Source organism: Halorubrum sp. Atlit-26R, from assembly GCF_003666015.1.
Classification (GTDB): Archaea; Halobacteriota; Halobacteria; order Halobacteriales; family Haloferacaceae; genus Halorubrum.
In genome coordinates this window covers 1-110885 of the sequence record NZ_QPLT01000008.1, presented here as the reverse complement: position 1 = coordinate 110885, position 110885 = coordinate 1, and the positions used below count along the sequence as shown (strand labels likewise).

General features: G+C 61.2%; 120 protein-coding genes and 1 CRISPR repeat array (1 of these 121 running past the window's edge). Of the genes, 14 read left to right on the top strand and 106 right to left on the bottom strand.

All coding sequences use genetic code 11. The features are described 5' to 3' along the window. The 16 genes from DVK07_RS10615 to DVK07_RS10545 all read right to left on the bottom strand — a co-directional run. On the bottom strand, nucleotides 1-89 hold the beginning of the coding sequence (locus DVK07_RS10615) for a hypothetical protein (RefSeq protein ID WP_147441119.1). The gene continues 1306 nt to the left of window position 1, outside the view; 89 of the gene's 1395 nt are visible here — the first part of the coding sequence; it begins with the start codon at nucleotides 87-89; the stop codon falls past the left edge of the window. Between the two features lie 124 nt (nucleotides 90-213). Beyond that, nucleotides 214-450 (bottom strand): hypothetical protein, encoded by a 237-nt coding sequence (locus DVK07_RS10610; RefSeq protein ID WP_121597036.1) that lies wholly within the window; start codon nucleotides 448-450, stop codon nucleotides 214-216. A gap of 6 nt (nucleotides 451-456) precedes the next feature. Next, nucleotides 457-657, bottom strand: a complete 201-nt coding sequence (locus DVK07_RS10605) for a hypothetical protein (protein WP_121597035.1) — start codon at nucleotides 655-657, stop codon at nucleotides 457-459. 234 nt (nucleotides 658-891) lie between these two features. Then, entirely contained in the window at nucleotides 892-1464 is a 573-nt protein-coding gene (locus tag DVK07_RS10600) for a hypothetical protein (RefSeq protein ID WP_121597034.1), read from the bottom strand. A 131-nt stretch (nucleotides 1465-1595) separates the two neighbouring features. After that, nucleotides 1596-2156, bottom strand: coding sequence for an HNH endonuclease (locus DVK07_RS24330; RefSeq protein ID WP_121597033.1), 561 nt, complete (start codon nucleotides 2154-2156; stop codon nucleotides 1596-1598). Between the two features lie 123 nt (nucleotides 2157-2279). Then, on the bottom strand, nucleotides 2280-2588 hold the full coding sequence (locus tag DVK07_RS10590; RefSeq protein WP_121597032.1) for a hypothetical protein: 309 nt from the start codon (nucleotides 2586-2588) through the stop codon (nucleotides 2280-2282). 110 nt (nucleotides 2589-2698) lie between these two features. Then, complete coding sequence (locus DVK07_RS10585; protein ID WP_121597031.1) at nucleotides 2699-4753, bottom strand: minichromosome maintenance protein MCM; 2055 nt, start codon at nucleotides 4751-4753, stop codon at nucleotides 2699-2701. Nucleotides 4754-5003: 250 nt separating this feature from the next. Further along, nucleotides 5004-6572 (bottom strand): hypothetical protein, encoded by a 1569-nt coding sequence (locus DVK07_RS10580; protein ID WP_121597030.1) that lies wholly within the window; start codon nucleotides 6570-6572, stop codon nucleotides 5004-5006. A 371-nt stretch (nucleotides 6573-6943) separates the two neighbouring features. Next, complete coding sequence (locus DVK07_RS23295; RefSeq protein ID WP_199719466.1) at nucleotides 6944-7117, bottom strand: hypothetical protein; 174 nt, start codon at nucleotides 7115-7117, stop codon at nucleotides 6944-6946. Next, nucleotides 7104-7865 carry an N-6 DNA methylase gene (locus DVK07_RS10575; protein ID WP_121597029.1) on the bottom strand — a complete coding sequence of 254 codons (762 nt, stop codon included), beginning with the start codon at nucleotides 7863-7865 and terminating at the stop codon, nucleotides 7104-7106. The genes DVK07_RS23295 and DVK07_RS10575 overlap by 14 nt, the downstream gene beginning before the upstream one ends. Beyond that, nucleotides 7858-8445 carry a hypothetical protein gene (locus tag DVK07_RS10570; RefSeq protein ID WP_121597028.1) on the bottom strand — a complete coding sequence of 196 codons (588 nt, stop codon included), beginning with the start codon at nucleotides 8443-8445 and terminating at the stop codon, nucleotides 7858-7860. Before DVK07_RS10570 ends, DVK07_RS10575 begins: the two co-directional genes overlap by 8 nt. Continuing rightward, nucleotides 8438-8764 (bottom strand): hypothetical protein, encoded by a 327-nt coding sequence (locus DVK07_RS10565; RefSeq protein ID WP_147441118.1) that lies wholly within the window; start codon nucleotides 8762-8764, stop codon nucleotides 8438-8440. The genes DVK07_RS10570 and DVK07_RS10565 overlap by 8 nt, the downstream gene beginning before the upstream one ends. Before the next feature lie 69 nt (nucleotides 8765-8833). Then, the gene (locus DVK07_RS10560) at nucleotides 8834-9544 is read right to left on the bottom strand and encodes a ParB N-terminal domain-containing protein (RefSeq protein WP_121597026.1); all 711 of its coding nucleotides are present in this window, start codon (nucleotides 9542-9544) and stop codon (nucleotides 8834-8836) included. A 72-nt stretch (nucleotides 9545-9616) separates the two neighbouring features. Then, complete coding sequence (locus DVK07_RS10555; protein WP_121597025.1) at nucleotides 9617-9988, bottom strand: ASCH domain-containing protein; 372 nt, start codon at nucleotides 9986-9988, stop codon at nucleotides 9617-9619. A gap of 1 nt (nucleotide 9989) precedes the next feature. Next, nucleotides 9990-10265: a hypothetical protein gene (locus DVK07_RS10550; RefSeq protein WP_121597024.1), complete on the bottom strand. Its 276-nt coding sequence runs from the start codon at nucleotides 10263-10265 to the stop codon at nucleotides 9990-9992. Between the two features lie 254 nt (nucleotides 10266-10519). Beyond that, nucleotides 10520-11035: a hypothetical protein gene (locus DVK07_RS10545; protein ID WP_121597023.1), complete on the bottom strand. Its 516-nt coding sequence runs from the start codon at nucleotides 11033-11035 to the stop codon at nucleotides 10520-10522. A gap of 118 nt (nucleotides 11036-11153) precedes the next feature. Between DVK07_RS10545 and DVK07_RS10540 the strand changes: the two genes are divergently transcribed. Both DVK07_RS10540 and DVK07_RS10535 read left to right on the top strand, forming a co-directional pair. Then, a complete protein-coding gene (locus DVK07_RS10540; RefSeq protein ID WP_121597107.1) occupies nucleotides 11154-11327 on the top strand; it encodes a twin-arginine translocase TatA/TatE family subunit in 174 nt (57 codons plus the stop codon). 126 nt (nucleotides 11328-11453) lie between these two features. Continuing rightward, complete coding sequence (locus DVK07_RS10535) at nucleotides 11454-12749, top strand: hypothetical protein (protein ID WP_121597022.1); 1296 nt, start codon at nucleotides 11454-11456, stop codon at nucleotides 12747-12749. A 49-nt stretch (nucleotides 12750-12798) separates the two neighbouring features. On the opposite strand, the gene DVK07_RS10530 is transcribed toward DVK07_RS10535, so the two are convergent. The 17 genes from DVK07_RS10530 to DVK07_RS10450 form a co-directional block, all read right to left on the bottom strand. After that, complete coding sequence (locus DVK07_RS10530) at nucleotides 12799-16662, bottom strand: Eco57I restriction-modification methylase domain-containing protein (protein ID WP_121597021.1); 3864 nt, start codon at nucleotides 16660-16662, stop codon at nucleotides 12799-12801. 290 nt (nucleotides 16663-16952) lie between these two features. Then, nucleotides 16953-18293 carry a hypothetical protein gene (locus DVK07_RS10525; RefSeq protein ID WP_121597020.1) on the bottom strand — a complete coding sequence of 447 codons (1341 nt, stop codon included), beginning with the start codon at nucleotides 18291-18293 and terminating at the stop codon, nucleotides 16953-16955. Nucleotides 18294-18536: 243 nt separating this feature from the next. Continuing rightward, nucleotides 18537-18914: a hypothetical protein gene (locus DVK07_RS10520; RefSeq protein WP_147441117.1), complete on the bottom strand. Its 378-nt coding sequence runs from the start codon at nucleotides 18912-18914 to the stop codon at nucleotides 18537-18539. Between the two features lie 315 nt (nucleotides 18915-19229). Then, the gene (locus tag DVK07_RS10515) at nucleotides 19230-20528 is read right to left on the bottom strand and encodes an RNA-guided endonuclease TnpB family protein (protein ID WP_121597018.1); all 1299 of its coding nucleotides are present in this window, start codon (nucleotides 20526-20528) and stop codon (nucleotides 19230-19232) included. Between the two features lie 133 nt (nucleotides 20529-20661). Further along, nucleotides 20662-21546, bottom strand: coding sequence for a hypothetical protein (locus DVK07_RS10510; protein WP_121597017.1), 885 nt, complete (start codon nucleotides 21544-21546; stop codon nucleotides 20662-20664). Beyond that, the gene (locus DVK07_RS10505; protein WP_147441116.1) at nucleotides 21546-21818 is read right to left on the bottom strand and encodes a hypothetical protein; all 273 of its coding nucleotides are present in this window, start codon (nucleotides 21816-21818) and stop codon (nucleotides 21546-21548) included. The genes DVK07_RS10510 and DVK07_RS10505 overlap by 1 nt, the downstream gene beginning before the upstream one ends. Next, complete coding sequence (locus DVK07_RS10500; RefSeq protein ID WP_121597015.1) at nucleotides 21806-22015, bottom strand: hypothetical protein; 210 nt, start codon at nucleotides 22013-22015, stop codon at nucleotides 21806-21808. The genes DVK07_RS10505 and DVK07_RS10500 overlap by 13 nt, the downstream gene beginning before the upstream one ends. An 84-nt stretch (nucleotides 22016-22099) precedes the next feature. Then, a complete protein-coding gene (locus DVK07_RS10495; RefSeq protein WP_121597014.1) occupies nucleotides 22100-22876 on the bottom strand; it encodes a hypothetical protein in 777 nt (258 codons plus the stop codon). A gap of 52 nt (nucleotides 22877-22928) precedes the next feature. After that, entirely contained in the window at nucleotides 22929-23855 is a 927-nt protein-coding gene (locus DVK07_RS10490) for a DUF6884 domain-containing protein (RefSeq protein WP_121597013.1), read from the bottom strand. A 99-nt stretch (nucleotides 23856-23954) separates the two neighbouring features. Next, entirely contained in the window at nucleotides 23955-24389 is a 435-nt protein-coding gene (locus DVK07_RS10485) for a hypothetical protein (RefSeq protein WP_121597012.1), read from the bottom strand. Between the two features lie 24 nt (nucleotides 24390-24413). Continuing rightward, nucleotides 24414-24818, bottom strand: a complete 405-nt coding sequence (locus tag DVK07_RS10480; protein WP_147441115.1) for a hypothetical protein — start codon at nucleotides 24816-24818, stop codon at nucleotides 24414-24416. A 284-nt stretch (nucleotides 24819-25102) separates the two neighbouring features. Further along, nucleotides 25103-26575, bottom strand: coding sequence for a hypothetical protein (locus DVK07_RS10475; RefSeq protein ID WP_121597010.1), 1473 nt, complete (start codon nucleotides 26573-26575; stop codon nucleotides 25103-25105). Nucleotides 26576-26688: 113 nt separating this feature from the next. Then, nucleotides 26689-27033, bottom strand: a complete 345-nt coding sequence (locus DVK07_RS10470) for a hypothetical protein (protein ID WP_121597009.1) — start codon at nucleotides 27031-27033, stop codon at nucleotides 26689-26691. 89 nt (nucleotides 27034-27122) lie between these two features. Continuing rightward, nucleotides 27123-27494: a hypothetical protein gene (locus DVK07_RS10465; RefSeq protein WP_121597008.1), complete on the bottom strand. Its 372-nt coding sequence runs from the start codon at nucleotides 27492-27494 to the stop codon at nucleotides 27123-27125. A gap of 115 nt (nucleotides 27495-27609) precedes the next feature. Further along, on the bottom strand, nucleotides 27610-28824 hold the full coding sequence (locus DVK07_RS10460) for an RNA-guided endonuclease TnpB family protein (RefSeq protein ID WP_121597007.1): 1215 nt from the start codon (nucleotides 28822-28824) through the stop codon (nucleotides 27610-27612). Between the two features lie 80 nt (nucleotides 28825-28904). Further along, on the bottom strand, nucleotides 28905-29177 hold the full coding sequence (locus DVK07_RS10455) for a hypothetical protein (RefSeq protein WP_121597006.1): 273 nt from the start codon (nucleotides 29175-29177) through the stop codon (nucleotides 28905-28907). Further along, on the bottom strand, nucleotides 29170-29562 hold the full coding sequence (locus DVK07_RS10450) for a hypothetical protein (RefSeq protein ID WP_121597005.1): 393 nt from the start codon (nucleotides 29560-29562) through the stop codon (nucleotides 29170-29172). The genes DVK07_RS10455 and DVK07_RS10450 overlap by 8 nt, the downstream gene beginning before the upstream one ends. 193 nt (nucleotides 29563-29755) lie before the next feature. On the opposite strand from DVK07_RS10450, the gene DVK07_RS10445 reads away from it, so the two are divergent. Then, on the top strand, nucleotides 29756-30151 hold the full coding sequence (locus tag DVK07_RS10445; RefSeq protein WP_147441114.1) for a hypothetical protein: 396 nt from the start codon (nucleotides 29756-29758) through the stop codon (nucleotides 30149-30151). Nucleotides 30152-30419: 268 nt separating this feature from the next. On the opposite strand, the gene DVK07_RS10440 is transcribed toward DVK07_RS10445, so the two are convergent. The 16 genes from DVK07_RS10440 to DVK07_RS10375 form a co-directional block, all read right to left on the bottom strand. Further along, on the bottom strand, nucleotides 30420-31766 hold the full coding sequence (locus DVK07_RS10440) for a hypothetical protein (protein ID WP_121597003.1): 1347 nt from the start codon (nucleotides 31764-31766) through the stop codon (nucleotides 30420-30422). 154 nt (nucleotides 31767-31920) lie between these two features. Beyond that, nucleotides 31921-32259 carry a hypothetical protein gene (locus DVK07_RS22120; protein ID WP_147441113.1) on the bottom strand — a complete coding sequence of 113 codons (339 nt, stop codon included), beginning with the start codon at nucleotides 32257-32259 and terminating at the stop codon, nucleotides 31921-31923. A gap of 68 nt (nucleotides 32260-32327) precedes the next feature. Beyond that, nucleotides 32328-33569: a hypothetical protein gene (locus DVK07_RS10435; protein WP_121597002.1), complete on the bottom strand. Its 1242-nt coding sequence runs from the start codon at nucleotides 33567-33569 to the stop codon at nucleotides 32328-32330. A 1-nt stretch (nucleotide 33570) separates the two neighbouring features. Beyond that, the gene (locus tag DVK07_RS10430; RefSeq protein ID WP_121597001.1) at nucleotides 33571-34011 is read right to left on the bottom strand and encodes a hypothetical protein; all 441 of its coding nucleotides are present in this window, start codon (nucleotides 34009-34011) and stop codon (nucleotides 33571-33573) included. A 76-nt stretch (nucleotides 34012-34087) separates the two neighbouring features. Further along, nucleotides 34088-34564: a hypothetical protein gene (locus DVK07_RS10425; RefSeq protein WP_147441112.1), complete on the bottom strand. Its 477-nt coding sequence runs from the start codon at nucleotides 34562-34564 to the stop codon at nucleotides 34088-34090. Nucleotides 34565-34652: 88 nt separating this feature from the next. Beyond that, a complete protein-coding gene (locus DVK07_RS10420) occupies nucleotides 34653-35099 on the bottom strand; it encodes a hypothetical protein (protein WP_147441111.1) in 447 nt (148 codons plus the stop codon). A gap of 31 nt (nucleotides 35100-35130) precedes the next feature. Beyond that, nucleotides 35131-35520, bottom strand: coding sequence for a hypothetical protein (locus tag DVK07_RS10415; RefSeq protein WP_121596998.1), 390 nt, complete (start codon nucleotides 35518-35520; stop codon nucleotides 35131-35133). A gap of 236 nt (nucleotides 35521-35756) precedes the next feature. Beyond that, entirely contained in the window at nucleotides 35757-36260 is a 504-nt protein-coding gene (locus tag DVK07_RS10410) for a hypothetical protein (protein ID WP_121596997.1), read from the bottom strand. Between the two features lie 105 nt (nucleotides 36261-36365). After that, nucleotides 36366-37580 carry an RNA-guided endonuclease TnpB family protein gene (locus tag DVK07_RS10405; RefSeq protein ID WP_121596996.1) on the bottom strand — a complete coding sequence of 405 codons (1215 nt, stop codon included), beginning with the start codon at nucleotides 37578-37580 and terminating at the stop codon, nucleotides 36366-36368. Next, nucleotides 37480-38001 (bottom strand): hypothetical protein, encoded by a 522-nt coding sequence (locus tag DVK07_RS22115; RefSeq protein ID WP_147441110.1) that lies wholly within the window; start codon nucleotides 37999-38001, stop codon nucleotides 37480-37482. The genes DVK07_RS10405 and DVK07_RS22115 overlap by 101 nt, the downstream gene beginning before the upstream one ends. A 4-nt stretch (nucleotides 38002-38005) precedes the next feature. Continuing rightward, on the bottom strand, nucleotides 38006-38353 hold the full coding sequence (locus DVK07_RS10400) for a hypothetical protein (protein ID WP_147441109.1): 348 nt from the start codon (nucleotides 38351-38353) through the stop codon (nucleotides 38006-38008). A 162-nt stretch (nucleotides 38354-38515) separates the two neighbouring features. After that, a complete protein-coding gene (locus DVK07_RS10395) occupies nucleotides 38516-40399 on the bottom strand; it encodes a hypothetical protein (protein ID WP_147441108.1) in 1884 nt (627 codons plus the stop codon). 242 nt (nucleotides 40400-40641) lie between these two features. After that, on the bottom strand, nucleotides 40642-41100 hold the full coding sequence (locus DVK07_RS10390) for a helix-turn-helix transcriptional regulator (RefSeq protein ID WP_121596993.1): 459 nt from the start codon (nucleotides 41098-41100) through the stop codon (nucleotides 40642-40644). Nucleotides 41101-41150: 50 nt separating this feature from the next. Then, nucleotides 41151-41648 carry a hypothetical protein gene (locus DVK07_RS10385; RefSeq protein WP_121596992.1) on the bottom strand — a complete coding sequence of 166 codons (498 nt, stop codon included), beginning with the start codon at nucleotides 41646-41648 and terminating at the stop codon, nucleotides 41151-41153. Between the two features lie 130 nt (nucleotides 41649-41778). After that, the gene (locus DVK07_RS10380) at nucleotides 41779-42039 is read right to left on the bottom strand and encodes a hypothetical protein (protein ID WP_121596991.1); all 261 of its coding nucleotides are present in this window, start codon (nucleotides 42037-42039) and stop codon (nucleotides 41779-41781) included. Between the two features lie 118 nt (nucleotides 42040-42157). Continuing rightward, the gene (locus DVK07_RS10375) at nucleotides 42158-42514 is read right to left on the bottom strand and encodes a hypothetical protein (protein ID WP_121596990.1); all 357 of its coding nucleotides are present in this window, start codon (nucleotides 42512-42514) and stop codon (nucleotides 42158-42160) included. 175 nt (nucleotides 42515-42689) lie between these two features. On the opposite strand from DVK07_RS10375, the gene DVK07_RS22110 reads away from it, so the two are divergent. Further along, nucleotides 42690-43433 carry a hypothetical protein gene (locus DVK07_RS22110; protein WP_147441107.1) on the top strand — a complete coding sequence of 248 codons (744 nt, stop codon included), beginning with the start codon at nucleotides 42690-42692 and terminating at the stop codon, nucleotides 43431-43433. Here the strand turns inward: DVK07_RS22110 and DVK07_RS10370 are convergent, their stop codons facing one another. The 24 genes from DVK07_RS10370 to DVK07_RS10260 form a co-directional block, all read right to left on the bottom strand. Beyond that, nucleotides 43434-44030, bottom strand: coding sequence for a rhomboid family intramembrane serine protease (locus DVK07_RS10370; RefSeq protein ID WP_121596989.1), 597 nt, complete (start codon nucleotides 44028-44030; stop codon nucleotides 43434-43436). Nucleotides 44031-44088: 58 nt separating this feature from the next. Beyond that, a complete protein-coding gene (locus tag DVK07_RS22105; protein ID WP_147441106.1) occupies nucleotides 44089-44658 on the bottom strand; it encodes a hypothetical protein in 570 nt (189 codons plus the stop codon). 480 nt (nucleotides 44659-45138) lie between these two features. Continuing rightward, a complete protein-coding gene (locus DVK07_RS10365; protein ID WP_121596988.1) occupies nucleotides 45139-45414 on the bottom strand; it encodes a hypothetical protein in 276 nt (91 codons plus the stop codon). Between the two features lie 15 nt (nucleotides 45415-45429). Then, a complete protein-coding gene (locus DVK07_RS10360; protein ID WP_121596987.1) occupies nucleotides 45430-46188 on the bottom strand; it encodes a hypothetical protein in 759 nt (252 codons plus the stop codon). Between the two features lie 17 nt (nucleotides 46189-46205). Beyond that, a complete protein-coding gene (locus DVK07_RS10355; RefSeq protein WP_147441105.1) occupies nucleotides 46206-46544 on the bottom strand; it encodes a hypothetical protein in 339 nt (112 codons plus the stop codon). Between the two features lie 206 nt (nucleotides 46545-46750). Next, nucleotides 46751-47992: a Cdc6/Cdc18 family protein gene (locus tag DVK07_RS10350; RefSeq protein WP_121596985.1), complete on the bottom strand. Its 1242-nt coding sequence runs from the start codon at nucleotides 47990-47992 to the stop codon at nucleotides 46751-46753. A gap of 1078 nt (nucleotides 47993-49070) precedes the next feature. After that, complete coding sequence (locus tag DVK07_RS10345) at nucleotides 49071-50273, bottom strand: hypothetical protein (RefSeq protein WP_121596984.1); 1203 nt, start codon at nucleotides 50271-50273, stop codon at nucleotides 49071-49073. Nucleotides 50274-50347: 74 nt separating this feature from the next. Then, nucleotides 50348-50635 (bottom strand): hypothetical protein, encoded by a 288-nt coding sequence (locus DVK07_RS10340; protein WP_121596983.1) that lies wholly within the window; start codon nucleotides 50633-50635, stop codon nucleotides 50348-50350. A 142-nt stretch (nucleotides 50636-50777) separates the two neighbouring features. Further along, nucleotides 50778-51314: a hypothetical protein gene (locus DVK07_RS10335; protein WP_147441104.1), complete on the bottom strand. Its 537-nt coding sequence runs from the start codon at nucleotides 51312-51314 to the stop codon at nucleotides 50778-50780. Between the two features lie 155 nt (nucleotides 51315-51469). After that, nucleotides 51470-52159, bottom strand: coding sequence for a hypothetical protein (locus DVK07_RS10330; protein ID WP_147441103.1), 690 nt, complete (start codon nucleotides 52157-52159; stop codon nucleotides 51470-51472). Between the two features lie 155 nt (nucleotides 52160-52314). Continuing rightward, nucleotides 52315-52569: a hypothetical protein gene (locus tag DVK07_RS10325; protein WP_121596980.1), complete on the bottom strand. Its 255-nt coding sequence runs from the start codon at nucleotides 52567-52569 to the stop codon at nucleotides 52315-52317. After that, nucleotides 52569-52991, bottom strand: a complete 423-nt coding sequence (locus tag DVK07_RS10320) for a hypothetical protein (RefSeq protein WP_121596979.1) — start codon at nucleotides 52989-52991, stop codon at nucleotides 52569-52571. Before DVK07_RS10320 ends, DVK07_RS10325 begins: the two co-directional genes overlap by 1 nt. Nucleotides 52992-53169: 178 nt before the next feature. Next, nucleotides 53170-53397, bottom strand: a complete 228-nt coding sequence (locus DVK07_RS22640; RefSeq protein ID WP_158603141.1) for a hypothetical protein — start codon at nucleotides 53395-53397, stop codon at nucleotides 53170-53172. A gap of 263 nt (nucleotides 53398-53660) precedes the next feature. After that, nucleotides 53661-54710 carry an RNA-guided endonuclease TnpB family protein gene (locus DVK07_RS10310; RefSeq protein WP_121596978.1) on the bottom strand — a complete coding sequence of 350 codons (1050 nt, stop codon included), beginning with the start codon at nucleotides 54708-54710 and terminating at the stop codon, nucleotides 53661-53663. Between the two features lie 179 nt (nucleotides 54711-54889). After that, a complete protein-coding gene (locus DVK07_RS10305) occupies nucleotides 54890-55471 on the bottom strand; it encodes a hypothetical protein (protein WP_121596977.1) in 582 nt (193 codons plus the stop codon). A 114-nt stretch (nucleotides 55472-55585) separates the two neighbouring features. Then, a complete protein-coding gene (locus tag DVK07_RS10300; RefSeq protein ID WP_121596976.1) occupies nucleotides 55586-55927 on the bottom strand; it encodes a hypothetical protein in 342 nt (113 codons plus the stop codon). A gap of 4 nt (nucleotides 55928-55931) precedes the next feature. Further along, nucleotides 55932-56147, bottom strand: a complete 216-nt coding sequence (locus DVK07_RS10295; protein ID WP_121596975.1) for a hypothetical protein — start codon at nucleotides 56145-56147, stop codon at nucleotides 55932-55934. Nucleotides 56148-56377: 230 nt separating this feature from the next. Beyond that, on the bottom strand, nucleotides 56378-56662 hold the full coding sequence (locus tag DVK07_RS22100; protein ID WP_147441102.1) for a hypothetical protein: 285 nt from the start codon (nucleotides 56660-56662) through the stop codon (nucleotides 56378-56380). Nucleotides 56663-57030: 368 nt separating this feature from the next. After that, nucleotides 57031-57354 carry a hypothetical protein gene (locus DVK07_RS10285; protein ID WP_121596973.1) on the bottom strand — a complete coding sequence of 108 codons (324 nt, stop codon included), beginning with the start codon at nucleotides 57352-57354 and terminating at the stop codon, nucleotides 57031-57033. Further along, complete coding sequence (locus DVK07_RS10280) at nucleotides 57351-57614, bottom strand: hypothetical protein (protein ID WP_121596972.1); 264 nt, start codon at nucleotides 57612-57614, stop codon at nucleotides 57351-57353. The genes DVK07_RS10285 and DVK07_RS10280 overlap by 4 nt, the downstream gene beginning before the upstream one ends. Before the next feature lie 117 nt (nucleotides 57615-57731). Further along, nucleotides 57732-58088, bottom strand: coding sequence for a hypothetical protein (locus tag DVK07_RS10275; RefSeq protein ID WP_121596971.1), 357 nt, complete (start codon nucleotides 58086-58088; stop codon nucleotides 57732-57734). A 1186-nt stretch (nucleotides 58089-59274) separates the two neighbouring features. After that, nucleotides 59275-59652 (bottom strand): hypothetical protein, encoded by a 378-nt coding sequence (locus DVK07_RS10270; protein ID WP_158603140.1) that lies wholly within the window; start codon nucleotides 59650-59652, stop codon nucleotides 59275-59277. A gap of 162 nt (nucleotides 59653-59814) precedes the next feature. Then, a complete protein-coding gene (locus DVK07_RS10265; protein WP_121596969.1) occupies nucleotides 59815-60393 on the bottom strand; it encodes a hypothetical protein in 579 nt (192 codons plus the stop codon). Nucleotides 60394-60542: 149 nt separating this feature from the next. Further along, nucleotides 60543-61007, bottom strand: a complete 465-nt coding sequence (locus DVK07_RS10260; protein ID WP_233565406.1) for a hypothetical protein — start codon at nucleotides 61005-61007, stop codon at nucleotides 60543-60545. A 112-nt stretch (nucleotides 61008-61119) separates the two neighbouring features. Here DVK07_RS10260 and DVK07_RS10255 point away from each other — a divergent pair, with 112 nt between their 5' ends. Beyond that, nucleotides 61120-61446, top strand: coding sequence for a hypothetical protein (locus DVK07_RS10255; RefSeq protein ID WP_121596968.1), 327 nt, complete (start codon nucleotides 61120-61122; stop codon nucleotides 61444-61446). Nucleotides 61447-61607: 161 nt separating this feature from the next. On the opposite strand, the gene DVK07_RS10250 is transcribed toward DVK07_RS10255, so the two are convergent. The 5 genes from DVK07_RS10250 to DVK07_RS22635 form a co-directional block, all read right to left on the bottom strand. Further along, nucleotides 61608-61841, bottom strand: coding sequence for a hypothetical protein (locus DVK07_RS10250; RefSeq protein WP_147441101.1), 234 nt, complete (start codon nucleotides 61839-61841; stop codon nucleotides 61608-61610). Nucleotides 61842-61967: 126 nt separating this feature from the next. Continuing rightward, nucleotides 61968-62606, bottom strand: coding sequence for a hypothetical protein (locus DVK07_RS10245; protein ID WP_121596966.1), 639 nt, complete (start codon nucleotides 62604-62606; stop codon nucleotides 61968-61970). Between the two features lie 139 nt (nucleotides 62607-62745). After that, the gene (locus DVK07_RS10240; RefSeq protein WP_147441100.1) at nucleotides 62746-63384 is read right to left on the bottom strand and encodes a hypothetical protein; all 639 of its coding nucleotides are present in this window, start codon (nucleotides 63382-63384) and stop codon (nucleotides 62746-62748) included. Then, nucleotides 63381-63716 carry a hypothetical protein gene (locus DVK07_RS10235; protein ID WP_121596964.1) on the bottom strand — a complete coding sequence of 112 codons (336 nt, stop codon included), beginning with the start codon at nucleotides 63714-63716 and terminating at the stop codon, nucleotides 63381-63383. Before DVK07_RS10235 ends, DVK07_RS10240 begins: the two co-directional genes overlap by 4 nt. A 169-nt stretch (nucleotides 63717-63885) precedes the next feature. Further along, nucleotides 63886-64608 carry a hypothetical protein gene (locus DVK07_RS22635; RefSeq protein WP_158603139.1) on the bottom strand — a complete coding sequence of 241 codons (723 nt, stop codon included), beginning with the start codon at nucleotides 64606-64608 and terminating at the stop codon, nucleotides 63886-63888. A gap of 265 nt (nucleotides 64609-64873) precedes the next feature. Here DVK07_RS22635 and DVK07_RS22095 point away from each other — a divergent pair, with 265 nt between their 5' ends. Beyond that, nucleotides 64874-65212, top strand: coding sequence for a hypothetical protein (locus tag DVK07_RS22095; protein WP_158603138.1), 339 nt, complete (start codon nucleotides 64874-64876; stop codon nucleotides 65210-65212). A gap of 317 nt (nucleotides 65213-65529) precedes the next feature. Here DVK07_RS22095 and DVK07_RS10220 read toward each other — a convergent pair whose 3' ends face one another. After that, complete coding sequence (locus DVK07_RS10220; protein ID WP_121596962.1) at nucleotides 65530-65835, bottom strand: hypothetical protein; 306 nt, start codon at nucleotides 65833-65835, stop codon at nucleotides 65530-65532. 188 nt (nucleotides 65836-66023) lie between these two features. On the opposite strand from DVK07_RS10220, the gene DVK07_RS10215 reads away from it, so the two are divergent. Then, nucleotides 66024-66233 (top strand): hypothetical protein, encoded by a 210-nt coding sequence (locus DVK07_RS10215; protein WP_121596961.1) that lies wholly within the window; start codon nucleotides 66024-66026, stop codon nucleotides 66231-66233. 320 nt (nucleotides 66234-66553) lie between these two features. Here the strand turns inward: DVK07_RS10215 and DVK07_RS10210 are convergent, their stop codons facing one another. Continuing rightward, the gene (locus DVK07_RS10210; protein WP_121596960.1) at nucleotides 66554-66937 is read right to left on the bottom strand and encodes a hypothetical protein; all 384 of its coding nucleotides are present in this window, start codon (nucleotides 66935-66937) and stop codon (nucleotides 66554-66556) included. Beyond that, the gene (locus DVK07_RS10205) at nucleotides 66934-67275 is read right to left on the bottom strand and encodes a hypothetical protein (protein WP_121596959.1); all 342 of its coding nucleotides are present in this window, start codon (nucleotides 67273-67275) and stop codon (nucleotides 66934-66936) included. The genes DVK07_RS10210 and DVK07_RS10205 overlap by 4 nt, the downstream gene beginning before the upstream one ends. Nucleotides 67276-67387: 112 nt before the next feature. Between DVK07_RS10205 and DVK07_RS10200 the strand changes: the two genes are divergently transcribed. Beyond that, nucleotides 67388-67606, top strand: a complete 219-nt coding sequence (locus tag DVK07_RS10200) for a hypothetical protein (RefSeq protein ID WP_121596958.1) — start codon at nucleotides 67388-67390, stop codon at nucleotides 67604-67606. Between the two features lie 266 nt (nucleotides 67607-67872). Here the strand turns inward: DVK07_RS10200 and DVK07_RS10195 are convergent, their stop codons facing one another. Further along, nucleotides 67873-68139 carry a hypothetical protein gene (locus DVK07_RS10195; protein ID WP_121596957.1) on the bottom strand — a complete coding sequence of 89 codons (267 nt, stop codon included), beginning with the start codon at nucleotides 68137-68139 and terminating at the stop codon, nucleotides 67873-67875. 98 nt (nucleotides 68140-68237) lie between these two features. Here DVK07_RS10195 and DVK07_RS10190 point away from each other — a divergent pair, with 98 nt between their 5' ends. Beyond that, nucleotides 68238-68480 (top strand): hypothetical protein, encoded by a 243-nt coding sequence (locus tag DVK07_RS10190; RefSeq protein ID WP_121596956.1) that lies wholly within the window; start codon nucleotides 68238-68240, stop codon nucleotides 68478-68480. Between the two features lie 230 nt (nucleotides 68481-68710). On the opposite strand, the gene DVK07_RS10185 is transcribed toward DVK07_RS10190, so the two are convergent. The 3 genes from DVK07_RS10185 to DVK07_RS10175 form a co-directional block, all read right to left on the bottom strand. Further along, nucleotides 68711-68905, bottom strand: coding sequence for a hypothetical protein (locus DVK07_RS10185; RefSeq protein ID WP_121596955.1), 195 nt, complete (start codon nucleotides 68903-68905; stop codon nucleotides 68711-68713). Between the two features lie 312 nt (nucleotides 68906-69217). Next, nucleotides 69218-69586, bottom strand: a complete 369-nt coding sequence (locus tag DVK07_RS10180) for a hypothetical protein (protein WP_121596954.1) — start codon at nucleotides 69584-69586, stop codon at nucleotides 69218-69220. 256 nt (nucleotides 69587-69842) lie between these two features. Next, complete coding sequence (locus DVK07_RS10175; RefSeq protein ID WP_147441096.1) at nucleotides 69843-70190, bottom strand: hypothetical protein; 348 nt, start codon at nucleotides 70188-70190, stop codon at nucleotides 69843-69845. Between the two features lie 110 nt (nucleotides 70191-70300). Between DVK07_RS10175 and DVK07_RS10170 the strand changes: the two genes are divergently transcribed. Beyond that, nucleotides 70301-70534 carry a hypothetical protein gene (locus DVK07_RS10170; RefSeq protein ID WP_121596952.1) on the top strand — a complete coding sequence of 78 codons (234 nt, stop codon included), beginning with the start codon at nucleotides 70301-70303 and terminating at the stop codon, nucleotides 70532-70534. Between the two features lie 59 nt (nucleotides 70535-70593). Here the strand turns inward: DVK07_RS10170 and DVK07_RS10165 are convergent, their stop codons facing one another. The 3 genes from DVK07_RS10165 to DVK07_RS22090 are packed head-to-tail and all read right to left on the bottom strand — an operon-like array spanning nucleotide 70594 to nucleotide 72871. Continuing rightward, nucleotides 70594-71238 (bottom strand): hypothetical protein, encoded by a 645-nt coding sequence (locus DVK07_RS10165; protein ID WP_121596951.1) that lies wholly within the window; start codon nucleotides 71236-71238, stop codon nucleotides 70594-70596. Between the two features lie 2 nt (nucleotides 71239-71240). Further along, complete coding sequence (locus DVK07_RS10160; protein ID WP_121596950.1) at nucleotides 71241-72080, bottom strand: hypothetical protein; 840 nt, start codon at nucleotides 72078-72080, stop codon at nucleotides 71241-71243. Between the two features lie 2 nt (nucleotides 72081-72082). Beyond that, a complete protein-coding gene (locus tag DVK07_RS22090; protein WP_147441095.1) occupies nucleotides 72083-72871 on the bottom strand; it encodes a hypothetical protein in 789 nt (262 codons plus the stop codon). Nucleotides 72872-74343: 1472 nt separating this feature from the next. Here DVK07_RS22090 and DVK07_RS10150 point away from each other — a divergent pair. Further along, on the top strand, nucleotides 74344-75075 hold the full coding sequence (locus tag DVK07_RS10150) for a hypothetical protein (protein WP_121596948.1): 732 nt from the start codon (nucleotides 74344-74346) through the stop codon (nucleotides 75073-75075). Nucleotides 75076-75274: 199 nt separating this feature from the next. On the opposite strand, the gene DVK07_RS10145 is transcribed toward DVK07_RS10150, so the two are convergent. The 12 genes from DVK07_RS10145 to DVK07_RS10085 form a co-directional block, all read right to left on the bottom strand. After that, on the bottom strand, nucleotides 75275-79942 hold the full coding sequence (locus DVK07_RS10145) for a TraM recognition domain-containing protein (protein ID WP_121596947.1): 4668 nt from the start codon (nucleotides 79940-79942) through the stop codon (nucleotides 75275-75277). 35 nt (nucleotides 79943-79977) lie between these two features. Beyond that, nucleotides 79978-81549 (bottom strand): hypothetical protein, encoded by a 1572-nt coding sequence (locus tag DVK07_RS10140; protein ID WP_121596946.1) that lies wholly within the window; start codon nucleotides 81547-81549, stop codon nucleotides 79978-79980. Continuing rightward, the gene (locus DVK07_RS10135; protein WP_147441094.1) at nucleotides 81546-83777 is read right to left on the bottom strand and encodes a VirB4 family type IV secretion system protein; all 2232 of its coding nucleotides are present in this window, start codon (nucleotides 83775-83777) and stop codon (nucleotides 81546-81548) included. The genes DVK07_RS10140 and DVK07_RS10135 overlap by 4 nt, the downstream gene beginning before the upstream one ends. Nucleotides 83778-83935: 158 nt before the next feature. Next, nucleotides 83936-85123 carry a hypothetical protein gene (locus DVK07_RS10130; RefSeq protein WP_147441093.1) on the bottom strand — a complete coding sequence of 396 codons (1188 nt, stop codon included), beginning with the start codon at nucleotides 85121-85123 and terminating at the stop codon, nucleotides 83936-83938. Further along, nucleotides 85120-86487, bottom strand: a complete 1368-nt coding sequence (locus DVK07_RS10125; protein WP_121596943.1) for a hypothetical protein — start codon at nucleotides 86485-86487, stop codon at nucleotides 85120-85122. The genes DVK07_RS10130 and DVK07_RS10125 overlap by 4 nt, the downstream gene beginning before the upstream one ends. A 7-nt stretch (nucleotides 86488-86494) precedes the next feature. Continuing rightward, complete coding sequence (locus DVK07_RS22630; protein WP_158603137.1) at nucleotides 86495-88777, bottom strand: hypothetical protein; 2283 nt, start codon at nucleotides 88775-88777, stop codon at nucleotides 86495-86497. Beyond that, the gene (locus DVK07_RS10110; RefSeq protein WP_121596941.1) at nucleotides 88777-89127 is read right to left on the bottom strand and encodes a hypothetical protein; all 351 of its coding nucleotides are present in this window, start codon (nucleotides 89125-89127) and stop codon (nucleotides 88777-88779) included. Before DVK07_RS10110 ends, DVK07_RS22630 begins: the two co-directional genes overlap by 1 nt. 79 nt (nucleotides 89128-89206) lie before the next feature. Further along, the gene (locus DVK07_RS10105) at nucleotides 89207-89458 is read right to left on the bottom strand and encodes a hypothetical protein (protein WP_121596940.1); all 252 of its coding nucleotides are present in this window, start codon (nucleotides 89456-89458) and stop codon (nucleotides 89207-89209) included. 270 nt (nucleotides 89459-89728) lie between these two features. After that, on the bottom strand, nucleotides 89729-90301 hold the full coding sequence (locus DVK07_RS10100) for a hypothetical protein (RefSeq protein WP_121596939.1): 573 nt from the start codon (nucleotides 90299-90301) through the stop codon (nucleotides 89729-89731). A gap of 3 nt (nucleotides 90302-90304) precedes the next feature. After that, the gene (locus DVK07_RS10095) at nucleotides 90305-91468 is read right to left on the bottom strand and encodes an Ig-like domain-containing protein (RefSeq protein WP_121596938.1); all 1164 of its coding nucleotides are present in this window, start codon (nucleotides 91466-91468) and stop codon (nucleotides 90305-90307) included. Between the two features lie 2 nt (nucleotides 91469-91470). Further along, on the bottom strand, nucleotides 91471-93558 hold the full coding sequence (locus DVK07_RS10090; RefSeq protein ID WP_121596937.1) for a type II secretion system F family protein: 2088 nt from the start codon (nucleotides 93556-93558) through the stop codon (nucleotides 91471-91473). Continuing rightward, entirely contained in the window at nucleotides 93555-95294 is a 1740-nt protein-coding gene (locus DVK07_RS10085) for a type II/IV secretion system ATPase subunit (RefSeq protein ID WP_158603136.1), read from the bottom strand. Before DVK07_RS10085 ends, DVK07_RS10090 begins: the two co-directional genes overlap by 4 nt. Before the next feature lie 109 nt (nucleotides 95295-95403). Here DVK07_RS10085 and DVK07_RS10080 point away from each other — a divergent pair, with 109 nt between their 5' ends. The 3 genes from DVK07_RS10080 (at nucleotide 95404) to DVK07_RS22080 (ending at nucleotide 98371) form a co-directional block, all read left to right on the top strand. Continuing rightward, a complete protein-coding gene (locus tag DVK07_RS10080; RefSeq protein WP_158603135.1) occupies nucleotides 95404-96315 on the top strand; it encodes a hypothetical protein in 912 nt (303 codons plus the stop codon). 143 nt (nucleotides 96316-96458) lie between these two features. Next, nucleotides 96459-96875 (top strand): hypothetical protein, encoded by a 417-nt coding sequence (locus DVK07_RS10075; protein ID WP_121596934.1) that lies wholly within the window; start codon nucleotides 96459-96461, stop codon nucleotides 96873-96875. Nucleotides 96876-98005: 1130 nt separating this feature from the next. Then, a complete protein-coding gene (locus DVK07_RS22080; protein ID WP_147441091.1) occupies nucleotides 98006-98371 on the top strand; it encodes a hypothetical protein in 366 nt (121 codons plus the stop codon). A gap of 204 nt (nucleotides 98372-98575) precedes the next feature. Here DVK07_RS22080 and DVK07_RS10070 read toward each other — a convergent pair whose 3' ends face one another. From DVK07_RS10070 to cas6, 6 genes are all read right to left on the bottom strand, one after another. Further along, nucleotides 98576-98941, bottom strand: a complete 366-nt coding sequence (locus DVK07_RS10070; RefSeq protein ID WP_121596933.1) for a hypothetical protein — start codon at nucleotides 98939-98941, stop codon at nucleotides 98576-98578. A 1075-nt stretch (nucleotides 98942-100016) separates the two neighbouring features. Further along, a CRISPR array of direct repeats spans nucleotides 100017-101622; the repeat unit is 29 nt; unit sequence CTTCAAAGCCCCAAGGGTTCGTCTGAAAC. A 108-nt stretch (nucleotides 101623-101730) separates the two neighbouring features. After that, complete coding sequence (locus tag DVK07_RS10060; RefSeq protein ID WP_121596931.1) at nucleotides 101731-104346, bottom strand: CRISPR-associated endonuclease Cas3''; 2616 nt, start codon at nucleotides 104344-104346, stop codon at nucleotides 101731-101733. Continuing rightward, nucleotides 104343-105095: a type I-B CRISPR-associated protein Cas5b gene (cas5b, locus tag DVK07_RS10055; RefSeq protein WP_233565405.1), complete on the bottom strand. Its 753-nt coding sequence runs from the start codon at nucleotides 105093-105095 to the stop codon at nucleotides 104343-104345. Before cas5b ends, DVK07_RS10060 begins: the two co-directional genes overlap by 4 nt. 14 nt (nucleotides 105096-105109) lie before the next feature. After that, nucleotides 105110-106150 (bottom strand): type I-B CRISPR-associated protein Cas7/Csh2, encoded by a 1041-nt coding sequence (cas7b, locus tag DVK07_RS10050; RefSeq protein WP_121596929.1) that lies wholly within the window; start codon nucleotides 106148-106150, stop codon nucleotides 105110-105112. Next, nucleotides 106150-108516 (bottom strand): TM1802 family CRISPR-associated protein, encoded by a 2367-nt coding sequence (locus tag DVK07_RS23615; RefSeq protein WP_233565404.1) that lies wholly within the window; start codon nucleotides 108514-108516, stop codon nucleotides 106150-106152. The genes cas7b and DVK07_RS23615 overlap by 1 nt, the downstream gene beginning before the upstream one ends. Next, a complete protein-coding gene (gene cas6, locus DVK07_RS10040) occupies nucleotides 108506-109279 on the bottom strand; it encodes a CRISPR-associated endoribonuclease Cas6 (RefSeq protein WP_121596928.1) in 774 nt (257 codons plus the stop codon). Before cas6 ends, DVK07_RS23615 begins: the two co-directional genes overlap by 11 nt. Between the last annotated feature and the right edge of the window lie 1606 nt (nucleotides 109280-110885).

The window sequence follows — 110885 nt, the reverse complement described above, 5'->3', positions numbered from 1 at the left end:
ACGGCCGTGATCTGGTCGCTCCCGCTCGACCGCTCTCGGAGCGTCGCCCGCACTTCGCCGCGTGCCTGTGGCTCGGCGGCGGCGTCCAATTCGTCTTCACCAAAGTCGCTCACAAACTCCCGGATCGGGATGAGCGGCGCCTCGATCACCGGGAGTGTGAACGTCTGTTGCTTCGTGGTTTCCATAAAATAGCGTCCGTGGTCTCTCGTTTCGTCACTCGGTACTAAATTCTGTGAGGGGGGCCACGCCCTCGGGCGCGGCCGGCTCCTCGCTGGGGGACGGGTCCTCCGAGCCGTCGCCTACGGGCTCCACGTCGGGGAGGTCCCGGTCACTCTCCGCCTTGAGCCGCCCGGAGAGATACCGGCACCAATCGCAGTTACACTCGATGACGTAGCTCGCCAGCGCCCCATCGGGCCACCACTCGAAGTCCGGTGGTTCTTCGTCGGCCATCTCCCCTTAGTCGTCTTCCTCCTCCACGAGTTCGGGTTGATCGAACGCTTCGGAGCCGAACACGCTCACCATCGAGTCGATCTCGCCGGAACCCGGCTCGTGTGGATTCCCAGTATCCAGTTGCGTGGTCACGCAGTTGCCGGTCTCGGGGTTCTTCACGACGAGCGTACTGTTCTGGACTTCGACTTTCGCGTTCTGGAACGGCATTGGTTTCCTCTACCTCAACTGTAGGCCCCCGACTACTTAACAGTTTTCCATTAGGAGAAGTATAGATATTTGCGGCGGTAGAGGGCGGTGTCACCGGAGCGATGCCGCAGCAAAGAGGCCGCTACAGTCGGTGAATACAGCGGTATTAGACAAAGCTGGGCCCAGCAAGGTTCGGTACCTCACCGGGGAGTTAGAAGCGCGATCAGCGACAAGTCCCGGAGCGGCCTGTGGCCGTTACTCGGGGTAGTCTGGGGCGGCCGTGGTCGGCACCTCGCCGGCGGCGACCGCGACGCCATCGTGATCGAGCGACGGGTAGTTCTCCTTGATGAACGCGTTGAGATCGTTCGCCAGCTCGACCGCCATGTCTCGCTCCGTCCCCTGCTCGCGGTCGACCGATGCCGGGATCTCCTCCGGGGCGAGCCCGTGGATCTCGACCAGCGTTATCGACTTCCCGGTGTCGATGGAGTCGATCTCCACGTTAGAGGGGTGAGCATCGAGGTCGCTTTCTTGGAGTAGCGCCTCGCGCATCTCATCCGTGGTCGCGTCACTCGCGGCGGTCACATCGACGGGATCACACACCCACCCTTCGACCTGTTTTCCGTCGCCGTCATCGGTCTCGATCTCGTTGTCCACCTCGACGTTCTCCGTATCAACGTCGATCGCCACCTCCTCCGCCAGCGCGTAGTCTATCTCGGCAGGTATTGCCTCGGCGTCGACCACGGTGTTGACGGGCACGGAGACCCAGCCGTAGACCTTGTTGTACGTGTCCTCATCCTCCGTCGACTGCTTTGTATCGGCTTGTGCCATCGTTCTGACCTCACCTGTAGTAAGGGGCTACGGGAAGTTAATAATTTCCATTACTACCAGTATGGTAATCCGGTGCTAAGAGGTTAAAATAGGGTTTTACCACTAATCTGCTGCCGAGACGGGGACCGCCGTCAGGTCAAGATGTTAGTCTCAGCGCGGTAGAGAAGGATCGCAGTGAGAACTAGTGGGAACCCGAAGGTGTATGCGGGCATGATCCACGTATGGCCCGTTACCAGAGCGAGGAACGTGGCTGCGAAAATCGAGAACACGTAGACAGTCACACCGACAATCGCCAGCAACACGATAGATCCTGTTCGGAAACCCGCTACCCACTCCCCAATTGAAGGTGTACTGGATCCCCCTCCAGACGTAGTGGTCGTGTTGGACCGGCCCCTCGACCCGGCGGTGTCGGGAGACTCTGTAGTCGGAGGCTCAATCCACTTTCCAGTATCTCGTTTTGTCTTCTTGTTGTGACACGGAAAACAGAGTGTTTGGAGGTTGTCCATATGGGTTGACCCACCGCGTGACATGGGGGTCTGGTGGTCAGCATGGAGTTCGCGATCGCCGTCGTCGTAGCCGCACTTCTGACAAGTGTACCCGTCACGTTTGAGAGTTTGCTGTCGGTATTGCTCCCACTCATCGGGGGTACAATCATCTGGACAGTATTGGTCGGTGGTTTCGGGGGTTCCCATCGTAGAGGTGGCTGTGGTCACGTCGTCATAGTCGGATGGTGGACGTACCGTAGACGCGGAGCCGGTACGGCCGCTGCGGCTGTTGATATTTGTCAGTATGATCAAAAAAGTTCTTCCGTTCGGTCAGTCGAATTGCGGGCTGGTGTTGGTTTCTGGGCCGCTGATGATCCGGTAGCTCCGCCCGAAGCGCGGGCGCTTGACCGTCTCGGCCGATAGCTCGGTGCCCTCGACCTCGATCCTCACCGCGAAGCTCGGGCGCTGCTCTTCCTCAGAGGCGTAGAGCGCGCCATCCGGCCCCTCGCGCCAATACAGGTCCTCAAGCCGGGCGTCGAACCGCTCGAACACGCCCGTGTCGACCGAGTACGGGCTGGCCGACTCGCTGCCGTCTTCGGTTGCGCTCTCAACGACCGCCTCCATGAGTGCTTGGCTCATATCTGTATCATGGGCCCGGGATCACTTAATACTTTCCATTATTAACCGTATAGATATAGAATAGGAACACCTCACAAGAGGGGATTGGTGGAAAAGAGCCGCAACGGGCGTTACTCTGCGGTTCGGAGGTGGCCCTGCTTGGGCTCGTACAACTTTCCTTTCGTCCGTAGCTTCTCGATCTCTGCCTCTACTTTGCCGGGTTCAAGTCCGGCCTCACCGGCACGGTCAAGGACTTCATCTATGGGTGCGCCTGCCTCGTACTGCTGCTCGATAGCGGCGACCAGTTCTTTGACGTTCCCAATCCGCTCACGCTGTTCTTGCGAAGTTCCCGTTTCGACCACGTCGGCGTCGAACTGGCCGGTCTCCGGGTCCACACCTACGTCTTTGAGGCTGGCTTCAACGAGGTCAGTCACTCGCTTGGCGTCTTCAAGCTCGATGCTCTCGGAGAGCCGAACCCGGGCGCTGGCTTCGGAGAGGCGTACAAGAGCCTCTAACTTGCGGGCGCTCACCGGGACTGGGGCATCCTCATCGGCCCCCCTCGACCGGAGATCGACGTAGAAGTCGGTGATCCACTCCTTTGCGTTGTCCGTCAGTACGGGAGTGATTTGCCGGGCGTAAGTGATGTAGTCCCGAACGAACCCCGGCTCGAACGGCGCCGTAGCGGATTCCGGAGGATCCGACTGATAGCCTGCCTGTTCCTGCTCGCCGGCGTGATGGATACCTAAGATGTGCTGGGCGATCTCCTCATCGGTGTCGGGTTGGGGGTTATCGAGAACGGTGAACGCGAGATCGAACAGCGTCAACACCTGTGTATCGACGGGCAACTGGTCGCCAAGTGGCTCGTACAAATCAAATCGTCCGTCAGGGGAAGATCCGGCCGCAAGTACCCCTACTCGTGTGTCGATTGATTCGTGGATCGATGCTTTTGAGATCGTGATCTGCTGTCGCTCCATCGGCTCTGGAAGGGCGCCCATCACGTCCCCATCTGCGGCCTCGATGTTGTCGATGGCTGCGAGACCACGGTCTGCGATCGGGAGGGCGCCCGACTTGAGCTCCCACGGCCCACCTGCTCCACCCGTTCGGGCCGCGGCGGCCGTGAGGCCCGCCTTCGACGTTTCTGCCCCGTTAGTGTACGTTGACCGCGGGGAGAGTCGTACTGCCGACCGTAGGATCCGGCTGATTCCGACTGCGGGATCGCCCGCGAACAGGACGTGGATCTGACCTCGAAGTGGCTCCTCGTTCTCCATTTCTTTCGCTACGCCGCTGAACAGTTGTAGCAAAACAGCCAGCTTCTCCGTCTCTAAGCCGTGAATAGAGGGGGCGATCGAACGGACGAATTTCTCATATATGTCGTTAGCGCCGCTCTGTTTGATTATCTCCTCTTTCTGTTCGTTGGTCAGTTCGGGCGTAAGCTCGTCTCTCTGAGTGACCGCGACTCCATCGATATATCGACCCAGTAGCCCTGTTTTGCTGTTCCCATCTTCCAGCTGTTCGCCACGGAGGATGCCGATAACGGAAACATGGTCGCCCGGAGTCACCTGCCCGCACAGGTCGTCCGCTAAGTTGACCTCGATGGATGGGGGCGTTTCCTCGGTTCCGACCCCGTCAGGTGTCGCTTGAACCCGGATCTCTTGATGATCAACATACTCCGATTGCTCGATGTTGAGGGTGAAAGGGCCCCGTTTTTCACAACCAAGACACTCGCTCGGTTCTTGAAACTCGTCGCTGCTGGTCTGGGGGATATAACTCTGCGTCCCGCACCGCTGGCACTCGAACGCGGCCTCCGTGACCCGCGCATGAACTTCGGTCGCCTTCCGAACAACACCACGCACCGAGACTAAACTGCCGAGTTGGTCGTCACGGGCACGAATATCACCGATCTCAATATTTTCTGAGAGACCGGTGATACGGACGTGGGCGCCGGAAAGGCTCACGTCGCTTGGAAGGTCATAGAGCCGGAGGGCTTCCTCCGCATACTCACGCATCTGGTCGGGCTTGGCACGGAAGTCGGCCGCAAGGTCGTCGTCGTACTGCTCAAGATCCTCATGTGAGATATACAGCGACCGCTTCTCGTCGGGGTACTTCTCGGCCAATTCTTCGATCTCCTCGGGGTAGTGGTCTTGATAGAAGTCAATAAACCGCTCTGTGAGGGCCTGATTAGCCATGTTAACAGGCACATTAGCCGCCGTAATCAACCTGATGGGCGGAACAGAAATCAGGTCGCCCCGCTGTGTCGGTCCCGGCGTGGGGTGTTGGCTCCGACAATGTTTCAACTTGCCCGCGGTACCGGCGATCGCCCGTTCGAGGGGCCTCACCTTCTCGGTGGGACATCGGGCTATCGGCCGTTTAGCCGGGAGGGGTGGCCCCCTTCCCGGAGCTACGCGACTGCGGCGTTTCTCGGGTGACTCGGCTTGGTTAGTTCATCCACCACTCGTCCTCGTACCCATCGAGGAAGGCGAACGTGTAGACGCCCGGCCCGAGCATGACCTGCTTGTCCCCGTGTTCGTCGTGGATCACAAACATCATGCCCTCGTCCTCGACGACAAACGCTGCCCGGTTGTTCCCGTCTAACCACTTCGTCCGCTCGGGGGCTTCGGACGCGCCACCGAGGATGACCGTGTGGTTACCGATGACTTCGTTCTGCTGGCCGTCCGGGGCGTACTCCTCTTCGGCCTGCTCGACCGCCTCCTCGCGGATGCTGGCGGCCGTCTGGTCGCTCTGCCCGACCGCCCATCCGGCCGCCTTCTCCATCGCGAGGTCCGTCACGATCTCCCGGCGCCGCTTCGCGCTGAGACGGCCGTAGCCACGGGCGTCCTGCTCGTCGCGAACCGCCTCCTCGCTGATCCCGAGCGTGCCCTGAATCTCCTTGAGTTCGTCCGTGACCTCGCTGTAGACCCGGACACGGTAACTCCCGGCCGACACCTCCTCGTGGTCGTCCCACTCGGGGTGAGCCTCCGCGAACGCATCGCTGTGGTCGCGGAACAGCGAGCGGCGGGTGGACTGCTCGATCGACTCGACGCGCTCGGCCCGCGCGGCCTCGACGTCGTGCCGGACGATCGTGAGATCACCCTGAACACGGACGCGCTGGCCGTAGGGGAGGTCCAAGCGGTCGTCTTCCGAGGTATTGACTTCCGAGAGGTTGGCGTCGAACCCCATCTTCTCGCGGACAAGCTCGGCCGTCCACTCGGTGTCGTCGTCGCGAACGTCCGGGTCCGACGAGAGGCGGTGGACAAAGAACCGCTCGGGCGTGTCGTCGTACCCGATGACGGCCGCGTAGGCGTAGTGTTCGCCCTCGTCGTCGTACTCGTCGTAGTAGTACCGCTCCGTCCGGACGAGCATCATCTGGTCGCGCTCGCTGATGACGGGCACCTCGATCGGGTTCTCGAAAGTGTCGCCCTCCTCGTCCTTGCTGAACAGGAGTTGCCACAGGACGCGGTTCTCCTCCTCGCCGTGGCCGAGTAGGTCGCGGAGCGTGTCGATCTCATGGTCGTGGATGAACGCCGCCACGTCCGACAGGTCGTACTGCTCGCGAACATCGCGAAGGGTCTCGCGGGTGGCCTCGAAGGCGGCGTCGACGCGCTCGGCCGCGGCGTCGGAGAGATACCCGTCGGCAGCCGCCGCCTCGAACACGTCGTTAAGCGCAGACTCCCACTCAACGAGGTCGTTGAGGTCCATCCAGCCGTACTTGCCGTAGACATAGTGGGTTTCGTCTGTCTGCCGGCTGTCCGGGTCGGTGTCCGGGTGCTTGATACTGAAGTAATCGAACCCGAGCGGGTCGTCCGCACCGTCAGCACCGTCCTCGCGGCCGATGAACACCGTCCCGTCCGGGTTGGTGCCGACGCCCTCGTATTCCTCTCCGAACGCGTTGGAGTAGGGCTTCGCCTCGTAGTAAGCGTCCAGTAGCTCGTTCGTGACGGCCGCGATCTCGTCGTGGAGCTGTTCGGCAACGTCGTCCGCGGTGCGGGTCGGAGTGGGTGTGCCCATCATCGTTCTGTCCTTAACTCAGATATAGGCCCCCACCCACTTAGTGCTTTCCATTATTTCCAGTATGGTAGTGTTGGCCTCCATCGATATACTCGACGAACACAGAATCCACTATCGGGAGAGATGCTGGAAGCGAACCCAATGAGCCGTGCGAAGATCGCGTATGAAGGCATAACCCGGCAGTAGACGCGCCGCCTCACACCGGCACAACCCCCTTATGAGTTGTCGCTTAGTACGAGGCGGGGGTATGCGCCTACTGCCGAGTCATGTTTCTATCCAACAGAAGTACACAAAAGCGTTTACATATTTCCGGCACGGGATCGGCCGAACGGAACGCACCGCTCGGGCGAGGTACAAGACGGGTGGAGATGTTATGTGTGGTCAGGGACGCGATTAAGTTTGAGTTGGCCGGTACAGCCGCCTTCACTCCCGCACACGGCTGTCCCACCCATGCTGCCGTCCTCGACCCGGTCGTACTTGTTTCCGGTCCATCCACACTCCGTACAGCGGTACTTCGGCTGCTCGGGCTCCTCAGTCTCCTCCATCAGTACGCACCTCCGAGAGAGCCGCCTGTTCGGTCTGGAGGTCGCTGTCGGGCTCGTCGGGTTCCGAATCGGCGGGGTCGACCTCGCGGACAGCGGGGTCGGTATCGGTCGGGTCGATGACCCACTCGCGGTGCCCCTCCATCGTGAGAGAGTCGCCGTAGCGGATCTTCCCGGGGACCCCCGCGAGGGCGAGGTTGATCACGGCCATCCGGGCGCACGTAGCGTCCTTGTCAACGCCGGTCGCGACGACGGGCGTGTCGGGATGCTGCTCGCGAAGGCGCTTCGCACCGGCGACCAGTAGCCGGCCGCTCCCACACGTTGGGTCGGACACGCTCATGGGTTCGTCTTGCGACGCGTCGGGGTTACGGCCATCGGTTATCAGTTGCGCCTTCAGCCGGCAGAGATCCCACGGGGTGAAATACTGGCCGAAGTCGTCGGCTTGCGCGCCGATCTGCTCGTACACGTCCCCGATGACGGGGCGCTCCGCCTCGCGGGCCGCGATTACGAGCTCACCGAACGCCTCGGAGAACGCCGTCGCGAGCTCACGGCGCTGCTCCATGTCGTCCTCGGCAGGCGCGTACTTGTCCAGCCGGTCGTTGTACGTCTCGTCGTCGCGAGCGAGCGCCGAGACCATGAGAATGGTCCAGTCACGGAAGATTCGGGGCCTCCGGTGGCCCGTCTCGAAGCGGATGGCATCGAGCCGGTCGGCCACGCCGGAGACGTCGACCGGGGAGGTGGCGTCACTCACCGGCGATTCCTCCGTTCGCGATCTTGTTGGCCGGCTCGTGGCCTTTGCTCTCACACTCGTTACACCGGTATTCGATATAGTGAGCGGCCCGCCGGCGACGCCACGGAGTCGAGGCTTCGGTCGACTTGGTGTTGGTCGGATCCCCCGCCTCGCGTGTCTCGGTGTGATGGAACCCCCACGCGAGACCACCGCACTCGGGGCACGCGACAGGGAGGTAGAAGTTGAACGACGGAAGATCCCACGCCACGTCTGATAGGCGCTCGTCGTCGTACAACACGCGATAGGCGGCGCGCTCGTTGGCGCTCTCGGCGTCCGTGACCGGAAGGAGGCCACTCTGGGTGCGTGCCATGTCTGTCCCGTCCTCGGCGGCTTCGACTGCGATTGGGGCTCGCGGGTCGGACGCGTGTTCCCTGATGAAATCCCCGCGCTCGTACTCGACCGATTCCGGGGGGTCGCGGTTGTACGCCGTCGCGACCGCTGGCTGTCCCGCTTCCGCAAGCCGCTCGCCCGCCCCGGCTGACCGAAACTGAATGATGACCGGGTCGCCCGGGTCGTCTTCGGTGGCTTCAGCGTCAGTCATTTCTCCCCGTCGACTGCGCGTTTAGCCGCTCTTGCGCCGTCTCCTCGATACTTGATTTCGCCCGGAGTAGCATCGTCCGTGCGGTGGATAACTGCCGGCGCGTGTCCGAATCGAGATCGTCCGGGAGTTCGTCGCCGTTGTCTCCGAGATCGACCGCCTGATCCCGCATCGCGAGAAACGATAGGATCCCGTCGTGGAGCTCTGTGAGATCGCGAAGTTGCGGGTCGGGGTTCCCGTACCCCTCCATGAGCCGTTCGCGAGCTTCCTCTGCCGTTACGTCCGGGTTGTCACCGTCTGCTGCTGGCTGTTTGGATGCCATCGTTTGACCCTACCAGCCTGTTGAGTATCCCGGGACTTAACAGTTTTCCATTAATATCCGTTGGGGCTTCTACGGGAGGATAGCATCCGCGTCGTCGCCAAACGCGTCTCGAATCCGAGCAACAGCTGCCTGCTGTTGTTCGTCGTTGTACCCCGGTAGGTGCGCGCGGGCCCACCGTTCGGCTGCCTGTCGATCGTCAACGTAAGCACACCGACAGGGGACAGCGGTGAGACCTGCGGCGTGGCTGGCCCAGATCCGCTTGTGACCGTTGACGATCTCGAAGCCGCTCTCGACGGGCCGGACAAGCGGGGGCGTGGCCGGGCGGCCTCGCTCTTTGATCGACTCGATGAACTCGGTGTTATCGGCGGCGTCGAATGTCCGAACGTGGAACGGTGACGGGCGAACGTCTTGAAGCGGGAGCGTCGTCGGTGGGAGTTGACGGACGGGACTGAGCCGACTCCGGGGGTACCCGGTGTGGTCGATCTTCGTTTGGTTGATCCGGGAGAGATGAAGCGGCACGCCGCCGGTGTAGTATGGAAACTCCTCGTGGATCTCCGCTTTCGGAGCGGCGATCACGACCTTCTCGCCGGGGTCGTACCCGGGGTTCTTGTCGGCCACCGTCGTCCCGGGTGTCGCATCCCACTCCTCGATCGAAAGGCCGGGCGTGTTCACGACCACGAGCTTACGCGGGTCGGGATCCTCCGTGTCTGTCACGACAGTCCCGTGGCTGACCGACGTGTCGTGGAGTGGGTCGCCACCGCCGCGTATCCGGTTGCTCATGGTTCCCCCCGGTTGCCCCCGGACGCCCGCCCGCTGGTCTCGTGGGAGGATGGTATAGCCGAGACACGCACGCTATCTCACCTCGAAAACGAGGACTGTGACGGTCGTACTCGGTCGGATACGGGCCTCGTAGTGCTTGTTGAGGTTGTTGATGACACCCTGTGGCGACTCCGCATCGTAGCCAGCGTCGGCCATCGCAAGGACTTGGTACGCCTCGACGGCGTCGACCACCGCTGTGCGCCGGATCTTGAGGTCCGCGAAGGCACTTCCGTCCTCGGTAGCGGCCGTGAGAGTGTCACCGACCTCTACGTCCTCGAACCCGTCGTACCGGACGGTCGCCTGTTTGTCGCCGTCGATCACGGAAGCGACGAGCTCGTTCGCGAACTTGATCTGCTGGCGCTGCTCGGGCTGGGATTGACTCGGCGCTCGACGTCGACCACTCACGCTAACTCACCTCCACGCCGCACCCGGGGCAGTAGCGATACGTCGACATGGCCGTCTCCTCGCAGAACACTTCGCCGTCGACAGTCTTGGCGTCGTGCTGCTCGTCGTCGACGCTGGCGCCACAGTACGGACAGTATCGGAAGATCCCCGCCGAGTCCGGGTGAGGCCCGTAAACCGCGCCGTGCGTGGGACAGTCGACCCGCGTTTTCCCACCCACGCCGGTGACCTCGTGGTCCTCCGTCGTTGCCGCGTGAGACTCCGGAGACTGGTCACTCATCGTCGCTCACCCGCACGAGGCGGTGCCTCCCCGCCGCGTGATCGCGGTCGTAATTCACTGAGAGTACGCGCCGGCGCCGACGGGTCATGGTCGGCGCCGACCGTCGTTGCCCCGTCCTTCGTGGGCGAGGCCGTGGTCGGCTCTGTCACCAACATCGTGTGACACAACTACGTGGTCCATCCTAAAATGAGTTTCCAATAATTTCAGTATAGATATTCACTACAGGCCGAACCAGCCCACAGAAGCGGTGAAACCTACTCTGTCGCGTCCGTCGCGGTCAACTCGTGGGGGTGATTGTGGTGGTACTTGACTGCCTCCCGCTGGACCGTGATCCGGGCCATCCCGCACCCACGGAGGGCCGTCTTGACCTTCTCGCGGGCAGACCGGAGCTTCGTTTCTTCGGGTTTATCATTGGTGAGCGCGTCCCACATGACCTCGACGTTGCCCGCCCCCTCCTCCCAGCCGAGTCGGTCGGCAAGGTCGTCGGAGAGTTCGGCAACGGCGAGTTCCTTGAACACGGCCGGAGACCCGCTCTTGAGTTTATTCTCGAAGTGTTCGACTGGGTCGGGCTCACGCCCCGGGATCGGCCGCGTCGCGTCCATGACCTGCTTCATCAGCGCGCCGCGGACCCACACGTCCTTGAGCTGGATCGGCGTCAACTCCTCAACGGCCTCGTCCATGTTGAGGATCTTGTCCATCGTGCCGTCCGCCCGGCCGGCGGACTCGTACTGTGAAAGCGTCGTGTGCTCGGTGGAGTCGGTGGATGCCATCGTTCTTCGCCTCAACCCACACAAGGGGCTACGGGGACTTAAATTTTTCCATTAGGTTCCGTATGGTAATCGTATACCGATATTAATGGATAAGTCCGATGAGACCGTACAACAGCGTATGAATACCGTCCCGCTACAAGTGCCGGTCGGCCCCGAGTTAGTGATCGTCCTCGCGCTGATCGTGCTGCTGTTCGGCGCCAATAGGATCCCGAAGGCGGCACGCTCGCTTGGAGAAGCAAGCCGAGAGATCGCACGCGGTCGGCGGGAGTCGGATCCCGACGCTGAAAACTGAGGTTCTTCTGCCGTTCGTTGCTCCGCTGAGGTCTCAAACGCGAGGGTTGTCCTTTCCATCTGAGTAGCATACGGATAATAATGGAAACTACTAAGTGGGTGGGGGCCCTTGACGGAAGTAGGAACGATGGCACGTTCGCGCCCCTCTACACCGGTATCCGAGCTTGAACCGAAGCCGACTATCGACGACCGCGATCTCTCCCCGCGGGAGCGACACGGGAGCCGCGGTGCCGGTCCTCGCCCCGGTGAAGATCGCGCGGATGAGCTCCGGCGTAAGGGGGCGTTCTACGACGGAGAACACGTTGAGGTTGTCTCGGCGTTCACGACCGGCGTATCGGAGGATGGGACGATAGAGGGAGAGGCCGAGATTCGGCCGACCGACTACTCGGAGACGATCCCGGTTCCGTACTCTGAGTTGGAGCTCCCCTCGGACGGCGCCATGCGGTCGCTCGCCCGGGAGGACACGACTCGCGTGCCTGCCTACTACGAAGCGGAGATCGACGCCCGCGAGCGGATTGCCGAGGACTGTCCGGTCGACGTCTACTGCTCGTCGGCTAACCGCTTCTGGGGCTGGAAGTACAAGCTCGTCTCCTACTACAAGGCCGCCGAGCGGATCTCGGACTCGGGCGGGGAGATCATCGTCGACTCCGGCGTGAACCGCTGGGGCTCGCCCGACGACGTGCTGGCGGCAGCCGCCGAGGTCGACGCCGACTACGTGATGGCGACTGACGTGACGGGGATGGAAGACCCGACGAAGGACTACCACAACCCGGCCATGCCGAACGTCGACGATGCCCCGGGCCGCAACGAGTTCACCGACCGGCGGACCGAAGCGAGCGGGGTGTTCGACGCGGCGCTTGAGGGGATCGAGATGTTCATGGGACGCGCCCGAGAGTTGGGTGTCGAAGACCGCGTTATCCTCCCCATCCAGCCGCCGTACACGGACTTCCTCGACGCGTGCGCCGAGCGGGGCTGGCTCGACGAAGTCGGCTACGTTGCTGTGGGGGGCCTGCTGACGATCAACGACGTGGCGGACCGGATCGACGCGCTGCGGGAGGTGCGGTCGTACCTCGGTGACGGCTTCCGCATCCACGCGCTCGCTCCCGGTCGCGACGCCAAGATGATCGACGCGCTGCGGGAGAACCCGTCGCTGGTCGACTCGCTGGATAACTCGACTCCCGAACAGGCGCCGGCGAACGACAAGCTTCCCGGAGCGAGCGGGACGCAGACCCGCCACCAGTTCCCCCGCGGGGACGATACCTCCGTGCTACGGGGCGTCGCCGCGGCGATGATCGCGCTCGAAACCGCACAGATGCTCTCTGGGAAGTGCGACCCGGTGGAGACGTGGCCTGACCGCTACGGGGGGGTGGTGTCTCCGGGAGACGACGATCAGGCTCAGATCGAGGACTGGGCGGCCGACTGAGACGTTAGTTCGCGGCTCTGGTGAAAAGATCAGCTGACGCTGCTTGCGCTTAGTCGGAGAGCGTCTTGTACTTCTCCAACACCATATCGAAGTAGTCTTCGTCCATGATCCGTGGGTTCTGTACCCGGTGGAAGTCATCAAGCACGAAGGCAGTCTGTTCGTGGTCGAGACCGTAGGCGTGGAACGCGGCGGCGTCGATCTCGGCTTGTAACTCCCGACGCTCGTCCATATCCGTTACCGGTTCAATACCACCGAGTCGATCACGCATTTCCTCGAATTGGTCACCGTAGCAGTTGAGACGGGCTGCGCGACTCGATATGTAGTCGAACCACTCGTCTCCCTTGGTAAGCTCCGGGGCCTGCGACTCCTCAAACTTGTACATCACTATGTGGGTGTCAACCTTGGTTCTCAACAAGAAATCGAAGGGCAGACTGTTGATGATTCCAAGAGCGGCGAACAACTCTTCGTTGGTGAACACCCGTTCGTATGCCGAGTGTAGTGGTTCTTCTGCGAGGTCTTCTTCCGAGGGTTCCACGGTGTACGGTCGAACTGTATGGAGCGTGTTGTGACAGACAACACCATCAGGAATCACCGAGCTGATAATTGTTCGCTCATCTGAAGACCGCGCTATGTCCCTAAAAACAATACGTGGCTCAGTACAGTCAAGCAGTACGTCCTCTTCGCTAAGTTCACTCTCCCGATAGTCTTCGAGAAGCCCGTTGACGTATCCAATTTGCGAACCGCTCCCATCAAAAGCATCGTACACGGCTCGCTTGAGTTTCCGGAACTGCTTTTCTCGGATGCGGCGTTTTGCGCTTAACTCGGGGTCTTTCTCCTCATCGACGCTCCAGAACTCGGGCGGATCAGTCTCGAAGAAGGTGCTATCGTGAATGAACTGGAAGACATTACTCCCACCAAGTACGGGATAGTCCCCCTTCGAAGGGTCTTCTACGAATCGATCGGCGTCGTTCGTCCGGTCAAGTTCGCGATATGGATTTGCGTGCCATCCCGCCCGTGATTCATCCGAGATAGATGGGTGGTCAAGGATGTTCGTCAGTACATCCACTTCTTCCTGCGAATCGACATAGGGGAAAATTCGTGCTTCGGGCGAATACCGAGCCAATACAAGACGTGGGATATTCAGCGCCTTCTCATCCAGTTCGTCCAGAACACCAACATCTCGCTGAAGGAACGTCGCCCGGAGGTCTTCCGTTTCGCCTCCGTTCTTGAAGGACAGGACCCCGAAGTTGTAGCGGTTGTCGATCTCGGGGAAGATACCCTTGTTCTCGAAGGTGACGAGAGATTGGATAGTCGTCTCGTCAAGAAGATTCATCCGGAGGTCTTTCGCAGACGATCCATTGAAGATAGCACCGGGAAGTACCTGTGCGACATAGCCATCTTCTCGGGCGATTTGAAATACGCGTTCAAGAAACAGGGCGGATAAGTCGTTCTCAGTCCCTTCGGTGCGCCCGGCGACCGTAGGGCGTTGAAGCTCGTAGGCGTCGGCATTATTGAAGTAATCCGCCTGAATCTTGATATTTCGCTTGTACTCCTCCCACGCTTCGGCAATCTCCGGGTCGTCCAGTAATTCCTCTTGGCGGGCGTTTTTGGCCTCTGGGAGACGCGTCCGGAACTCCCTGTCATATCGAGTGAAAAAGTCGTCGCGGAGCGGCTTGATTCGATCCCACGGTGGGTTTCCAACAACCACGTCGAACCCGCCGTCCGCATACACCTCTGCGAACTCCAACACCCAATTGAAGGGCTCCAATTCTTCTACGGTATCAGGTGTAATGTCTTCAATACCGGCTTCAACGAAGTCGCCATGAATGTCCTCGATGAGTTCTTCGCGAGCAGTTCGAAGTTTCTTGTTGGCCTGTTTTCTGTGTTTCTCGGCAGTTTCGCTATCAAGTGCCTGTTCGTGCTTCTCGATTTCGTGAATAATATCTTCGTAGCGGTCTCGAACGCTATCCTCGCTAAAGCTCCCGATCTGGTACTGTTCACCGTCGTCAGTTGTCTCCGGGAATCCGGTGTAGCCGATGAGACTGTTCCCTTCACGAAGATTGAACGCGACGTTTGGGAGGGCAAGATCATCGTCGTCCGAAAGATCGCCTACGTTCTCGGTATTGAGTTCTGCGATGACTGAGAGCCAGCACCGGAGTTTGGCGATCTCGACCGCGGGGCCCATCAAGTCGACGCCGTAGATGTTGTTCAGGACCGTCGTCTTCTTTAGTTTGTACTCGTCGGGGTACGCTTCCTCGTCTCCGTCTTCGTCCTCGTTCTGGATGTAGAGGGCCTTCCGGATGTTGACGATCTCCTCAAGGACAGATGTGAGGAAGTGACCACTCCCACACGCGGGGTCGACAACGCGAAAATCATCTACCTCGGTGAGAAGTGCGCTGATCAGGCTCCAGCTATTCGGCACGTCCTCGATCAGTTCGTAGACGGTGTCGTACCGCTCTACTTCGGGCTCCGGCCAGTCCCGTTCTTCCGATAGAACCCGCTTGAATCGGTCGAGCAACGCCGGTCGAACCGTCTCCTCGGCGCTAAACCGTGTGATCTCGCTTGGGGTGTAGTACGCACCGAGTTCCTTGTTGGTGTCCGCGTTGTCGCTCGTAATGTAGTTGATCGTCTTCTCGAACACATTTCCAAGGACACTCGGATCGAGGTCGGTCGGCGCGCCGTCAGCCGAGAAGCTGTAGCGTTCGAGTAGGTCAATGATGGAGAACAACACGGAGTTCCGCACGTCGAACTGATCTTCATCGAAATCGTCGCCGTTGATAGTAGGTCGGAACAGGCCACCGTTCAAGTACGGAATGTCTTGGAACAGATCGATGTTCTGGACGTTTTCGGAACGGTTGTCGGGCTGCTCGTTCATTACGTCATAGAAGAGGGGTTGGAGAAATTCCTCGTAGAATGATCCGGTGTACATCCCGGCGTCATAGGTTTCGGTGAGCGTCTGAAGGAGGTCCGAATGGACGAGCGCCTTGTCTTCAAGGAACTTGATGAAGACGAGTCGATTCATTAGCTCGACCGAGAACAGCCGCGCTTGGTTTTCAGTCGCGCCATCGGGAACCACAACCCCGTCACCGACTAACGACCGAGTTGTCTCCTCATCGTCGCTTACGATCCCGAATACGTACCGGATATAGTCGTCGTAGAACTCATCGGTGATCTCCTCACGCTTCTGTTTGAGAACCTGTCTGGCGTCGCCCGCAATCGAGGTGAAGTTCTCAAACTCAAAAGTTCGAATGAGGCGGGTGACGCGCTCGCGGTCGGCATCGAAAACGGCTTCGTCGGGGTCTCCTTGCGCCCCGACCTGATTCTCGAACAAGGCGAGAAAGACCGGTTGAAGATCAATTTCTTCGATGACGTTGTGGGTGTAGGAGTCTGGATCGTAGCGAACGAATACCCATCGAAGGCCGTCAGTGGCAAAGCCGAAGTCAGACTCAAACTCTCGTTGACTGAGCCAATCACGGACCTGCCCGATACCGTGTTTTTGGCTGTCGAGGTCCTTATTGATAGGTTCGGCTTCAATGAGAAGGCGAGTCGAGTCGACCCCCGGGTAGTCCCGGAGTGAGACTGTGTAATCCGCGACCTTCGTCCGGCCACCTGAGAGGCCGCCGGCTTCGGTCATGTACTCATACCCGAGTGCGTCGAGAAGCGGGTTGATAACGGCGTCCTGCGTGAACGACTCCGGCTGAAGGCCGTCCTGTGTCATGTCGCTCTTGAGAACGTAACCCCCAGCATCAGCGCGGAGAATGTTCTCCAGCTTCTCGTCGTTTATTTGATCTCTAAGATTGGAAACAACACTGTCGATCACTTCGAGAAGCCGGATTTCTTCATCACCGGATACTGTTGTCTCGAACGCTTCTTCAACAAATTCGGTTGCGACAGTTGGGTGACCAGAAGACATGAGCTACCTAACCCGATTAGGATACTATCTTCTGGTTGGCAGGTACAAATAAACGTGCGGTTGTAGCGGGACAACACAGAAGACTTCCGAGTTGGACTCTATTGAAATTCAATCCGGGAGAGTTCCGCACATCGTATTGAATGATTTTAAACAGTATGAGCAGCCGGTAGAGCTACCGCTACTCAATGTAGAATGGGGGGCGAGGTCAGAACGATGGCACGTAATGATCCGCGCCCCCTGTGAGAGAGACAGTCGGCAACCGAATTAAAGCCTACGGGTTCGGACGGCCATCAGTTGTTTCCCGGGAGGGTCTGCTGTGTCGTTCCACTTCCGTCAGTCTCGGGCGTCTGATTCGACGAGCTGGCGCCGTTCGTTGCGGGGTTCCCCTCCTCGTCGTCAAAGATCGGCACGACGATCGCGTGAGAATCTTCGCGGAACAGCTTGTAGTCTTGCGGTACTTCCGGGAGGGCCATCAGAAGGCGCTCGGCCTGCTCGTCGTGGGCTCTTTGGGCGGCTGGGTCGGGTTCTGAGAGTCCGGCTTCGGCAGCAAGCGTTTCAAGAGCACCTTCCTCGACGAAGTGGATCCGCACTCCGGAGTAGTCGACCGGCAGCGGCGTCGACGGCGTGTACGGGATGTTCACCGGCTCGCGGTCAACCCGGAGACCGGAGTCTTTGACCATGTCGTTGGTGACCTCGGTCGCGAAGTCCGTGAGCCAATTGTAGACGTCGACCGGCAGGCTGCTGCCAGCCGCCACGGCCGTCACGGTCCGCTCCTTGATCGGGGTGGTCGTCTTCGACATGATCCCCGCTTCTCCGTCTTCGCGACCGGGCGTGACGGGGATAACCGTCGCGTCGATGTTTTCCTGCTGTATCGGGTGGTCGTCGGGGATCGACCCGCCGTGGAGTTCCGAAAGGAGCTCTTGAGCCGTCCGCTGGTGGACCTCCCACACGGCGTCCAACAGCGGGGATTGGAGTCTGTAGAAGTTTCCGAGGATCTGGACAAGCCCGGGGAGCCCGTCGACCGCGGAGGTGGTGACGATCGCGACGCGCTGCCCGTTAACAGTAAGGAACGTCGGACGCTCTTCGATGGGGACACCAAACTGAAGGAACGTCGGCGTCACGACCTCGCCGGCGACCCGGTCGATCCATCCGGTGAGCTCATCTTCGTCGACGCCGGACACGTCGGCAACATCTTGGACAACCGTGCCGACCTCCGGGAAGTTGAAATCGGAGTTGGGCCACACCCAGTCCGACACGTACCCGAGCGGTTCCAGTATGATGGTGTCGGGGTACTCGGCCTCTGCGAACGTATCGAACAGGAACGGATCCGACCCGCGCCGATAGGAGTCGCCGTTGATCTCGAACAGTTCGAGGTGACGGTCGGGGACGGGTATCTGAACGCGCGGCTCGCCGTCGACCAACGAGTGCTCGATGGTCTGAAGATTCGACTCCATCGAGGGGTCCGTATCGGACTCGTCCTTCGGGACTCGACCGACGATGAGCGCCGGTCCGCCTTCGGAGTCCGGCGCAACAGAGACCCAGTTCTCCTCCGGATCCCAGCCGAGCGCAGTAGTAATCTCGGTGAGATCAAACCCGAGGGTGCCGTCGGTAATCTCCGTCAGGGTAACCATACCCTCCGGCGGCTCGAAATTAGACGGAGCAGGACGTAGACTCGTAGATCGCTCTCTGTAGGGAGTCATGCCCTCGTGGGGCTGCTCCCTCTCAAGATCATCTGCCATCGCTCTAACTATCATGTCTTGTTGCCCTCTCTTTAATATGCGGATTAGATGACCGACGAAACCCGTGTGTGAGACGAGAACCGGGCATCGGCCCGGCGCGGGATCTGACGGTCGTTGGTACCCGCAAAGCGGAAATCAGGTATCACCCACGTCGACAGGGGAGAAGCGGTCCTGCTCGCGGACCTTTTCTTTCGCCTCCTCCGGCGAGAACCCCATCTCGTAGCCGTCTGCGGTGACCTTCTCGGGGTAGATCGCGACGCGTTCGTCTGAGTCGGACTCCCAGACTTCGACTGGCTCGCGAACAACGGAGAGCTCGAACCGGTCCAGTACGTCGTCGTCCGGAAGCTCGTCGACGTGCGCGAGCCACGGCTCTCCCGGGCTGGACGGCTCCTCGTAGGTCACCGTCTCGGCTGCCTCCCGGAGTTCCTGCTTTGCCGAAAGCGGGAACGGCCGGTTGGGTGACTCGATCGTGTGTTCGGGCTGTTCTCCCGTCTCCACTGGTGCTTCTGACATGGATTCGTTCCTCACCCGATCATAGGACCTCCCCGGTTTTAACTCTTTTCCATTATTAGCAGTATAGATTATGTTGAGGTTCGCATGATGTACGCGCGAGGGCGTAGAATGGAGGGCACTACCCGAGCGACGGGAGATCCTGCTCGTCAACGAACACCGGGCCGCCAAGCTCGCGGCCGAGCCGCGCCTCCCGGACTTCCGCCGGATCGACCAAGACGCCGAAGTAGACGGCGTCGGCGCCGTCGAACTGATGCCACGGCCACTTGACTTCCTCCCACCCGTGAACGGGTGGGATTCCTCCGGTGGGGATGTTAGCTATGCCGCACCCACGGAGGCAAGTTTCCCGTCGCCGGTACTCCGGTTTGTGCGCTTCTCGTTGGGGCTTGCCCTCTCGGGAGAGTGTGGTAGCTCCGACCAGTTGTGGTCGTCCCACTTGAGACGCACGGGCCGAGCCATCGACCCAACTTCTTTGCTAGCCTGTCGTTCAAGGAACGTGCGGGACGCGCACAAGTCGGCGTGGGCTTCGTGACCGCACGGACACCGGAACACGTCGCCGGCCCGGTCGGTGTCGTCCTGTTCCCCACACGCCGGGCAGGTCCGGGTTGTATCGGCTTCTGACCGCACTTCGACGGTGATACCGTATTCCTCGGCGGTGTGGGACAGGCGCTCGATGAACGCCCGGAATGCCCAAAACTGGTGAGTCTTGGCGTTCACCTCGGCGCACCAGTGCGTCGAGAGAACGTCCGTGAGGTCGCCCACGTACACCGTGGCGACCCTCTCGGCGTACAGCCGTTCCAGCAGGTCCCGAACCAGTGTATCCTGCGCGTGGTCGCGCCGTCGCGTCCGTTTGCGATACAGCCGCCGTATCCGCTGACTACTGTATCGCCCCTCGCAGAGTTTGGATTGTAGGCGAGCGATTTCCTCGGTCGTCTCGCGGAAGCGGTCGAACAGGTCCCGACCTTCGTAGAGGTACTGCTGGCCGGTCGTGGTGGTACAGGCGACGAGATTGTTCGCGCCCACGTCCAGCGCGGCTTCTTCCGAAGCCAGTGGTGAATCCTGCCGGGAATCGGGGACTGTGACAGGCTGAAAGGCCCTGAACGTGTCGTCCGTCTCGTCGTACTGTATCTCTAGACGGCCCTGTTCGCCGTCCCATTTCGGAGCGCCACAGACTTCGAGGCGAAGCCGGTCGTGATAGCCAAGCCCGTACTCGTCTTTCAGGGCTTGGCCGACAGGAATCTCGACTCGTGACCGTTCACCGGTCTCCAGCGTGTATTGGTCGTTGCGGATGAACGTGCGGAGTTCTCTGCCGTCGTCCTCGTTGCCCCAGTAGCCCGGCGGGGCGGTATCCTCGCCGTTCTCGCGGGCGGCGAAGAACGACTGCCACGCCGACTTGTTCTTCCGAATTATTTGTTGTGCGCTGGCAGAGCCAAGCACATCGACGTACTGTTTGCGGTAGTCGGCGGTGTCCCACACGCTTTCGCCGTCGAAGAACTGCTGGCGGCGCTCGTAGTTCAACTCGTTCCACAGGCTGGCAGAGGCGTCCAACAGGTCCAGCAGTAGCCGCTCGTCGTCGTCGGAGAGCGGGCGCACTACGAACGTGTTGGTTCGCCTCACGACGACAGATGTTTGTGACTGTATGTCTAAATGTCTTTTGGACACAAATGCGCCCGAACATCGACATATCGCACACGCTCAATGGTCGAGTGAAAGACTACGCCAAACAGCAGGATATGGCTCTTGATGAAGCCTACCGGGAGGTTATAGAAACCGGTCTGGAAGCAGTGGAACATCCAGACGGGTCGTAGCGCGTGGGTTGCGACGATGTGCTGTCGCTCGGACCCACCCTGACAGGGGTGGGCTTCCGCTCGCTACGTGTCAGCTCCGCGACCTCGCCGTCGATCTCGATCCACGCATGACGGATGGCCTGAGAGGCGTCGGACGGGAGGGCGACGCCCTCGACGTACTCAACGCGGTCGGCAAGCGTGGGCTCGTCGAACGCGTACAGCGCCGCCATCTGGGCCGTCCGGTAGCACATTGACGGCCGGACGTCGATCGCGTCTTCGATCCGCCGGGCGGCCTGCTCGCCGTCGTCAGAGAGGTTCGTCGAACGCCACGTACACGGCTGCTCGTTGAGGTAGATACCGGCGACCCAGTCCTCACCGTCCTCGACGCGCCACTCCAAGAGGTCCATGAGCCGAAGCCGACGCTCGCGTACCGAGAGACCGTCAACCCACGCCTCGTGGGTGTCGACCCACTCGGGGGCCCGCTCTCGGAGAGGTTCAAGGAGTTGGTCGCGAGCGATCGCGTGGGTTTCAGCCATGTGGAGGAAATACCCGACCGCAACCGGTTCGTCCCGAACGACCGTCGTCTCAATGTCTCGGTCCTCATCGTCGACTTCGGCGGCACCAAAGACGAACGGGTCGTCCGCGCGCTCCTCGGGCGGATGGAACCGGTCGCCGCGACTGAGGACGAACTGCCGGTAGGGCGGCACGTCGCCCATCTCGTTTTGGTCGGCCTCGACGACGGCGTTGAACACCTCCTCGACCGCTTGGTCGGTGTCTGGGTAGTGAACGTGCCATACCTCGGATGCTTCGTCGGGGATCTCTCCACCCTGCGAGCCGTTGGTTGCCATTACGCCTCCCGGATGGTGTACCCACGGCTCTCCACCTCGTCCCGGACTTCTTCCGGGAGTTCCATCGCGGAGAGTGAAACCGTCTCGCTGTCCTGCTCGACCGCTTCACAGGCCGCGACCGGGGTGTCCTCCCACGGCGGGTCGCTCACGCTGAACGTGAACGTGTGCGGCACCGAACTGTGGTAGGCGATGATCAGCGAGTGGGGATCCGTATCGGGGTTCGGTTCCTCAACCCGAGTGATAGCGGGCCGGAGCATGGTTACTTCGCCCACACCCCCTTATTGTCTCCCACGTCCGTCCGCTCGTCGGCCTGCTCGTCCGCTTGCTCGTCAGCGTCCGGGTCGTAGCTATCAAACATCCCGAACCCCGGACCGCTGGCGCCCGGGTGCTTTTCGTCCAGATGCTCGCGAGCGTCCGGGTAGTCGTCAGCGACGTACCCGCACTCGCACTTCCCGAATACTTCGCTCATACCTATCTCCCAGTAGGGCTGGCACCCGCTTAACTCTTTTCCATTAGATACAGTATAGTATTCTGTGGGAGGAAACGCCCGATGCTACTCGAATAGGGGGGCCGGCACCGGGTGTGTCGGTGGGAACGCGGTGCGGTTGTTGATCGCGGCGCGCTCGGAGACGGCCTCGCCGGTCTCTGACTGCGCGACGTGGTATATCTCGCTCTCGTCGAAGTGTGCCTCGACGGCCTCGGCCATCCGTTCGCGAGACGGATCCGTTATGACGTGAACAGGGGAGTTCTCTCCCAGTACGCTGGGGAGAAGGTTGGGGAGTTCTGTCGGGACGGCGTACCCTTTCTGCTCCCACTCAGCAACATTGTCCTGCCGGTACTCGACAACTACCGAGGTGGAGTCACGGCCGATACCCGGCTCCGGCTGTGAGAGCTGGTCGGTCGACTCTGAAAAGCGGACTCGGTAGGCTTCACCGCTGCTCAGGTAGATGCCGAAGGGAAGTTGGTTCCACGTCTGGACCAGTATCCCGCCCGTGTCTAAGGGTTCGACCTCGATCGTCTCCGGGTCGTCAGCGACAGAGAGCATGGTCGCTGGCTCACCGTCTTGTCGGTACCCGAACGACTGTTGATCAACGATGTTCGCGACGGCCGTCGGGAAGTGACCGTACTGCTCGCCTGTCTCGTGATACTCTGCGTCGTATTCATCTCGACGCCCGATACGGTACCACCCGGCGTCGATGCGTGCGCGGATTAGTTCGCCGTCGTAGGAGTTCTTCAGCACAACGTCAGGGGGCCATTTGCTCTCCGCGTTCGGGACCCGCGTTGGGTAGATGATGCTTCCGTGGTGTAACGGGAGTACAGCGACTGTCACACCACAGGTTCCCCGGTATCATATAAAAACGACCGCGGGGCGCCGGAAGTGCCTACGCCGCGTCGACCTGCTCGTTCATCCATCCCATCTGTTCGCCCATCCCGCTGAAGTCTCGGGTCTGGAACACCGGCTCGACCGTAAGCTCGCCACTCGCCCGAAGCGCGTCGAACACGCCGCGTTCCGCGAGCGGGTCGTAGTAGCGGTCACCGAGGACGACCTGTAGCTCCACGTCACGGGGGTCGTCCGGGTGGGCGACCGAGTCGATCCACGCCGACAGCCCCTCGTAGACGTCGACCGCCCACTCGTCAAGGAGAGTCGTCACCGCGTCGCCGTTCGGAAGCCGCCCCTCACCGTCGACGGGGATACCCTCAATATCGGAGACAGAGCGGTCGTAGTTCGCGATCTCCTCGTCAGGCTCGATGAACCCGTACTTGGCGGAGATGATCCCCCACTCGTCGCCGGCCTCCGACCCGTAGCGGCTCTTGACCGTCCAGTACCCCGACGAGTAGAGGTCGGCCGCACGGCTCGTCTCCACGTCGCGCTTCGACGCGGAACAGCCGACTGCGATGAGCGTGAGGGGGTCGCGGTCGCGATGCTCCTCGACTGCTTCCCGGGCGGCCTTCACGTAGCTCAAGCCGTAGGCGGCGCCGTCGACGGAGACGTGGCCGCGCTCAACGTCGCCAAGCCGCTCGACGACGGCGGCCGTATCGTCGCACTCGCGGGCGAGACGGGCCGGCATGAGGTCCGGCAGGCGGACACCCTCGAACACGTCCATGAGGATCCGGAACAGCGCCGCATCCTCGGAGGGGACCTCGACGGAGTCCGGCTCCCGCTCGCCGCGGATGAAATCCGGAATCGCCGAGTCCTTCGTGACCGTCAGACTCCCGTCGTCGTGGCTCGTGATCTCCGGGGACGGGTCGCGGGTGTCGTTCGTGGTTTCAGCGTCGGTCTCGGTCGGGGTGGATTCTGCGTGGGCCATCGTTCTGTCCTCATCTGTATCATGGCCCCACGGGTACTTAGTAGTTTTCCATTAGTCTGAGTATAGTAAAGAACGGGAGGGTTCTACTCCCCAGTTCGGTTACCGGGACGGGTCGGCAGCCGGGGAGCGCGCGGGCACGACCGCGTCAACGTTGTAGTGCGGTGACGGGGCGTGTTCCTCGATACCCGCCATGTAGTCCCGGAGAGCGTCCATCATGGCGTCGTGCGTTTCGTAGTGGCATTGGGTGACTCCGCGGAGGTGCGTACCCGTGATTTCCTCGTCGCTACACACCCACGAGAGGTCCCAATGGAGGTCGGATTCTTCGCGAAGGTACGCGACCGTGATTGCGTGTTTCTCCGACCCGTCGGAGAACACGTACTGGCCGATGTATTCAACCGGGGCGCCCCGCCCGATCGCCAGCACGTCCTGCTCGGAGGTGTGTCGGTCCCACCGGCTCGGAGTGGGGGCAACAGCATCGAGATCGGGGGCGCACTTGGCGCGGTACGTCGCCGGGATAGTGTACGGAAGGGTCATTGTGGGAAGTAAGAGGGGTGGTGGTTACGCGTGCGGTGCCTTGCTGCCGACCGGGACGGACACCTCAACGGCCGGCTCGCTGAGAATAAACGGTATCACGGACGGGTCCGGCTCCACCATGTCGGGGAACCGCTTGCGGGCCTCAAGCTCGTGGGCCTTCTTGATCGCCGGGATAATCTTCTCCCGCTCTGGGTCGGCGTGTCCGTCCGGGACACACACGTCGATGGACTCGACGACTCCGTTCAGGACTATCACACCCTCGTCGGTGGGGCGCCGGACCGGGGGGAAGTTCTCCTCGGAGAGCGCCAGCGAGATGTACCCGGGTAGCTCCTCGTCGACGAAGTTGACCTGAAACTCCTTGAGGCGCTTGTTGAATTGCTCTCGGCGGACCCTGTCACTCACCCGGACACCGCCGTCGTAGTCGGTCATGATCTGGTCGATCGTTTCCTCTGAGATCGCGTGCGTCGCGTCGGTAATGCCTCGTGCCATCGTTCTCTGACCTCAACTGTAACGTAGGCCCCCACCCACTTAAGTTTTTACATTACTTCCAGTATGGTACTGTGATATAGTACGGGGCTGAATCGGTGGGTTTCCCTCCCCGAGACCAGCACGGAACCGGGGAGTCATCTATACATTTTTGTCGGAGTAGTGAGACGCATCTGACGCTGGAACTTTCAGGGAATGTACGCGTGTGTCGCGGGTGACTCGCGCCGTCAGAAGGCGGCGCGATGCCCGGGTTTTGCGGTGGTGTCGGCCTCGAAGCCGACGCCCTTGGGGACGGTCGGGTTGACTGCCTCGACGCTGTCGAACGTGCCGTGAGGGACGCGGAGCGACTGGTATCCATCGAGGTTTGCCCACTCGCGGGCCCGCGACAGTAACCAGCGAGCGGTCGCGTCGGGGTACTCGGTTTCCCGAGCGAGGTACGCGTCGACGGTCGCGACCGGCACCGCGGCGTCCGGGTCGCCGCTCACGACGACGGCCGCCGCGAGCGTCCCGTCCACGTCGGCTCCGAACACGGCCGCGGGGAGCTTCCCGCGAGCGGCCTCAAGCCCGGCCAGCTTGTCGTCGGTGTCGAGGTCGCGAACGCGGGGACTGAACGCTGCGTACTGGTCGCTGTCGCCGCTCCGAGTGAACTTGGTGTCCGACGCCTCCTCGCGCGTCAGCGCCATGTTGGCCGGCGTGAGCGCGGCGCTCTCACCGAACTCCGATAGCGACGTCATGCCGCCGTCGGTCGCCGTGTTGCCCGCGAGACGGGCGTCGAACCGGCGCGGGACGCCGAGTTCACCGCTGCCGCCGTCCGCGTCGATCTCGCGGACGAACCGCTTGAGACGCTTGTCGTGATTGTGGTTCGACCGGCCCTCGCGGTCGTGGTTGCCGTCCGTGTCGGCCACGCCGTCGAACCGGAAGTTCGCGGCCCGGTAGATACCGCCGTCGTTGCCCGCGGTCCCCGCGAGCGTGCGGACCCGCTCGTACCCCTCAAGCGCCGCCCAGCGGCACGCACGCGAGAGCATCCACGTCGCCGTGTTGTTCGTCCCGTGGCCCTCGGTCTCCGGGTGGCTCGCGTAGCGGCTGATCTCGACCGTACGGCGGTCGAACGCGTTGCGAGCGGTTGGAGAGCTCACCGTCAGAACCGCCGCGGGGCGGCCGTCGGGGCGCTCGGCCGTGAACATGGCGCGGGCCTTCTGGATCCGGTCCTGTTTGTGGTCGACGACCGGCGACTTCAGGAACGCGTTGACGCGGTCTCGCGAGCGAGTCCGCGTGAAACGGAGCGTGTCGACCCTCGTCCGCGGAGCCGGGACCACGCTGCCGTCGCGGGCCGACCACTCGGGACGGCGCCGGCCGGTCGCGCGCTTGTTCTCGGCCACGTCGCTGTCGACCACCCGAACCGTGTTCTGCTCGCCCATCCGAGCAAGCACGTCCGCGCTGATGCCCCGGTCGACCGACTCCATGCGGTAGCCATCGAGCCACTTGAGGTCGACCGTCTCGGGGTACAGGTCGCCCTCGTTGGCGGGCGCATCGAGACTACCGGCCTCGAAAACAAGGGCGTGAACGTCTTTACGGACGAAGTACAGCACGTCGCCCGCGGAGACGTGGCGGAGCGGAGCGCCAACTGCGGCCGCGGCGTTCACGGCGTCCTGCGTGCGGTCGTCGGTGAGCGTCGTGGGGGAAGCTTCTGAACGTGCCATCGTTCTGCTCTCAACTTACACGAGGGGCTACGGGGACTTAAAAATTTCCATTAGTTACAGTATGGGAGTGGCGGGGGTAAGAACAGAGGTCAGAAAGTCAGATACAACCGGAATCAGTAGGTCCGGGTAAACTCGTCAGCGTAGCGGTTCTCCAGCCAGCTGGTCGCCGCCTGCTTGTCGTCCAGCCGCTCAAGGAGTTGTGGCTGTGCCTCGGGGCTGTCGCCCGGATCGATCTCGACGCGGTAGACGAACCACTTGCTCCGGTAGAGCGCACCCGGGCAGAAGTGTGCCCAGTACACCCGTTCATCCGATTCCTCGGGTGGGTCTGCTGTGTTCGCTGTGTGCCCCTTCACGACGCCGTACTCGAACGTACAGAGACGCCGCTCCCCTTGTCTGTCCTCGCGGACTTCCTCCGTCTCACCAAGCTTGTAGTGCCCCGTGCGGATCCTACGTGCCATCGTGTTTCTTTCTACACCCCGCACGGTGATAAAAGTTTTCCATTAGTATTAGTATGGACATACAGGCGCGGGTTCAATAAAACTGATCGTCACTCGGTCGACGGCGAGACAGGGACCGAAACCGTCCGGGTTGAATCCCGCTCCTCGAAGGGCGTCAGATCGTCTTGCCGCTCGTCGGTCGTGATGGCCTCCGCAAGCGCCGTGACGGCCATGTGGTACGACTCGAACCGCTCGTCTGGGTCGACCGTGTCGACCTCGGTCGCCGCGCCGGTCAGTACGTAGTGGTTCGGTTGCTGGTAGCGATCCACCTGCCGGACACCGTAGCGGTAGCCGTCACGGCTGGCCGCGAGCTCCTGCTCGCCGGGGATGGTAAACTCGACCTCCGTCCCGGGGGCGACCGACGTGAGGAAATTGAGCGCGCTAAACAGCTTCTCGGCACCGCGGTTCTCGGCACGGCTCACGGGTTCTTCACCACCTTCGCCGTGAGGATCACTCAGTCGTCCTCGAAGCCGCGCAGCGTCACCTTCTCCGCCCTAAAGGACAGAGCTTGTCGGTGGACTCCCGTTCTGGCCGACCCTACTGGGTGGCAGGCGAGTAGCCGCCGTTCACGTTCAACGTCCCCGACTTCAGGGCGAGGTGACGTGTCGCCCCTCCATGCGGAGACTTTTGCCCCGCACGGAGTAGCCGAAAGCCGATGTTCTTCGCCGCGTTATAGTCTGCGTTGACCTCGTAGCCGCACTTCTGGCAACAGAACTTGGCTTGCGACGGACGGTTCTCGTCCAGCGTCGTCCCGCACTTCGAACACCGCTTGGACGTGTACGCCGGGTCTACCTGCGTAGCCTCAATACCTTCCGCTTTGGCCTTGTACGCCACGTAGTCGTACAGGCGTCGGAACGCCCACGCATGGAACTTCTTTGCGCCCGGCATCCGGTCGCGGATGTCCGTTAACTCCTCGAAGGCTATCCGGTCGCACCCGTGCGCGACGGCTTCTTGGACGATGGCTTTTGAGATACGGTGAAGGTAATCTTCGACCCACTGCGTCTCGCGGTCACCCATCCGTTCGATGGTTCGGTGGGCAGACTCCGTGCCCGTCCGTTGAAGATCGCCACGAACCCGCTCGTACTCCCGACGGCGGTGGTTGAGGTAGTCGCCGCTCCAGAACATCCCGGTCGACGTGACGGCAATCTGTTCAATACCGAGGTCCACGCCGAGGACTGTACTGTTCTTGGCGTCGCCTTCGCCCGGTATTTCGGTCTCCACGTCGGCCTTCGTTCCGATGTGGAGGAAAAACGTGTCCGTCGCGTCGCGGTACTGAAGCGTCGCACCCGTGACCTCGTAGTCGTTGTCGCGGAGGTACTTCGTGTGCGGGTTGTCTCCCTCTGGTGGAAGAACGTATTCGGCTTCGATACGTCCGTTCACCGTGGAGAGGGATACGCGGTCGTCGTGGAACGTCGCGCTCCGTTTGTCGTATCGGACGGATGGCGTCGTGAAGTGTGGTTGTGACGCCTTCTTGCCGTTCTGCCAGCGGGCGACGACGCCCTTGATGGCTTCGGCGGCTTTGTTACGTGCGGATTGAACGAGGTTAGCTTGAAGCCGTGTCTGTTCGCGCACGTCGGAGTACGTCCGGTCGTGGAGTTTTGTTTTCGAGGTGGGCTTGTAGTCGTCCTGCCACGCGTCTCGGACGACGTAGTTACACGCCCACAGGTACTCCTCGACAGTTTCGTGGAGGAGAGTCGCGTCGCTGTCGTTCATATCGAGTTTGACGACGACCGTGCGACGCACCTCCGCCATACTTCATACGTAGTAGCTTACATTCATATAGGTTGCATTTGATACGGGGAGTCGGTCGGCCACCGAACAGCGGTTGGTTCTCACCGTGTCACGTTCCTCCTCGCCGTAAACGCGGGGCTTCCCGCCTGTAGAAAGATGATCTCCCGACCGCCTTGGAACGCCAGTAGCCGGCCCTGATGCTCCGTCACGTCCGCCAGCAACAGCCGCCCGTCGATCGGGACCGCCGCCTCGTAGCCGCCGTCGATCTCGGTCGCCTCGATCTCTCCGGCCACCTCGACGCCGAAGTCAGAAAGCGCCGACTCGATCAGGTGCCGGAACGCGATCGGGAGCGACACGCCGCTCGTTTCAGGCATCGGTCTCCTCCTCGGCCGCATCAACCGAAAAGTCATGCTCGCTGAGGGCGTTCTGCGGCATCTCGGGGTCGAACGCCCGAACGGTCACGGCGCCGTCGTCGACGTGAACACTCGCGACGATGATCTCGTTCACGATCACGTCGGCGTAACCCGCGGGCTCGTTGACGATCGTCTCGATCTGGCCGTCCATCCCGGTAAGCTCCCACTCGCCGGCCGCATCCTCCGGGTGATCGGGATTGATCGCGCGGACGGTCGTTGCGTCCGTATCGGTGTCAACAGAAGCGACCCCCGCTCCGTCGACCCGAATGTCGGCGTAGCCGGCCTCGGCATCGACTTCCGTCGTGATTGCTGCCTGTTCCGTCGAAGTGTGGGTTGCGGTTGCCATCGTTCTCTGACCTCAACTGTAGTGTGGGCCCCCACCCACTTAATGCTTTCCATTATAATCCGTATGGTGTTGAGACGTGAGGGTTGTGGGGTACTAATAAGTTTCCATTACTTCCAGTAGGTTTATGGGCATCCGGCTCATAGGGTGAAACAGGAAGTTGGGGCAACCCAGACCGTCAAAATAGGTGAATAATATGGGAACTCGATCCACGACTGGAAACGGCTTGGAGTTCACACAGACGGGGACGGCCTCCCGTCTGACGGCTGAACAACTCGAAGACTGCCACCAGCCGGGGGAGTATCGGCGCTCAGACGGTGACGTGATCTGTTACGCGGTCGCCCGGATCAACGGGGCGGTCCAATACCGCTCGAAGGGGGATCTGGTGACAAAGGACGGCTGTACCGTCCTGTACGTCAGTCCCGAGGGAGAGACTGCTGTGCGACGCAACTTCGCTGCTGCTCCCGGTGAGTGGGACACGATCGACGCGTACTCGTTTACTGACCCTGATTCTGCGGAGGCAAAGGTCTGCGACCCTGAGACCTTCCAATTCATCAAACCGGTGCTTGACGCGCACCCGTATCTCAACTGACGATGGCTCGGAAATCGGTTTTCTCCGTCGGCGGAACGGTTAGTATCGCGCGGATCGGACTACTGGTTCTGTTCATGATCTCGGCCACGCTGATGTGGATGCTGTCGCTGTATATTTGGTATTAGGGCCACTTCCCGACTCGTCGGTGTGTGACTGGGCGACCGGACCAGATAGCCGTTCACGGCGACGTGGCTGCCGTTCGGCGTAGAATCGTGAGAAGGAGCGGTGCGTTAGAGTTGCGCGGCCGAACCGGGCTGTCGACGTTTGCCTACAGGTCCGGGTTGGGGACGAGCGCCATGTAGTTCTCCCCGGGGTACACCATCGCAGAGGCGTCGTCGTCTATGCTCTCCTCGACGAGAATACCGAGGGAGTGGAGCAGCACCCGGTCAGGTGTCGTTACGTAGTTGGTCGTGTCCACCTCGTCGTTCTTCTGCTGCCCGTAGATGGTCGACCGGACGGACGGCACATCGTCGGCGTCCTCGTCGAACCGGTAGATGATCGCCAGCTGGCGGTGCCCGTCGATCTCGACGGCGCCGTAGTGCTGGTGGATCTCGTCGCCATCCTCGATCCCGTACGCGCTGGCGTAGCTGGTGGGGAACACCAACTGGTGCGAGTGGACGTTCCACGGGTGCTTGTACGGTTTCACCATGTCACCGATTACGTCGTCATCGTCGTCGGCGTACTTCTCGACGGCTTCAGAGTAGGTGAGGTCGCTGTCCACCTTCTCCCACAGTTCTTTGCGGTCCCACCCGCGACCGATGTGGATCTCTTTGGGCTCCAGAAGCTCGCCATCCTCGGCCTCCGGCGGGTCGCTGGCACTCCCTTCGGCAAGCGGGTCGGACACGGACGACGGGGTCCACACCGGCGGCGCCGGCGACATATGAACCGTCAGGCCGCCATCCTCGACCGTCAGGTCCGCGGAGACCTCCGACCGCCCGCTGCTCTCCGTGTCCACTTCGGCGCTGCCGTCGTCCCCGAACGTCGGGCTGCTGTCGATCCCCGACAGGATGCCATCCTCGACGACTTCCGACTCGCCCTTCATCTGAAGCTTCGCCGTCCCCGGGTCGTATCGGGCGAACATCCCAGAGAGACCCATGACGTGCGAGATGCGGCGGCGCAGCCGGAGCTCCATGCTGCGGGCCCCGACGTTGAACGCCTTGCGCTCGTTGCTCCACCGGGTGTGGATCTTGGCACCCTCGTAGTCGTCGTCGAACGCGTCGGGATCGTCGGTTTCCGGGTAGTCGCACGGGATCGCGCGGATCCCGAATTTCGTCCCCGTCTTCGTCGTGTCGATGATCGGGTGGAACGAGATCGGGACGCCGTGTTCGACCTTCCGGGGGAACTCGGGGGAGTCGAGTAGTTCCTCGGGGAGCGGGAAGCTCACCTCGACGCCGGAGCTAAGGCGCATCGGGACCGACTGATCCGGACTCCACCGACCGCCGACGCCGTCAAACTGGCAGCGGGAGAGGTAGGTCCGAAACTCCGACAGGCTGACTTCCGGGAACTCCGAGCTGATCTCCTCGTGGATCTCGTCGGGCGTCATGCCCGAGTCCAGCATCTCGGCGTACCGGTCGCGATTCTTCCACTCTGCTGCGTGAGCTTCGCTCTGACTCATGTTTCATAACACGGTCCGGGGGTACTTAAGTATTTTCCATCAATATCAGTATGGAGATTCTGATCGCGGGACGACCATGCCGGGCAGATCCAAGTACCGCTGTGGCTACGGCGGGAGAAACAGAAGGGGAGGGAAGCGCGCCGAACGCGGCCCGTTACGGCTCGGGACCGGAGAGAGGTCCGTTGCGGATCTCGATGACGACTTCCAAACGCGCAACTGCCGATTTTAGCTGCTCGATCGGCGGATCCTGAGATATTACCTCTCGTGCCTCGGCGCTAACACCCAATAGAATCTCCTCCCGGAAATCCCCTGACTCTTGGAGGTCTGCGAGGTTCCTGTAAAGCTGCTCTTTGGCTCTGTAGTATGAGTCGTTGCGGCCGTCTGCCGTTCGTTCCTCCGCAATACGTTCGGCAGCAGAACGTAGTGTTGATCCCGTTAGAGGCTCCGAAGGCTGGCCGGTAGAGACGCAGGTATCATGGGTAGTCAACCTCATGTCTTCGTCACTTCGCAACTACTATATTAATTAGTTATGTGTTCGGGGTAAATAGTCTTGTAGTCTGACTATTTTAATGTATCATTATGAATATCTTTGAGCCGATTGAACACCTCGTTGTGTTTCGGGCTCGTCTTGATTGCCTCCGCGACCGCGCCGGCGGCCGCGTCGACGTCACCCTCGCCGTAGAGGGCATATGCGATCTCGTGCGCGCAGGTAGTTCCGGCCGTCTTGAATACCTCTCGTGCGGTGTTCTCTCCGATCCCGTTGAAGTCTCGAAGGGACTCGCGACGGCACTTCGCCGGTAGCGGCGACTCGTCTGCCGCACGGTCGGGGATCGCGAACGGTGCGTCATCGGCTGGCGAGCCTCCCTCGACCGCACAGTCGTCAGCGGTGAATCGGTCCTCGACGGAAAACTCGGTGTTGGGTGTCGGAACGTGTTTGAGAGACCGAGACAGGTAGCACGTTGGGAGCTCGTCGTCAGAACACGACTGCTGGATCCCGAGTTGGTAGAAGCCGCCACGAGGGTTCGACACGACGACCGCGTGAACCTGCTTGTCGGTACTTCCCCGAAGGGTGGAGACACCGGTCGCCCATACGTCGTAGCTGTGGGAGATGACGGTGAGATCCGTCGCATACGCCGGCGTCGAAACCGTGTCACCCGGGGAAAGCGACCGGAACCGCTCATACAGTCGCTCGCGTTTGTTCGCGCGCCGCCGCTGGGACGCACGGAAGTGGTCCGTCTCGCCCGTCTGGTAGGCGCGAATGGCGTTCGCGATCGTCTCGGCCTCCGCGCCCGTCGCCGGGAGGTACACCTGCCACGAGCCGAGTATCGGCGTCCGCGGGTCGTCTTTGGGCCGCCCGTTGATCGCGTGTTTCTCGTCGATCTCAACGCGGATGCTGTCGCCCTCGGCGGTGACCGACTCAAGCGAACCGAACCCGTACCGCTGATCTCCGACCACACGACCGCCCCCGGTCAACACGGCCGGCGAGCCGACCGCGTCGGTGAGCGTCGCTGCGGCCGCCTCCGGCGCGTCAAGCTCGGAGCGGCCTACACCCCCCTCTCCGGCCACGCGAGCGAACCGAACCGTCTCCTCGTCGCCGTCGGGAAGGCACACTTCCACGGAAAGGGTCGCCCGGCCGTCGACGTCGACCCCGTCGCCCGGGAACGCCTCGGCGCCGGGGGTCTCGAACGCGTCGGTGTCCGAAGTAGCCGCCCCGGAGGGCTCGCCGGCCGGGGACGCCCCCGGCGCCGGCGTCTGTTCATCGCGAACGGCGTCGACGTACTGCGAAAGGTCCTGCTGGCTCATGTTAGTCCTCGGTGTAGAACCAGAGTCCGTGTCTGTCGAGCGCCGCCTTCGCGACCGCAACGACAGGCTCGAACACCTCGGCCGGCTCCTCCCGGTCAAACATCTTCTCCGCGCCGACCTTCTCGATCGTCTCGTCGGGGGCGACGAACACGACCCGGTGGGTGTTCTGCGGGCGGATCGCGCATTGGGCGCGGGCCGTCGACGCGGGCTCGACCTCGATCGAAACCGGAGCGTGGTCGTGCGTGAGCGTGAGCGTGTACGTCGACGTGTCGCTCTCGGCCGGCTCCGGAGAGTAAGTCAACTCCGACACGTTCCACCCGTTCGGCAGGTGGGCCTCCAACTCCGCCGCGAGCGCGTCGTCCGCGGTGGAAACCGCCGTGAATCCATCGAGGGTCGAAACCTGTTCTTCTTGTCGGCGCTTGAGGGGACTTCGGTGTGCCATCGTTCTGTCCTCAACTTAGATCAGGGGCTACGGGGACTTAAGGCTTTCCATTATGTTCCGTATGGTGGTGGAGGGGTTAGGACGAGAGAACGCGGATCGATTCGACGACGCCGACTCGTTCGTCGTCGGTCGACGGGATATGGCGCTCAACGCCGGCCGCGTACACTAACTCGGGATCATCAAGCTCGGCCTTACCCCACTTCTCGATCTGCCGGACGGCCGCGTAATCGGCAACGCTGCTACCGTGGTCCATGTCGACACCGTCGAACACGAACGACGCTTCGGCGTGGTGGTGGTCGGTCGGCTCTGTCGACGCTGGTTCGGTCGCCGTCCCCTCGAACGACTCCCCGGATTCAAGCGTCACGCGAACGCGATCGCCGTGTTCGACCGCCGCGACCTCCGCGACCATACCTGCCGGCTCCCCGGCGTCCTGCTCGGCGGGTTCATCATCGAGTACGATCGTGACTCGGTTGCCCTGTTCGTCCGTCGTCGTGTACGCGCCCCGTGTCTCCACGGCGCTCAACTGGTCGGGTGTGAGGGTGACTTGTGCCATCGTTTGTCCTCACTCCCCGATTCGACCCCCGGCGGTAAAAGAGTTTCCATTAAGAACAGTATGGATGTCTGTGGCCGGAGACCCGGCCTCACACCCACTCGCCAAGCCCGGCCTGTTCGGGGCCGTCGTCGCTGCTGGCCGGTTCGGCGTCGGCGGCGTCCTGTGGATCGGACTCGACCTCGGTCTCGGCCTCATCCTCGGTTTCGTCGGACCCCGTAGCGCCCGGTTCGGGCCGGTGATCGTCCGGGATCGGCTCCGGAACGTCGCCCCCGGAAAGCCCGTTGATCACGTCGACGGCGGTCGCGAACGCCGCATCAAACTGCTCGCCTTCCGCGAACAGCGGGTGATCCTCGAACCCGTCATGTCCGTACTCCGCGCTCCCGTGGACCGCCCACGTCTTGCCGGGGTTGTGGGGGTCCATCGAGAGGCTGATGAGGTGCCCGTCGCCGGCGGGATCGCGCAGCGCGACGTGCTTCGGCGTGTTCACCGCGACTTCCCAGCCGGCCGGGAGTGCCGGAATATCGTGTGAGCTCATGATCTGTGGTTGATGTGGGTCGTGGTAGTGGTTACTCGATGTTCTCGATCTGCGACTCGGGATACGCGTAGACGGTCACCGGAGAGTCCTCGATCACCTCGAAGTGCTGGTGGGCCGTCGTGGGCGTACAGCCGTCCGGGAGGCTGTCGGCGTAGTGGGTGAGCGTCGATACGTATGCGACCTCGACGACCGGCTCGTCCGCCTCGACGCTGTCGGGCGTCCCGGAGTAGCCGAACACCGTGGTCCCCGCGAGCGGGTCAATCTCGTACTCGTCGGCCTGCTCTCCCGGGAGCGAGACGACGACCATCGCCTCATCGTCGTCGTTGTCCGCGTCCACTTCACGGACCAAATCGCCCGGGTCGCACTCGGGCGTGTCCGGCTGTTCCTCCGTGTATTCGCTGAGTGGGTGGTTTGTCGCCATCGTCCTGATCTCAACTTACACAAGGGGCTACGGGGACTTAAGGCTTTCCATTATATACAGTATAGATGTGTAGTGGTGGAATACATCGATAAGCGGGGGTGTGTTCGCAGGGGGAGCGACCAGAACACATCGATAGAGGGGCGTTCGGTTGGCCGAAAATTTCCGGGTCACGCGGCCGTCAGTCGCCCGGGTCTTAACCAACAGGCAGGCGGGTCTCCCGACAGGTGTTGGTTAACTCACGGGGCGTCCTCCGCGAACGTGCCGAGATACTGCTGGTCGCGGGCGCAGTCTCCAAGAAGGTGCGTCCGTCGCTGCTCCCACGCGGAGCGTGCGTCGGGCTGTGTGTCGATCCCGACTGCCCGGGCGTCTTCTCCCCATAACGCTTCGGCCGCGATGAGCGCCGGGCCTGAGCCGGCACACGGCGCAAGGACAAGCTCGCCCTGCTCCGCGATCGCGTCCAGCCACACTTTGTACGGGCCGACCGGCTTCACGGTCCCCTGCCCGTACTCGTCGGTCGGCTCCCGCCATCGCGGCCGGCGCGCATCGAGGCGCACCGACTCGGACCACTCCCGATCCGTCTCGCCTTTGTGCGCCATGACCACGGGGTAGCCGGCTTCGGTACCGTACTGGCCGGTTCCTGAACAGTCGGGGGTGCCGTCCTTCTTCGTGTACCGCACGTCGGCCACCTTCCGAAGCCCGCCGCCGCGGTACGGTCGCGTGTCCCCGGCCGCTACCCGCACCTCGCCGTACTCACGCGCAAGATACTGCTGGAACCGGCGGGACGCGTGTCACCTTCTCCGCCCTAAAGGGCGGAGCTTGTCGGTGGACTCCCGTTCTGGCCGACCCTACCGGGTGGCAGGCGAGTAGCCGCCGTTCACGTTCAGCGTCCCCGACTTCAGGGCGAGGTGACGTGTCGCCCCTCCATGCGGAGACTTTTGCCCCGCACGGAGTAGCCGAAAGCCGATGTTCTTCGCCGCGTTATAGTCTGCGTTGACCTCGTAGCCGCACTTCTGGCAACAGAACTTCGCTTGCGACTGCCGGTTCTCGTCCAGCGTCGTCCCGCACTTCGAACACCGCTTGGACGTGTACGCCGGGTCTACCTGCGTGGCCTCAATACCCTCCGCTTCGGCCTTGTACGCCGTGTAGTCGTACAAACGGCGGAACGTCCACGCATGGAACTTCTTTGCGCCCGGCATCCGGTCGCGGATGTCCGTTAACTCCTCGAAGGCGATCCGGTCGCACCCGTGCGCGACGGCTTCTTGGACGATGGCTTTTGAGATACGGTGAAGGTAATCTTCGACCCACCGTGTCTCTCGGTCGCCCATCCGTTCGATTGTTCGATGGGCTGATTGCGTGCCTGTCCGTTGGAGGTCACCACGAACCCGCTCGTACTCCCGACGGCGGTGATTGAGGTAGTCGGCGCTCCAGAACATTCCGGTTGACGTGACGGCAATCTGTTCGATACCGAGGTCCACGCCGAGGACTGTGCTGTTCTCGGCGTCGCCTTCGTCCGGTATCTCGGTCTCCACGTCGGCCTTCGTTCCAATATGGAGGAAAAACGTGTCCGTCGCGTCGCGGTACTGAAGCGTCGCACCCGTGACCTCGTAGTCGTTGTCGCGGAGGTACTTCGTGTGCGGGTTGTCTCCCTCTGGTGGAAGGACGTATTCGGCTTCGATACGTCCGTTCACCGTGGAGAGGGATACGCGGTCGTCGTGGAACGTCGCGCTCCGTTTGTCGTATCGGACGGATGGCGTCGTGAAGTGTGGTTGTGACGCCTTCTTGCCGTTCTGCCAGCGGGCGACGACGCCCTTGATGGCTTCGGCGGCTTTGTTACGTGCGGATTGAACGAGGTTGGCTTGAAGCCGTGTCTGTTCGCGCACGTCGGAGTACGTCCGGTCGTGGAGTTTTGTTTTCGAGGTGGGCTTGTAGTCGTCCTGCCACGCGTCTCGGACGACGTAGTTACACGCCCACAGGTACTCCTCGACGGTTTCGTGGAGGAGAGTCGCGTCGCTGTCGTCCATATCGAGTTTGACGACGGCCGTGCGACGCACCTCCGCCATACTTCATATGTAGTACCCTACATTCATATAGGTTGGGTTTGATGCGGGGAGTCGGTCGGCCACCGAACAGCGGTTGTTTCTCACCGTGTCGCGTTCCTCCCGCCGTAAACGGCGGGGTTTCCCGCTTGTAGAAAGATGAGTCGGCGTCCATCAACAGCCAGCCCCCGGGCTTGAGCGCATCCCACGCCGCGTCGATCATGTCCGCGATCGTCCGCGACGTGTCGATCTCGTCGCGTTGGAGCTCCGATTCCGGAAAGTCGCTGGTCGCCTCGTCGGTGATCGGGTGGGTGACGTAGTCGACGCCGCGACCGGAGTACCGCGCCGGCGCGGCCCAGTTCGCATCGAGATGGACTACTGCCGCCTGCTCGCGATAGTCGCCGGCGACGTCGACCCAGTTGGCGACCCGGTACTCGACCGCCATGCGGTCACTCCTCGACGCGCATGATGACCGCGGCATCGGACATGACCCGCCACCCCTCGAAGGTATCGTGATCGGCAGCGAACCCGTGGATCCGCCACGTCAGTTTGCTCCCGGGCTTCGCCGTCCAATCGATGATCCCCTCCGTGTCGAAGTTCTCGCTCGCGATGACCTCCAACTCGAAGTTGCGGTTAGTCGGGTCGGTCACCGCGTCACCGACGCTGAGAACCCGGGCGCGAGCGATCCAATGCTCGTCCTCGATGTGGATCACGTCGCCCTCGGAAAGTTCGTCTGCGTCGGTCACAAGCCGGGACTCGACCGCAACGTCGCTGTCCTGAGATTCTGCGTGTGCCATCATTCTGTCCTCAACTCACACAAGGGGCTGGGGGCACTTAATAGTTTACATTATTTTCCGTATGGACATACGCAACCGTCACAAAATCTGTGACGGGGGGTGGGGTTCACAAAAACTGTGAGCCGGTCGGGAAAACGGAAGCGCGGGCTGGCCGGGTGGTCCCTACTCGGCAGCGTCGGCTACGTCGGCCGCGACGGGGAGCGTAGTGAGCGTGTCGTTCGTATCGACGACGACGTTCCACGGGCTGTCCCCGGAGAGTAGCACGACGCCGTCGCCCGTGCCGTCACTCCACGCCATGAGGCCCGCCTCGGGATCGGAAAGGTCGACGCCGGCGATCGCCGCCGCCGTCTCGGCCGCGCGCTCCGGGAAGGACACGTAGCCCTCGCCGTTCGTCCCGGCGATCCCGATCGCGTCCGTGTGCGGGTGGGTCCGGGCGACCACCGCACCCCGCGTTTCGTCGTATTCCTCGGGGACGTGGTCTTTCAGGTCCTGCGCGTTGATGTTGCCGACGCCAAGCCGGGCGATCGTACCACCGTCGTCGGTCTCGTCGGCGCCGGCTTCGGCGGCCCATCCCGGAAGGTACTCGCCTTTGATCTGCGCGTCCTCTGCGACCCACGCGCTGTCGATCGCGTCCATGTCGATCCCGGACGGGTCCGTGATCGCGGTCGCGGCCGTCACGGTCGACTGGTCGGCGCGGTAGCCGATGCCGCCGAGTAGCCCGATGACCGCACGGAACGCGTCGGTGGCGGTCGGCCCCTCGTCCGGGAGCGTGTATAGGTCCGCGACCGCCTTCGCGGCATACTGCGTTCCCACGAACGGGAGCGGGAAGCCCATCTCGTAGTTCTCCCCGACCGTCGCGTAGAATGCCTCCTCGACCGCGGTGTCTCCGATGCCGGTGACCGCGTCGACCGCCGCGTCGCGGCTGAGGTTCGACCGCTCGGACGGGACGGGCGTCGGGTCGGGGGTCCCCGCACCCCGCTCGGCGTCGAACGCTTCACTCGCGTCGACGCCGTCCCACTCGTCCGGTTCGACCACCGGATCGAAGCCGTACTCGTCGGCGTGCTCGGCCACGCCGAACGGGGTCACACGGTACATCCCGGTCGCGAGCGTGTCCGGCGCGTCGAACCACTTGCCGGCCTCCTCCTCATCAATGTACGTCCCACCGCGGGTCTGCTCGGGGTCTAACTCCTTCCCGGACGGCGGGTTCACGAACCCGTCGCGAACGTCGGAAAGTTCGACCACCTCAAAGAGCGCGTCACCGGTCTGGTGGATAACCGTCTCGCCCTCGCGGCCCTTCACCCACTCGTAGGTGTCCGTGTAAACGCTCTCGCGAAGGTTCTGCTCGTTGTTGACCGTAAGCGCCGCCGGCAGAACCCACTCGTCGCCCTCCGGCGCGTAGAACACGTCCGGGGTCGTGTGGGTGGCCTGCTCGACGATGAGCTCGAACGTCGTCCCGGCCGCGGTCTCGCAGCGGAACACGTCGGCCGCGGTCGTCCCAATGAACGGTGTCTCCGACTCGTCCATCTCCTCGACCTCCGTGACGGTCGCGGGGTACGACCCGTCGACCGTAACCTCCGACCCCTCGCGGATCTGCTTGGCTGCGCGGCCGACCGCCCGCTCTTTCATTTCGGCGTGGGTGTTCTCACCGACCCGGGCGACCGTTTCCGGCGCGTCCGGGGCCGGGTTGTCGTCCATCCACGCCACGGCCTCGCGGACCGCCTCGACCTTATCCTCCGCCGTCGCGACGACGGGGCCGTTCCACGGCTTCTCGTCGGCCTCGCTGACACAGACCTCGCACGGACCGTTGCCGGTGAAATCGACCCATACCCACACGTACCGCTGCGTCACGATGTTTCGCGCGCTGCTCGACGAAACCCGCGACGGCGCGCGGAATCGCGTGTTGGATCCATCCAGAAGCGTGTACCCCGCGACCTCGGTCGGCGGGACCGGCTCGCCGTCCTCGACGTCGACCGTCGGGCCAAAGTCCGCCATGAGCGTTACCTGCTCGAAACTGCCGTCCTGAGTGTGGGATTCGGAACGTGCCATCGTTCTGTTCTCATCTCACACAAGGGGCTACGGGGACTTAAATTTTTCCATTATGTTCCGTATGGCGATTGGGTTAGGAACGGACTTCCCCCGCCGGGGAGAGGCCAAAGTCCTGTGGCGTGTGTGACTGGATGTGGTCGGCGCGGTCGCTGCTGTCGATCGGTTCCTCGCACGCCGGACACCGCTTGAGAATTAGCCGGATCGTCCCATCGGCATACGTCCGCCGCTCCAACATGGTGTCGCTACGCGTCGCGGACCGCCCGCATATACTCGCGAGCTTGCCTGAGCGACAGTCGGGTCGTCTCCCGCTCCCAGTTGCTTACCGTCCCCGGAGAGACGCCAAGCTCCGCCGCAACATCGGCCTGTGTGAGCTCTGCCCGCTCCCGCGCCTCGACGAGTTGCGACATGGTCGGGACTGACGGAACGTAGTTGGACCCATCACCCGAACGGACGTTCTCCGGGGGGTCCGTGGCGTTCGGGCGGGCGTTCGTCTCCATCCCCTCGTCTGCGGTCATGGAGACGTGGGTAAGCAGATCGTCGCCCTGCTCGCGCGCCCACTCGGCCGCCTGCGCCTTCGACGTCGCCCGAACCACGGCGATCCCGGTCGCTGTTAGCGGTACCTCGTAATCCACCCACCCATCGGGCAGCGTCGGTCCTGCTGGCGGGTCTGAAACCGAATGCTCGTCTGAGTCACCTGCCATCGTTCGATCCTAAATCAAACGAGGGCGGGCACCCACTTAATAGTTTTCCATTAGTATCCGTTTGATTCTGTCGCCTTATCGCTGGTGTACGACGGGTCGTGAGTCACGGCCGTTCCCGCCTCGGGGGTGTCGCTCGGGACGGTAACACCCGCACGCTCGGCTGCGTCCGGGTGGTCCTGAAGCCATGCCGCCGCCTCTCTGACCGCTTCGGAGACCATCTCCTCGGTGAGAATATCGGACTGCTCCCACCACTCCGGGCCTGCCTCCTCCAAGACCTGCGCGCACTCGTCGGCCACTACCTCGTCGACGACGTTGTGGATCTCCTCGCCCATCTCCTCGGCCGCGTCTCCCGCCTTCTCGGTCGTCTGCTCGGAGAAAGCGCGCGTGTCGACGGCCTCGGCGCTCTGAACGAGCGTCGCGATCGTGTTCACCTTGTGGGAGTCTTCAACCGCTGGGACCACCCGGTCGATCAGCACGTCGGTCCCGAACGGCTCGACCGCTTCTCCTGCGAGCGTATCAACGCGATTGGACTGAGTTCTGTATGCCATCGTTCTCTTGCCTCATCGGATCGTGGAGGCCCGGGCACTTAGTTGTTTTCCATTATTCTTAGTATGGTTGTGGTTCTCGGCTGGCACTTCTACCGGGACGAGAGTAGCGGAGAAAAGGCGAGATGTGCGTCTACTGGTCCGGGGACTCGTCGACGATCGCGTACAGCCCGGTTGGGAGGTATCGGTCGTGGGCGCCACGGAGATACCCGTCGTCGTCAAGCGTCGCGTCGAACCGGACGCCCTCGTGTTTATGCCTCACCGCTACCGTCTGTTCGTCTGCCCCCTCGATGCCGACCTCGCTGTCGCTACCAGCGACTCGCTCGTTATCAAGGCGAAGATACGGTTCGGATTCGGAGTCAATAGCCCGGTCGGTGGGTTTGTCGGTATCCATGCTTACTCTCTGAATTAGCCGTTGAGCGGCGGTACTATACGGCAGAACGGTTCTGTTGAAATCCTTAGAAAGTGATAGATGCTGCCCCGGTTGTGGTCAGTACAAGAAATCAGGACTGTCAATCAGTGTCTTCTGATCCTTCAGTAGTTGTTTGTCGAGTAGGAAATATCGCTGTGTCAGGTGCGTTGAACGGACTGTTTGGTCCGGTAAGCCACGCAGAGAGGTAGACAACACAGGCGGCGATGACAGCCATCGGCAACTGGCGCATAAAAATGCCATAGGCAACCGTGACAGCGATCGCAGCACGAGTGAGCGTATGACGTTCGGAATCGCCGTAGTACACCAGTGCCGCGACACCAAATGCTGAAAGCGTCAACCACGCTCCAATTATGACTTGACCAGTCAGTGCCGAATACGCCAATCCAATTATACCAATCAGTACCAACACCGCCGCAATACGTTTTGAGGAGGGCATGTGAAACTCGTTATGTCCGAATGTCTTAAATTACGGTTATTAATCACGAAGCAACTCACACCAACCGGCTGTTTCAGGTGAGAATATATCTGAAGAAGAGGATTTCAACAGAGCCACTGATGTAGAATTTGAGTAGTAGGCGAGCTAATAAGTGTCGAGTCGTTATACTTCGAATATGAATCGTCGTCACTATATTGCCCTGTCTGGTTCAGTAGCCCTTACTGGCTGTACTGGAGACCCATCTGGTATAATCTCGAACGACAGCGAAGGAACAGATTTGGTGCCAGATTCTGGTCCAGAGCCGACTGAGACCACCTTTGAGGGAACTGGCTCAGGTTTACATGAAATAACAGTCGAAAACGATGGAATGACTTTCTTCCGAATTGATACAGAAGAGCCAATTACGGTTTCTCTGGTGAATTCGGATAATGATTCTCCTCTAGATCTGGGTGTTGATTTCCCACGGGCTTTCACGAGAACTGCTGTCGATACTACTTCGGAAGAGTATGCTTTGGAGATCGAAGCAGAGGATAGTATTGATTGGAGTATCACAGTGGAAGATCAACCGATATATTCTGAAGACGATGTAGGGGAAGCTACTTTTCCGATCGAATTTTCGGGTAGCAGTGAAAATGTATTCGGACCATTCAATCTTGATGGGTTCCACCAACCTCGCTTACGGACAAATGTTGAGATGAATCTAGTATTTGCTAATCAAGAAGGGGAGACAATACAAACTATTTCAGCAGATTACCTACAAAATGAGGATATTAAAGGCTCGTTCGTGAATCTGGATACAATAAATATTTCTGAGGTGTGTTGGGTATGGTGTCCATTAAACTCTCTATTTACTGCGGGTATTCTTGAGGACAGTCAAGAGGTCTCTTACGAGGTCGAGATAACTGAGCCAGACAACTGATTACTCCGCATTCAGTAGGTGGAAGCGACCCGCAATCATCCCGATTACTGCCCCGCTGAAGTGAGCCATTATTCCGCTTCCCGATGGTGAGAAGTAGATTGTTAGTACGGATGCTCCGACGATGATGAGACCAACAATTGCCCGCCCAGAGAGGTAGTCCGCGACTGGGTTCGCTACAACCAAGTATCCCAACAAAGCGAACCCCGCCCCGCTAGCCCCAAGAGCAGGTCCAGCCGTGCCATAATACTCCATCACAACCAACTGTGTAATCCCTGAAAGAGATCCACTCAGGACAAAGAAGAGGTGGAAGCGAAGCCACGATGAAGAGAACGAAATAAGCCCACCAACCAACCCAATCAACATCGCATTACTAATTAGATGCTGTGTGTTTGCGTGAGCATAGATAGAGAGGACAATAGACTCTGGAGATTCATCAAGAGGGGCGGACAAAACAAATGGTTCAACCACACCACCTGCTCCCATAAACGCAGTCCAACCCACAATTGACACTACAGACATTATACTGAGCGTCTGTACAACTGGATTCCAAAAAATGCCAGTAGCAATTTCAGAGCCTGAATCAGATTCAGAGGGCATACTGTGTCTTCAAGCAGTCATCTCATTTAAATGGTCCTCACACCATGGTTTTCGAGTATTACTGACTAGCCTGTTCTGTAATTGATATCGATTCAGAGGCAGGCTCACTCGTATCTCCATTTGGAGCTTCAAGAACGAGTGTCACATCGTAATCACCTGTCTGTATGTTGTTACCCCACCGATTCAAAGAGAGAATACTGAGACCCACTAACACCACATCACTTTCTGTTTCTGGTTCAATATCATTCTCATTTTCCTCTTCTATGGTTATGTCATCGCTCTCGATGGTCCACTGTTCTAGCATCGTGAATTCATCAGCGTAGTTCGGCGTCTTGTAAGCCCGTGACAGATATAACCAACTTTCATCAGACCTGACAGACATATCCTCAATAACAGGGAGATCAATCACTTCCTCCACAGATGATTGTCCATCTTCATCTGTGGATTCATTAGTGGAATCATCGGAACTATCAGAATAATTCGATTCGTCAGAATCTACTGTGGTGTTTGAATCAGTGTTCGGAGATACACTATCGTTGTCGCTGATGATTCCAGACGGATCTCCTGTACAACCGCTCAATCCAGCAAGGGCTACGGAAGAGAGGGAGAGATAGTGGCGACGGTCCATATGATTGTATATTCACACGAATCGGATTAGTGTTTCTACTGCTGTGTTGAATAGCGATCTCTGAGCCATGGTGAGACGATACCGATGTAGAGACCACTATCGTCAACCGCTAACAAGCCGACTTGAAGTTTGACCCCCTCGGTCAACACCGCTATTCGACAGAGCAGTTTGTACCAATCTCTACCGGCGTAGATTACCTATCCTTGCCGCCGGCTTTGTACGTGACAATGTTGGAGCTAGCCTTTTTTATTCCCCCCCTGAACACGGTTCTCCACCATATCACTACAAAAGCGGAGTGCGATTCTGTGCGCAGCGGCGACCTCTTCGAACAGCCAGAATACCCCGAGGGCAAGTACAAGATACGCGCTGTGTATTCAGCATAGCCTCTCCTAACTATCAGCATCTGAGGATTTCAACAGAGCTGGCAGAACCTAAGCATGGGGGAACAGTATCGAAGGTTGATAACCAGCGCCCCGTGGATTAGATCGACCCTGTGATCGCCTGTATCTCGTCGACGTCTTCCGGGTGGATCTGCTCGCCGCCGACCAGTACGCCTCGGGCCTCCTCCGGTTCGTAAGCCGACCCGTCGCTGTCGACCGTCGCCAGCTGGCGCTCGCCGGCCGCCCACAGTTCCACCCGGTCGTTCGTTTCCAGCAACGCCCGGATGTGATAGGCCAACTCCTCGCTGTCGCGCTTCCGGTAGTTCACGATGTATCGCTTCGTCGTCTCGTCTGGAGATTCAATATCGAGTTTCATGTTCGGGATCTCCGCTTACTCGTTCACGTACCACGGCCGGCGGGTAACTGTTCGCACGTCGACGGACGGTACCCCCGGCCGGCGGAGTTTGACCGCCCCATCAGGGTTCGGATGAAGGGTGGCAGACTCTCGGCCGTCGGCGCCGGGGGTGTTGGACACCGTCGCCGTAACCTCGCGACTCTCCCACTCGCCCGCGACGGCTCTCGCCCGGGGGTCGTCGACCTCGCGAACGTACCCGGCCACCGGCTCGTCCCACCCCTCGACGGTGATCTCGAACCAATCACCCGGGACAAGTTCCATGACCGTTCCTGCCGGGCGGGGGTACCCACCGTCGTCGAACGTCGGGCTCTGCTCATACTCGTCGGGGACCGCCTCACGGAGCGCCTGATACCACTCCCACGGCCCGTGGCCGTGCGGTGGGACCATCCGGACCGGAACGTCGCTGTCCGGCGCCACAGGCTCGCGGCAGATGGGGCACTCGCCGGCGGAAAGCCGCCGGGTCACCTCCGGCGGTTCGCCCTCGCGACCGTCTTGCTTGATCGCCTTTAGCGCCGCCTTCCGGGTCGTGATCTCCGGATCGTCCGGGAACCGGGCGACTGCCGGGATGTTCGCCGGAGCCATGCTGATCGCCACGTCGCCCGCATCGTGATCTCTGGTGACGTGGCGGCCGAGCTCGTCTTCGGGAAGGTAGTCGCGATCGCAGCACAGACAGTCGTATCGCGGCGGTGCGTCCGTCTCCTCGTGTGTCGTATCGGAGTTGGGTTGTGTAGGCATAGGAGACCTCGAACCGCTTACTGCGCCCGCCCCCGGAACCGCTCGGGATCAACGAGGTAGGTCTGTTCGTCGGCGTCGATCGTGTACGCGTCTCGGAACACGGCACCGGTGTCGTCCGGCTGGTACTCTCCGGGAGCCATGTGGTCTGGGAGGCCGGGATCGCCGCGGCGGGCGTCGTGGTCGATCTCGACCCGCACGACACGCCGGTCGTTGGCGTCGGCCCGCCCGGAGTAGCCGTGCGAGGACGGCGGCCCGTCCAGCATCACACCCTGAAGGACCGATCCCGTCCCAATCTCGACGTACACCGATTCGCCCGCCTGTACCGATTCAAGTTCCTGCTCTTGCTCTGGTGCCATCGTTCTTCCCCTCATCTGTATCAAGGGCCCCGTGCTACTTAGTGTTTTCCATTATTTCCAGTATAGTAATGAAATATACAGGGCACGGTGGTATCTTCGCTTGTCAACACAAGCTCCATACTTGGCGCCCTCGACGTCGGGCACCGGTATCTCTCAACCTCTACCGCAATAGAGCGTCTTCGTCGCTCCGGAAAGAAAACACTCAGTCAGTCAATCAGCTTCGTCTCTTGCTTTAGCGACTCCTGAATGTTAGGTGAAAGTGCCTGAAATATCGCGTCCGGCGGGTAAGAGAGCCGGTATTCGTTAGTATTGGAGTTGCTGTTTCGGATTACTTCCACGACCTCGTTATCGCTGAAGTCGCGGAGGTAACTGTAGAAGTTCTGTCTCTTGACAGCGTTGGTGGCCGTAGCCTCGCAAGCCTGCTCGTAGATGTTCAACACGGTTGTCCCGGTCACCTTAGCACTCTCGGGCATTTTTTCGGCCTGCTTCATTGCGTGAGCGAGAGATGCTATGATTATCTGCCCCGTTTCGGAGTACGTCGAAATCAGGGAGTCCATCCGGGTGCGGTCGACTTTCTCCTTTCCGCGACGGATATGTTCGTCAGTAACCGGTGAATCACCCATATTCATCGCGTATTGGCCGCCCTTGAGTAGCATATCGAGCCCGTAACGGGCGTCTCCGTTCTGCTTGCCAGCCAAAGCCGAGGCGATCTCGACTGCCGACTGGTCGATACCCTGTTCCGTGAACGCCTCCTCCGCTCGCATCTCAAGAATATCTCGGATCTCGTTTGCGTCGTAGGCTGGGAACTCGATCGTGTGCTCGACAAGAGACGAACGCACGGCGCTGTTGAAGTTGTCCCGGAACGAGAGGTTGTTTGCCGTACAGATCACACACAACTTCGTTCCATCGAGGTACGTCCCGGGCTGAGTCCCGCGGCTCGCCTGATAGAACAGGTCGTTGAGATCGTCGGCGCCGCCGATCTCGTCGAGAACCAGCACCACAATATCGCCCTGCTCGTTGAGCGCGTTGAACAGCCGTTTGTTGACCACACGAGACGAGTGTCCCGTCTCTGAGAGTCGTTGTTCTTCTGGGAGAATCTGGTTTGCTGCCCGAATAGAAGCAGCGTAGCCGGAGGTACAGTCTGAACAGTTCGTGTAGACGATCGAAACCTCCTGCTGGTCCTCCGGCGGTTTCTCCTCGTTTTGTTCCTCGATGTATTCTTTCAGCTGAGAGGTGACGTGCTTAGTGACGAGAGTCTTCCCCGTCCCGTTCGGTCCCACGAGGAACGGGTGAGACGGCGTATCTCCGTTTACTGCCGGCATGAGGGCCATGCGTAGTTCGCTGATCTGCTCCTCCCGATGGAGGACCTCATCTGGGATATACGCATCCCGGAGTCGATCCATCGAATCGAAAATGTCTGTGGCGGTGTCTTCAAACAAATTCGCCATTATCAGACACCCCCCGGCAGGCTGTGGCTATCCGTCTGACACCCGTAGTCAACGGGATCTGTTGGTCGGTCGCCCGTAGTCAACGGGCTTGTATCGCTCACTCGCATCGCGCTACATACCCGTTTTAATCCATCCTACATAAAACCAACGACCAGAGCATTTGCCGGTGCCGGAGTAGTATCGGGAGCCCCGGCAGTATCCTACGCCAGCGCAGTATAGGACACCACCCAAACCGGAACCATACAACCACCCCTCGGCATTACAGGGGTTACAACCCCCGCTCGGCCGGGGCCTCCCCAAGCCGTTGGATTACAACTACCCCGCAGCATTACATGGGTTACAACCCTCCAGTTCCCGGGTTTGTTTATAAAACCACCGCGTTACAGGGGTTACAACCCACCCCACAGCATTACAAGGGTTACAACCCCTGCTGTATTACCACCAGCGCATTACAAGGGTTACAACCCACCCCACGGCATTACAAGGGTTACAGCCGGGGTTGTTTATAAAACCAGAGAATTACAGCCGTTTGAGCCAACCTCGGGGTTACATCACCGGGTCGAGAGTTACAACGGGGGCGCAGCATTACAACCCGCGCGGCGGATTATCGCGATTCCGGCGCAAAACGTCTGCGAACACGCCGATCTCCCGGAGAACACGTAGTCCGGGGGGGAGGGGGGCCAAAATCATACATCCCCCGCAAATTGACGGGGCGAGCTCACGGAGAAACACGTTATTTGCTCCGTTCACACTACACAAATAACATGGCTTCTTGCTTTACGGATGCTGTTAGAACAACTGGCTAATAAAACCTCGCCTCACACAAAGCATTTTCCGGCTTTCGCGAGAGCTCTCCGACGGTTTTGCCGACCGTTGTATGATTTTGGCCCCCCTCCCCCCGAAGACGACAGAACCACAAGACGGGAGGAGATTTGCGGCCAAAACAGGCTCGTCGATGTAATGCTGCGGTGGTGATGTAACCATCGGGTTATCTGTTGCGTCTCGGACAGCAGAAAAGGACAGCACGGAGATACCGCCCGTTTGTGCGGCTCGCGCGACAATCGCCGCTGGGAGGCTGTTACGCCTCCTCGTCGACGCCGATGACCGGGACAGTCACGGCGTCAAGTGCGTCCTGCTCGACCGTGACGGTCAGGTACTCGGCTTCATCCGGCACCGGACCGTCTCCATCCGGGAACGCTGCGAAGTGACCGGGAGCGTCTGCTGGGAGGATCCCCACCGTGAACTTAGACAAGACGCGGTTGATACGGTTGGCTCCCACCGTCCAGTAGTCGCCTGTCCACTCGGCGTCGTCAGCCTCGTGGTGGAGTAAATCCTTCAGCTGCCGGTTGACCGCGAGCTCGTAGCTCATGCCGATCTTCAACCGGTCGTCCCCGTCGTGGCTGATGTGTATGTCGCCCTCATCGTCTGTCCGCGACACCGCGATCGCCTCGTCCGTCCCGACGAAACGCGCGTACTGGCCGTTCGCCGGGACGGACACGACTTCGCGACCGTACAACCCCTCGTCCTCCGGCGTTGCCCACTCCCGCGGGTTTGGCTCTGCCTGCTCCTCGACGACCTCCGTCGCGATCTCCTCTGCCGCCTCGACCTCGACGTCGACTGCCGGGTACTCGTCACTCCCGTCGATCGGCTGGCCATCCGCGTACACACGCGCGCCTTTCCCTTCGATCGTCTCAAGCGCGTACTCGACCCACTCCTCGTCCTGCTCGAACGGGCTGTAGCCGATGGTGACGCTCCCGTTGCCACCGTACCCTGTGTCGCCGCACTCCGGGCACTTGGTGACAAGCGCGTGGCTCTGAAGCTTCCCCTCCTCGTATGGGTTCCCGACGTAGGTGGTCTGCTTCACCTCCGGCTCCCGCCGGACACCGTGTTCCGGGCACCGGTCGATCTGGTCCAAGACGGCCGCCCCGCGTTCTGTCGTCCCGAACCGCGTGTCACCGACGTGGGTGATGAGCCCCGTCCGGAGCGCCCGCACGATCGCGGCGTACCGCCACGACCGGGGAAAGTTGTAGAGCGCGCCGCTCGGGCGCCGGAGGCCCGTCCCGGGCTGACCGTTGCCGTAGGCACCGCGCCACCCGCCCGTCCCGATGCTGATCGGGCCGAGGTAGTAACAGTCGCGCAGTAGCTTCCGGACCGTCCCGGGGGAAAACGCCCGCTTCGTCAGCTCGTCGACGACGTTCGCCGGGAGCCGCGACCGGATCGTCTCCTCGTCTGTCGGCTCGTCTACGTCGATCGTCTCGTCTTCGGTGGGGGAGTCGTCCATCGTTCTGATCTCAAGTGTAACATGATCCCCCACCTACTTAATATTTTACATTACTAAACGTATGAAGATAGTGATTAGGGGTCTAACTGGGCGTGCTCTCTCAGGTACTCCTTCGCCGCTTCGACCGCTTCCTGCTCGGTGTCGAAAGGGTCCATGTCGTCCGCGGTCGGGTACTGAACGCCCCAGTCTTTGTCGGTCACCTCGTTCATCTCTCCCTCGGCGCGGAACACCAACACGTCCCACAGGGGATCACCGGAATGGCTCCACCCGTGTTCGACGTATCGCATCCCGTTGCCCGTCAGTTCGACCCCTTCCATTTCGGTCCATGCGTCTGGAATCTCGTCGCTGTTGTCGTCTGCCATCGTTCTGACCTCATCGGATCATGGCACCCCGTGTACTTAGTTATTTTCTATTAGTCCAAGTATAGATATCGCACCGGAAACACGGTGTGGTACCGCACCCCCTGTGCCGAGTGTAGATCGCAAAAAATCGGCGGGTAAGCCGCTATCGGTCGACCTCTGTGATTACGGGGCCGTCCGTGCCGCGGTCGTTGACCGTTTCCAACACGGTATCGAGTTCGATCGGCACGCCGTAGTAGGCGGTCCCCTCGCCCGGGACCGGGGTATCCTCCCATGTGACCTCGACGACTGAGCCGTCGACTTCGACCCATGCGTGCTTCGTCGCGACCGGCACGGTCGGCGGAACCGCGATTCCCTCGACGTACCGCACGTCGTCGCGACCGGCAGCTCCCGCGACTTCGCGAGCGTTCCGGTAGCACCGCCTCGGCGTTCTCCCGACTGCCTCGGCGAGCTCACCGATCGCCTCGACGTCGTCGGCTGGGGGCGACGTATCGCGCCACGCTCCGCGCTCGATGATCGCGTTGATCTCGGGATCGGCGTCTCCCACAGCGTCGACGTATTCCCGGATCGCCTCGCGACCGCCGGGCGCTCCGCGTTCCGTATCGGTCCATATGTTCATCGAGACCTTCCCATGCCCGTTGAATTGACTGACAGACTTAAGTGCGACACCGCTCAGACACACAAATTGCCTCGCAAGAGGTAACATGGGTCTCAAAATCCTCGTGAGAGGGGGTTCCTGTCTGGGGACCCGGCCGTCGACGTTCCAGCGTCGACGCCTCCGCCGTGCCCCAAAGCGGCGGGCTTCTCCGCGGGTTGTAGCCCGCGGAGGTTTCGTACCTACTCGACTTGCTCCTCCGCGTACCGGAGTAGCACCGACCGGACGGTCTCCGGGTTCACGTCGTGGAAGTCTATATCGTCGCGACGCTCCACCGCGACCTCGACGCTGCTCATCACCTTCCGCGCATCGTGGTTGTACCGGGCGATTGCGTGCGTGATCTCCGGCTGTTGGAAAATCCCGGAAGGTAGCGATAGCTTGGGACACTCATCATCTGCGAACCGCTGAAGCGTGTTCGCGGCCTGAACCCACTCGCCGTAGTTGGTACGGCCGGGGTTCGCTGCCCAGTCGGTGTCTGTCAGCTCGGTCCGAAGCGCGGTCAACACCGCGTTGAGCCGCTGGTTGCGGTCGTGTTTCCACACGCTAATCTTCTCGACGGGCACCGAGTCCTCGTCTCCCGGCGGGAAGTACCGCACATCGGGTTCGCGACCGATCGAACCGCGCCGGAACCCGATCGTCCCCATGAAGTCGCCCAAGTCCTCTCCCGGGCACTTGTGGACCCGGAACGCGGTGAACCCGCCTTTCTCGACACGACCTGTTACGTACACCGACCCCGTGATCTGGTCGATCGAAACGCCCGTCTTGAACGGACTCATTTTGATCGCCGCGTCCATCACTTCCTCCGGCGACCCCTCGCCTCTGACCGGTTCCATCATGTCCAGATGCGCCGTTCCGTCTGTGTTAGCTGCCATCGTTCTGTCCTCAACTCACACAAGGGGCTACGGGGATTTAAACTTTTCCATTACTATCCGTATGCTATTGAACGGTGGCGAAAACCCACACTTGCTCTCTGAGAATAGGCTACCTCCTGACGGGTTCGACCGCACGCTCGGGCTTGTTTCCGGGTCTATTCATCGACCCCCCTGCTGGCATCCAGCCGGATCTCTCCGTGCTTGCTCTCGTCGACGTCGACCGCTGGGTCACCGGTAAACTCCTCCCACGTCAACCATGTCTCGTCGACCATTTCGACGCTGCCGTCCGTGTGTTGCTCGATCACCTCCATGCTCACGCCTTCGCAGTCGCGCTTGAGTGTGACCCAGCGATCTTCGACCGCTGCTGTGCCGGTGGACTCGCCGGCGTCGACTCCGTCGCGAACGCTCATCAGGCAGCCCCCGTTGGCTTCGGAACGCCCTCGTAGGCGTCTCTATCGTCGCGCTCGCCGTAGTAGCCGGCGTCTCCGAGACAGATACAGTCGTCCGTACTCCCGGACCAACTGACCTCGACGCCCAACTCCTCTGCCGCGTCTAACACCCGCTTGGCGACCGCCTCGGCGTCGACGGTGTCTGAGCCGAAGTGAATAAACGCCTTCTCGGTGGCGTCCGTCTGAGCCTTCCACCACAGGTACGTGGCCGCGTCCGGCGTCGCGCACCCGCACCCCGCCGAGTAGTATTCCACCTCGTGATCGAACGTGCCGGCGGCCGCCTTCAGGACCTCCACGAAGTCGCGGCGGATCTCGTGGCCCGGCTCGAACAGATCACAGGCCGATTCGTGCTTCCAATACCCTGAGTAGGTGACTTCGTCCATCGTTCTGACCTCATCGGATCATCGTCCCCCGGCCATATAAGGATTTTCAATTAGGTACAGTATGGATATTGAAACAGCGATCCACCGAACCGCGCCGTCGACTCCTCCCTGCGCGCCGGCCCGCCGACTGGTCGGTGGTAGCAACAGCCCCCTGACGGCGCCGAGCGAGCCGCCCGGCTTAGAACCGGCCGAGCGCGGCTTGCCCGATCTCTCTCCCCTCCCCGACCGACTCGTCGACCTCGCACAAGACGGCTACTGCCGCCTCGACGGCCGCCGCCGGGGGATCGTGCGGCCGCACCGCGTGTTTCACCGCCTGCGCCGGCGTCGTCGGCCCGTTGACGTGGTCAAGAAGCCGTGCCGCCCGCGTGACAAGCTGGGTCGTCGCCCGCTTCTCGGGGGCGTCCATCTGCGGTAGATCGTCCGCTTTGACATCCTCCCCGCGCTAAAGCGCGAGGTTTCCCCGAAGGGGATATTCAGGTTGCGCGTTTCCTCGGGCCTCAAGGACGCTTTCGCGTGGGCCGTCAATGGTCGCCACCGAGTTGTGACCAACGGTGTGCTTTCCAGCGCGTACAGCCCTGTCAATGGGGCCTTCCTCCCCGCATACAGCGAGCGTCGAACACGGCTGGCTATTCAACCAGCGAGGTAGCACGGTTCGCGTCAGCCGAACTGTTACGCCGTACATGGTTCTCCCTCCCGTTGTGCGATGTTCTCTGAAGCGTTCAGGTCGGCGTGGCGTCCTCGACCGCACTCCGAACACGAAAAGTGGTCGCCATCACGGGTTCCCATCGAGCCACACGCTGAACACCGCTGGCTGGTATGGTACGCATCAACCTGCTCAACACGAATCCCAGCCCGCTCGGCTTTGTACGTGATGAACTGTTGGATTTGGTGGAAATGCCACGAATGAACACCTGACCACGAGCTGTTCTCGCGGATACGTTTGAGGTCTTCCATCCGAATGACCGGATCCTCGAACTGGTCCGCGAACGTGATGAGACGACGGGAGAGTTTGTGGTTCAAGTCCGCGATTCGACGCTGTTCTTTGTCACCCACGCGGTTGCGTGCGCGAAGCGCACCCGCTTCCGAGAGCGAATCGCGTAGGGAACGATATTTGCGTCGAACATATTTCGCCTCACCACCAGACACCAGCATCGACTCGTCCTCGCCGTAGGCTGTCACAGCGAGGATATGCCGTTCGCCAATGTCGACACCGATAGGCGTCTCACCCGACGTGTCGGCGTCGTATTCCACGTTGAACGTACAGTACCAGTCGTCGTCGCGACGGTAGACCTGTAGGCGAGTCTTGTCAGCGTCACCCTCGACTAGTCGGTCTACGGGGTCAGCAATGTCGTCGTACACCGTTATCGGGGTGTACCACCATTGGGAGACGCACGGGAAGCCGACGACGACTGTGCCGTTGTCGGTCGTGTCGATTTCCCAGTTCTGGTTGTTGATAGCGAACGGTTGACTCTCTCGGTAGCGAGCCTCTCCGTCCTTGCTGTGGTCGGATTTCGCCTCTCGAATGGCTTGGTTCTGGATGGCCGAGTAGAGGTCGTTGTCGATACTGGCGGTGGTCACGGATTTCCCGAAGTCGCCGTTCTCCCATCCGTCGATACAGAACTGTTTGGTATCGCGGTAGAGCCGAGAGGCCCGTTGCCACTCTTTCCGCCGTGAGAGGGATGGATTATGGAACTTCGCGGTGACAGCCACCGTGGCCATTACATATGTAATTAGAAAAACCACCATATGTATTTGTTGGAATACCGGGCGCGCTATGGTCGGGGGCTATTGTCACCGAGTGTCGGATTCATCCCCACCCTTCAGGGCGGGGATTTCTCCTAGTACTTCCGTAAGTGGTGACTCTACGCTCATGGAAAACTCCGGTTCGTGGCTCCGCCCTATTCCTCGCTCCCGTCCGGCAGCGGCGCGTCGACGTGTTCCGCGAGCGGGGCTACGTCGTCGCCAACACGCTCCCGGAACGCCTCGAAGGCCGTCTGGAACCCGTCGACAATCGCCTCGGCGGCGTCGACCTCCGACTTGTTGGCGTCGTCGTTGGCGCGGAGTTCCGCGGCCTGCTCGGCGGCCGCTTCGGCGCGCTCGACGAACGCGGTCGTGAACCACTCGTCGACCGGTTCGTCCGGGACCGGAACCCGCCCGTCGTTGAGTTCCGCGACGACGCGCTGCTGGTGCTTACAGCCATCCTCGGGGCTGTTGAAGATCATGTCCGGGCACCCGCACTCCCCACGCGGGTCAACGTCGTACTCGCTTCCCGAAGCCGAGTAGAGCGTGTACGTCGGGTCGCCGTCGAACACGTAGCCGTACTCGTCGTACTCCGGGACGACCAGCATATTCTCGGTGTGGGCCGACTCCTCGCGGCCCTCAAGCCCTTCACCGTCCGAAAGCGTCTCGGCGTCGAACGCGGTGCGGTCGAACTGCTCGAAGTCTCCGAAGCGGCCTTGGGTTTCGTTGTTGGCTGCCATCGTTCTGTCCTCAATTCACACAAGGGGCTACGGGGACTTAATAGTTTCCATTATCTTCCGTATGCTAATCGCGGTCGATCCCGCCACGAAAAAGGACTGCCCGGTTTGCTCCCGCTACGCGACTAACTCGAAGTCGTCGACAAAGCCATCGTCCGCTTTCAGGTCCTTGGCGGCGTTTTTGACCGACGGATACGCGTCCGTTGCGACCACCTTCACGTCGACGACGGACCGATCCTGAGCCGCTTGTTCGATCGCCTCCTTCGCTTCCCACTTCGGGCCGAAAGATCGCTCACTCACTACGCTCGACACCGCACCCTCGATCGTCTCCGGACCGTCGACCTCCTCCGGTGGGTTCGGGCCGAACCACACTTTCACCTGCCCGTCGTCGGTGCTGAGATCGGTAACTCCGAACCGCTCGACGCTCTTGCCGTCGTCCTGAGTGATTGTAACGTACATCTGTTCAGTCCTCCATGTACCCCTCGACGCCGACACTCTCCGGCCGCACGCCGAAGTCCTCGTGGAGTAGGTTATGGACCCGCTGGGCGACCTGCTCCTTCTCTCGGTCGGAGAGACTGGTATGCTCGGCCCCATACACCGTAATGTCGAACGCGCCGCCGCTGGTCGACTCTGTCTGTTCCTCGCTACCTTCGTCCGCTGCGGTGGTGTTGTCTGCCATCGTTCTGACTTCATGTGTAGTGTAGGCCCCCGGGCACTTAACTTTTTACATTAGTTCCCGTATGGCATTGCCCAAGTGCCTCGCCCGACGATTCTTGTCTCGACGGGTCGGCGGTTACTCAACACCGCTCAAGAAGTGACTGTTGCCGTACTACGTGGTCGACCTCAGCTGTCCGACCGGCCGCTCCCGGCTCCCCGATCGACGAGCCGCCCGCTGGGGGCGGCCCTCAGTTATCTCTCAGACTCCCACAGATCGCCGTCGACCACCGTGCTTGTGCCGTATAGGCCGTCTTTCCCCTCCTCGTCGCGCGCCCAAAGATCGCCGTCCGGGCCCAACACCAGCGACACGTCGGTGTCGTAGGGTGCCTCGAAGTAGGCGGTGCTACCCATTATCTCGGTGACCTCGACCTCCATCGTTTTCCGCCGGCGCGTCCGGCCGGCAAGCCCGATAAATTCGATCTCGACCGTATCGCCCGATTCAACGTTGCTACCTTCGGTTTGGGTTGCTGCTGCCATCGTTCTGACCTCAACTGTAACAAGGGGTGCTATCACCTTAAATCTTCATACGGGAACTAATGGAAAACACTTATGTGGGTGGGGGATCATGTTACAGTTGAGGTCAGAACGATGGTAAGTGACCCACTCCCCACGTCGCACCGCTCGACAACTCGCTCGCGGCCGCGGTCCACACAGCCGACTAAGAAGTGGTGTCCGCGGTGTCGCGCACGAACGCGGCACCTGTTCGATCACGGCGAGCAACAGTTCACCTGCTCCGAGTGCGACCTCTGAGCGGGTAGCACTCGCCCCGCCGGGCCGCTCGACGTCGTCCGTACCGCGCACCGCGCCGAGCGCACCGGCACGCTCTCGCGACCACTCGACCGCTGTTACTCCGACTCCGTCCCTTCGGTCGCGACCGTCCACCCGTCTCCCGGCTCGTGTGTCAACTCCGGTTCGTCGACGGGACAGCCGCACCGGCCCTTCGCGTGCTTGTGTATCGTCCGCTTGGTTACGTCGATCCCGTTGTCTTCCCGGGCAAGCTCGGCAGCGGAGCCGACCGCCTCGCTCCGGAGCCGCCGCCGGATCCGCGCGCAGGTCTCCCAGTTGATCGACCTGTCCATCGCCCGCACCCGGTACGCATCGATCTCGCCGTTGCTGTCCAAGAAGGTCTCTCTACTGGCCGTCACACCGTCCGACTCCTCGCTGCTCATGTTGCCCCCTCGCCTCGCTGTTGGCTGGTGCTCTCGGCGCTGGGGCTGGTCTGTTCGCCGCTCTCGACCTCCACCTCTGCGATATGCTGGTTGATGAGCTTGATCCGCTCCGTGCGGGCCTCCCCTTCGGCCTCGGCCTGCGCGATCTCGCGTAGGTACTCCGTGCTATCGAGATTCAACACCCGATGCCGAAAATACTCCTCGCTCGTGTCGTGCGTCCGGCGAGCATACACCTCGGGATCCGGCCGCGCTCTCGACATACGCGACATAGATGCTACTGCCACTTATCAGCTTTCCATTAGTTTCAGTTTGCTACTGAGAAACCCGCCGACTTCGCGAACAACCGCCCCGACAGAACCAGACCGCAACGCAGCCGCCTACTCGTCGACGTCGAACGATACGTCGCTCTCCGGCGGTTGACGCCGCCCGAACACCTTTTTCGTCCCTTCACCGTAGACGTGGGCCTCCTCGAACGCGGGTTCGGTTCCAAGGTCTCCGAGCTCGTCTTCGATCATGTTTGCGACCTGCCGATACGCTTCGACCATCGAGGGCGCCGAGACTCCGTAACCGATCTGGAACTTCTGCGGGCCGATCCCCTCGACGTGGATCGTGTCGCTGAACTCCTCTGCGATCGTGGCACGCGATAGGCCGGCCGCAAAGTCGACCACGACGTTGAAGTCGGTAAGCTGTTCTTCGTCTTCGCTCTCGCTGGAAGTGGGTTCGCTTGCTGCCATCTTTTTCCGTACTTCAACTGTGGGCCCCCGATCACTTAACAGTTTCCATTATGCTAAGTATAGATGTGCGGACTACTGCCTGTCGACGTGAGAACCAAGCTCGAAAAGCAACAGCGGCGTCGATCGAATGTGGTGAAATGCGACCCGTAGGGAGCTACCCCCAGCCGGGCCGCGTGTATCAGAACGATTGGCGGGCGCCGATCTCGACACTCCCCAGCGTCGGACCGGGCCGATCCGTGTGCCTCTGACAAAGGCGGGATGATACGCGACGGCCCAAGCCGCGTATCACTCATGAAGGGCTCACACCTTCATACGCTGACTGATCTGTCTTCTCCGCTCTATTCCACCTCCTTCGGCACTCCCGGAGTGTCCGGGTCGGCCGTCTTGGTCGGTATCTGCGTCATCTGTCTGCCTCCACTTCCGTGTATGCCCCGTACATATATAAGACTTTTCCAATAGTTTCAGTATAGATATAGAGCGTTCGCAACAGCTCACCGCTCGACGTCGTTCGCAGAAAGTGGCTCCGTAGGGACCGCTTCCCCAGCCGGAGCCGGGTGAGACCCGTCTGGGTCCGTCTCCGCCAATGCCACGGCGAAGACGACATGAAACCGATGTACCGTGTTCAGTCAGACGCGTTGGTGTATCTCTGGTGGTCTATCACCTCCCGGGAGTCACCCGGCGGTCGGTATCTGCTTGTCAACCCGCTCCGGTATCCACTATATGCCGGAGTCACAAAAAAGTTCCATTAGAAAACGTATGATTTTCGCACCCGACCCTCCGCGTCGATCTCCCAGCTGCCGCGACCCGCTACTCCAATTCCCCGCTCATGATCCGGAACCCGGATAGCATCGTCACGCCGCCGTATCGGTTCGTCTTCACCCGGCCGCCGTGCCCACAATCAAGGCACCGTAGCCGTCGACCGGGCCGGAGGTCTTCCGCCGGCCGTGCGACGGCCCTGTGCGAACCGCACCCGGTACACACGGTCGTCAGATCCACCAGCCCCGGAAGCTCGCTCGGTGCCTGCTCGCCGGTCGCCTCGTAGTGTGCTGCCCCCGCTCCGCCTTTGGGTTGTGAACGTGCCATCGTTCTGTCCTCATATCGGATCAGGGGCTACGGGGACTTAACACTTTCCATTACGAACAGTATGGTTATTTCACTATCCCTCGCCGGCGCCGGCGGCCGTGGCTTACAGTAGCCCCTTCCACCTGCGCGCGGCCGCTGTCGGGTCCATCTCGAAGTGGTTGATGAGTAGGTCGTCGACGAGAAGATCGACGAGCGCGGCGATCTCGTCGCCTGCGTCGTCCGTGATACCCGAGACTGACGCGTCGAACCCCTGCTCATCGATCCACTCCTGAAGATCGAAGGTCGCCGTCACGGGCATCGAGGTGTTGACTCCGGTGTGGTAGTGCGCCATGCGGGCGACGTACCGCGAGAGACCGTTGTCCGCGTCTGTGTCGGGCATGGACTTCCGGAGCGAATCCCCGCGGCCTTCAAGCCGCTCTGCGAGCCACTCGCGCTGCTCGACGAGTTCGCTCCGCGCGGCCTCGGCTGCGGCTGTCTCCACCTCGGCCGCCGCCAGATCCGTCTCAAGAGCGTCCGTGACTTGCTCGAAATTCTTGCTGCCGATCGCGGTTTGGGTTCCGGGTGCCATCGTTCTGTTCCCATCTAATCGTAAGGGGACACAGGGACTTAAATCTTTACATTACTTCCAATATGGAAGTTTAACCTACTGTGCTTCCTCGATCGATTCGATAAGGTCCGTAAGTGCGCCCCCGAGCGCGGCGCGTTTCACGTCACGCACGGTTTCGTGAATCGCCGCCTCCCGCCGGAATCCCCGGAGTTCAAACGTGCTGCGCGAACTGAAGCGCCGGTTTGTGTTGTTGAGTTCCACCCGTCCCGGCCCGTCTGCCTGTGCGACCGTCAGGGGCGCCTTCGACCGCGTCAGGGCGCGGTTCTCGCTCACATACGGCTGCCACCCGTCCGGCAGGTCCCCGATGACTGCCTCGAACACCGCGGCGCACTTGCGGGCCTTCTCGGGGTCGTCCATGGTTGCGACCTCCGCCTGTCGACTCCGCCGGTCGCCGCCGAACATCTCGACTTCTACCCGGTAGTTCGACTCAACACCGATCGTCTTCGCTCGCACCCGAACGCCGGGGTGCCCGTTGCTGTCGACGCCCTCGAACAGACTCGCGTGTTCCCGCTCGCTGATCACGCCCGGCTTCCCGGTGACTGTCTCCCAGCCGCCGCTCTCTTGCTCTGTTTCTCCGCCGTTGCCCGCGTCGTGGGTGCCGTCTGTGGGTGCCATCGTTCTGTCCTCAACTGTAGGTAGGCCCCCATCCACTTAAAACTTTACATTATTACCAGTATAGAAATAACACCGGCCGCGGTCGGCCGGGGACGCGTCGCTCGGCAGACCGCGCCGGCGAGTTCGTCCGCTGCGGCCGCGCCGGCCGCCTACTCGGCAACCTCGACCGTGATCGTCACGTCTCCCGACTGGTAATCGGCGTCGACGTCTACCGTGTACGCGTCCGACCGCCACGCGTTCAGGAACATGAAGTGACGCGCGAGGCTCCCGGTGACCTTCCGGTTACAGAACGCCGACGAAGTGTATGCGGACCCGGTCTCCGCGGCCGCCTCGGCGTGCTGCTTCACCGCAACACGGGGCGCCTTCCCGTCTTCCTGCGTCCGCTCGACGAACGCCTTTGCCTCCTCGACCGTCTTGTCTAACCGGTCGGGCGTCTCGCCCGTTAGCACGTTCCGGACCTCCGTCTCGCCCCTGAACAGCACGTCCTCGAAGACGTGCGTCCCGAGTAGATCGCTCTCGTCGAGGTCCGCGACCTTGCCGCCCGCGAAGACCTCCGGATCGGCCGCCGTCTGTGCGTCGTTGCTCGCGTCGTGGGTGTCGTCTTTCGCTGCCATCGTTCTGTCCTCACTCCGTTGTAGGGCTCGGGGGGACTTAAGATTTTCCATTATCTTCCGTATGGTAGTTTTAAGGTAGTGGGGTCCCATACGTCTACACGGGTTACGAACGATGGCACCTGAAACCAAACAGGCCGCTGACGGCCTCGACGTCGTCGCCAAGATGGAACAGCTAACCGAGGGCGACCGCGCGGTGATCGATAACGGATCGTGGTCCGTCTCGGGTACGGTTCGGTCACTCGACAGCCCGGATACTCTCACTCACGGGAGCGGACACGAGCTTGTCATAGAGCGCGAGGGAGAAGACAACGGCCCTGTTGAGTGGACTATCCACGAGGACATGGGGCTCACATGGTCAGTCACCGGAGTCGCTGTTGTCGGTGACAACGCCGAGGAATGGCTCGCTCAAGAAGCGGTGATCGTCCGGTTAGCCCAGTAACCGGCTATACCGCGAGACGATCGGCCTTCGGGGCGTTCTGCTCGACCAAAATAGAGCTCTGATTGTCGTTCGTCTACTGGGCCACTCCTCCGCCGACCCTCGACGTCCACCGGGGCACCTTCCCACTTCCTGCGGTCGATCGGTCGGCTGAAACCGCTCTGTCAAATCTCCTGCGCGGTGAATTGCGCCCCGGTTAGCGTCTTGGTGACGGCTCCGTGTTCCTTCACCACGATCATGTCACCGGCGGCCGCACAGTCTGACAGGTACTCGGCTGCCTTCGCCCGACTGCCGTTGCGGACCGGCTTCTCGCCGCCGAACTGCCCTACCCCGTGATCGGTCACGGTGTACCGTCCTCCGGCCGTCTTCTGGATCGTAATGTTTGGGTTGACTTCCATCGTTCTGACCTCACTCCGTTGTAGGGCTCGGGGGGACTTAAAACTTTCCATTACTTACCGTATGGAACAACGAAAAGGTCGGCTGACGATCGCTCACCTCACTCCGGTGCGGCCGCCGGCTGGTGGTTACGCCTCGATTGTCGGTTCCCACTTCGGCTCAGGGTAGCCATCGACCTCCTCTAACCGCCCCGCCGCCGTCTGGACCGCGTCCATGAGTTCGGTACGCTTGACTAACCGTTCGGCACCGTCGAAATTGGACTGATCAGCTGTCGTGGCGGTTGTTGTGAACGTGCGGGGCTCGCCGCAGTTCCGCGCTTCCTGCCACACCTTCACCGTCTGCTCGCCGTCCCACGACATCCACCGGTGTCGCTCGCCGCCGTCCGTCTCGATCAGGCTCCACCCGTTCGGCGTCGCGTTGACCGTCCGCATGAACCGCGAAACCTCCCGCGCCGCCGCCTCGACGTTGCTCGTTTTGAGTAGGACCTGCGACCGGAATGCGAGCGCGTCACACATCGGCCGCGCCATCACCGCGAAGTCCGGGCCGTACTCCGCGCACTTGATTGCGACCTCCCAGCCCGTCGTGCGAAGCTCGCCGTGGTTGTCGCGCAGGTCCGGGTTGGCGCCGGTCCGCTCCCACACGATTACCTGCTCATCGCCGGCGGTCGTCTCCTCCCAGCCTTCGCGGACGTCGACCGCCTCGGCCGCGGCTGCGCTCGGATTCTCGATCTCTGCGTCGGTCAGTTGGGTCTGAATCTCGGGTGCCATCGTTCTTGTCCTCAACTTAGATCAGGGGCTACGGGGACTTAAGTCTTTACATTACTCTCCGTATGGTATTTTGAAGTGGATCCGGAGTGCCCGCTTGACTGCCCACCGACGGCGCCGGAGCGCAAAAGAGACCGTCCGCTTACGCGGCGGCAGTCGGCACTTCCTCACTGGCTGGCTGCGCGATCTCGGCTACCCGAACCTCCTCGCCTTCCTCTACGACTGTGCGGATCTCGACCTCGAACGTCTCGCCGCGGTCGTTCTCTAACGCCATGCTGCCGTGCGGCGGGAGTACGCACCGGACACCCTCGATCAACACCCTGCCGACCTCCGGGCTTCGCCCGCCGAGATGGACCAGATACTCCGCTGTCTTCGTCCGCTCGTTTGACTCGATCTCGACCGACCGCGTCGTAACCGTCTCCGGGTCGGCCGCCCCTTCCTCGTCGCTCTGCGGCGAGCTCGCCCCGCTGTCTCGCTCGACCGGGTCGACCATCTCAAGCGCCTCGCCCGGCTCCGGGATACCCTCCGCGAGCGCGTCACCGACCGCCTGAAGGTCCTCCTCGGTCGGCGTAACGACGACGTGCGCCGGGTCGGCCTCGTCGTTGATCTCGACCTCGTACCCCCGATCCGCGATCTTCTTTCCGACGTGACGCACCGCAGCCGGCGACGCCTTGATCACAGTCTCCTTCTCGTCGTTAACCGCGGCATCGAGCCCGAACAGCCCCCCGATGTACTGCGCGAAGTCCACCGGCGTCCCACGCTCGCCGTCTCGTTGGCTCATGCTCCCGCCTCCTCGTCGACGTCGACCCGGACGTTGGCGTGCTGCTCGCCGTTCGGGCCCTCGACGAGCGTCACACCGACGGTTCCGGCGAGAACCGACGAGCCGACCACCGCGCGCCGCTCGCCGTCGACGTAGACCTCCGCCGCCGGGCTCGTCTCCCGGTGGCTCCCGCCGACCGCCGCCTCGATGTTGTACCGGGCACCTTCGGCCTCCGGGCTGGCCGTCTGGATGATCACCACGTCGGCCAGCGCGCACTCCGCGCCCTCCTGTGCCTCCCGCTCGCTGTTCCACTTGCTCGCTTCGTCGTTCCGGGTGTCGGTTGCTGCTGCCATCGTTCTTGTCCTCAACTCACACAAGGGGCTACGGGTACTTAACTATTTACATTACTTCCCGTATGGCACTTTCAACATACACCCGATCCGCTGGCACACTCACACGCGGGGGCTGCGGGCGCACCGCTGGCACTGTGGGCGGCTCCCGGCCCGGCCCGCCCCGGCTCGGCTACTCGTCGCGCTCGACGACTCGAAGCCCCTCGACGGCCTCCCGGCCGCTCGACGAAAGCGAAAACGTCGACACGAACACCGAACCGTCCGACCGAGTAAGCCGCTTCTCACCGCCGCGCGGTCCCTCTACCCACACCTCCGGGCTATCGACGTGGTCAAACTCCGCGATCTTCTCCCGCGCGGCCTCGTAGCCGATCGTAACCGTGAGCGGCTGGCTCTTGCCGTCCCACAGGACCGCGTCCCCCTCGCTCAACTCCTCGAACACGTCGACCGCGTCGCCCGTCACGATCGCCTGCTCGCCGCCCTCGTCGCCGTCTGCGTCCTCCTCGTCGGCCTCCTCGTCGTCCGCGCCGAAGTTGAACCGGACCTTTCGCGTGTCAATTTCGACGGAATACGACTGGAAGGACCAGTACACCGTGATCACTTGCCGCCCGTCCTCGCGGAGCGCGATCCAGCAATGCTTGGGGGCGACGCGGTCCATCGCGTTGATGACCTCCTGCGTGTCGACCGCGCCCTTATCGTAGTTCCGCGCCGCGTCGCGCTTGTAATCGTCCGTATAACGGCCTTCACACACCGCGCCATCGACCCAGCCGTTTTCGAGAATCCGGCGCACCGTGTCGCGCCGCACGGTCCCGCGGTACCGGCGACCGTTCGAGTGATCGCGCCGGTCGTCGACGTTCATCGCCTTGTACTGCTTCGGGGAAGTGGATGCGGATGCCATCGTTCTGTCCTCAACTCACACAAGGGGCTACGGGGACTTAAGTTTTTCCATTATCTAACGTATGGAATTGTCGCACCCTCCCCGCGCCGGATCTGCCCCTCCCGCGCCGGAAGATGTCCATACCGGAACTAATGGAAAAAGGTTAAGTGGGTGTAGGCCCTTACGATTAGATGGGAACAGAACGATGGCACACCTCGAATCCCACGCCCACGACGACGCTCGCGCTGAAATCGCTGATCGCACGATCCGCGCCCTGACTGAATCCATGTCGGTTCTCTCCCTCGACGGAACCCCGATCGAAGATCCGGACACTACCATCGTCTCCGTCACGACTGAATCCGGTAGTTGCTACGACGTGGACGTTCGGGAAGGCCGCTGTTCCTGCCCGGACATGGAACACCGCGACCCGGACGGTGGCTGTAAGCACGTCCGCCGCGCCCGGATCGCTGTCGGCACCGCGACCGTCTCCGCGCGGATGCTCCGCGAGTTCGACGTTGATGCTCAACTCGCCGCGAACGCGCCGGGTCCGCGCGTCAACACCTCCACCGCCGGCACGCTCGGCCCCTCGCGCTCCACCGACGCACCGACTCCCGCCGCCGACTAAGCGCGGCGCTCCGGCTTCCACGGCCGCCGCGCCCGCTCGACGTCTCCCCCGCCGCCGGGCCTCCCACCGTCCCGCCGCCGCTCGCGGCACAGTCGCGCCGCTCGTCCGACTCTCTCCCTGCTCCCATCTCGCCGCCGCCCGCCGCCTCGACGTGACGCACGCGCCGGTCGCGATGCTCACGGCCGCCACGATCTCGCCGCCGGCTCGCGCTCTCCGCGCCGGCCGGCGCCCCCTCGCGCCGCTCTCCGATCCGCGGCCCCCTGCGCCGCCGTGGGCCGCACAGGATCGGCGCATCGAAAGCGCGGCTCCGCCGCCCTTTACTCCGCGCTCAGGCCGAGGCCCGCCTGTCGGACGATTTCAGGGATGACCTCGCGCGCTCGGTCGGCCTCGTCGTCAATGAAGTGCCGATCCTCCGCCGGCAGCGGCGCGCTCTCAATCTCCGCGACCACTTTTTCGGTGACAACCTCCACCGCGTCGGCCACGTTCTCGATGCCGTGGGCCTCGCGCTCCGCCGGCTCGCGCAGGTCTTCGCACATCGCCTCGGCGCGCGCCGCGGCGTCCGGGATCTCGTGTTTGATCGCGTCGTACCGTTCGGCTTCTCGGGCCTGACCGCGGGAAATCACTACCATCGTTCTGACCTCATATCGGATCAGGGGCTACGGGGACTTAAATTTTTCCATTATTCCTCGTATGGTACTCAGGGCAGATCGGCGGCCGCGATCCGGCCCCAGCGACAAGGCTCTACCATACTGGAACTAATGGAAAAAACTTAAGTGGGTGTAGCCCCTTACGATTAGATGGGAACAGAACGATGGCACCCACATACCGCGAACACGACCCCTCGGACGAAACGGTTGATCATGTTGATGGGATGGGCCTCGCCGGCGCGCACGTCATGGTTGGGCACTACCCCGACGGCTCACGGGAGTTGGCGATCGCACAATCCGCCCCGCTCTATCCCAAGGACGCCGCACTTGAATTTGAATACGGGACGCTCCCCCAATGGCTAATCCCTGAGTAAGCGCCCACGGCCGCCCCGCGGCCTCGCGACTGCCGACCTCGTCGCGGCCGCCGGCACCTCCGGCCGCTCGACGTCCTCCGGGCGCTTCACGGCGCCCTCTCGGCGCTGCTCGCGTCGCTGTCGCTGTTTCTCTCACGACTCCACCTGTCCGACTCTCTCCGCGCCGAGCGCGAGCTCACGCTCACACCAGCATGGAGCGCGCTCGCAGCACACCCTTCCCGCCTGCTCGACGACTCCGCCGCTCTCCACCTCGGCCGCCGTCGCCGCGGCTACTGGTCGCTGTTCTCTCCGCGGAAGCGCGGGCGATCGCCGCCGCCCGCTTACACCATCAACTGATCCGGATCGACCGGCGGCTCTCCGAGATTCATCACGATCTCGTAGTCTACGGCGTTGGTATGGATATACACGTCCTCGCGGGCCTCAAGGACGTACATCACGACTTCCCCGCGACCGGGTCGAATTGCCTCGTGGATCCACGTCTCCCAGTCGTCCAACACTTCCTCCGGGAGTTCGTCCGCGAGGTTGTCCGCCTTCTCCGCCGAAGGGCCCGAGTAGTTGCCGCCGTCTCGGTCGTACCACTCGATAAGCCGCTGTTGGTCCACCTCCGGGATCGCGTTCACGATCTCCGCGCCCGTCGCGTCGATCTCTTGGAGCGTGTCGTATGACTCCGGGATCCGCGTCACGTTGCCCGTCGCGACCGTCATTGGACCACCTCCACCCGCTCGACCGGGATATTCCGCTTCGACCCCGAGCGGTCGGGGTAGTGGTAACTGACATACGCGTCGTAGCCGTCGGCCGTGTCCTCGACCTCGACCTTCGTCTGCCCGTGATCTGCGTCCGTCTCGAAGCCTCGGCCCTCGCCGATGATCTTCACCTCGTCGTCCACCACGGCGCCCGCCTCGGCCGGCACCGTCTTCTCGACCCACAACCGCAGCGCGTAGTTGTCAGTCCACACACGGACCCACGTCCCAATGTCCGGGGGCGATTCGTACAATTCCTGAATGCCGTTGTCGTCGTCGGCCGCTTGTTCCGGGGTTGCCATCGTTCTCTGACCTCATCGGATCATAGGGCGCTATCACCTTAAACCTTCATACGGGGACTAATGGAAAAAGTTAAGTGGGTGGGGGCCCTTACGATTAGATGGGAACAGAACGATGGCACCCACGAACACGACCCACCTCAACGACTTCAGCACCGCCGACCTGACCGTTTCGCTGCTGCTGGCGTTCCTCGGCCCCGCCCTGTTCGGGCCGACTGTCGGCTTCACGCTCAACGCGTTCGGCGCACCGCCGATCATCATCGGCCTCGCCGCGTTCGCTGTCGGCGGCCTCGCCTCGATGGTCCTGCTCGCGACCTACGGCCGGCTCCACTAAGCCGGCCCGCGGCGGCCTCGCGCCCGACTCCCTCTTTCCGACTCGCACCGCCGAGCGCGAGCTCACGCTGGCGCTGCTCCGCGCTGCTGTTGCTCACGGCCTCGGCCGTCTCGACGCACCTTGACGCACCTCGACGCCGCACACGTCGCTCACGTCGCTGTGCGCCGCTGCTCACCGCCCGCTGGACGTCGACCGCACCGCCGTGAAAACAGCCCGCCGCCGCTTGCCGCTCGACACACCGGCCGTCGCCGCCGGCTCTCCGCCGGCTACTCGTCGCTCTCCTCCTCGTCGTCCGTCTCGTTCCCGAGCGCCCGAAGCCGCTCCGCGAAGTTGCCTTCCTCGGCCTTCTCAAGCCCCTCCGCGAAGTCCTCCGCGGCCTCCTCCATCGTCTCGCCGCGGCCTTTGATTTTCAGGGTGTCCTGATCGCGCGTATCCTCGCCGCGCGTCACCTTCCCGACCATCGTTGAACCGGTGGTAACTCGTTCGTTCTTCGTCACTTCCACGTCGTCGGTCGTGTCGTTGTCGTCTGCCATCGTTCTGACCTCAACTGTAACAAGGGACTACGGGGACTTAAGTCTTTACATTACTATCCGTATGAAGGTTTGAAGTAGGTACAGCCCCTTACGATTAGATGGGTAAAACGATGGCACGCAACGACCTATCCCGCTCGAACCGCCCGCTCAACGTCTTCGACTCCGCCGCGATTCCGGCGACGCTGCTCACGGTGTCGGTGTTGTCGCCCGCGCTCGGCGTTGCTGTCGCGCTCACGCTGTCGGCGCTCGGTGTCTCCGCCGCCGTGATCTTCCCGGTTGCCTTCGCCGCCGGCTCGCTCGCCCCGCTGCTCCTCACTACTCGGTTCGGCCGGATCTACTGAGGGGCGACCGCACCGCCGGCGCTCGCGCCACAGACTCACGCTCGGCCCCTGCGCGCCGGCGCCGGTTCTACCGCACCGCACGACAATCTCGCGACTGTCGACCTCGCGACTGCCGCCGATCGCGCGGTCCCTGCTCCTCGACGCGTCGACCGGGGAGAAAATCCGCCCGCCGCTGCCAGCGGGTACCTGACTCCGATACGCCCGCAACACCGCCCGCCGCCGCGCCTACCTCACTTGCGGCACGGGCACGGCTCGTGTCCGTCCTCGCCCGTGATGCCCTTCTTGTTGATCGACTCGACGCCGCACCCGGAACAGCGGAAGTACGTCGCACCCGTCTTGTCGCCGTAGCGGTCAAACTCGGTGATCGGCCCTTCAATTCGCGGCTCGTCCGTCTCGGTCGTGGTGGGGGAGTTCGCGGTTGCCATCGTTCTCTGACCTCAACTGTAACAAGGGGCTACGGGGACTTAAGCCTTTACATTACTATCCGTATGGTACTTTGAAGTGGGTGAAACTCTCCACCCTGCCGGCGCCGGTTCACCCGCTGCTCACAAGCTCGCGCTCGCGCCCTGCGCGGCGACTGTGCGCCCTCGACGTCTTGCCCGGGCGGTTCCACCGGCTCGCTGCGCCGGCGTGCTGCGACGCTCTCGGCGCGTCTATGGCTTCGACTTCGCTCTCGATCCCGCTGGCCGCCCGGCTACTGGTCGCTGGTCACTCCGACGGCCGAGGCCGGCGCGCGCTTACAGCGCGCCGTACTTGTCGACCGCCTTCGTCAACTCCGCCTCGAACCGCTCGACCGTCTCCGACAGTTCGCTCGCGTCTGCTCCCGCCGGGACTTGTCCCGTCTCAAGCGCCGAGCGGGCGTCTCGAAGCCGCCCGCGGATCTCGGGCACCGTGTCCGCGAAAAACAGGTGGACCTCCTCGCCCGGATTCGGCACACGGCCGTCCGTGATCTCACGGGCCACCCGCCGCTGGTGCTTACACGTCGCATCGCGGTGACGGGAGTCCGGGCAGTCGCACCCGCCGTCCTCGCCAAGTGTCACGCGGTAGGTCCCCGACGACCGGACCACGCGGTAGGTCCCTGTCGCCTCGCCGTCGCCGTCGAACACCGGCAAAACCAACATCCGGCTCGACATTGCCCGCCGAGCGCGCCCATCAAGCCGCGCTCCGTCCTCCAAAATTCCGACCTCGATACTCGGCCGCGGGCCAAACGCCGTATCAGTCAACTGGGTCTGAGTGGGTGCCATCGTTCTGACCTCAACTGTAACAAGGGGCTACGGGGACTTAAGTCTTTTCCATTAGTCTAAGTATAGAAATGTACGGCAAAAACTCCCCCCTCGGGTAACGGGACGGGGATCTCGCTGTCTACGCCCCTACGTGGTCAACCTCGACGTTCTCTGTGGTCGTTTCGGCGGCCGTCTCCCCCAGCAACGCCTTCCGCACTTCCTCGTCCGACGCGGCGGCCGGTAACTCCGTCTCGACCGGGATCGACGCCCAGCCGCGGACGTGTACCTTCTTGCCGTCCAGATCCTCGGAGCTGTCAACCTCGACGTTCTCCGGGTCCGTCTCCGCGGCCGTCTGCGCGAGCAACGCTGCCCGCACCTCTCCGTCCGACAGCCGGCCGTCACACTTCACGTCTACTGGGACTGAAACCCAGCCGTAGACCTCCTTATTCGGCCCGCTCTCCGGCTCCTGTGGGTTCTGTGTTGCCATCGTTCTGACCTCATCGGATCATGGCCCCACGGGGACTTAATATTTTCCATTACTTCCAGTATGAAGGTTTGAAGTAGGTACGGCTCTTACGGAGAGATGGGTACAGAACGATGGCACACCCAACACCCACCTCGACAGAACCGCTCACAAAACGCGTCGTCGCTGCGCGGCTCACGATCGCCTTCGCGCTCAACCTGATCCCCGCGCTCATCACCGCGGCGATCGCCGGCCTCCTCGTCGCTGCGATCCACCCGGGGAGCGCCCTCTTACCGGGCGTCCTTCGCGGGAGTTTCGTCGCCGCGTTCGGTGCCTACGGCTTCCTCGCGACCGCATACGCCGCCTGATCAGGCACCGCGCGCCGCCTCTGCGGTGCCTCCGGCGCTCGATCGCATCGCCTCACGACCTATTCGTCCGGGTTGGTGGCCTCCTCCTCGGCCCGCCGGGCCGCTAACTCGGCAATCCGTTCTGCGCGTCGCTCCCCGCTCTCGACCGCCGCGGTTCCGGTCTGCGCGCCGGACCACACCGTCGCCATTGCCGCCATACGCTTCACTCGCCCCTGTGACGCCTCCGACTCGCCTCCGGCCGCACTCTCGCCTTCCTCACCCTGATCCGCTCCGTCGCTCTCGGCGTCGCCCTCGGCTTGCCGTTCGGCCGCTTGCTCGGCACGCTCGGCCGGGTCTGCCTCCCGTCCTTCCTCACCGTCTGCGTCGCCCAACTCTGCGAACGGCCTGCGGTCGTCCTCGTTGTCGCCCTCGTCGTCGTCCTCGCCGTCCGGTTTGCCCACCTCTATGAACAGCCCGCGGTCGTCCTCCTCGTCCTCGCCGTCCGCGTCGCCCAACTCCGCGAACGGATCCTCGCCGTCGCCAAACTCCGGGACCGGCCCCTCGTCGGACGGGTTCCCTTCGCGCACATACCCCGACAGTTCCGTCTGGACCGTGTCGCCTTCGCCTCCCGTACTCCCCGAGACTGGTCCCTGCTGGTCGTCCGGCTCTCGCGGCTCGTACTCGTTTGACCGGCTCTCACGCGGTCGGGAATCTCCGCCCCCCATCGCTACCCCTCCCCCTCCGTCGCCGCGCCCTCAACGTCAGCGTCCGCGCCGAGAATCGCCTCCTCGACCTCGCTCGCCAGCTCGCCGTAGGACCTCCGCATCTCCGGCGGCGCGCTCGACCGCGGCGCGACCGGCTCCCGCCATGCTCGAAGCCCCGCGCCGGCGACCACGCACTCCGGCAGTTCCTTCAATACCCACGGCGACGCCGAGCCCACAATCAGGATCGGCATATCGTCCGTCTCCCGGGCGATCGCCTCCACGTCCTCGACAAGCCGGCTCCGCCCGCCCCCGCCGCCCGCGCTGAAATACTGCGACGCGTACACCGCCAACACGTCCGGGTACAACTTCGCCGCCGACCGCTCGCAAATCGCGCGCTCGTCCGGCGTCGTTCCCTTCACCAGCGGGATAATCCCGATCGTCGCCGGCAACTCCTCGCGCATCCACCGCGTCCCACGGGCGCACCGCCGGCACCCGTCGACGCGCTGATACGGCTTGTCGTCGCCGTACACCGGATAATCAGTCGGAATGTGATAATCCGGGGCGAATGACTCCACGATCTCCGCCTCGCGTTCCCACGACAGTCGCGCCAAGTCGTCGTCCGGGATCGTCGTCGTCGTTACCACGGTCGTCCCTGACGGAAACCACGACTCCGCCGTCTCTCCGTCCTTCACGATCCGCCGCGCCGCCAACACGTTACACATCACCGCGTTCGGCTCGACCGCCTCGACAAACTCCCGGTGGGCCTGCCCCTTCTCCACCCGCGGGACCACGCCTCCGACCGGTGGCCGCACCCTGACGCGCTTGCCGTTGATCTTGCGTTCTCCGCTCCGAGCGATCTCCATCTCTACTTCTCCCCTCCTGTTTCCGTCTCCTCCCCATCGTGCCTGTACCCCAACGCCTCCCGTACCTCCGCCTCAAGGTCGCGATACGACTTTCGTATTTCCGACTGCCTCCTCCACAGGAGATTATGCGGCTCCTGCGTGCTTGCGACCACGTTGTCGGGGAGTTGGCTCAACAGGTCTGGTGACGCACTACCGAGAAGTAATACTGGTTTCTCAGCTGTCTCCCGTGCCACGGCTTCCAAGTGTTCGGTAATCGACTGCTCGCCGTTACTGACAGCTGAATACTCTGTATAGCCAACTGCCAGCATATCGGGCTGTAACTTGCCTACGACCTGTTCACATATCGTGCGTTCATCCAAATTCGCCCCCTTCACGGAGGGTATAATGCTGATCTGCTCTGGTAGCTTCTCTCTCATCCACTCGGCTCCGAGGGCAGTTCGCTCACACCCATCCACGCGCGAAAACGCCTCATTTGACGCTTCAACTACGCGAAACGCTGGAATGTGATAATCCGGCTCAAACGCCTCAACCCAATTCTTCTCCTCTCTCCACGAAAATACTAACTCCTCCCTACTGCCAGCATATCGCCTCGTGATGACTGTTGTCTCGTCTGGAAACCATGAGTTAACCTCTCTCCCGTAATTGGCTAATAGCCTTTTCGCCTCCCGTACTCTCAAAATGACCGCGTCCGGTCTGACTTCCTCAACGAATTCTCTGTGGCCCTCATTGCCTCCCACAATTGGAACGATCCCTGTCGCCGGTGGTCTCCGTCGTGAGACTTCACCACTCATCGCCGCAGCACCCCTGACCGCAACGTGGGACGGCGGGCTGACGCGTCTCGGCTCGGCTCCTCCGATCGCGACTCGCTCGCGGTCGGCGCTGGCGACGACGACTCGGTCTCCTCCGCGGCGGAATCAGCACGCGCGGTCGGACCTCGCTCGGTCACGCTCGAACCCCCCTCGATCCACGGTCAGATCCACGGTCCATATCACAACCCCACGTAAGGATTCTTCAAGAGTGTTTTGCTTTGAGAGAATATCGGGGGTTACGACGCGATAGGCGACGGTCCACGGGGCACGCATCATACTCGGCACTCCCTCGATCGCACTCCACTCCACACTCCACGATCACGACTCTGCGCTCCACACTCGCGATACGCTCTCTGGGGGTCAGGCTCACAACGCGGGCGACGATCCACGCTGTCGACGACGACGATCGACGGTGCGGCTTGTGCGCGACTCCACGCGCTCAACGTGCGGTGCGAACGCGACGCGATCGACGGTCGTCTCTCTCGCGAGCAACGCGAGCACTCCGCGGTCAACGCGATCAACGTGGGTCGTCTCGCGTCGCTGTTGCGGCGTCTATCGGCGGTGTCGATCCGTGGAAAATCAGGATGTGAGCGCGCACCCCACGTGCGGAAAGTTGCTGTGCTGTAACGCGCGCAAGGAAGCGCGGTCAACGTCGTCGAGACGCGGTCAACGAGCGACGCGATCAGGTGTCGAACTGCGTCGAGTCGGCTCGCGGTCAACGCGGATCACACTCGCGATCGCTCACGCGATAGCGTGAGCTCGCACTCGATGTGCGGTCATCGTCTGCGTCGTCGACGGCGACGATCCACGCGACTCATCTGGGGTTCAACTCTGCGCTGTGCGCTGCCTCGTTCCACGGTGTCGACGTCGTCGATCGTCTCATCTGTCGTCCGAGATCGTGGCGTCGTTGCGACGGTCCACGTCTCACTTTTCTCTGGTTTCTGATATAGTGCGCGAGCTCAACTTCTGGTGTCGACGGCGACGATCACGGTGCTGTTTCGAGCACGGTCAGCACACGATCTCATGTCGGGCTTCGCGTCGTTGTCTCCACGGTCCACGGTCGTCGTCTCATTGGGATCGTAGTCTGTCGATGGGCGAGGGACCCCACATCCTCTCTCACTCAACTTGGTAAGTGGGGGGTATCGCCCATATTAGTGCGGTCAAGGGGGGGATGGGGTATAGATATGGGGGGTTATACCCCACTTATTGAGTGATAGGGGGGTGGGATACGGGGCATATATAGGGGTTACTGGATGAGTGGGTACAAATTAAGCGGGTTGTTAAGTGGGTGTATTAGCCGGATCTGTAAGTGGGTACACGGTAAGTGGGTATAATAGCCCACTTAGAGAATATGTGGGTAGTCAATAATGGGGTTAATGAGTCACTTAGAGCGAGGGGCATAATCGTTAAGTGGCGGGGTTGAGTCGTGTTTTACAACGAGGGATCCAGAATCAATGGGCGTCATAATCGACCACGATTTGAGCGCGGCTGACGTGAACTTTCTGTTAACTGTCCGAAACATATTAGAAAATCCTCAAGATTACGATAATACAGAACCGGGTGAAACAGCGGCGAACGTCACGTCAATCCGGAGTGAGACTGACCTGTCGAAAACGCAGGTCGCGTACCGGTGTCGCGATGGCGATGACAGTCGTGGGTTCGGGGAGTCCGGCAAGGGGTGGCTTCGGACACACGGCCCGTCCATCGAGGGTAAACGGTTCGGTCCACGGAGTGTCGAGCTGACTGACAAGGGGTACAAGATCGTCAGCGAGATCGAGCAATCGCAGTCGTCGAACGGTGCGGAGACCGACCCGGCCAGCGGCGTGTCAGGGGAGGAGATCGCACGGATTAACGAGAAACTTTCTGACATACAAGAATCAATTGAAAATATTACCGACGATTTGGAGGGGATCCAAGAGAGTGAGACGGGCGCAGTCGACGCGGATATGGCCTCGAAGCTCAAGGCGATCTCGCGGGCGGTGCCGCAACAGCAGTTCATTTTCAGCGAGGTATTTGGGATCGATATGGAGGCAGTTCAAGAAACAGAGGTCGGCGACGAAGATGGGATTCGGCAACTTCGTGTCGCCGCGTACAACCACCTCACTCAGAGTCTCGAAGCGGACGATGGTGTTGATCTGGAAGCAGTCTTGGACGACGAAGGTGGGGTCGAATCTCCCGCCGAATAGGGTAGCGTGATCGTCTGGTTCGGAGCCGTGATTCGGGTTCCAATTCGCCTCTGATCCCTCTCGTTTACCCCTGATATTTTCTCTCGGCCCCTTTCTTGAAATTATATCACGCGAATCTCCGGTTGCTCTCGTTGTCCCTACGCGATCAACGGTGGTTCTGTGGGTAGAATAGAGACGGTCCGGGGCGGGTGGTGGGGTATTAGCTACCGACTTCGTCGTCGTCGTCCCCTCCGAAGTTCCCCATCAAGATGGAATCCTTCTCCTCCTCGACTTCCACCGATGAGCTGTCCGACTCGGCTTCTGCCTCAGCCATCCCCGCCCAATCCTCATCGTCGACCTCGTTTTGAGGTGGCTCTGTCTCCTCGCCATCAGGCTTCTCGGGCGTAAACGCGATCGCATCTCTCGCATCTTCCGTGGTTCGGACCTCTCCGCGCCCACCGTTTGAGAGGTTACGAACGGCGGATTTGAGAGCCACTTCTTGCTCCGTTGTGGGCGTGAGCTCACCATCGGCGAATGCCTGTATCGCTGCGACGGACAGGTCAACACGGTCGTCTTCGGCCACCTCCTCCGGGGTAACTTGACTGTCGCTTGTCGGCGACTCCCCGGGGGTGTTGGCTTCGCTGGGTGCCGGCTCGGTGGACGTGTCGGTCTCATCGGCTGCGTATGCGCCGACACCATCGACGGGGATGACGATCTCATTGGGGATCTCCTCGACGGGGTACTCGGGGTTCCCCTCCGCAAGCCGCTGAAGGACCGATTGGAGGATGACACTCTCGTCGACACTTATGTCGCGTCCGCCCCGGGCGATCTCGGCGACCTCCTCGGGTGTAAGCTCTAACCGGTCGTCCTTCGCGATCCGCGTCGGCGTTGGTGCCTCGTGGTATCCCGGATGTGAGAGGCCGGGGTTCTCCGGCGACGTACCGATCGTCCCTCCGCTCTCACCGGCCGTTGTATCGCGCTGCTCGGCGCGCTCATCGGATTCAGGCGACTCCTCGGGGGTTGTTGCGGTCTCGTCTTCGCCGGCCGACTCAGTCGGTTCTTCGCTCCCGGCGTCCTCATCGATCTCCTCCGGGAGTACGATTCGGTCAACCGCTTCGTCAGGCGTCGTTGCCATATAGTCCGGGTCGGCGAGAGAGTTTACAATCGTCAGTAGAATGGCCCTCTGCTGCTTGGGCGGCTTGTAGTCGTCCGCAGCGGCGTCGCTGATCTCCTCGACGGTGAGGTCAATCCGGTCGTCGCTCGCGATACGCGCCGGCGTGGGCGCTTCCTCGAAGCCCTCAACGGATGGCGCATCCGTAGTGGCGGGGTCAGCACTCGTGCCGCTCTCTGCGTCCTCGGTGGTCCCGTCTTCTTCAACAGGTTCGTCGGCGGTCGCATCTTCGACCTCGCCGGGCCCTTCGATCTCACCGGCGTCGACGTCGTCGACGGACTCGACACCGAGATGGTCGAACAGCGGGGTACACTCGCCGCGGTGGTAGAGTTGCGGCTGGTCGTACTCCTCGTTGTCTCCGTCCGGGAAGATGATGATCTCGAAGTCGTCGTTACTGGGTAGATCGTCTTCGTCTTCTGCCGTGTCGAACCGCTGTTTGGGAAGGAACGGCCCTCTAAACGGCACCCAGTTGGCCTCAAGCTCCTCTTTACTCGGGTAGAACTCTTTTTCGCCGTCGTTGTAGACGATATACTCGCCCTCACTCTCGTCATATTCGTAGTACGCGGGGACAGCAGTCTTATCCCCGTTCTGGGCGGCTTCTTCGTCCTCGAACCGACCTATCTCTCCATCTTCGGCTATCTCCTCGTTGTCGCCAGCAGCAGCGACCACTTCTCCGGTCTCTTTGTCCTTGTACCAGATCGTCCCCATGTTCCCCTGCCCTTCATCATCTTCTGGACGTCGCTCTCGGAGGGCGATCTTGTCATCATCGACCCGGTAATCACCACCCCCGTCGTTGTAGTACCGTGGATTCCCGTCGGGGCCGGGGGACTTCCTGAAAGTGATCTCATCGCTCACAATCTCTGCGCTATGGCGGGTACCTTCTGTCTCGTAGATGACCTTCTCGGCGCGCTCTCCCCAGTAGGTGAAGCTCCCGTGGTTGGCGGACCCGTCTTTCACCGCAAAGACGCACTTCTCGCCTTTCTCTCTCGCTTTTCGGAGGTTGGTGAACGTCTGGAACGGGTACTTGATTGTCGACGTTTCTGCCTCGATCGATACGTCGTCGGCGCCGGCGAAGTTCCACACGCCGGGGTACTCCTCGCGAAGCCGCTCACGACGCTCCTCCATCGCCTCCATCATCTCGTTCCGCGACTGGCCCGAGTCTACGTTGGTCACGTCGATCGGCGCCTCTGCGACGCCGTCCGGCATCTCCTCACCCTCCTGTTCGGGGAGCCACGTCACGTAGCCGATCTGCGTGAACGCCACGTAGCATTGACCGAGAATCCAGCGGTGGTCGTCGCCACCGCCGGACCCAGCACTCCCCGTGTCCTGTTGGAGTACGACTCCACGCCCCTCGGGGGTGAGCTTGATCGACGGCGTCCCACCCTTGCGTTCCCGGTCGACGTAGCTGCTGTTGATCCGCTCGTAAATGTTCGACAGCTCGGAGAGGCTGTTAATCGTCGAATCCTCAAGCCGGGCCACGAGCTCGTCTTTCGCATCGTCGGTCGGCACGTACTCATCGGCCTGCTTGCCTGCCCGAAGGCGGGCCGCGAAGATGCTCTCCAAGACCGTATCGAGATGGCGCTCGACGACGCTCTCGGCGTCGTCTGTCGTCGACGCCCCGAACGCCCCGGGTGTCTCGCCGGCACCCCCAGCGCCGCCCTCGCTGTCGGACATGGGCGTCGTCGATGCCGCGGTGGTGTCCCCACCGCCCCCGCTGTCGATGGTGGGATTCTCCGGCCCCGGGACGGCATTTTGGAGTTCGCGAGCGAAAAACAGCTTTTCCTCTTTCTCCTCGACCATCGCCATTTTCCGCCCGATACCGGTCTCCCACCGGCCCTGTCCCTCGTTGAACAGGAGATTCTGGTAGACCTCCTCGTCGGACCGGCGTTCGCGACCGACTTTCTTGAGACTCGCTTCGATCGCGGCGTCCCGGGCGTCGGCGCTACGGACGGGTGGGAACGGCGGGTGCGCGTACACACGGAACGCCTCTGACCGCTCCATGTTCTCGGAGATGGTCGTCCGCATCCAGTAGTGGTAGTTGACCTCCTCGGTCAGATCCTCGGGGTCCAGCCCCAACTGCGTACAGTAGGTCCGAGCGGATTTCTTGTCGCCCGGGTTGAACGACATGATGGTATCGCAGTTGGTCGTGATCGCGTCGATGACGTTGCTCGGGAGTTGGTCCGGGTACTGGTTGGCGAGCGTCATGGCGAGCCGATACGACCGACTCTCGGAGATCATCGCGGGGATCGTGTCGTCCGCGAGCGCGAGATTGTCAAACTCGTCCGCGAACAGGTAGAAGGGTGACCGCTGGTGTTCCGACTCGGTGGCCCGCCCGCGGATGTGCGACCACACCCGGCGGATGACCGCCATCCCGAGCATTTGCTTGAGCTCGCGCGGCTCGGAGCCCATCCGCACGATGATGATCTTGTCGTTGTCGATCGCGTCGGGGATGCTCACCCCGCCCGACCGGAAGCCAATCATCCGGCGGGCGACCGGGTTCTGGATCCACGGGAGAAACCGCCCGAGTAGCGGTTCAAGGTCGTCCTCGGGCATCTCCGCGACCGTCTCCATGTGGGGGGTGATGAACCGCATCCCGGCTTCCTTCAGCCGCGCCGTAAACTCGTGGCGTGACGCCTCCGATTTGAGGACGTAGTACATATCCACGAAGTTCATCTCGGGGGCGTCGTCCGGCGTCCGAGAGTTGTAGAGGTTCATCCCCGTGATGATCGACTGGGCAACGCGGTCCATCCGCGGCCCCCAGTAGTCGTCGTTCGCCGCGAGCATCTTCTTCAGGTCCTCGACGAGCGACGCAAGGGCGGCGTTGTACGCGTCTTCCTCGGGGTCCATGTTGAGCGAGATGAAGTTGAACCCCGAGAGATAGTCACCGGTCGCGCCCGGCTCGATCCACACCACGTCGTCAAGCCGGTGTTCCGGCATGATCTTCATCAAGCGGCGGGCGTCGTCGCCCTTCGGGTCGATGAAACACAATCCGGCGCCGGACTCGATCAGCTGCCGAGCGTCGTTCGTGAGCAGCGTGGACTTCCCGTAGCCGGTGACGCCGAAGACCGCCCGGTGGCGGAACAGGTGGTCTTTGTCGATCGACGCGTCGCGACCGTTCCGCGTGCCCTTCCCGACGAACAGCGGTGCGTCCGGGTGTTCGCGCGGGAGTTCTTCAAGGACTTCCCGGGCGCTCCCAGCGGCGTAGACTTCGCTCCCGTCGTCCCCGGCGTTCAACTCGTCCGGGTCGATCTCGTCGGGGATCCCGACCGACTGGATCTCCTCGCCGTACATCGTGTTTCGGTCGCGCTCGGTGTAGGCGTAGTCGAACTCCGGGAGTTGTGAGAGAGCGTTTTCGACCCGGACGAGTTCGCGCTGGATCGATTGGAGTTGCGATCTGGTCGTGTTCTTGGGGAGGCGATCAAGGGTGACAAAGTCCTTGAGTCGCCGTAGATCGTAGGCGATGCGGTCAGTCGTCGGGTTCTCGTCCGGGGGTGTCCACGTCGGGGATTCACCGTCGACTGTCACGTCGTCGACGGCGCTGAGTACGGTGGCGACGTACTCGATCAACTCCTGCCGGTTGTCGATGCTGAGGCGGCGACTCTCGACCTGCTCCGCGGTCTCCTCGACCTTGCGGCGGAAAGTCACCAGATGATGTTCACTCACGTACTCTGCGTTCTCGTCGTTGTCGTCGTCTGAGCCGAGTATTCTGTCGAACATGGGTTGTCGGTATCTGCTCTAAAATGCGATGGGGATCAGAAGTCGCTGCGGCGGTTGTCTCCCCACACGCTTTCTTCGTCGTCCTCGTCGTCTTCGTCGTCCTCGCCACTCGCACCGGCGTCTGCGCCGGCATCGGGGCTGGCCCAGCCTGCTTTGTCGTCGTCTCCCCCGAATATGGGATCGGAGTCACCTCTCCCGTCCGGGTCTGGGTCTGGGTCTCCAACTGTGGCGTCCTTGCGCCGGTCTCCGGCAGGGTCGGGTGAACGACCCTCTGCCGATGGGGTACTGTGAGTCCCGGTAGAGGCTTCACCGCCACTTTCGGGGTCCGGTGACGGACTGGGACCGCTGTCCGGCGTACTGGATCGGTAACTTCCAGAACCGCCGAAGGTCGCCTCGCTGTATCCAGTATCCTCGTTCTCGTCTACCTGTTCGACGTCGTCCTGTTGTTCGGATTCGGCGGGGATCCCCGGGCCGGTCTGCTGTTTCGCCCAATCGACGACGGGCGTGTTGATGCTGTCGTTGGGGATGTGGGCGATTGACCCGAGCGCGCTCACCGTTTGGAGGACGGCGGGCTGTCCGGGACCGAGTTTGAGCCGCTGGCTCCACGGGACTGAGTGGGTCCGCTCGGCCATCTCCCGGAGGTGGTGTGGGATCTCGTCGGGGCCGATCGCGACGGGGTCAAGCCCCTGCTCGGTGAACGAGTTGTAATACTTCTCGAAGTCGCTTGCGACGGTGTTACACCGCCGCTCGGCAATCTCCTTGTGCGGCGAGATCGCCAGCACGCGGACGGTGAAATAGTAGCCTTTGGCGCCGTGGAGCTTGTCGATGATCTTCGCGGTCCGACTCCGCTTGGCACCGGGGTCGCGCAGGTCGTAGCCTTCGACCATGTTGCCGACGACCTCGCCCTCTTTGATCTTGGCGGCAGCGTCGGTGACGTTGAGGCCGTAGGGGCGGCGCTTGGTCCACACGTCGCGTGCGGGCTCGAACACGGTCTGGACCATGACGCGACAGTCCTCTGCGAGCACGCGCTGGCCGCTGCTGGTCTGGTCTTCCTCGACGACCATGTCGGAGGTAATGTCACCGTAGGGGTCGACCTCGAAGTCCTCCTCTGCGATTTTACACTTGATGGGGTAGTAGAACGGCTGTTTCAGCCGCATCTTTGCCATCGCGATGTGGTCACCGCGATCGAGGGTGGGGAACTGCTTGTTGGCCTCGCTGATCTGGGCGTCGGGGTAGTTTTTCCGGAGTTGACGCTCGAACTGGTTGGCGTCGACGCGGGTGTCGGGCTTGAAAAAGAATTGGAGCTTCCCACCGTCGTAGACCATCTCGTGACTGTGGATGTGCGAGTCGGTGGAGACGAGTTTGAAGCGCCCGACTCCAATTCCGGTCTCGTGCGGGTCGTGGATGGTCTCGTAGAGGTTGATACTGGCGTCCATCCCGGTGTTTTCCCGCGGCGGCCGGACGCGAAGGCGGGGCCCGGAGTCGGCTTCCGCGGTCGCGATCCCCTCGTTAAACTCGTCGTAGAGGTCTTCGCCCACTTGGACCGCGGGGTACTGGCTCTCGTCGCTCACCAGCGATCTCTTGATCGTGTCGACGATGCCGCTCATCGCTCAACACCTCCGTCCGCGCTCGGCGTCTTCTCGGGTTCGTCCGCCGCGGGCTCCCGTCGTGTGGTGTTGGCGGCACCCCACGCCGTCTCGCCGGGACTCACGTCGCCGTTGGAGACGGCTGCTGCCTCTACGGTGTCGCGCTCGTAGCCGGGGAGTTCGTGGAGCGGGTCGCCGGCATCCCACTCGCTCATCGCAAGCTCCTCGTCACGGAGGACGACTTCCAACTTCCGGAAGTCGCCGCCCACACCAAGGAGGGCGTCGGCGTACCCGCGTTCGGGGTCGCCCGCCTGCGCTTCCTGCGTCACGAATTGGTACTGACGGCGCGAGAACCCGAGACTGTCGGCAGGCCCTTCGCTCATGCCCTCGTATCGCTGTGCGAGGGTGAACGCACACGCGTCAAGGATAGCCTCGGCTTCGGGCCGCTGGAAAAACTCGTGGGCCGTCTGGGTCATGATCCACGGCGAAATGTCGTGGTGACGGTGGTGCCGGAACAGGTTTTCAATCGAGTGGATGTTCGCCACGTCGCGGATGAAGTAGCGGAACTCGTCCATCGCGACGATGACCTTCTTGTCGGTCTCCTTCGCCATCTCGTAGACCTTCTCCAACAGTATGTGCATCGTAAGAACGGCCTTCTCCGATACACTCCCCTCGCTCTGACCGAGGTCCAGATAGACCATGTCCTCGCCGCGGATACTGAAGTCGGTCTGTTCACCGAAGTTAGCGTAGGCTCCCGCCCGTTCCCCGCCGTCACGGGTGTCGAAGTTCTTGAATTGCTCGTAGAGCCACGTCGCGCTCTCCCGTAGGTTGTCGACGCTCTGCTCGGAGTCGACGAAGTCCTCCGGCGATTCCATCCGGGGTTTCAGCTGGTCGTGGCGAACGTCCCGGAGGGTTGGCGACTCCTTGCTGTGGGTCGATAGGTCAGTCGTGATTCCGGCGTCGTAGAACGCGTCGCTCACGACTTCTTCACACAGGGTGCGGTGTTCCGCGAATTTCTGGGACAGGCCGCGAGTGTCGAAGTAGTTTTCGAGGAACGCGATTGCCGACTCGATCGTACTCCCAAGAGGGTCCTCGTCGTCCGCAAGCTCGTCCCACTTGTCTTCGGGGAGGCCGTTGATCTCAAGCGGGTTGATCCCGCGGTCCCCGCCGACGGTGATGTGTTCCGCGCCGTGTGCCTTCGCGAGCCCTTCCCAGTTGCCCATCGGCTCGATGATCACGCTGATCACGTCGTCGCGCTGGGTCTGGATACGGTTCATTAGCGCCTTCCCGGTCGTGGACTTCCCACCGCCCGGTTCGGCCAACTGGAACATGGCGTTCCCGGTGTCGCTGCTGGTCCACACGTCCTCGAATACCGGGAGCTTGGTGCCTTTGTGCCGACCAAACTCGACGCCGTTCGGATCGACTTCTGTCGGGCTCACGAAGCTCGCGTAAGCGGCTCCGAACACGCCGCTCATCGCGGTAGCGCGATAGATTTCCGGATTCGACAACCCGAGGGTATCTTCACCGATGGGAGACACCGACTGAAGCGCCTCTGTCTGCCGGCCGAGGGCCGTCTTGACGCTCAACTGCGTACTCTCATCCGCCAGCGCCCGGCGGAGTTTGGCCTTCGCCTCGTCCAATTCTTCGACGGTATCGCCGCGAACACTAATGTAGAGACTCGTTTTGTAGACTGCTGTCCCCTCTTGAGCGACCTCGTAGAGTGAATTGAACTTCTGCTCTCGCTCGGCGTGTTTCGTGATCGTCGCTCCATCTGCGTTCTGCTTCTCGGCTTTCGCGTCGTTGCTTTCGGCCCGGAAGCGCGCCTTCGCCCGGTTCTGGTTCTCCCGGTCGAAATACATCGTCACGTCGAATTGGACGTCGGTCGTGCTGAAGATCGGGCTCAGGAACCCGTCGACCGGCGTTTCCGGAAAGGCGCTCGCCGGGACGTAAAACGTCTGAACGTATTGCTCACCGACGAGCGGGTGACGCGGGTCGTTCTCGATCCCGCTGGCCGAAAGGAGCGATTTGTGTTCCTCGCTGATCTCCCGAACGATCCGACCGGAACCGCTGTCTGTCTCGCCCGGGCCGGTCTCCTCCCCGATCGCGGACTCCGACTCATCATCACCGTAGGCGCGCTTGTTCTCCTCCATGACCGACGAGAGATCGAGATCCTTCACCTCTCCTTCCTCGGCCGCTCCGCTCACGGAGGTGGTTTCGTCGCCTCGGGAGCGTAGTTGCGCGTACACCATGAACAGCGCGGCCCCTCCAATCACCCCTGCGAATAGGAGTTGAGAGGGGGACCCGACCGCTTGCGATACCTGCTCGAACATGGGTAGCCGGGCGAGCGTCTGGTTCCAGATACCGGGTGGAATAACCGCCGGCACACCGACTGCGGGGGTCCCCGCGGTCATTTCGTCTCACCCTCACTACGGAGCGACACGCCGCCGCTACCCATCGGTCCGTCTGCCCCGAGGTCGGTGTCACGCCGGCTGCTCCCGACGACAGTTTTCGTGTTGATTGCCGATTCGACACCGTGGAGCTCCGTCTGGTTCCCGTTGAACTGCCGCGCTAACATGATCATGATCTCTGCTGCGGTCAACCGGTCTGGGTCGTAGCCTTCGGTCTGTGCGATTAGCTCGTTCTTCACCGACTGGACACGGTCGTCTAAGCGGTCAACCATTTCCTCGCGAATCTCCTCATCGGTCATGTCGACCGCCTCGTCGCTTCGGAGGCGCTGGATAAGCGGGCCGACGATCGGGGCAGTAGACGCCTGCTCGACCGGCGTCTCCTCGTTAGCGTACTTCTGAAGTACGTCATTGCGGGAGACGGAGACGACGATGAAGTACCGGACTTCCTGCGTGCCACGCTCCTTGATTTCGTCGGGCCGGTTCTCCCGGTAGTCACGGAGAAGTTCCCGAGCGCCCTTCTTGGTCCGGTCCGGGTCGTCAGGCTCGTCGAATCCGGCTTCCAGCCGGTCGTCCAGCCGCTCGATTATCTCATCGAACTTGAACTGTTGCGTCGTTGCGTGGACCTTGACCTCCTCGGAGACCTCTCGGTCAGCGAAGTTCGCTCCGATTTCCTGCTTTGTTGCCCACTCCGCCGGCGGGGCAAAGTCCATGTTGTCGCCGTGGACCTCGATCATCGCCTCCATCTTCCCGCCCTTCGTCAGTACGGCGTCGGCTCCCGGGAGGGCGAGTTTGACGCTTGTGAGGTCCTGTGTCCGCGTGTCCGGTTGGAGCGGGGTGTAGCTCACGATACCCCCCTCGTTCCGCTTCCCGCCGTCCGTGGCGTAGTGCGGGTCTGAGGCCGAGTAGATATATTTCGGCTCGCTCAGATAACTCAGACCGTCTTTGAGCGCCTGCCACACCGAAAGGTGGCTCGGGGTGGAGTAGACGACGATCACTCCGATGAACGTCCCGAAGATGATCCCGGGGATCCTGAACAACGCGCCGAGTTGGCTCGCCAAGAGGTACCCCACGGCCGCAGCTCCTCCGGTGAAGATGACACTACTCTTTTTCCACCCGACAAGCGGGACGCGTCCCTCATCGCCTGACTCGTTGATAACTGCTGATTTTGCTGGTTCAGTTCCGCTCATGGTTTCCTCCGGTTGCTACCGAAGCCCCAAACTGCGTTGGTCGCCCGATCTTTCCCTGTTTCAACTGCGCTTTTCGCAGATGATGTGACCGATTCTGCTTTGTCCTCGAAGTTGCCCATAGCCTCCTCCATCGAGGATCGCATATCGTCTCCCTCTCGCGGAACGATGGTGTCACCGGCACCGTAAGCAAGGGCACGTCCCGTACTTCTCCGCCCGATCAGGAGGGCACGCCCTGCTGCCGGGGCGCCTCCCATCGTGAGGCCGAGTGCGGCTGCGCCCTTCGCTCCGCTCCCGATGATCGAAGCTGCCGTCTGGTTGGCCGACTTGAATAGCGCCCAGATCGCGAACAGCACGATGATCCCAAATCCAAGGAATATGACCGGCCCAAGGATTGTCGTAGACGCGACGTATCCCGCCCCGACGTAGAGGCCGTACTGCGAGCTCCCGTCAAGTGGAACCGCGCCGAGACTTTGGAATGGGATCGACACGATCGCCAGCGGTAACGGCATCAGAACCAGCGGGAGGAACTTCTTGAGTAGGTTCTGACAGAGGTCGTCCAACATTGGAATGTTGGAGTACCACCCGGCTATCAGGAGTGGTCCGCCGACCAAGTACGCGGCTACCATGAACCGCTGAAGTTGAAGCAGCGCGATTATCAGGAGCCACACGAGAATCCCGCCAATCGTGATTAAGCCGGTGATTGGGCCCCCGAGGAACGCTGAGATGGATACGACCAGTAGCCCCGCAAACTGCTTGTAAATTTCAGGGGAGAGCGCGATCGTGATCCCGTAGGCCAACTGGATGAAAAACAGGGCTAACGGGAACCACATCACGATGAGCGCCAAGCCCTCGACTAAGCTTTTCTTGTCATTTGAGGATGCTCCAAACCGGAACATCCCGAGCGTTGTAGCCACGAGATACGCGACTACAAGCGTTAACACCGCCAACGCCGCTATGTCTGCTTCGCCGCTTCCCGGCCACGTTCTCTCCCACGCCATGTGGGTCAACTGCCCGAAGAGAGCCCCTGTCTTTGGTTCCCCGAACGCGAGAGGGCCGGTGGTCTCGGGCGGTTTGACCGAGAACACCTGCGCGCCGAGGTCGGTGAATGTGTCCGCAGCGGAAGTCATGAAGTCGTTGCCGATCGTGTCGATCAGCGCCGACCCGGGGTTGTCGAGAAACCCAGTTGAGTCTACGTTGCCTGCCGCATCCTGTAAGACCTCCTCCTTTGTCGGATCGACTGTCTCGTTTGCTGCCTGTTCATCTTCATCGTACTGGCGAACGACTGTATCGCTGAGGCCGCTACCGTCTACTGACGCGCTCTCAGCGGTAGTCTGCCCGCCTTGGCTGTGGTGTTTTGATTTCATCTCTGGGTTACTCTATCGCTGGCCTCCATCCGCGGAGGATACTCGCAACCTTCCGGACGATCAGAAGCGGGATGACGATGTAGTAAATCGTCTCCTCGATCAGCCGCACAAAGGCGTCACCTTCCGTGAATTGGCTGATCGCGAACGTTTCCCGGGCTGAACTCCGTGGGGTCTCTGCCTCTCCCCACGGCGCAGGTTCGTACCTGATCTCGCCGTTCCCGTAGGTCTCCATCTCGTACTCTCCGGTTCCGTCCTCGGAGATTTCGATCGACTTCTCCCGGACGCCGGAGAGTCCGTAGACGGTCCCTGCGAGCTCACTCCCCGGGATTGGTTCCCCAGTTCGACCGTCTTTGATCGTGACCTCTACGACTGGTCCTGTCTCGGTATCACTCTCCTCTGTCTCTATCGTAACTGGCCGAATTTCGACTTCTGAGATTTCGTCACTACTAATCTCTATCCCCGATCCCGGGACGATGCCGTTGATTGTGACTCCGCCGTCAACGTCTGTCGTGTGGGGCGTGACAGCCTTCTCCGGCACGCGGTAGGTCGTCACACCAGCACCCACTCCCGGTGGGTGTGGATCATCACTCCGGTCGCCTCGCTCGTCGTACTCCACGTCCGGCTCGTCCACTACCGCGTTATCCGGGTTGACGCTCGACGTGTCTGCCGACGCCGCGTGCGTCTGGACTGGGTTCAACACCGACCGTACCGTCGTATCCTCGGTGTCGGTACTGATCGTCGTGTTGTCCCACTCTGTATCGCGAGCGGTGTAGAAGTCCCACCCGTAGCGGACGCGCTGTTGCTCTCCACTCCGGGCGTCCTCCACCGTGTACCCGGCGATCGGGTCTTCGGAACGGACCTGAACGTAGTCCGCGCCGTCTGTGGCTGACCCGACAACCACATCGGGCTTCTCAGGGTCGTAGACCTCTACGTCGACGGTGTCTCGGAGGATTTCCGTGTTCTCGACTGTCTCGAACGTGACCGCGGTGTATTGGACGGTGACGGATCCCAGATCAACGAAGGGGTTTTCATTTCCATCGTCGTCATCATCATCGTCGTCATCGTCATCATCGTCATCATCGTCACTATCTCCGCCGTCACTACCTCCGCCGTCACTACCTCCGCCGTCACTACCTCCGCCGTCACCCCCGCTACTCCCACCCCCACCGCCGCAACCACCGACCCCGGGGGGTGCGCCCGGGATACACTCCCGTTTTGATTCTCCTTCTAACGCATCCCTTTGACTGGTGGGGTTAGTGAAATGATCTATACCAGCTGCGCCTTGTGCTTGAACGCCTCGGGGTGAAACACCGGAATCTGAAACGCTAAATATCCCGTAGTTGCTGTCTACATCGATTATATTGACTCCGATTGTCTGTCCGTAGTCTTCGTCAGCCGACTCGCGAGCATCGACGTAGTTCTGTACGTCGGTCAGATCATCTATATCAACTGACCCGACTTCTGAGAGCTTGATAACTCCCAAGTCGTAGGTCCGTTCTGTGGTTGTTTCCACCCTGACTTCATACTCCGTGTGAAGCTCCGACTCGACCGTCAGTTCCTCTGTTTCAGCGTCGATTTTGTCATATTGGAGTGCTGCTGTCCGGGTGTTTTCTGCCGTGTCGATCACTTCTCCGTCCACGATGAGCCGGGTCTCGTTTATCGGGGATGCTTGCCGTGTCGCGGTTACATCAACGTCAGTAACCACTTTGTCGTCCTCGAACCCCGAGTCGTACTCTGGTTCTTCGGGACGGAAGTCGGTCAGGGAGCGAACCGTCCCTGACTCGGCAATGTACCGCGTCGGGTTTCCGCTGTCATGGACGGTTGTCGACGGCCCGACGGAGAAAATCGTCGCGTGGGCGTCTTCGATCATCGGTCGGTCGACCGGGTCCACGGACTCCGGATACACCGACGTATCGTGGTACTCGGCGTCTTCAATCACTTCCGCGGACGTCAGCACTTCGGAGTTCCATTTCTGCGGCAGGCCTCTTGGCGTAGCTGAGGTTTCGGAACGTGCGACGAACGTCTTGACTGTGGAGGCTGAGGCTCCTTCTTCGCCAATTCTCGCACGTTCGGTCGTCGTGTTTGAGATGAACTGAATCCACTCTGGACTTGTCGCATCACCCCACAACGAGACGAACGTCCCGGCATCGAGGCCGTGAATCGTGCCGGTGTACCCGAGGTCGACCCCCTCGGTATCGTTGTCGGCCGCTACTGAGCCCACCGAAGCTGAAACGACAAGAGTCACTAACCCGAGGCACGCCACCGCGGCAAGTACCCGACGCTTGTCCATCAGAACGGAACGAGGTCGATACAGGAGGCGAAGTCCCAACCGACCGCGCTACCGAACGCGGTGATCCCCGGGCCGATTAGGATCAGCTGTAGGAGTCCGCCCCAGAGCTTCTTTTTATGCTGCTTGATCTGTTTCTGCCGCTCCGGCCCGAATGCGAACATCTCCATGACGGCGTCAAGCTGGTACAGAGCGACGAAAATTACGACCGCGGAGAGGGTCGTGAAATTCACGAACGTCTGGAATAGGTTTTCCAAGAAGCTCGACTCACAGACCAGCCCGTCCTGCGCTGCCGCGGGCGAGACTGCGACGGTCAGGAGTAGCACGGTCGCTACCCCACCGATCCGGGCCATCCGCCGGAGTCTGCTTCCTCCGGGATTTTCGTTCGTCTCGTCGGTACTACTCTCGGCAGTCTGCGTCGTAGTATCATTTTCAGTCATCGTCTTGCGCTGTGGCTTGAGCCTCGCAGCTGGTGTCTTCAGTCGTATTTCCGCAGATCGTGTCTGGGGTCCAATCCTCGTCTGATGAGTCCGGGGACCATCCCATTTTGTAGATCAACTCATCGAGGGTACCGCGAAAAACGGCAGAAGCGTTGATCTCTGGGTGGTCTTTCAGGAACCCCTCGTGGTACTCGTCTAACGAGAGGTTAATGTTCCCGTCTGTTGCCCGGTCCTTATCGCCCATGTAGCTGTGGCATCATGTCTGTGGAACGTGGTGCTTACACGCCGATTCCATTGGTCGGTTTCGCACACGTCTACCGCGAGTCACGCGGCCCCCGGGTCGGCGGGGTATGTGCTGCCCACATCTATGTGGATAGATGCGGATTCATCCGCACTTATAATAAAAGTTACTCTACAAGGAGATTATCCCTCGAAAAATAGTTTATCAGGTCCTCTCAGCGGTATATTAATTAGAAATGAAGCAACCAGCGTTTCGAGAGGCCGACTCGAACCGCTATTCCAAGTAGCTCTCGAAACCAGTTAGGCTCAGTAACTCACCAATCCGCTCTTGGCTCATCTCGACAGTTAGGACACTCACCTGCTCCGCTTCGCCGGTCAGGCCCAATTGTTCTGCGTAGAGTTGGTGGGCGATCTGGATCGCCTGAACCTCGCGCTCGTTCATCTCAAGCTCATCGCCAATCTCGATGAGACCTTCCGCGAGAACGATGAACGTCAGCTCGGAGTCGGTTGCTCGGAGCGGCCGGCGGAGCGAATGCGGGTCTGAGAACTGCTCTGCGAGAACTTCGTAGTAGGCGTTCCCCATCCGGTCTTGGTACTCGTAGCTCTCGACGAGTTTTTGGACGCCATCGAGTGCTTCGATCAGCGAGCGATCGCTTCCCGTGAGAGGCGACGATTCGCGTGCTGATTCAATTACCGCTGGTGGAATCGGCGTTACCAGTTTCTCCGCATCCGGGATCGCCGGATCCGCGATACTCGTTGCGAAATCGGGCTCTGACTTGTCGGTTGTCGCCGTCGTCTTTGACTCTGTGCTACTCCCGATAACGGACTGAATGAGCGATCTAACCATGAATTAGCCGGTGATCTCGAAGGTGACTGTTGCTTGTTCTCCGTCGACGCCCTCGATCGTCAACTCAACCCTGTTCGTGCTGCTCGCCCCTGTTGAGACCCGGAAGGTTGCTTCTCCCGAAGCGTCCGTCCGGACTTCACGCTCGCTGAGGCGACCGCTTCGTGCGTCGGCCTCAATAACTGCTCCTTGAACCGGATTTGAGAACTTGTCTCGGGCCTCTACGGTGACCTCCACCTCATTTTGCCCGACAAGCTGTGTATCCGTCCGGACAAGGTACTCTGCTTCCGGAGTTTTCCCCGCCCCACCCGCCGACTCAACCGTTCGGTACCCTACTAACGCCGTATTCAGTTGGTACGTCGGCCCGGGGGCGAGCGTGATCGTCGCGACGTTGTCCTCAACGCTGACTCCGCACACGTAGGGCTCTTGAATCGCACTACAGTCTGGGTCGATCTCCTCGCTGAGGGCCTGTCGCCATTTCTCCTCGGAGAGTTGCGTCTGAAGCCGTATCTCGATGGGGTCGCCGTTTGCCGACTCAACCGGGACTGTCTGGTCGCTCGACGAAAGCGGGTCTGCGACCATAATCGCTGCCCGCTGCCCCGCCTCGGATACGTTCCCGTCGACGGCGATGATGTTGATCTGCTGTCCGTCGACGAGATTTGACCCGGTCAACATGGTCCCATCTCCCTGTGCCAATATTCCGTTCCGAAGCTCGGTCGCTGGCTCGTCGCGCTGTAGGTACTCCGGCGAATACCGGAGCCCAGCCGTGTTGAAGATGAGCGGCGACCCGTCAAGGTAGTCTCTCGTGTCGTCCCTCACCGCCTCGGCGTTCAACACGCCGATCTCTGTCTCGTTCGTCGTCTCGATTGTCCCCCACGGGTAGTTGGCTGGTTGCGAGAGGATCAGGAACGACGAATACTGGCTTCCGAGTTCGACAGGAACGCTCTGTGTCGCCCCCGACTGGGCCGCTTGGAGCGTCGACACCTGTAACTCCTTCATGTCCTCCAACAGCGCGACCGAGTGCTCTGCTTCCGTCTCGGCGCGCTCTGCGGGGGCGTATTGGGTCTGCGCGACGACGACCACGACCACGACCAGTAGGGCGACGAGTAGAACGCCCACCTGTGTCTGTGCGCGGTCCTGATCGCCCGTTGGTAGTGGTAACTCGGTCATGGTTAGATCACCCCGAACAGGACGACGCTCGCCACAAGACCCGCAAGGGTGAGCCCACCCCCGCGGAACGCGTCCCCGTGGAGTAGTTCGCCTGCCAGCCCCCCGTAGACCACCGACTGAACGATGGCGCCGTGGAATAGGAGGACGCGGTACGTGTCTGCCGACAGGTCGGTGGTTGTCGACCCGGCGCCGACCCCTGCCGCTTCCGCCTGCGCGTCGACGGTCGCGATCATCTCCACGTTGGGAAGGAGGAACGCGAGCATGAACGCCGAGATTATGAGGTAGACCGAGAACCCCAGAATGAGCCCTCGAACGTGTGGGGCCATCTCGCTCCGCCGTCGACGTCGACCCTCTGCGACTCGCTGGACGGTCGCGTAGATGTTCTGGATCACCTCGTCGACGTACCCGCTGGCCGTGTTCGACTCCACGAGAATCCGTACCGCACGGGTGATCCGGCTGTTCTGGACCCGGTTTGACATACGCTTGAGGGCCACTCCCAGCGACGTGCTGAACTGGATCTCACGACGAACGCCCTCAAGCTCCTCCTCTAATCGGTTGCCGTCTTTTCGGGCAACTGTCTCGATCGCGCCCCCAAGCGTCTCCCCCGACTCAGTAATCCGGGCGAGCCGGTCCAACACTCCCGGGAGTTGAGACTCAATCTCCTCGTGGAACTGTTGGCGGCGCCGCTTGAACATGGTAATCGGTGAGACCAGCGTCGCGACAGGGACGACTACTGCCGCAACCGTGGTCACCATCGGAGCGGACTGAAACCCTGCCGGTCGGGGGTTTACCACGCCTGTGAGGGTGAGCGCGGCAAGGTACACTCCGACGATTGGAACGCTCGCGAACAGCGTCGACTCCGGATGACGTTCAAACCGCTTGCGTATCCGACCACGGATGCTCTGTCGTTCCTCGGCTTGGAGTCCGTCGCGAAGCTGCTCTAACCCCTTCACTTCCAATGGAGTTAGTTCATCCTCAGCGGCCTCTAACGCCTCCCCAACACCCTCACTCGTCACGTCCGGGTCAGGGAGGTCGAACGTGCTACCGCGCCGGAGTGGGGTGAACGGCGACCGGTACCGGGCGGTCGCGATGGCTGCGACCCCGACGATCGGCAACACGACGTAGTAGATCGCGCCGATCGCTGCCGGGATGTTCCCCCCGACCGTGTTCACGTCGATGATCGTCAGAAGGCCGACGACGACAGTCCCTCCGACCACGACCACTCCGATGAACGTCTCTGCGAGGTTGTTGATCGACTCCAAGTAGTCGTCGGTCTGCTCCTCCATCCGGCGGTTGAACCGCTCCGTCCGCTCCGCGAGGAACGGCAGAATATCCTGCTCTGAGCGGAGCGACGAGTCCATGTCGTCTAACAACTCTCGGAGGTCCGCGCTCGGCGTCGCATCGCGCGTCTCCCGGATCGCCGTTTGGAGGTCCGCCCCGAAGGTCTCCATCTCGTTGACGATCATCTGAAACTCGACGGAGACCTCGTCGCCAATCTCGTCACTCTCACCGACCCACTTCACGATCTCCGGCAATTCCATCCCGCCCTGCGAGAGCGAATACATTGCCATCACCGCGTCGGGGAGCTGTCGGTCGATTTGCTGCCGGCGCTGGTTCGCCCTCAGATGGGGATACCAGTAGCCGGCGGCTGCCGTCACTCCCGCGCCAGCGGTGGTCGCGAGGACCGCCCCGACTGCCGCTCCGACTGGACCGATGACTGCCGCACCTATCCCCGCGCCCACAACCGCGCCGAGTAAGGCGGCGATCAGGACCGTAAGCGTCGCCCGCGCAAGGTACTCATCGGCTGTCGTCTCGAAGCGTGCCTGATCGATTACGTCCCGGAGCTCATCGAACCGCTCACCCTTCGCCCGGAAGTACGCGCTAAATCGTTTCTCCGCAACCCGCCCGAATCGCTCCCTCAGACGGCTCACACCAGACTTCTCCCGGCTCAACCGCTCCCTCTCGGCCCGACCGCGACCGTTCTTAGCGATAGCATCGCGAACGACCTCTGCCGTTGGATCCACGTCGACGCCTCGTTGACGCTGGTCCTGTACGGCAGACTGCGACCGGTCTGCTTCGTGGCCGCTCATCGGTCCTCACCCACAAGCGACTCCAACTCGTCGAAGTCGTACTCGCCGGCCCGGGTCTGCTTCATGACCTTCTCGGGCGCGACCATGTACGCGCGGAGAACCGTTGTCACCGGCTCGAAGCCGGTGATCGACCGGGCTTGAAGTTGCTCTAACACCCGGGCACGTCTGTCGATCTCCTCAACCGGAATCCCCTCGCCTGCTCCGGCCGTATCGACAAACTGCGACTTGTCCAGCATCGGGGCCATCTGGTCGGCCTGTCGGTCCCACTCCCACGTCGGGCGGGGCTCCCCCTCGCTGCTCTGTCCCGCTTCCGGGAACTCACAGACTCGGACGTTTCGCCGGACTCGTTCCCCATCTCGCTCCTCCTCGCGTTGGATCACCGCGAAATCGAGTTCCTGAAGCCGGGGGTTCGGGACGCCCATCGGTTCTCGCTCCAACTTCGCTGCGGCACCTTCCAGCGTCTCGGCGGTGATCGACGTGAATACCGCGTTGCCGGTGACACTCATCCCGCGGAACAGGTTTTGCGCCTCACTCCCCGAGACCTCTCCCACGAACAGGTACTCCGGTTTGTTCCCGAGTGCTGCGTCGATGAGCTCTCCCTGTCCAACTTCGTCGTCAGTCCCCGACCCGAACGACCGGCGGGTCGTCGTCTCGATCTGGTTGTCCTGCGGTAACTGTAGCTCCGGACTCTCCTCGACCGTCACTACACGACTCCGCGGAGTCACGAACATCCCGAGGACGTTCAACACGGTCGTCTTTCCCGCCGAGAGCCCCCCGACGACGAGCCCGGAGTGTCCTGACTCGACGAGCGTCCACAGATACGCCAACTGACGTGGGGCGAAGGTCTCCTCGTCGATTAGGTGAACCGGGGTGAACGGCTCGTCGCGTTGCTTCTGGATCGTGAGCGCGTTCCCACTCGGGGACACGTCCTCCAAGAACAGGTGTACGTCCGATCCACCCGGGAGACTCGCCCGCTGAACCGGGTTCGCACGGGAGACGTCTTCCCCCGCCCGCTGTGCGATCTTCCGAATCAGGTTCGGGAGCCGGTCCTCCTTGAGAACGATGCTCGTCTCCATGTTGCCGAAGTCCTGATGCTGGACGAACACCGGGTTGTCTGAGCCCGCGCCGTTGACGGACACCTTCTCAAGCTCGGGGTCGGACAAAAGCGGGTCAAGCCTGTCGTAGCGGACGATGTTCCGCTTCAGGTAGTAGAGGACACGATCTTGCGACGCCGGAGACAGGTCAACGCCGAGTTTCTGGAGCTTCCGTTGCGCCTGCCGCTCAACAACGTCTGCTGGCGTCTCGTCTTCTTCCGGCTCAATTCGGAACAGCAGCTTCCTGAGTTCCGAGTAGAGCTTCTGATACAACTGTTCCTCATCCTCTCGAAGAGACGGCGTGACGACGTAGTAGAGGTACTCCGCGGCTTCCGTGTGCTGGAGGATCGCCACGTAGACGTGGGGAGGTTGAATCCAATACCGGCGCTCGATCTCAAACTCGCTCCCGCGGACGATTTCGGCAACTGAGCGCCGCTCGCCCATCAACGTCGAAAACACGCCTCGCTCTGTTACGTCCCGCTCCTGTAGCGGGACTGTAACCTGTTCTGAATCACTCCCGGGATCGCTGTCACTTTCGGGCGCAGATTCGCGATGCTCCTCGTCCGGCTGTTCAGGTCGGGCGGCCGTGCCGTGGTCAGCGGCAAGCCCCTCCGACCCCTTTGGCGGGTCGGTATCTGTCATCCGCGTACTACCCCTTTTCAGCCGTCTCTTAGAAAAAACGCCCGTCGTTTTCGTCTGGTCATTTATATACGGGTAGTCGGAAAGTAAGGGTAAGCGAGACGAGATATACATGATTCGGTCACTCATCAACCGACTCAACCCGTGGAAGCGTACTGGGCGGCGGGGGCTGTCCGAGAACCAGCGCCGCGGCATCTCTGAGACCGCGGCGATCTTTGAAAACCCGCAGATGGGTCGGCAGCTGGCCCGCGAGGTCTTCGAGAGGGCCGACTACACCTGTGAACGGTGCGACGCTCTCTGTGGACACGACGGCTATGAAGTCCCGATGGCGCTCCCCAAGGACGGCGATGAAGACGCTTTCCGGGAGAACAACACCGACCCCGACGCATGGCACGCCCTCTGTTCCACCTGCTTCGACGAAGTTCAGGATCAGTCTCCCGCCGGTGAGCTCCCGGACCTGAGCGATATGATGACCGGCTACACTCGGGAACGGTTCTCCACCCGCAAAGACGAGCGTGACGGGCCCCACCGTCCCCGCCCGAAAAATAACCCCGACTCCGCGCTTCGGCACGGCGAGCTCGAAGCCCGGATGCCGTTCGGGTGGACTGATGTTGCGTTCAATCCCATCGGAGAGGTGGAAGCAAATCGCTACCTTCCTCTCCTTCAGCCGGCGTGGAAGTTCCCCAAGGGAGACCGCCCGCGGAAGCACCCGTACTTTACCCGCACCCAGCGGCGGGTGTGGCGGCGTTTACTCAACCATCAGGACAAAGACTTCCCGCTCCTCCACGTCGTCTACGACTACGCCATAAGCACCGTCCTTCGGTTCGCGGCGATGGTCGTCACGGTGTTCGCGGCTCTGAGCTTCATTTCGGGAGCGTTCGCGAACAGCCCCGCGCTCGTCTTCGTGGTCCCCGCGTACCTCCTCGCCCTGACGGTGATCTTTGTCCTGTACCCGTTCGAGAGTAAGTACGACTTCCTCGACGTCAACTCCGTTTGGCACCGCCTCTACGGGAACGCTGAATAAGCGTCTGGTACCCTCGTCTCGCCTCTCTGCTTTATTTTTCCGTTCCGCGCTTTGTCTGACATGTTTTTGATAGACGGCAGTTATCTCACACCGATAATCCCAGTTGTAGGTTTATATACGATACTCGGGGAAGTCGGAATACAATGGACGAACACAATCCGACGCGACGGAGCGTACTGAAAACGACCGCCACGCTCGCTGCTGCGGGCTCGCTGACCGCTACTGCTGGCTGTCTCGGCGGTGGGGGAGGTTCCGGCCCCGATCTCGACGGAGAGCTCACTGTTGAAGGACCGGCAGAAAACATCACCACCGAGCGGTCCCTCGCGGCCACCGACGCCGGCTACGAACTGTCGATCACCGTGAGCAACGGTTCCGGTACCCCCGTCGACTGCGGGGCCGAGGTCGTCTGGACCGACGGAAGCGGCGATAACGTCGCCTCGACTGGCACCGAGACGAGCACCGCTGACCCCGATAGCGATGCCACGCTCGCCACGACTGTCGAGGACCCGGAGGACGCGATCTCCGCCTACTCTGCCACCGTCGTCGCTGCTCCGGCCTAAGCTCACCCTCCACCGTTTCGAGTGTTCCTGTGGGTGAGGCTCAACTCTCGTCTTCACGCTCTACCGCACCAAGTCTCGCTCTTGTGTAGAGCTGCGGAAAGAGGATTTGAAATTTTGAATACTGCTGCCGTCCGGCGGTCTGTGTCTCAGTTAACGTACTCAATTCACTACAGGAAATAACTAAACGACCTCTTTCCACGTTTCTACATAAGAGCGAAACGGTCAGCCGGACGGTATGCGGTGGTTTAGTCACCCACCCCTTCAAATCTTTAAGGGTTCACCTGAAACGGGTCAGTCGACCCCAAAAATCTCCCTCCATGCCGCTTCAAAGCCTCAAGAGTACGTCAGGAACCAGTCCAAACGGCCAATGGACCAGCGCGGATTCGCTTCAAACCCACAAGGGTTCGTCTGAAACTCCTTCGCGGTCGCTCCACCCGAAACGCGGAGGCTTCAAACCCACAGGGTTCGTCTGAAACTGTGACTCCGGCACTTGTGCCGAGGTCGCGTAGTTCGCTTCAAAGCCCCAAGGGTTCGTCTAAAACTCGATGAAGTCAGCGAGCGACCGGATCGCGACGTGCTTCAAAGCCCCAAGGGTTCGTCTGAAACTCACGTCGTCGGTTGTTCCGGGGTCGAGCGACAGGCTTCAAAGCCCAAAGGGTTCGTCTGAAACCGAGGATGACGTCAGGATCAGCGCCGAGCCGATCAGGCTTCAAAGCCCCAAAGGTTCGTCTGAAACACGGGTCGCCGTCCGAGGACCTCGTCGACGACGTGCTTCAAAGCCCCAAAGGTTCGTCTGAAACACACCCGTGAACGAGTGTCTTACCTGTCTCTCCCTCCGGGTTTCACTTAGTCGTTTCCGTCGACCTCCTCGACGTCGCTCCAACGACTGTTCGTAACCACGCCACGCGGGTCCGGATGAAGTGGAAAGAGATCGCGACCTCTCCTGACTACGCCATATTCACTCGTGCTGGCTCCCCTATCCACTACTACTCAGGACTCTATTCCGGGAGAGCAGTAACCGCCCTCAAAGGTGTGAGATAGGGCAAAAAAAGTTAACACGGTAGATGATTACCTGTTAATATGGACTTGAACAAGAATCCACTCTATATGACCGAGGTTAGTGGGTAACCATGTCGCTAACACCTGTGGGCGGCTCCCCAGACGAGTACAAACTACACGCAGGCGATGTGGAGTCCACGCCTTTACACCAGACAGAGAAAGAAGGAAAAAACACTCGCGACCATCCAATAATTGTCTCGGCTCGCGCAATAGGGGCTGATAAAGATTGGACCTACGAAGGCCAGCTCATTCTCTATGTGAACGGCCAATATGCCGATCTAAGTGGATATCACAGCCCGGAAAAGTTGGACTCAAATGTACTAATGGCTGTATCTGCGATCGTACCTGCCGGTGGGACCTACCGAGCGTACGCGCCAGAGGGTAACTTACAACTCATCACCGAACAGGAAATATACGTCTCCCAAGATGATAGGTAGGTGGTGATTCCGGGTTTTGCGCGTCCCGAACGTCTTGTTTGTCGGCCTCCCTCTTGCTCTCTCCGCCGTCCGTAACCACCACGCGGGTTCGGATGAATGGAAGGTGATCGCGACCTCTCCTGACTACGTCATGTTCACTCCTGCTGGCTCTCCTATCCACTACTACTCGAATTTCTACTCCGGGAACGACTCATCGCCCCCGATTTAGAGTTCGGAAAACGCTACTGCGATCCCTATCGCGAACCCGGCCACGAACGGGAGAACGGTGAACATCTCGACGACCCCCGCTGGGATCTGCGGTAGTGTGATACCCGACTGTGCTACCCGTACGAGTTCTCTCCCACTTGTGTCGACGACCCCCATCTGGGTGCCTGCGAACAGGCCGACGATCGCGATGCTCCCGACGATGACCGCTACCCTGACCGCCTTCACGAAGGCGACCGTTCCAACTGCTCCGCTGACAAAGCCGGCGATCAAGTAGGCTCCGGCTGAGCCAATATATTGCTCTACACCGATACTCCCCAGTTCTGCTACTAACGCGGCTGTGGATGGGCTAATTAACTGCTCCATTGGTCGGTAGTCGATCGGGACTTCTTGCGGCTATTACTTATTTGTACAGGCGGCGCAACCCCAACAGAAGACAAAACCTATTCCCGGTGCTTGAACCGGAAGAAAAACCCATCCCTCCACCTTCCCCGGGAGCACCGCCCCACTGCTTCACGACACTTTCTGGAAGTGAAACCGTTTCACCGATCGCAGCACAATCGCCCCCACCGCTACCGCCACCTGATTCTGATTCAATATTACCTGCCGCATCCTCTCCGTCTTCTCCATCTTGGCCTCTCAAGTCAATAGTTGCTGATGGCGCAACCACAATCTCTGGGGCACACAATAACAGCCCCGCCCCGCCGTTACCTCCGTTTCCCCCAGACGTACCGCTGCCCCATATTGAGCCGCCGCCACCTCCGCCGCCTCCACCCCCGCCGCCAAGATTCGGAAGCGACGTGAACGAAGATGAAACCGCCATCACGTAGTGTGCCGCCAGCTTGTTGCCACTTACGGATCGTGTCCCTCCCGCATCGCCCTCTTGACCGCCATCGGCATATTGACCGCCGAGTCCTGTTCTGGAGGCAACGCCGCCCCAGCCACCGGAACCACCAGATCCGCCCATCATCCCTTCACTTCCAGCGTCTCCATTGGCGTCTGTGCCGTACCCCCCAGATCCACCCTGTGAGCCGTTTCCTCTCCCATCAATCGTCGCGTTCGCCTTGATCTCGAATAAGCTGAGAAAATATCTCGGCACCTACCGATAGGTCTGATATACTACCAGACGACTCGTTCAAGGAATCGCACGCATTTGTCCCTTATGCGGGCGTTTCCTCCCCATCGGCTCCTCTTGCCGCCCGAATCGTGATCCCAATCTCGACAGACTCGTAGGGGACGAACAGCCGCGCCGCCGCCCCGTCTTCCCGCCGCTTAACGATGCCGGCGGTGACCAGTACGTCGACATCGTCGTGGCCACCGAGTACGTCCGACCGACCCGCTCGACCAACTGGCTGATGCTCTCCGCCGGCGCTGCCATCAGGTCCTCTATGAGCTCGATCCGTCGGTCGGTCAGCACCTTCCGGAGCTGGTCGACGCTCGCGCTTCAAATCCCCAAGGGTTCGTCTGAAACAGGACTGCTTCCCCCCGCCTCCGCGTCGTAATACTGCTTCAAACCCACAAGGGTTCATCTGAAACTTGCGGAAGTAGTCAGGGTCGCTTCGCATTTTGTCGCTTCAAATCCACAAGGGTTCGTCTGAAACCTTGTCCTGTCGGCCGCCGTCAGACCAGCGAGTCTTGCTTCAAAGCCCCAAGGGTTCGTCTGAAACGTCCGCGAGGTCGGCTGGCGTGTCGGCGGGGTCGACGCTTCAAATCCCCAAGAGTTCGTCTGAAAGATTCTGAGGGCTTCCTGTGTGCTTTGAGCCTCGGGGCTTCAAATCCTCAAGGGTTCGTCTGAAACGCGGTCATGTCGATGTAGGTGACGGGGTTTTCGGCGCTTCACTTCAAACCCACACGGGTCCGTCTGAAACTCCGCGCTCGCTGTACCGAGTGCCGACGCGTCTCGCTGCTTCAAACCCACAAGGGTTCGTCTAAAACGCAGATTGTGGTGCTCTGTGAGGCCGCTGCCGTGGCTTCAAAACCCCAAGGGTTCGTCTGAAACACCGTCCGGATCGTGAACTCGCTGGCGTTGTCGCAGCTTCGAAGCCCCAAGGGTTCGTCTGAATCCCACATCGCGGGCGTAAGTCATGTCGGCGGTCTCCGCGCTTCAAAGCCCCAAGGGTTCGTCTGAAACCTGTAGGGCGAGGGTACTCAGCCCGCGGTAGGCGTGGCTTCAAAGCCCCAAGGGTTCGTCTGAAACCGCGGCACGTTCGGAGGACTCGCATGAACATCAAGCTTCAAATCCCCAAGGGTTCGTCTGAAACGACACGATCGCGGCGTACCTCGACGAGAGGGACCGATGCTTCAAAGCCCCAAGGGTTCGTCTGAAACCACGATCTGACGTGGGCTCAGTCAGGAGACCACCCGCTTCAAAGCCCCAAGGGTTCGTCTGAAACTCCGCGTGAGCGTCGTCGGAGCGCCCGGTGATGTGGCTTCAAAGCCCCAAGGGTTCGTCTGAAACTGAACACAGCACATGGAACTACCACCCGAGATGGCTTCAAAGCCCCAAGGGTTCGTCTGAAACCTTGTTCAATCACAGTTGCTCAACAAACCGGTTTCAGCTTCAAAGCCCCAAGGGTTCGTCTGAAACCGACTTTCTCCATGTCGTCGGGCAGCGCGTCGATGCTTCAAAGCCCCAAGGGTTCGTCTGAAACCCACCTCCCGCCTGTCGGTAGCCCTTCCGCATATGGCTTCAAAGCCCCAAGGGTTCGTCTGAAACATCGACACCGAGGCGCTCATCAACCGCCACGTTCAGCTTCAAAGCCCCAAGGGTTCGTCTGAAACGACGCCCGGACAGGCGCTGTCGATCGCCGTCGAGCAGGGCGCTTCAAAGCCCCAAGGGTTCGTCTGAAACCCCGTGGACGCGATCGGCATCCGAATCTCAAAGGCTTCAAAGCCCCAAGGGTTCGTCTGAAACCACCGTCGACGAGGCGTACGCGCGCACGTCGCGGGCTCTTCAAAGCCCCAAGGGTTCGTCTGAAACTTCATGCTGGCCTCCGTTGGGCGGTCCGCTGCTGGCCTCTTCAAAGCCCCAAGGGTTCGTCTGAAACCCACCCGTGAACGGGTGTCTTACCTATCTCACCCTCCGGGTTTCACTTAGTCGTTTCCGTCGACCTCCAATATCGTCTCAACCCCCGGGGGGTCGATGGAATAGTGGCTTAGAGCTCCGCGTCGGTTTGCGCCTCTGATATGGTAGGCCCGCTCCCAGTTTCCGGGTGGTAGCTGTCGGTGTCTGTTACGTCGATTATCACGGGTTCATCGACCGGTTCCTCGACGGGAAGGGTCACTAACAGTCGCTTGAGGTCTTGGAAGGCTGCCTGAGCCGCACTCCACTCCTCTGCGTCCTTGTGTCGCTGGTACCGACGCGCCTGCTCGCGGTCTTCTTCTGACGTGAGCACAATCGTCTCCTGCGTCGGGTACTCCGACCCGACAAGCGACGCGTTCCGTAACTGCTCGCCTTTCGAACCGTCAAACGCGGAGACAAGCCGATCTCGTCTGTCGCCTGTCTTCCGCTTTCCGTGGAGGGCTTCGTAGTATGTTTCTACCCCCGTCGTGATCATCTCGACTTCGGGGACTGAGTGGTCACGGGCCGTGACTCTCGCAAGTGCCTGCTGTGTCGGGTGTAGCAGCGACCGGTCACCGTAGATGAGCTCGCTCGGGACGTAGTAGCTCTCTGCCGGACTGTCCAGCCGCCAGATCGTGACCGAAGCTGCGTCTCCCCCAAACTCTCGGTTACACCTTCCCGCGGCTTGGACGATCGACGGAACCGGCGCGTAGTCGCGATACAACCGGTCGAAACTCACGTCCACTCCTGCCTCGATCAACTGTGTCGACACCGTGATTAGCGGTGTTCCATCGACCGGCGTCGTCGTTTCCGGATCGAGGATGTGGTTCAATACGTCGATCAGGCGACTTCGGTCGACCGGGCGGAGCCTCGTCGTCAGAGTCGCGACGATCTGCTCCGCGTCTGTGTGCCGCTCCGCGAAGCGTTCGAGGTAGGCGTCTGGGTCGAACGGGTCGGGGTCTGTGTCATGCGTGTCAAGAAGGTCTGCCGCAAGCGGAGCCGTATCGGGCCCCGAGAGATGTTCTGTCAGCGTGACGGCCGACTCCACGGTATTGACTATCGCGAGCGTGTTGTCTGCCTCTGTCGTCGAACCCTCGATCTCGGTCGCGGCCTCTGGGAGCGGTAGTGGGTCAGCGTCTCCGGATAGGTGTGCTTGGAGGCTGTCGTGGATCCGGAAGCGGACCCGTGGAGAATCACGCAGTAGGGCGTTACACTCGGGGAGACAGTCGGTTAGCTGGGTCGGATTTGAGTAGTCTGGAAGGTTATCGAGGATCCGGGGCTGTGTCGCCGTCATGAACACGACCGTGGCGTCGTACTCGTCGGTCAGAAACTCGGTGAGGCGGCCGACGAGTTGCCACCACTCTAACGAGAGAGCTTGAGGCTCATCGAGGATGATGATGCTATCCTGTAACGCCGGGAGCTTCATCGACTGCGTATTCTGTGGTCCAGCAACGCTCTCGAACAGTTGCGTGAACGTCGTGAGAACAAGCCCCGACCTCCACGCTTCGGCGTGGAGCGTGTCTGCGCCACTCCCGATACCGTCTGAGAGTGGGCCACCGCCGGCTGCTGCTACTGTGAGCGTGTCGGCAAGATGGTGGTGGACGGTGTATTCTGGGTCGCGTGGGGAGACGTCGAAGATCCGCTGTATCTCGCTGTCCACTTGGTCGATGATCGACGTGTATGGGAGCGCGTAGATCACCCGGCTATCCCGTGTCTCACCAAGAGAAAGGGCGCTCCTGAGTCCGGTGTATGTCTTCCCGAACCCTGTCGGGAGGGTAAGCTCGAAGACGCGATCGCCGGCTTCGTGTCCTGCTTGGAGGTTCCTGACCACCTGTTCGTTGGCCTTTGTTCGCACCGCTGCGAGACGCTGCTCGATGGTCGCTTCATCTCCCGGCGCCGGCTTTTGAGGCGTATCGAGATACTGTGAGGCGGTGTTTCCGTCTGGTAGCTCTGTGTCTGAGAGGGCCCGGAGGTGGTTGGATAACTGGTCTACTGGCGGCCGTGGGGTCGCGGAGAGTCGATCGGCGGCCCCTGTCGCACTTCCACTTGCGTCGAACTTGTCGGCGGCGACGAGAGTGGACCACGCCCGAAGGACGATCTCGTAGAAATCCGATTCTGAGGTGGCTGGATCGGTGGCTCGGACCAACCGCCTCACAAACTCGACTCCGTCACTCTGGAACCCTTCCCACCCGTACTGCCCGTCCGTTGCTCTCGTAAGTACCTCGTCGGCGGCTTGGGCGGCGCTCTGGTCGATGTTCCTGACCTGTCTTTCCACAAGCTCGTATCGCGCGTCGACCGCGGACCTCGACTCGTAGTAGCTCGGGAGGTCAGACGGGACGTTCTCGATCACGGAGTGGTGTCTAAGCACCGCGTAGAAGCCCGCTGCTGTCGCCTTCTTATTGAACCCCTGTCTTGCGAGCGCGGCGGCTGTCACGACACTTCCTGTGAAGCTGTGGTACGTGAGCTCCGGTGTCGGCGCCGTGCTTCGGTCGCCCGTCTCGATGTACGTCTGGAAGTAGTCGGTGAGCTTGCCAATATCGTGGGTCCACGCGAGCGTCTTGAGAAACTGCGCCCACGAGTCGCCGGTCGGCATCGTACTGTCTGCCTCGACGAGCGATTCGCAGCCGTCAGCGACGCCCTCAAGATGGTCCCCGAGCGTCTGGTCGGGCCGAGCCAAGAACGCCGAGAGAGCGCCGTCTGGACTGCTCATAGGAAACAGACTGAGCGGCCTCCCACCTTCTTGATCGGGGCGCCCGGAGCGGTTATCGTCTCACCACCCGGGGCGTATGCGTATGAGATGAACCCGGTCGTTCGCCGCCCGGAGTCGTCACGCTCCATGTAGGCCGGTGTTCGCTCCATCCGGAGTCTGGACCCCGGTTCGGGAACGACGTACTCCTCGGGGACGGTCGACGCAACCGCCTCCTCTCCATCTGGTGCTGGCTCGACGGTGGTCTGTTCAACGTCGGTGATCTCCGCAAGACACTCTGATTTCCCGAGATAGGGCGTGTACGCTGCTTTCCCGGCTGTGAGATAGTCCGCGACTCTCTCCGCGGTCTCCGCGTCAGCCAACACGAGGTCGATCCGGTACTCTGGATCAACGATATACTCGAAGGTCCGGCGCTTCCGCCCCTCCGCGATCTCCTCGGGTGCGATAACGGCCTTCCGCCGTGTCCCGCCGACGCTCTTGAGGTCGCCTTCTGCTGTCGGGACCGTAAGCATCGGAATGGCCTGTGTGTTGAGTTCCGACGTAGGAGTGATGGCGATCGCGGAGTTTTCAGGGCTGAACGTGTCGTAGTACGAATCTCGCGGCTCGCCCAGAACGGCCGCGATAAGCCCCGCAACGGTCGTCCGTGGGATAACGAGATAGGTAGGTTTGTCCGTCGTTGTGTCTATTCGCCGGAAGTGGGCCCACGGCCCCCGGACGGTGAACGATATACAGTCGCGACCGTCGACGTCCATCTCTGTCGTCCCCATTAGGTGTCGTATGGGTCGACCTCAACGACGTTGTCGGCGCCTACCGCCTCTGCGAGTTGATCGGAGAGGTGGTCGGCTCCGCCCGTTTCGCCGTTGGCCTCCACAGTCAAGTGCCGGTCAGCGATGAAGTGGACTGCCTCGACGTGGTCACGGTTCTCCGACAGGGACTCGATAAGATCGTCGACGCCGAGAACCACGTCGCTAATGTTCCGAAGCTCTTTGTCCGGCTTCTCTTGGGTGAGCTCAATCCCGTCGTCCAGCGTGCCGATGTGGAAATCGTCGGTCGCGTACTCGACACGGAGATAGAGGCGGGGCTGGTGGCCCATCTTCGACCGCGTCAACGTCTGGTTCTTGAGCGAGCGCCACATGAGCGAATCCAGCCGCTCCACGTCGGTCTGACTGAGCCGTGTCTTCCCGGCGTTCCGCTCGTTGACTACGCCGTGGAACGGAATAAACGCGTACTGGAGCCGGTTGTCCGCTGCGAACGTCCCTTGCTCGGCGTCGCCGCCACTCGACACGACCGTCGACAGTTGCTTCGACTCGCTCTTTCTGACGATCTTGTTGAGGCTCCGGGCGTGACTGAATTGGACCGGCCCGATGAACTGCCCCGGGAAGTCGTCGGGGAGATTGTCGAAATCGAAGGTGACTGCCGCACCGAAGTAGCGCACGTCGACCGCGTTCGTCAGGAACGCATCTGCCGCCTCGCTCCCGGTCATGTCACCGAGCTCGTCGTCGTCGATCCCCGTCGCGGCCGTGAACAGGTCCTCTCTGTCCAGCACGGAGTCCGCATCGCTCTTGCTGGGGTTCTGGATGTAAACACCCAGCCCGTCGTCGTCTAACTGGTCACGGAGGTATCGCTTCAACCGCACGTCGGTCACGACTGCCTTCCCGGTCGTCTCGTCGACTCGCGGCTTGTCGTTTGCCGAGAGTGGGTTCCCGTTGGGATTCGTGTCCTCAGCGTCGTAAGCGAACACGATCTCGGAGCGGTTCTCTACGGCGTCAGTACCGTCAGTATCGGCGTGGGTGGTGTCGGAAGACATTAGTTGTCAGTAGCGTCGGAATCGGTCTCATCGCCCTGTTCGTCGTCCTGCTGGGTGTAGTTGCTGTAATCGCTGAGGCCGTAGGTGATCCCGAGAGAGTAGAGCCATTGGATCTCGGTTTGAGTCATGTGCCACTCCTCGGGATCGGCGGCCAGCATCGTCCCCGTGAGACGAGTCGTGTACCGCGTATTCGTCTGGTAAGACCGGCTCTCGTCGGCCTCCGCGTAGGAGTTGTTCATCTGAAGGACCTCTTTGGTCACTTCCTTGATCGTCTGCTTCGTCAGGTAGTCCACCGGATACCGGCGGATGAGCGTCGACGAAACGTTCTCGTAGTTCTGGTAGGCGCTGATCCGTCCCACAAGGCCACCGAGAACGAAAATCGCCTCCTGTTCATCATCATCAAGGGCGCTGTGTCCGCTGATAAACGCCTCAAGACGCGACTCTCGCGTCTCTGACTCCTGCTCGACTGGCTCCTCGGAGACTGGTTCCTCGGAGACAGGCTCATCCGCGGCTTCCGCCGTATCCGGTTCCGGAGAGTCCTCGGGTACTTCGCCCGTCTCTCCGTCGCTTTCTGGTTGTACGAAGTCGTCAAGGGCTGTGTCTGAGTCGTTGTCGTTTGCCATTGGGATGGTATCGAACCGAACCGTGGTACTGTCGTCTAACACGCCGAGAGCGCCGAGCGCGTGGATCTGTGAATACTGCTCGACGACACTCCGCTTCGGGAAGGCAGCGTAGACGTTGTCTTCGCCGAACAGCGTTCGCTGATCCTGAACTATCTGATGGATATACTCCTCAAGGAGCCTGTGGGTGTCAATCTGAGACTCCGAGAGTAGCCGCCGAACGCGGCTCGTCCGGTTGTCGTCAATATCCCCGGCAGTCGGCCGCTCGGACGCCTCTCGGCTACTCCGCGTCGGCTCTGTCGTCCGAGCAAAGTAGCCGCCGTAGAGGATATACTGCGTGAGGTTGAGCCCCCCGCGACCGAGTAACGGACTGGACTCAGACGGCGGGGAGCCGTCGAAGACTCCACCCGGAGTGAACGCCGCCCCGTACCTCACAATCTCGTTGTGAGCATCCTCCAAGCGGAGCGCCGGCGACACCGCATCCAGCGTCTCAAAGTAGACCCGATCTGGGTTCCCTGAGACTTGGAGGACGGCCGCGAACCGAACTTGATCCCACGCACTCGGCGCCTCCTCGAAGGGTAGCTCCACCTCCTCGTCCCCGGAGGACACGTCCGCGATCTCGACGAAGATCGACTCGATCACGTCGTCGAATGCTCCGTCCGCTCCGCCGTCTGCGGTCTGGATCCGCTTGTAGACGCGATCGTAGAACCACTCGAACGTCTGTTCACTCACGTCCTCGCGCCGGGCCGCGAGATACGGGAGAAGGTACAACCTTCCCGACCCCGGAAGTCCCCGACTGAACGAATCAAACAGCGACTCCGCCGAGATGATCGCCGCGGCAACTGGATACGATACCGGGCGCGATCTCCATACCGACGACCCATCCGATACAAGCCTCGGGACGTGTTCGCGCTGCTTCTTGCTGTTCATCCCAAACAGACCCGATGAACCGCCGGTCACCGTCGTTTCCTCACCGGTCACGAAGCCGGTCGCCTCGCCGCTCGCATCGGAGACTCCGGTGCTGTCCATCCGGTCAGACTTCTTTGCGGCCATGACCTCGTTCAACACCGGAATTTCGCCCGGAAGTCGGTACTCCTCTCTGTCTGGTGTGCGGACGGCGACGGTTATCAGGGCGTCAAGTTCCTCGTCGGCCTGCTCGACCTGCCCCAACAGCGAATCCGCGATCGTGTCCAACTGCATCTCGTCCTCTCCCAGCGCGATCAGCCCATCGAGAATCGCCGCATCTGCATCCGAGACCTCATCTCGGACTCTCTCACCGTACTTGGACGCCCAGATCGTGAACCGGTCTTGGATCGTGTTTCGCTTCCCCTCAACGCGGCCTGCGATGAGCTCGGCAGAAGCGTTCTTGTACGTCGTGATCGAGTGGTCCATCATCTTCCCCCGGCGCGGCTGGGGATACGAATGGCCCACCCTGAACCGATCCGCCTCGGTGTAGGTTGTCAACTCGACCGCTCCGCCGTCAGCCTCCGTCCGGAAGCTTGGGTTGTCCGGGTCTGAGAGGTCGGCGTACACGACAATCAGACTGTCCGGCTCCCCGAACAGGCCGTCCTTCGCACGCGGCGTGAGATACGGGAGATGTTCTGGATCCAGCCCCCAATCAATCGCATCCGACTGGACCGAGTCGTACCAGTCGAACAGCGAATACTGCCACGCGATCTCGTAAAGCGACGCCGGAATACGGGGCTGGAACCGACTTACCGCTGTTTTTGCGTAGCTACTGGGCATCGTTGGTGATGTTGATAAATCCGAATCCGAGCCCGTTCTGGACGCCAATACCCGTATCGAGAGCGAGATTCAAGTGCTGCCGGTGGGCGTCGCTCTGGACATGGTATCCGAGCTCCCACTTGCTGACGACATACTCAACCTGCTCCCCGGTCGTGACAGTCACTGGAAGCGCGTAGGTCTTGATCAGTTCGTAACTGTCGAACAGATCACCGTCGACCTCCTCCGGACCCTCCTGATAGTCAGGCGCGAACAAGTCGTGCTTGTGTTGGAGATTAGCCGTAATCGCATCTCTGAACGGCTCTATCGTATGCTTCGGCTTCCAGTACGTGCGAGCGTCCCCTTCCGCTTCTATCCCGTACTGCTGGCGGTGTTCCTCTTTGAGCCGGACGAACACTCCCGTATCGGTCTGGATCGTACCGCGCTCTCCCGGCTCTCCGACGTCGACCGACAAGGGAGTCACGTCCGTGACGCGGAACCGCATATCCCCAATGTCGAACGTCGGGTCCATGTTGAGGTCGCCCGCGATCGCTGTCAGTAACGGCTCTCGGGGAGACGCGACAATCACCGTGCGCTCGTCGCCAGCCTGTATGTCTCCCCACGGGAAGATATTGGAGAACGCCATGCCGAGCGGCTGGTTATTATCGTGTTCCTCCTCGAACTGAGTCCCACGGAGTGCCTTCCAGAGCCGCCCTCGGAGCTTGTGGTGGTAGGTGTGCCTATACGCCGCGTCTGCCGTTGCTTCAAGTGAAATCAGCAGCCGCATCTATCAGCCTCCGTTACGGAGATCATGTCGGTGAATACACCTATCTAACCAATTCCCCGAGACCGAACATAAACGCACCGGGGGCAACAGATTCAGCTCACGCGGTTTATCGCGTCTGCCTCAATTCAATCCACAGGGGTTCGTCTGAAAATTGTATTAGCCATACGTGGCTGACGCTACAGAGGGCTTCAAACCCTCAAGGGTTCGTCTGAAACAGCGTCGTCGCCGTCGACCGCCCGGTTGACGCGGTTTCTTCAAAGCCTCAAGAGTTCGTCTGAAACTTTTGATACAGCAGCCGGGCAGGCGTCTCGCGCAGGCTTCAAACCCTCAGGGGTTCGTCTGAAACTGCGGTGTTGTACATCCTCTTTCGCAGCGACGGTGCTTCAAAGCCCCAAGAGTTCGTCTGAAGCGTGAGGCGGCATATCGGGGTAGTGGTATGCGCCGAGGCTTCAAATCCACGAGGGCTCGTCTGAAACCGCGTCACGTCGCCGTCGCGCGTCCGAATCCAGACGCTTCAAAACCTCAAGGGTCCGTCTGAAAAGAGACCAGCGAACTCGTAACGGAGCTGCTTCTGGTCACTTCAAAGCCTCAAAGGTTCGTCTGAAATCGGGGGTCTGGGTCCGGGGTCGTCACCTCCGCGGCGCTTCAAACCCACAAGGGGTTCGTCTGAAACACGGTAGACGCAGCGCCCTCCCACGGCAGTGCCTTTCGGTTGCTTCAAAGCCCCAAGGGTTCGTCTGAAACACGTCGAGGGGTACGCGGCCTCGACGCTGTGGGAGCTTCAAAGCCCCAAGGGTTCGTCTGAAACGTTGGTCGGGTCGCGCCCGTAGTTGATCCTCTCGTCGCTTCAAAGCTTCAAGGGTTCGTCTGAAGATCGAAGAAAGAGACGAGCCCGCCGGCCCGATCGATGCTTCAAAGCCCTAAAGGATCGCCTGAAACGATGGGCGTTTCCGGACCACAGAGTACGATCTTCAACTTCAAATTCCCGGGGATTCATCTGAAACCTCCAGATAACTGCGGCCGGGAGTATCCAGACAGACAAGCTTCAAAGCTTCAAGAGTTCGTCTGAAACTCATTGCCGGGTCCCCGCCGGTCATGGTACACTCGCTTCGAAGCTCCAAGGGTTCGTCTGAAACCAACGTGTTTGCCTCCAATTTCTCCTTCTCGCCTTGGCTTCAAAGCCCCAAGAGTTCGTCTGAAACCGTGAAGCGGTCGGTGATACGCGGCGCGATCCCGTCGCTTCAAATCCCCAAGAGTTCGTCTGAAACTATCGCTTGTAGCCGCCTTTTTACTATGCTGGTCCGCTTCAAAGCCCCAAGGGGTTCGTCTGAAAATCACCCGTGAACGGGTGTCTTACCCGTCTCTCACTCCGGGTTTGACTTAGTCGTTTCCGTCGACCTCCAATATCTGTTCAACCTCCCCGAAGGTCGATGGATTGCTTTCGCGGCACCTGCTGCTCCGGTTCGTGGGCGGGAGCGAGTTAAGTTGCGAACGACACGAAACGTTCACGGCTTCTTTATTCACAACTAGGATCTAACAGAATGACTGAAAGAGCATATCAAAACCTACAGGGACACGATTGAATTCTACTTGAGAATGTCCTAAA

What these genes read in the sequence shown, in the direction of transcription:
- DVK07_RS10610 (WP_121597036.1), bottom strand. Translation starts at nt 450, where the DNA reads ATGGCCGACGAAGAACCACCGGACTTCGAGTGGTGGCCCGATGGGGCG.
- DVK07_RS10605 (WP_121597035.1), bottom strand. Translation starts at nt 657, where the DNA reads ATGCCGTTCCAGAACGCGAAAGTCGAAGTCCAGAACAGTACGCTCGTC.
- DVK07_RS10600 (WP_121597034.1), bottom strand. Translation starts at nt 1,464, where the DNA reads ATGGCACAAGCCGATACAAAGCAGTCGACGGAGGATGAGGACACGTAC.
- DVK07_RS24330 (WP_121597033.1), bottom strand. Translation starts at nt 2,156, where the DNA reads ATGGGAACCCCCGAAACCACCGACCAATACTGTCCAGATGATTGTACC.
- DVK07_RS10590 (WP_121597032.1), bottom strand. Translation starts at nt 2,588, where the DNA reads ATGAGCCAAGCACTCATGGAGGCGGTCGTTGAGAGCGCAACCGAAGAC.
- DVK07_RS10585 (WP_121597031.1), bottom strand. Translation starts at nt 4,753, where the DNA reads ATGGCTAATCAGGCCCTCACAGAGCGGTTTATTGACTTCTATCAAGAC.
- DVK07_RS10580 (WP_121597030.1), bottom strand. Translation starts at nt 6,572, where the DNA reads ATGGGCACACCCACTCCGACCCGCACCGCGGACGACGTTGCCGAACAG.
- DVK07_RS23295 (WP_199719466.1), bottom strand. Translation starts at nt 7,117, where the DNA reads ATGGAGGAGACTGAGGAGCCCGAGCAGCCGAAGTACCGCTGTACGGAG.
- DVK07_RS10570 (WP_121597028.1), bottom strand. Translation starts at nt 8,445, where the DNA reads ATGACTGACGCTGAAGCCACCGAAGACGACCCGGGCGACCCGGTCATC.
- DVK07_RS10565 (WP_147441118.1), bottom strand. Translation starts at nt 8,764, where the DNA reads ATGGCATCCAAACAGCCAGCAGCAGACGGTGACAACCCGGACGTAACG.
- DVK07_RS10560 (WP_121597026.1), bottom strand. Translation starts at nt 9,544, where the DNA reads ATGAGCAACCGGATACGCGGCGGTGGCGACCCACTCCACGACACGTCG.
- DVK07_RS10550 (WP_121597024.1), bottom strand. Translation starts at nt 10,265, where the DNA reads ATGAGTGACCAGTCTCCGGAGTCTCACGCGGCAACGACGGAGGACCAC.
- DVK07_RS10545 (WP_121597023.1), bottom strand. Translation starts at nt 11,035, where the DNA reads ATGGCATCCACCGACTCCACCGAGCACACGACGCTTTCACAGTACGAG.
- DVK07_RS10540 (WP_121597107.1), top strand. Translation starts at nt 11,154, where the DNA reads ATGAATACCGTCCCGCTACAAGTGCCGGTCGGCCCCGAGTTAGTGATC.
- DVK07_RS10535 (WP_121597022.1), top strand. Translation starts at nt 11,454, where the DNA reads ATGGCACGTTCGCGCCCCTCTACACCGGTATCCGAGCTTGAACCGAAG.
- DVK07_RS10530 (WP_121597021.1), bottom strand. Translation starts at nt 16,662, where the DNA reads ATGTCTTCTGGTCACCCAACTGTCGCAACCGAATTTGTTGAAGAAGCG.
- DVK07_RS10525 (WP_121597020.1), bottom strand. Translation starts at nt 18,293, where the DNA reads ATGGTTACCCTGACGGAGATTACCGACGGCACCCTCGGGTTTGATCTC.
- DVK07_RS10520 (WP_147441117.1), bottom strand. Translation starts at nt 18,914, where the DNA reads ATGTCAGAAGCACCAGTGGAGACGGGAGAACAGCCCGAACACACGATC.
- DVK07_RS10510 (WP_121597017.1), bottom strand. Translation starts at nt 21,546, where the DNA reads ATGGCAACCAACGGCTCGCAGGGTGGAGAGATCCCCGACGAAGCATCC.
- DVK07_RS10500 (WP_121597015.1), bottom strand. Translation starts at nt 22,015, where the DNA reads ATGAGCGAAGTATTCGGGAAGTGCGAGTGCGGGTACGTCGCTGACGAC.
- DVK07_RS10490 (WP_121597013.1), bottom strand. Translation starts at nt 23,855, where the DNA reads ATGGCCCACGCAGAATCCACCCCGACCGAGACCGACGCTGAAACCACG.
- DVK07_RS10485 (WP_121597012.1), bottom strand. Translation starts at nt 24,389, where the DNA reads ATGACCCTTCCGTACACTATCCCGGCGACGTACCGCGCCAAGTGCGCC.
- DVK07_RS10480 (WP_147441115.1), bottom strand. Translation starts at nt 24,818, where the DNA reads ATGACCGACTACGACGGCGGTGTCCGGGTGAGTGACAGGGTCCGCCGA.
- DVK07_RS10475 (WP_121597010.1), bottom strand. Translation starts at nt 26,575, where the DNA reads ATGGCACGTTCAGAAGCTTCCCCCACGACGCTCACCGACGACCGCACG.
- DVK07_RS10470 (WP_121597009.1), bottom strand. Translation starts at nt 27,033, where the DNA reads ATGGCACGTAGGATCCGCACGGGGCACTACAAGCTTGGTGAGACGGAG.
- DVK07_RS10460 (WP_121597007.1), bottom strand. Translation starts at nt 28,824, where the DNA reads ATGGCGGAGGTGCGTCGCACGGTCGTCGTCAAACTCGATATGAACGAC.
- DVK07_RS10455 (WP_121597006.1), bottom strand. Translation starts at nt 29,177, where the DNA reads ATGCCTGAAACGAGCGGCGTGTCGCTCCCGATCGCGTTCCGGCACCTG.
- DVK07_RS10450 (WP_121597005.1), bottom strand. Translation starts at nt 29,562, where the DNA reads ATGGCAACCGCAACCCACACTTCGACGGAACAGGCAGCAATCACGACG.
- DVK07_RS10445 (WP_147441114.1), top strand. Translation starts at nt 29,756, where the DNA reads ATGGGAACTCGATCCACGACTGGAAACGGCTTGGAGTTCACACAGACG.
- DVK07_RS10440 (WP_121597003.1), bottom strand. Translation starts at nt 31,766, where the DNA reads ATGAGTCAGAGCGAAGCTCACGCAGCAGAGTGGAAGAATCGCGACCGG.
- DVK07_RS22120 (WP_147441113.1), bottom strand. Translation starts at nt 32,259, where the DNA reads ATGAGGTTGACTACCCATGATACCTGCGTCTCTACCGGCCAGCCTTCG.
- DVK07_RS10435 (WP_121597002.1), bottom strand. Translation starts at nt 33,569, where the DNA reads ATGAGCCAGCAGGACCTTTCGCAGTACGTCGACGCCGTTCGCGATGAA.
- DVK07_RS10430 (WP_121597001.1), bottom strand. Translation starts at nt 34,011, where the DNA reads ATGGCACACCGAAGTCCCCTCAAGCGCCGACAAGAAGAACAGGTTTCG.
- DVK07_RS10425 (WP_147441112.1), bottom strand. Translation starts at nt 34,564, where the DNA reads ATGGCACAAGTCACCCTCACACCCGACCAGTTGAGCGCCGTGGAGACA.
- DVK07_RS10420 (WP_147441111.1), bottom strand. Translation starts at nt 35,099, where the DNA reads ATGAGCTCACACGATATTCCGGCACTCCCGGCCGGCTGGGAAGTCGCG.
- DVK07_RS10415 (WP_121596998.1), bottom strand. Translation starts at nt 35,520, where the DNA reads ATGGCGACAAACCACCCACTCAGCGAATACACGGAGGAACAGCCGGAC.
- DVK07_RS10405 (WP_121596996.1), bottom strand. Translation starts at nt 37,580, where the DNA reads ATGGCGGAGGTGCGTCGCACGGCCGTCGTCAAACTCGATATGGACGAC.
- DVK07_RS22115 (WP_147441110.1), bottom strand. Translation starts at nt 38,001, where the DNA reads ATGGCGGTCGAGTACCGGGTCGCCAACTGGGTCGACGTCGCCGGCGAC.
- DVK07_RS10400 (WP_147441109.1), bottom strand. Translation starts at nt 38,353, where the DNA reads ATGGCACACGCAGAATCTCAGGACAGCGACGTTGCGGTCGAGTCCCGG.
- DVK07_RS10395 (WP_147441108.1), bottom strand. Translation starts at nt 40,399, where the DNA reads ATGGCACGTTCCGAATCCCACACTCAGGACGGCAGTTTCGAGCAGGTA.
- DVK07_RS10390 (WP_121596993.1), bottom strand. Translation starts at nt 41,100, where the DNA reads ATGGCAGGTGACTCAGACGAGCATTCGGTTTCAGACCCGCCAGCAGGA.
- DVK07_RS10385 (WP_121596992.1), bottom strand. Translation starts at nt 41,648, where the DNA reads ATGGCATACAGAACTCAGTCCAATCGCGTTGATACGCTCGCAGGAGAA.
- DVK07_RS10380 (WP_121596991.1), bottom strand. Translation starts at nt 42,039, where the DNA reads ATGGATACCGACAAACCCACCGACCGGGCTATTGACTCCGAATCCGAA.
- DVK07_RS10375 (WP_121596990.1), bottom strand. Translation starts at nt 42,514, where the DNA reads ATGCCCTCCTCAAAACGTATTGCGGCGGTGTTGGTACTGATTGGTATA.
- DVK07_RS22110 (WP_147441107.1), top strand. Translation starts at nt 42,690, where the DNA reads ATGAATCGTCGTCACTATATTGCCCTGTCTGGTTCAGTAGCCCTTACT.
- DVK07_RS10370 (WP_121596989.1), bottom strand. Translation starts at nt 44,030, where the DNA reads ATGCCCTCTGAATCTGATTCAGGCTCTGAAATTGCTACTGGCATTTTT.
- DVK07_RS22105 (WP_147441106.1), bottom strand. Translation starts at nt 44,658, where the DNA reads ATGGACCGTCGCCACTATCTCTCCCTCTCTTCCGTAGCCCTTGCTGGA.
- DVK07_RS10365 (WP_121596988.1), bottom strand. Translation starts at nt 45,414, where the DNA reads ATGAAACTCGATATTGAATCTCCAGACGAGACGACGAAGCGATACATC.
- DVK07_RS10360 (WP_121596987.1), bottom strand. Translation starts at nt 46,188, where the DNA reads ATGCCTACACAACCCAACTCCGATACGACACACGAGGAGACGGACGCA.
- DVK07_RS10355 (WP_147441105.1), bottom strand. Translation starts at nt 46,544, where the DNA reads ATGGCACCAGAGCAAGAGCAGGAACTTGAATCGGTACAGGCGGGCGAA.
- DVK07_RS10350 (WP_121596985.1), bottom strand. Translation starts at nt 47,992, where the DNA reads ATGGCGAATTTGTTTGAAGACACCGCCACAGACATTTTCGATTCGATG.
- DVK07_RS10345 (WP_121596984.1), bottom strand. Translation starts at nt 50,273, where the DNA reads ATGGACGACTCCCCCACCGAAGACGAGACGATCGACGTAGACGAGCCG.
- DVK07_RS10340 (WP_121596983.1), bottom strand. Translation starts at nt 50,635, where the DNA reads ATGGCAGACGACAACAGCGACGAGATTCCAGACGCATGGACCGAAATG.
- DVK07_RS10330 (WP_147441103.1), bottom strand. Translation starts at nt 52,159, where the DNA reads ATGGCAGCTAACACAGACGGAACGGCGCATCTGGACATGATGGAACCG.
- DVK07_RS10325 (WP_121596980.1), bottom strand. Translation starts at nt 52,569, where the DNA reads ATGAGCGTTCGCGACGGAGTCGACGCCGGCGAGTCCACCGGCACAGCA.
- DVK07_RS10320 (WP_121596979.1), bottom strand. Translation starts at nt 52,991, where the DNA reads ATGGACGAAGTCACCTACTCAGGGTATTGGAAGCACGAATCGGCCTGT.
- DVK07_RS22640 (WP_158603141.1), bottom strand. Translation starts at nt 53,397, where the DNA reads ATGGACGCCCCCGAGAAGCGGGCGACGACCCAGCTTGTCACGCGGGCG.
- DVK07_RS10310 (WP_121596978.1), bottom strand. Translation starts at nt 54,710, where the DNA reads ATGGCCACGGTGGCTGTCACCGCGAAGTTCCATAATCCATCCCTCTCA.
- DVK07_RS10305 (WP_121596977.1), bottom strand. Translation starts at nt 55,471, where the DNA reads ATGGCAGCCAACAACGAAACCCAAGGCCGCTTCGGAGACTTCGAGCAG.
- DVK07_RS10300 (WP_121596976.1), bottom strand. Translation starts at nt 55,927, where the DNA reads ATGTACGTTACAATCACTCAGGACGACGGCAAGAGCGTCGAGCGGTTC.
- DVK07_RS10295 (WP_121596975.1), bottom strand. Translation starts at nt 56,147, where the DNA reads ATGGCAGACAACACCACCGCAGCGGACGAAGGTAGCGAGGAACAGACA.
- DVK07_RS22100 (WP_147441102.1), bottom strand. Translation starts at nt 56,662, where the DNA reads ATGGCAGCAGCAACCCAAACCGAAGGTAGCAACGTTGAATCGGGCGAT.
- DVK07_RS10285 (WP_121596973.1), bottom strand. Translation starts at nt 57,354, where the DNA reads ATGAGCAGCGAGGAGTCGGACGGTGTGACGGCCAGTAGAGAGACCTTC.
- DVK07_RS10280 (WP_121596972.1), bottom strand. Translation starts at nt 57,614, where the DNA reads ATGTCGAGAGCGCGGCCGGATCCCGAGGTGTATGCTCGCCGGACGCAC.
- DVK07_RS10275 (WP_121596971.1), bottom strand. Translation starts at nt 58,088, where the DNA reads ATGGCAGCAAGCGAACCCACTTCCAGCGAGAGCGAAGACGAAGAACAG.
- DVK07_RS10265 (WP_121596969.1), bottom strand. Translation starts at nt 60,393, where the DNA reads ATGGCACCCACAGACGGCACCCACGACGCGGGCAACGGCGGAGAAACA.
- DVK07_RS10260 (WP_233565406.1), bottom strand. Translation starts at nt 61,007, where the DNA reads ATGGCAGCGAAAGACGACACCCACGACGCGAGCAACGACGCACAGACG.
- DVK07_RS10255 (WP_121596968.1), top strand. Translation starts at nt 61,120, where the DNA reads ATGGCACCTGAAACCAAACAGGCCGCTGACGGCCTCGACGTCGTCGCC.
- DVK07_RS10250 (WP_147441101.1), bottom strand. Translation starts at nt 61,841, where the DNA reads ATGGAAGTCAACCCAAACATTACGATCCAGAAGACGGCCGGAGGACGG.
- DVK07_RS10245 (WP_121596966.1), bottom strand. Translation starts at nt 62,606, where the DNA reads ATGGCACCCGAGATTCAGACCCAACTGACCGACGCAGAGATCGAGAAT.
- DVK07_RS10240 (WP_147441100.1), bottom strand. Translation starts at nt 63,384, where the DNA reads ATGAGCCAACGAGACGGCGAGCGTGGGACGCCGGTGGACTTCGCGCAG.
- DVK07_RS10235 (WP_121596964.1), bottom strand. Translation starts at nt 63,716, where the DNA reads ATGGCAGCAGCAACCGACACCCGGAACGACGAAGCGAGCAAGTGGAAC.
- DVK07_RS22635 (WP_158603139.1), bottom strand. Translation starts at nt 64,608, where the DNA reads ATGGCATCCGCATCCACTTCCCCGAAGCAGTACAAGGCGATGAACGTC.
- DVK07_RS22095 (WP_158603138.1), top strand. Translation starts at nt 64,874, where the DNA reads ATGTCGGTTCTCTCCCTCGACGGAACCCCGATCGAAGATCCGGACACT.
- DVK07_RS10215 (WP_121596961.1), top strand. Translation starts at nt 66,024, where the DNA reads ATGGCACCCACATACCGCGAACACGACCCCTCGGACGAAACGGTTGAT.
- DVK07_RS10210 (WP_121596960.1), bottom strand. Translation starts at nt 66,937, where the DNA reads ATGACGGTCGCGACGGGCAACGTGACGCGGATCCCGGAGTCATACGAC.
- DVK07_RS10205 (WP_121596959.1), bottom strand. Translation starts at nt 67,275, where the DNA reads ATGGCAACCCCGGAACAAGCGGCCGACGACGACAACGGCATTCAGGAA.
- DVK07_RS10200 (WP_121596958.1), top strand. Translation starts at nt 67,388, where the DNA reads ATGGCACCCACGAACACGACCCACCTCAACGACTTCAGCACCGCCGAC.
- DVK07_RS10195 (WP_121596957.1), bottom strand. Translation starts at nt 68,139, where the DNA reads ATGGCAGACGACAACGACACGACCGACGACGTGGAAGTGACGAAGAAC.
- DVK07_RS10190 (WP_121596956.1), top strand. Translation starts at nt 68,238, where the DNA reads ATGGGTAAAACGATGGCACGCAACGACCTATCCCGCTCGAACCGCCCG.
- DVK07_RS10185 (WP_121596955.1), bottom strand. Translation starts at nt 68,905, where the DNA reads ATGGCAACCGCGAACTCCCCCACCACGACCGAGACGGACGAGCCGCGA.
- DVK07_RS10175 (WP_147441096.1), bottom strand. Translation starts at nt 70,190, where the DNA reads ATGGCAACACAGAACCCACAGGAGCCGGAGAGCGGGCCGAATAAGGAG.
- DVK07_RS10170 (WP_121596952.1), top strand. Translation starts at nt 70,301, where the DNA reads ATGGCACACCCAACACCCACCTCGACAGAACCGCTCACAAAACGCGTC.
- DVK07_RS10165 (WP_121596951.1), bottom strand. Translation starts at nt 71,238, where the DNA reads ATGGGGGGCGGAGATTCCCGACCGCGTGAGAGCCGGTCAAACGAGTAC.
- DVK07_RS10160 (WP_121596950.1), bottom strand. Translation starts at nt 72,080, where the DNA reads ATGGAGATCGCTCGGAGCGGAGAACGCAAGATCAACGGCAAGCGCGTC.
- DVK07_RS22090 (WP_147441095.1), bottom strand. Translation starts at nt 72,871, where the DNA reads ATGAGTGGTGAAGTCTCACGACGGAGACCACCGGCGACAGGGATCGTT.
- DVK07_RS10150 (WP_121596948.1), top strand. Translation starts at nt 74,344, where the DNA reads ATGGGCGTCATAATCGACCACGATTTGAGCGCGGCTGACGTGAACTTT.
- DVK07_RS10145 (WP_121596947.1), bottom strand. Translation starts at nt 79,942, where the DNA reads ATGTTCGACAGAATACTCGGCTCAGACGACGACAACGACGAGAACGCA.
- DVK07_RS10140 (WP_121596946.1), bottom strand. Translation starts at nt 81,549, where the DNA reads ATGAGCGGCATCGTCGACACGATCAAGAGATCGCTGGTGAGCGACGAG.
- DVK07_RS10135 (WP_147441094.1), bottom strand. Translation starts at nt 83,777, where the DNA reads ATGGTGTACGCGCAACTACGCTCCCGAGGCGACGAAACCACCTCCGTG.
- DVK07_RS10130 (WP_147441093.1), bottom strand. Translation starts at nt 85,123, where the DNA reads ATGAGCGGAACTGAACCAGCAAAATCAGCAGTTATCAACGAGTCAGGC.
- DVK07_RS10125 (WP_121596943.1), bottom strand. Translation starts at nt 86,487, where the DNA reads ATGAAATCAAAACACCACAGCCAAGGCGGGCAGACTACCGCTGAGAGC.
- DVK07_RS22630 (WP_158603137.1), bottom strand. Translation starts at nt 88,777, where the DNA reads ATGGACAAGCGTCGGGTACTTGCCGCGGTGGCGTGCCTCGGGTTAGTG.
- DVK07_RS10110 (WP_121596941.1), bottom strand. Translation starts at nt 89,127, where the DNA reads ATGGCCCGGATCGGTGGGGTAGCGACCGTGCTACTCCTGACCGTCGCA.
- DVK07_RS10105 (WP_121596940.1), bottom strand. Translation starts at nt 89,458, where the DNA reads ATGGGCGATAAGGACCGGGCAACAGACGGGAACATTAACCTCTCGTTA.
- DVK07_RS10100 (WP_121596939.1), bottom strand. Translation starts at nt 90,301, where the DNA reads ATGGTTAGATCGCTCATTCAGTCCGTTATCGGGAGTAGCACAGAGTCA.
- DVK07_RS10095 (WP_121596938.1), bottom strand. Translation starts at nt 91,468, where the DNA reads ATGACCGAGTTACCACTACCAACGGGCGATCAGGACCGCGCACAGACA.
- DVK07_RS10090 (WP_121596937.1), bottom strand. Translation starts at nt 93,558, where the DNA reads ATGAGCGGCCACGAAGCAGACCGGTCGCAGTCTGCCGTACAGGACCAG.
- DVK07_RS10085 (WP_158603136.1), bottom strand. Translation starts at nt 95,294, where the DNA reads ATGACAGATACCGACCCGCCAAAGGGGTCGGAGGGGCTTGCCGCTGAC.
- DVK07_RS10080 (WP_158603135.1), top strand. Translation starts at nt 95,404, where the DNA reads ATGATTCGGTCACTCATCAACCGACTCAACCCGTGGAAGCGTACTGGG.
- DVK07_RS10075 (WP_121596934.1), top strand. Translation starts at nt 96,459, where the DNA reads ATGGACGAACACAATCCGACGCGACGGAGCGTACTGAAAACGACCGCC.
- DVK07_RS22080 (WP_147441091.1), top strand. Translation starts at nt 98,006, where the DNA reads ATGTCGCTAACACCTGTGGGCGGCTCCCCAGACGAGTACAAACTACAC.
- DVK07_RS10070 (WP_121596933.1), bottom strand. Translation starts at nt 98,941, where the DNA reads ATGGAGCAGTTAATTAGCCCATCCACAGCCGCGTTAGTAGCAGAACTG.
- DVK07_RS10060 (WP_121596931.1), bottom strand. Translation starts at nt 104,346, where the DNA reads ATGAGCAGTCCAGACGGCGCTCTCTCGGCGTTCTTGGCTCGGCCCGAC.
- cas5b (WP_233565405.1), bottom strand. Translation starts at nt 105,095, where the DNA reads ATGGACGTCGACGGTCGCGACTGTATATCGTTCACCGTCCGGGGGCCG.
- cas7b (WP_121596929.1), bottom strand. Translation starts at nt 106,150, where the DNA reads ATGTCTTCCGACACCACCCACGCCGATACTGACGGTACTGACGCCGTA.
- DVK07_RS23615 (WP_233565404.1), bottom strand. Translation starts at nt 108,516, where the DNA reads ATGCCCAGTAGCTACGCAAAAACAGCGGTAAGTCGGTTCCAGCCCCGT.
- cas6 (WP_121596928.1), bottom strand. Translation starts at nt 109,279, where the DNA reads ATGCGGCTGCTGATTTCACTTGAAGCAACGGCAGACGCGGCGTATAGG.